The following is an 83,717-nucleotide window of genomic DNA, read 5'->3' as shown; positions in this document are numbered from 1 at the left end:
GTTTTTCAACTTACTGATTTAACAACCTTCTAAAACCGACATTTTATCATCGGTTTCTAAGATTTAAAATCAGTACCAGTCGACAAAATCCTCATCAATATAACAGACACTTACATCCCCACTAACAACCTGAAAATCTGGAGATGAGAATTCTATTAATATCAGAGGTACATTAACTTCGTTTATGAAGGTAATTAAGTTATGCAGCTGTTCTTTAGTGAGATAATGACTCACATTAGCAAAAGCAACAGCTGACTTCAATTTACATTCAATATGAATTTTAACAACTGTTTCAATTATATCATAAGGATCAGACAATACGGAATTATCAAAGTGAATCCCATCAAATTTAAATAGCTTCTTGATATCTACATTGTTACTTCCAACCTCTATTGGTAAATCGGACATAAATATTGCATCTTGAATATCAGTATTAAGTTTTTGCCATGTATTAAAAATCTGATTTCGATGTTCTTCATCAAGACCATCAAATAACATCGTCATTACTTTTGTTAAGTAATTATTCAAGCATTCTTTAGTAATTAATGGATCGCCTACCCAATCAATTGCTTTATTTATTTCTATTTGGCTGTACTGCTTATCAAAGATTTTCACTTTACCTGATTTCTCCTGAAAAGATAAAATAAAATCTCGATATACATTGGGATTTGCAACTTTTATAATTGTAACTTTCCCATCTTCAACTTCTATTGGATGATGGCCTTCATAGCTAATAATCATATTATCACTGTCCTATCTGAAGTATTCCTCACATCATCTACAGCTTCACCAATTAAGAAATGCATATCATTATATTGCTTTTCAGTTAGCATTAATGATTGCACTAATCCTTCTTCTGGTAAAAAATTCTTAACTCTTTTTTCTAGTAAATTTGCCATCTTTCTATTTACACAGACTCTTACATAAACTGAGAATTGAATCATAACAAAACCTTCATTAATCAATTCTTTTCTGAAAGTCCGATAATTTTTTCGATCTTGCGCCGTTTCAGTTGGCAAATCAAACATTATCAGCAATCGCATCGTTCGGTACCTCAGTGACAAATCCCATCACACTTTCTAATTCATCTATATTTTTACTCAAGTAAGATAAGCATTCTTTAGTAAATAAATCTATTGCATTAGCAAGCAAGGTTGTCTTGCCATCATATTTAATTTGCAAACTAAGCAATTCAACCAAGCCATATCTTACATCCGGGGTAAATTCACCTAATTTCTGACTAGCTACCCAATAATCAACAAACGGTCTAAATGGCTCCATCAAGTCAGACCCTAGATTAAATTGATTAGCAACAGATGAATGATGAATTCCTAAATATGTTTGATAGCCATTTTGTACAATACTTCGATTAAATGATGACAATAAGATTGAATAACCATAGTTTAATGCGGCATTAATTGTGTCCCCTTCATCTTGTCTAACAAATTTAGCCCCAAATAATTCTTGAAAATACTCCCTTGCAACTACTGCTTCTCGATTACTTACATCATTAAACTCTAATTTATTGATTTCTTGCTCTACTTTTTCTGTTGGTAAGTGATAATTCTTCAAGACATTAAGTTGATTATTCATTTTTAGCCATACTACTTTGGTCCATAATCTTTGCTTTAAGGTTTCATCCCAATGTAATTGAACCAACAAGTTTTGATAATTACATTTAGGTGCATAATAATTTACAGTCTCCGTAATCGGGTTATATTTATTATCAACAAAAATCACCTTACATCCCTGTTCAGCAAGTTTACTAATTAGCTGTGAAGTAATAACTACTTGAGTACTTTCAACTAATAGTAATGCAATATCAGAAAGTGGAATTTGCGTAATTCCTTTACTAGTTTGAACTTGCATCATATTCGATGAATAAGATAGTTTTGCATGTTGCGTTATAATTACGTTTCTCCAAGCCATTAATTTTCACCCCTTGTTAACTAAATCTGAAAATGTTATTATTTAATTGTTGAGTTAACAATCTCAACATTTCAATTTACTGATTTAACAACCTGATTTAAAATCAAGCAAGGTCTTCGGACCGAGTTTTCACATTTGTACCGCTTATAGCGGTCTTTTTTTTGCAGTAAAAAAGGATTACACCTAAATCAAGTGTAATCCTTTTTCTATACATGTGATAATTATAAGTCTTTTACCTTAACTCGTCTTTCAAATAATCCAGTTGGTGATTGGTAGATAAGTTGTGCTTCTGGAGAAATTACAGACGATTGAATTCTTCCTAAATCTGAAATTTTTAATTCTTTAATTGTTGTTCTCATTGAATTCGCATGTAATCCATTAAGTATTGCCAACAACGCTTCAGCTTTTTTAGATAATGCTAGGTTGATAAAATTTACTCTACTATTACGTAATTTTTCTCTAAAGCTTCTATTATCAAAAAGTTCAAAATGCTTATCAACAATCTGTATAATTTCATCAAATACTTCTAGTAAACATTTATTTCCATCTTGAGTTTTATTACCAAATTTATGTTTTCTACAATCAATATCATCAATATAATCAAGTATATATTTCATATTTTGCTGTGACAGTACTAATTGTTTAAGGTTTGGCATATCGTTAGTTCCTGTTAGCATAAACTTCTTATCACCATCAAGCACAGCTTGCTTAAACGGCATCTTACCAACTAAAACTCTGAATCCTTCAATTCCGCGCTTAGCTTTACCATTCTTATCAAGCATTACCATTGGTTCAATAACTTTGCGTAAGTCTTCATCATAATTCTTTGAAGCTTTAAGCATCGCAGCAGCTCTCATAGGAATACCAACAACACGGTATTCTGAACCTTTCTTCTTATCTACTTTAACTAAAGCTAGGTAAGCATCATTATTATTGCTATATCCACCATAAATATCAGTTGGTCGATCAAGCTTCTTAGGAATTAAGCTTCTACTCTTAGCAGTATCGCGTTCAATAATTGGGAAGACAGTCTGCTTAAACACATTATTACTATTGGTATAAACTTCTTGTGATACATTCATATACTTGAAATTATATGCTGTAGTTAATTTGTTAATAATATCGCTTCTACTAAATACTTGTTGATCAGTATGGCTAATGCAGATTGCGTCATCTTTGCCCCAGAGTAGTTGATAAATAAAGTTGAATTGCTTAATTTTCTTAACTGGATCATCTTCTTTACTTTCAGCCTTACCAAACTTCTTAAATTGTCCATATACAAAGTATGGTCTAAGTTTTGGATAGACTTGATATAAGTAATTACCGACAATTGTAGTTAAGTAAGCATCAATTGCATGGTGGTAGTCATTAACTTCACGACTCTTATATAAGTTAAATTCCTTACGTAAGATTGAATTGTAGCTAGCCTTTACTTCAATAATTTCAGTATCAGGTAACTTAGCTTGTAAGATATTTGCAACTAACTTAATAACTTGACTAGTTTCAACAAGTTGACGATTTACAAATCCAGAAGCCATATAACTAGAAATCTTTTCTGGATCAGTAATTAAGTTATTAAACTTACGTTTACTAATAAGTCCTAGTTCTAGCCACTTCTTCCACATTTGGCGAATAGTCATGCCTAAATCTGCAGCTTGCTTATTACCAAATAAGAGTACTGGTACATTATCTGACTTACCATTATTAACAGCTCTTTGAACAAGTACTCTGTTATCAAATGAGTCATCCTTAATAAAGGATTGCGGATAGATATGGTCGATATCATAATCTTGCAAGTTATCTAAAGATAATTTTTCACCAGTATAAGCATCCCTACCCATCTGTTTGAAGTATAAGAATACTTTGTCCTTAGCCAGAGGCTTATTATCTTTCATATTCTTTAGTTCATTTTTAACAGCATTATCCAAGAACTCATCACTAATTTTGGCATAAATTTGGTCAAGTTGTGCCTTACGTGACTTAGTCATTTGGGGATTATCTTGGTCTTCACGAGCAAATTCGATTGCAATTTGACTAGGTTTCTTACCATGAGCTGCAGCAATGATATCATCAACCACTCGCATTACCTGGCGAATGGCTTTTTTATTTTGAGGTGAAGTATATGCTTCTGCCAAGATATCCTCCATGTCAGTAGCTTTGGTAAATGAACTATTAGCAGCTACAATCTTTTCTTTAATTACAGGATCAGATAATATTTGCATCAAGTTTTCAGATTCATTCCAGAGTCTTTGCAAGATATTAACTCCATTTTCATCTGTAATTTGAGTTAATAACTTCTTTGATAACCTTCCCCATCCTGAGTAACGCTTACTACTTACTTGTTTAATTTGGTCAGGTGTTAGCCAAGTAATTTCTTCTAACTTTCGCTTGAAAATCTTCCGGTCTTCAAACACCGTTGACCATTCAATCATCTTTTCAAAGTCTGCTTGCTTATCTTTATTATCAATTTCAGCACCAAAAATCTTACGATAGTCAATATAAGTTGAATAGCTACTATTAAACTTAGTTCCATCAGACAAGCCAGTTACATTAGGAGCAACACAACCATGAGCAGTCAAGAAGTTAACCAAGTTCTTTAAGCTAACAGATTTTTGTACCTTAAAGAGTTCATCAAAAATTTGGTGTTTCTCTTCAGACGTTAACTTAATCCCATTAACCTTAATATTATTTAATTCATTTAAGATAACGAATTTTTGATAAATCAAACTTGAAGCTGGCAATACATCTTCACCCAATAAGTAAGTATCCTTGGTTGTCATTCGCTTAATAAACTTATTAGCTGATTCAGTTGTATCAACCATTTCTTCAAAGTTCCAAGGCGTAATTTGACCTTGCTTTTGTCGTACCATCCAAGCAAAGGAACTATTTGCCTTATCTTGTTCAGATTCAGCATTATTTGGATCAATTAATGGTCCAACATAATAAGGCACACGGAATGATACAAGTTCACTAATCCTATAAGGTGCATTATTTCTATGACTTTCAACAGGGTTAGGTGCTATCAAGAATGGATAATATTTACCTTGTTTTTCAAGGATTTGAGTTAATTCAACTTGATGCAATTGGTATGGAATTACCCCATTTTGATTAGTTCTTTGCTTTGGTAAAAATTCACCTAAATCAAGTCTAGCTCTAATTTTGTTTGCTAATTCTGAATCATCTAAATTATCAGCAACAAATTTACTGAAAATTTCGAAGTTATTCATATTATCAGCTTTTTTGCCTAATAACTTCTTAGCTGCTAATAAATTAGCTTTACGATTATTCACATATAATACATATGCAGCTTTAAGTTCTTTTACCTTCTTAACATCAGTTAATGAGTTAAGATAAGCTTTAAATAACTTCAAGTCTTCCTTATGGTCATCATATTTCTTGACCATTGATTCAGACAAACTTTTACCATCCGGAACAATTTCATTTAAGACGATGGTATTGTAGATATTTTGTAATTCTAAAACAAATTCAGTTTGCTTATCAGTCAATAAACTAGTTAGAGTATCTAATTTTTCATCAATATTTGCATCACTAAATTTAACTTTATAATCTTTGCTATCTACATCACTTAAGTTAAAAATAGTATCAAATATAATCATGTAGCCCATAAAGGCATTGGCTACTTGCTTAGCAACATCTTTATTAAGCTTTGCTTTGTCCTTTGTATCTGCTTCTTTAGTTAATAAAGTTGCAACTTGTTTTAACTTATCTTGCTTGTATAACTTCTTATCTTTGATAATCTCTTCAATCTTAGATAGATTGTCGGTTGCAAGTTCAGGAGCAGCTTCAATATAAATTTCTTTTAACAAATCATTTAACTTATCAACTGGACCTATTCCATCTTCACCTTGTAAAGTGAATTTAGCTGCTTTAAAAGCCTTAACAGAATCTTCTCGTAAAAAGTTCCCACGATATTTAACAATATGATGAACTGCTAAGAAAATTTCTCGTAAATCATGTTTTTGATCATCATGCATCAAAGCATTACGTAAGTGATAAATAGTTGGATATTTATCGTAAAAATCCTTATCTGCTTCACTACTTTCAAAAACAATTGAATTAAATTGTTTACGGCTATCTTTAGGAGAATAATCTGACTCTTTTAATCTTCTAAAGAAACTTGAATCAACTTTGGCCATTTCCTCATCAAAGATTTCTTCAAGTAAGCCTAGTCTCCAGCGACGTCTTGCCAATCTTCTTCTAGTAGTTCTAAAGGCACGTCTATCAGCTGCAGCTTCGCCTTCTTTAAAAAGGCGTGCTCCAATAGCAGTTTTACCTTTAAGCTTTAAAATATTATTTTGTTTATCTGTTACAACGTACCCACATGAATTTGTCCCGATATCGAGACCAATAATATAGTCTTTTACTTCTTTCATAAAGACTTACCTCCATATAAAATAAAAACCCATTTTTTATATCTAAAGTCTTATATCCAAATTATCCTATAAATTTGGCATAAATAAAAGGACCCAGTTATTCTGAGTCCTTTTGGTATTAAAGCAAAGTATCATAAAGTATCATCTTGATAATTCAAATCACTATATTTTTTATCTGTATTCTTTTTGGCTAAATCCGGCGTCTTATAGAAAACAGCTCCTACCCATGCACCTGCGCCTCCCATATTAACCAAAACACTTTGTCCTTCTTCTTGACGTACTTGATATATTGAACCGACACCTGCACCTTGCAACCATCCCATTACTTTAAATGCGGGTTTATTTGATACATTATAATCATAAGCTGCACCCCAATTTTTGGTATGGTCCGCAACTTTTTGAGATTCAGCTTCATTATAATTATCAGGATCTGTCATTTTTGCATAATAGTTTCCATCTTCTCGATATAAAGTTTGATTATCAATCATATGGCTAGAAACTTTCATAGTTTCTAACTTCCCTTTATAAAAGGTATACCAAGTTCCCCAATATTCTTTAGGGATATCAAAATAACCTAAATTTCCGTATTTAGGATCAGCTCCATTGTTGTCAGAATAGTTTTTACTGTTATGAGAACTATTAGCTGAGTTAATAACATGCAAGTTTTTTTTCACATTTTTAGTCTTTTTATTTTTTCTGTTAGTCTTACTACTAGAGCTAATGCTAGTACTTTGAGTCTTACTTACTTCGCTAACTTTTTGTGATTCATTTTTTGGCATGTTAAAAAAGACAATTGCAATCACAACTACTACAATTGCGCCAATAACGTACAACGGCTTTCTATTTTTCATTCTTATTCCCCTACCTATTTATACCTATATATAACCGGATGATTATATATAAATTTTTACTTTTAACAAAGAAAAATTATATCATAACTGTCAACTTCACAAAATAGGCATAAAAAAAGCTAGGCCTTCACCTAGCTTAATCTTGAGGAAATTCAATTCCAGCAGTTTTCCGAAGTTTGTACAAGACTTCTCCAACTTGCTTAGATAGCACCCAATAATCAGCCAATTTTCTATCAGGATTATTAAATAAATCCGCAAACTCATTCATTTCTTCATATAACGGATTTTCTGGCACCTTTATTCTACTAGTATGCTTTTGGCCATCAGCATCATAGTAAGTAAGTTTATGCATATTCAAGATTGAATCTATCCCTACTACTTCTTTGTCGCCATAAATTTCTGAACCCTGATGCGTCGTCGTGTTTTTAGCAATATCAACAGTTACGCCGAAACCATCATAATCTAAAATTACAATCCCTGAAAGATCAATTTCTTTTCGATAAAGAACTGGCGAATACAAACAAGAAATTGGCATCCCGAATAATGCGACTGCAACATAGATTCCATAGACACCGATGTCCATCAAGGCGCCACCAGCAAATTCTGGCTTAAAAACATTAGCCGGCTCCTCACCAGGTGCTAAAGTATGCATTCGAGAAGAATATTGTCGCACGTTCAAGTATGCCCCATCAATTTGTGGTAATTTTTGCACATCATCCTTTAGTCTTTCAAAAATTCTAGTATGAATATGACGGGCAGCTTCAACCAAGTGACAATCATATTGAACAAGTAACCTCGCAATTTCATCATATTGCTTGGGATTAGTAAAAGCTGGCTTTTCAACAATTACATTTTTTCCATGCTCGATTGCTAGTTTGGCCTGCTGAAAGTGCCGCGAATTTGGCGAAGCAATATAAACCGTATCAAAATCCCCATTAGTAAAAAAGATTTCTAAATCATCAAAAAAGTCGCTAATTCCAAGTGGCTGACCAAATTCTTTTGCCCGCGCGAGTTTTCGCGAATAAACACTAGTTACTTTCCATTTATTTGTTGCTTGTGCAGCTCCAACCAGCTGCTTACTAATCCAGCTGGTTCCGATAATACCTAATTTTAGCATCCCCCGACGCCTCCTTTTTCTTTATTATATCTAAAAACAAAAAAGCCGTTAGCTATAAAGCTAGCGACTTCACAAATTCACTATCTAAATTCAAGTACATCTTTAACATCATAACGAGTTGAAACAAGTTCCTTTTGACTTTCATCCGGCTTACCAACTGCAATTGCCATTACTGGTACATAGCGAACTGGGTCAAGTCCCATAGCAAGAGCCATCTTAGTAGCATCATAACCAGCAATTGGGTTAGTAGCTAAACCACGAGCTCTAGCATCCAGCATAAATTGCATTGCAGCTAAACTAGCATCGACCATTGCATCGGCAGTTAGCAAGGTCTTATCAGCCTTTTCATAAATTGGTAAGAAGGTTCCTAAAATAGTTTCAAGCCGTTCTTTTGTAATCTTCTTTTCTTCATACATCCCTTGCCACAAATCACGATACTTCTTAAAGGCATCAGTGTCACCAAAAAGAACAACCATTGCTGAACAAGTATCTAATTGTGGATGATTGAATGGCATGAAGATTTGACGCAACTTTTCTTTACCCTCATCAGTATCAACTACAACAAAGTGCCATGCTTGCAAGTTACATGATGATGGAGCAGTTGTTGCTTCTTTAACCATATCAGTTAAAACTGAGCGATCAATCTTATATCCCTTATCAAAATGTCTAACTGAATGTCTATCCAACATTACATTTGCAAAATCATCATTTTTGAATTCAGTCATTTTTATTACCTCTTGTTAAAATCAGTATCACTTGAAACCGCTTTTATACTAGCACAATTTTTTCTCTACGTTTTTTGCTAAGTATACAAATTAACTATTTTTGTTACCTAATTTAATAAAGCGCTTACAATTATAAAGAAAAGTGCTTGAATTAGTTGTGTAAACAAGAAAGAAATATCTAAAAGGAGGTATTTACTTATGACTAGTTATCTTGTTAATAAAGAAGATGTAGTTAACTTTCTTGATAACCCTAACATGAAAAATCAAGATGGTTATATGTTTGCCTACGTCACTTCACCAGAAGTCTTAGCTAGATTAGTGCCTAAGCCATTAAAGCCTGTTGCACCAGTCATCGCTGGTTATATTACCCATATGGGAAATCCAACCTTTGCTAAGCCTTATGATGAAGCTGTCTTATATAGTTTAGTTTCATACGGTGGGCGTATGCTTGGTGCTTATCCCTTCACCCTATTTTTAAGTGGTGAAGGAGCTGAAGAGGCCATGCTTGCTGGTCGTGAAGGAGCTGAAGAGGCCATGCTTGCTGGTCGTGAAGGAGCTGCTATTCCAAAGAAGTTAGCTGATAAAATTAGCTACACTGAAGAAAATGGCAGTACTCATGTTGTAGTTACTAGACATGAGGTAGATTTAATTAATCTTACCTTTACCCCAGGTATTCCAAATAATCCTGACATTGCTAAACAATTAATGGCTGGACAATCTAAACTTGATACGCCAACTGATACTTATAGTTTCTTCTTTGACTATAAGATTGACCAAGATCACGATGGTCACAACCACTTCATTAACACTCGTTTAATTGCTACTAAGACAACAGGCGTCACCCACGCATTCACCCCAGGTAATATTACGATGGAACTTGGCACTAGTAGTGATGACCCAGTCAGTGAATTAACTGTTTTACAGCCAGTTGGCGGTGCTCACTACCAAATGACTAGTGGCAAAATGCACGAAACTATTCAACTTGCTAAGGTTGAACCAGATAAAATCGCACCATATTTAATTACTGGCCGTTATGACCAAGCTATTTTAGGAAAGTAAGGCGTTAATTATGTTTAAGAATATTACTATTGCAGGTGCCGGAACATTAGGCAGTCAAATTGCCTTTCAAACTGCTCTATGCGACTTTAATGTTAGAATTTGGAATCCACACCCAGACAGAGCTAAGCGTCGTTTGGCAGCTCTTCGCCCATTTTATAAAAAAGACATGGGCCTAACTGATGCACAATTCGATAAGGCAATGGAAAATATCCACTCAATTAGTAATGACTGGGAAATTCCATTTAAAGATTGTGACTACTTAATTGAATGTGTTCCAGAAAGTTTAAACACCAAAGCTGACTTTTATCACAATGTCTGCCCTCACTTACCAGAAAAAACCGTTATTGCATCAAACTCATCAACCATGGTGCCAAGTCAATTAGTCAACTATGTTGACCGTCCTGATAAGTTCTTACATATGCACTTTGCTAATCACATTTGGACTAACAATACTGCTGAAATTGTTGGCACTGAAAAGACCAAGCCAGAAGTTATCAAAGAAGTAATTGAATTTGCCAAGGCCATCAAGATGTTACCTGTTCACTTGCAAAAGGAACAACACGGCTACATTATGAATGCCTTATCTGTGCCATTTTTAAACGCAGCTCTTGAATTATGGGCAAATGGTGTTGCAGATCCAATCACAATTGACAAAGATTGGATGAATTCAACTGGCTGTCCATTTGGCCCATTTATGTCAATGGATATGGTTGGGATTAGAACTGTCTATGCTATCTTTTCACAACAAGCTCGCACGCCTGAAGAATTAAAGGTAGCTAAGACCATGAAAGACATGATTGATGCTGGCCACTACGGTGTCGAAGCTGGCCAAGGATTTTACCAGTATCCTAACCCAGCATTTAAGCGTGCTGACTTCTTAACATCAATTGAAGCTCGTTAATATTTTAACTGCTAAAAAAGCCATCTGCATTTGCAGATGACTTTTTTGTTTTACCAAGTTTTAGGAGCTAAATCATATAACTTTTGACCAGCTTCATCACTTGAATATTTATCAGCTAAAGTCTTTGAAGTAAAGTATGGCACAATATTTCCAGAGTGTCCTTGATATTCGAAGAGCACCTTATTACCATCAATAGTACCAACTTGATAATTATTTGCTCTAGTTCCACTCACATCAACCCAAGCATCAATATTTAGTGTATTGCTTACCTTACCACCACTTAGCCAACTAGCTGTAGCTTGAGCAGCGTCACTATTTGGAGAAGCGTCAAAATTACTATCTCTAACATAAACATTGTGGCCATTAAATTGGTGATCAGATAAAGTAATATGACCAGCAAGACTTGAAACATCCCCATCGTTAATTACGATTGAGCAATACCAACTTCCTTGGTATTCACTTGGGATAGAGTAAAGCCCCTTGTTACCATACTTACCAGTATTGCTATCTTGGTTGCTACTATTTGACTTATTTGCAATATGCTGATGTGAACTAGTAAAGTGTTCAACCTTGTGCTTATGTGATTTATGTTTGCTAGCTTTTTTAGAACTAACTTCACTAGTTGAACTGGCAACTTTGGCAGTTTGCACTTGGCTGGTATTTCCATGTGGCAGATTAAAGAAAATAATCCCTACTACCACGACTACTGCGGCAATAATTACATACAAAATATTTTTATTTTTCATCATTTTACTCCCTAATTGAGCTCAAGCTGATCACCAGCGTATTTTATAGCTAAAGCTTCAGTTTTGTATAGAACGTCATATTTGTTACTATCAATACCATTATGAAACAATAGAACGTCTTGATTATTACGTCTAGAAATACCACATTTTATTTTCTTTTCAGAATTTGGTTCCATTTCACCAGTTAAAATCCATTTAATCCCTTTAATATTTTTTATTTCAGCTGCTTCATGATGGTAAACTGGTTTAAAATCTGATCTTGCAAAAAGCTTGTTATCCACTTGAGCAAGAATAATCTCATTAATATTATGATCTTTAATTGTTACTTCAGTGTCTGTTCCAGCCTTAGTTCCTAAATACCAATGTCCTTGAAACTCCTTAGGAATATTAAACAACTTCACACGTGAATCTGATCCTGCATAACCATCAAAATCATTTGAATCTGACTCAGAAGAACTAGATTGACTTTCGCTTTGATTAGTTCTATGAACGTGATGTTTTCTTCTTTGATGACTTACCTTATTCTTTTCATAATCATCATTTTGACTACTTGCGCTCGTTTGACTAGCTTCACTAGTTGAGCTTGCAACTTTTGCAGTTTGCACTTGGCTAGTATCTTCATGTGGCAGATTAAAGAAGATAATCCCCACTACCACAACTACTGCGGCAATAATTACATGTAAAATATTTTTATTTTTCATCATTTTACTCCCTAAACTACTATTAATAGTCGATTTTTATTATATAAAAAACAAAAATATCCCGCAAACTTCACAAAAAAAGAGGCTTACGCCTCTTTTGGTTTTATTCAAATACCTTAAACATATTATCTGTAACTACCCTGCTAGATTTAAATTGATTTACATGACTATCGGCTGGATAACCAGCAGCAATACCAATTGCAATCACTTCATCTGAACTAATTTGCAAAACTTCACGTGCTTCTTCAGGATATTTAACAATCTCATAGGCAATCATTGTATCTACGCCTTGATCTTTAGCCGCCAGCATCAGAGTTTGAGCAAAGGCCCCTAAGTCAAAGCTAGCCCATCTTGGGGCCTTTTTAGGAATAGTTAAATAAAAAATAGCTGGTGCATGATAAAAACTAGCTTGAAGCATTGGCCATTCTATTTCTTGCTCAGGCTTAGTTAAAAAGTTACTACGTTCCAAGTTCAAGTTAGCCATATTGGTTTGTGGAAATGCATCCCAATCAACTCGGTGCATTGGCTTCCAATCTGGATTGGCCGTTTTACCATTAGCAACATTTTTAGCATGCAAGTCTTTAAGTTTCTTTAGAGTTTCACCTGTTGCTAAATATACCTTCCAAGGCTGTGAATCAACCCAAGAAGGAGCATGTTGGGCCAAGGCAACAATATTTTTTAAAGTTTCTAACTTAACTGCTTGATCTTTAAAATAACGCACACTATGGCGCTTTAAAATTGCGTCTTTTGTTTCCATAAAATGGCCTCCTTTTTACTTTACATCTTTAAATTAATTGTATACCATAAAATCAAACCTAACAAAGGAGTGATACGATGGGACTTACTTTTAAGCGTTCAGATGAACTAGAAAAAATGCTAGATAAATTTGCTGTAATTCCAGATGACCCTAAAAAAGGTGGTAAAGGTAGCAAAGGAAAAGCAGATAAAGAACAAAAGCCTGAAAACGATAAATAAAGAAAAACTTGATTCATTTGTTTTGAATCAAGTTTTTTTCTTTACTCAACTTTGTCACTAATCCAGGCACTTAATTCATCTAAGTGTAATTTGGTTTCTGAACTATAAGTCAATACTTGTACTTGCTCATGGTTTAAATCCATGTGCTTTTTCAAGTTAGCATAGACCTTGTTATATTGACTCTTCTTAAGCTTATCCATTTTAGTCGTTACTACCAAAATTGGCAAATCAAGCATTAAAGCATAATTGTACATTGAGATGTCATCAGCTGTAGGTTCATGACGAGCATCAATTAATAAAATCAAGCCCTTCAAATCAGCTCTAGTTTCAAGATAATCTTGAATCATTTCACCAAATTTTTCACGCTGAGATTTGGAAACCTTGGCGTAGCCATAACCAGGAACGTCAACTAAGTAAAAACTGTCGTTAACCTTATAGAAATTAAGAGTTTGTGTTTTACCAGGTTGTGAAGAAGTTCTAGCCAAGTTCTTTCGATTCAAGAAACTATTAATCAAACTTGATTTACCAACATTTGATCGACCAGCTAAGGCAATTTCAGGAAAATCATCTTGGGGATATTGATCTTCTCTAACGGCACTAACGCTATATTCACTACTCGTTATCTTCATTTACTTCTTCATCCGCTTCTGTTGTTTCTTCAGGATCTTTTTTGATAATTCTGGGAGCAGAATGCTTAGTAATTACATCCTTAGTAATTTCAACTTTTTCTACGTCATTTTCACTTGGAATTGAATACATTGTATCCATCATTGAGTTTTCGATAATAGTTCTCAAGCCACGTGCTCCCATATTACGGTTTAAGGCTTGTTCACTAATTGCGCTTAAAGCACCATCACTGAAACTCAAATTAACGTTATCAAGCTTAAAGAGTTTTTGATATTGCTTAACCAAAGCATTCTTAGGTTCAGTTAAAATTCGAATCAAGTCTTGCTTTTGTAACTTATCTAAAGTTGCAATTACTGGAATTCTACCAATAAATTCTGGAATTAAACCAAATTTAACTAAGTCTCCAGTAGTTAAATACTTAGTCCATTCATCATTTTCAATCTTATCAAATTTATTTTCTGCGCCAAAGCCAATTGTCTTTTTACCAAGACGAGATTTAACTATGCCTTCAATCCCGTCAAAAGCCCCACCAACGATGAATAAGATGTTCTTAGTATCAATCCTAATCAATTCTTGTTGTGGGTGTTTACGGCCTCCTTGAGGCGGTACAGACGCAATTGTCCCTTCTAAGATTTTTAGCAAAGCTTGTTGTACGCCTTCACCAGATACATCACGAGTAATTGAGACATTTTCAGCTTTTTTAGAAATCTTATCTATTTCATCAATATAAACGATACCTCTTTGAGCTCGTTCAATGTCATAATCAGCATTTTGAATTAACTTCAGCAAGATATTTTCAACATCTTCACCTACATATCCAGCTTCAGTCAAAGTAGTTGCATCTGCGATGGCAAATGGGACATTTAAAATTCTAGCGAGAGTCTGAGCTAAATAAGTCTTACCAGAACCAGTTGGCCCAATAAGTGCGATATTAGATTTCTGAAGCTCAGTTGAATCATCAACATCCATTTGACTGATACGTTTGTAGTGGTTATAAACCGCAACTGACAAAACTTTTTTGGCACGATCTTGGCCAATTACGTATTGATCTAATTCTTGCTTAATTTCTTTTGGTTTCGGAAGGTCTTTTCTTTCCTTCAAAGCATCAGAGCGTAATTCCTCGTCAATAATATTTTTTGACAAAGCTACACATTCGTTACAAATGTATACTCCATTACCCGCAATCATCTTTTTGACTTGATCTTGGGTCTTACCACAGAATGAACATTTAATCTCTTCTGGGCCTGCTTGAAATTGTGAAGCCATTATATTCCTCCTCTTATCGCTATACTAAGATTAGCATACCGCTTCGATTATGGCTAAGATTTTGTTTTACAAAGAAAAAAGCGGCTAAATGCCGCCTTTTTCAAAAAATTGAATTTAATTACTTGTCTGAGTCCTTTTCAAGTTGAGCCTTACCAACTTGCTTTGCGTTATCAGTAATTAAGTCCATAGCCTTACGTACAGTAATGTCGTGGCTAAGCATTTCATCACTTAAGGTTGCACGAACAGTCTTTTCGTCCATGTTGTATTCAGCTGCAAGGTCCTTGATTTCTTGTTCAATTTCCTTAGCATCTGCCTTAAGGCCTTCCTTAGCAACAACTGCTTCAAGAACTAAATTAGTCTTAACTCTTTCGGCTGCATCAGTTGATAATTGTGCACGTAATTGAGCTTCATTAGTGTTAGTTAACTTGAAGTAAGTTTGAGGATCGATGCCTTGACGTTGCATGTTACCCAAGTATTGGTTAAGTTGAGTATCAACATCTTCTTGAATCATTGCATCAGGAATTTCATCAATCTTTGCATTCTTAACTGCAGTAGTAATTGCTGCTTCTTGGATTGCGTCTTGTGCAGCTTCTTCCTTTTCTTCCTTCAATTGCTTCTTAATCTTGTCTTTTAATTCATCAAGTGAGTCAACTGAGTCATCAACGTCTTTAGCAAACTCGTCATCTAACTTAGGAAGTTCTTTAGACTTAACTTCGTGTAACTTAGTAGCAAAGTGAGCTTCTTTACCAGCTAAATCCTTTGCACCGTAATCCTTAGGGAAAGTTACAACGACATCAACTTCATCGCCAGCCTTGTGGCCTTCAAGTTGGTCTTCGAAGCCAGGAATGAAAGTGTTTGAACCAAGTTCAAGTGAGTAGTTTTCTGCGCTACCACCATCAAAGGCCTTACCATCAATAGTACCCTTGTAATCGATGATAACAGTGTCACCCTTAGCTGCCTTATCTTCCTTTAAAACAAGTTCAGCATTTTGTTCACGCTTCTTGTCTAATTCAGCATCGATATCCTTTTGGTAAACACGAGTGTTTTGCTTAGGAACTTCGATACCCTTATATTCACCAAGTTCAACTTCAGGCTTAGTTGAAACAGTTGCCTTCATAGTCCAAGCCTTACCTTTTTCCATTGAAACTGGTTCAATCTTTGGTTGACCAACAGCATCAATCTTAGCTTCCTTTACAGCAGCAGTATATGCGTTTGGTAATACTGCGTTTAAAGCATCTTCGTAAAGAGCTTCTTCACCATAGTATTGGTTAAAGATAACACGGCTTACGTGACCCTTTCTAAAACCAGGTACGCGCAAGTTCTTCTTAATACGGTTGAAAGCTTGGTCTAAACCTAATTTGATTTCTTCTTGTGAAATTTCAAAAGTTAATTCACCAGTAGTTTTACCGGTCTTTTCCCATTTTGCAGACATTTAATTCAATACCTCCGATGTCAAATTTGGGCTTGCTATTGCACACTCAATTATCTTACCTTAAATAGCATCAAAACTCAAATTTTACTGACATTTTCTCTAATTTTATATAAAAATGTATAAAAAAAAGATGCGCTCGCATCGCAAGTGCATCTTTTTAAGAGTTGGATTAGTCAAGAATATCAGTAACTTGGCCGGCACCAACAGTACGTCCACCTTCACGAATAGTGAACTTAGTACCCTTTTCTACGGCAACTGGCTTGATTAATTCAACAGTAAATTCAGTGTTGTCACCAGGCATAACCATTTCAGTACCTTCTGGTAATTCAATAGCACCAGTTACGTCAGTAGTGTGGAAGTAGAATTGAGGACGGTAGTCTGAGAAGAATGGGGTGTGACGTCCACCTTCTTCTTTCTTCAAGACATAAACTTGGCCCTTAAACTTCTTGTGGGTTTGGATTGAACCTGGTTGAGCTAAAACTTGACCACGAACAACTTCATCACGGTCTACACCACGAAGCAATACACCAACGTTGTCGCCGGCTTCACCTAAGTCCAAAGTCTTGTGGAACATTTCCAAACCAGTAACAACTGACTTCTTAACGTCATCAGTTAAACCAACGATTTCAACTTCATCGCCGACCTTAACTTGACCACGGTCGATACGACCAGAAGCAACAGTACCACGACCAGTGATAGTGAATACGTCTTCAACTGGCATTAAGAATGGCTTGTCAGTTTGACGTTCTGGAGTTGGGATGTATTCGTCAACAGTCTTCATAAGTTCCAAGATAACCTTTTCTTGTTCTGGGTCACCTTGTAAAGCCTTCAAAGCTGAACCACGGATAACTGGTACATCGTCACCAGGGTAATCGTATTCTGATAACAAGTCACGTACTTCCATTTCAACTAAGTCGATCAATTCTGGATCGTCAACTAAGTCACACTTGTTTAAGAATACAACGATGTATTCAACACCAACTTGACGAGCAAGTAAGATGTGTTCACGAGTTTGTGGCATAGGACCATCAGTTGCGGCAACAACTAAGATAGCACCATCCATTTGTGCAGCACCGGTAATCATGTTCTTGATGTAGTCGGCGTGGCCTGGGGCATCCATGTGTGCGTAGTGACGGTTTTCAGTTTCGTATTCAACGTGGGCGGTGTTAATAGTAATACCACGTTCTTTTTCTTCTGGCGCAGCATCGATTTGTGAGTAATCTGAAGCTTGTGCTAAGCCTTGCTTTGCCAATACAGTAGTAATAGCTGCAGTTAAAGTGGTCTTACCGTGGTCAACGTGTCCGATAGTACCAATGTTAACGTGCGGCTTGGTTCTTTCGTAATGTTCTTTTTCTGCCATTAAAATGACCCTCCTGTAAATTTGCAAGAAGTCCGTTGAGATAAGTTAACGGATAATTCTCTGTTGAATATTGTACTACTTTCATGAGCAATGTTCTAGTAACTTGCTTATGAAAATATCCTTTTATGATTATACTAGATTACCAGAAAAAGTAAACCATTTTGCTAAAAAAGTTTACTTAAGAATATTTCGATATATTTTCTCTAGTAGTTCTTGGTGTATTCCACCATTCTTTGCAAATATGAATCCCACTATATCGCTACTAAAGGAATCTGGTTCATCTAGATACTTGTCTATCTTAGGATAAAGTGAACCGATAATCAAGTTTGCTTCACTCAATATTTGAGATAAATTTGCTGGTGATTTTCTCATTCGGTCTCCAATGCCTGCAATCACTTCTTGATAGATTGTGTTTTTTTCAAGTAAGGCTGTTTGCGCTGGAATAAAATCTTCTAATTGTCCTAAAACATAAACTTGAATTTTCTGGGTAAGCCCTAATTTGATTAAGTCTTCACATAAAACTAGTCTTAAAGCAAAATTTTGTGCTGGATTAATCAACAGACTTTGACTAAATGCTATAAAGTTTTCTCGATTTAGTTTTAGCAGCTGTTGATAATCTCGACTGGTCAAATATTTATTAACCTTAAATGAGCGCATAATCTCTTCTTGCTCAGTCTGAGTAACAGCTTTAATTTCAACCGATAATTCTTGTCCCAATAAATGCTCCAGCTGCAGGCGCTCAATATAAAAATTATTTGCTTGTAATGTTTTTAAATATAAATTGAAGACATCTGTTTGTGAAAAAAGATCAGGCTCTTCTTTAATTAAAGCATATGCCCGATCTTCTTTCTTAGTCTTCAAAAAAACTCTAACTAGCTCTAGAACTATTTTTTGACTATAACCATAATCAAGTGCCTCTTCTAACTTTTCAATCGCCACATCTAAATCATGACGATTTTCAGCTGCTTGAGCTAATTCAAGTAAATTTTGCTGACTATGATTCATTATTCTGCCTTTTTATTTTTTTGATTTTCTTTTTTCTTGTTCATTGCGCGATGACGATTTTGGTTAACTTCCATAATTACTGGTAAAACCACTGGACGGCGATTTGTTTGCTTATATAAGAACTTTTCAACGCTTGAACGAACATCATTCTTCAATTCAGTCCAATCAAACTTCTTATGTTCAAAGTTAGTTTTAATCGCCTCTTCAATCACCTTACGGGTTTCATTCATTAACTCGCGGTTAGCCTTAATGTAAACAAAGCCACGGCTTGAAACTTTTGGAGTTGCAATGATTTTTTTCTTCTTACGGTCAATTGTCGCAACAGCAATAAAAATACCATCATCTGATAAAATTTCACGGTCACGTAAAACAATGTTTCCAACATCCCCAACACCGCTACCATCAATCATCGTATCTTCACCAGGAACTGGATCTGTTAAGTAAAAACGTCCCTTTTCAAGGTTCAAGCAATCACCATTTTTAGTGATATAGATATCTTTTGGATTCATCCCTGCATTAATTGCAAGGTCACGATGAACTTCAAGCAAACGATATTCACCAATAACTGGGATTAAGAACTTAGGCTTCAAAGTAGCAATTAATAATTGTAAGTCTCTACCAGTTGCATGACCTGAAGTATGCTTAGCATAAGCTAATTGTTCAACAGTACCACCCGCACGGTAAACCATATCACTTGTTTGAGCTACCATTGTTTCAACTGCATGTGAAGGAGTAGTAGCGATAAAGACCAAATCTCCATCGTGAATTGAAATCATTCGGTGACGATTATTAGCCATCTTTTGAAGGGATTGTAATGGCTCACCCATTCTACCTGTTTCAAGTACTACCAATTGTTTATCTTCATACTTCTTAAGTTCTTTTGAATCAATAAATAATTGCTTATCAGCAGTTAAATAGCCTAAATCTAATGCAGTTCTGACGATTTTACCAACGCCTCGACCGGTCAATAAAACTTTACGGTTAGTCTTTTTAGCTGCATCAAATACTTGTTGCAAACGTGTAAAATTAGATGCTTTAGCAGCAACGATAATCCGTCCTGCAGCATTAGCAAAGACTTCTTGCACATAACGAGCAATATCTTTTTCAGATGCATTAGGGAAATCAGCTTCAGCATTTGATGAATCACTTAATAAAGCTAATACTCCTTGGGTAGCAATTTGTGCTAAGCGGTCCATATCAGTCCGGTAATGCTTAGCTGCTGAAGGATCGAATTTAAAGTCCCCTGTATAAACAATATTCCCAGCACCAGTATGAACAACAATCCCCAATGAATCTGGAATTGAATGGGTTGTATGGAAAAATGAAACTGTTGCATTCTTAAAATCAATTTCACTTTCTGCATCAATCACATGAAAGAGATTCTTCTTAAAGCGTCTGTTTTCTCTTTGAACAGTCAACTTAGCTAACGCGATTGTTAATTCAGATCCAAAAACATTGATATCGTAATTTCTCAAAATATAAGGTAAAGCACCAATTGAATCTGCATGACCATGTGTCAAAAAGATACCAGCAATTTTATCACTATATTTTGCAAAGAAATCCATATCTGGGATAACTACATCAATCCCAAACAAAGAACTATCTGGATACTTCAAACCTGCATCCAGCACAAAAATCTCATCATTAACTTGAACAGCGAACATGTCCTTACCTTGTTCACGAACACCGCTGACAATCATTACTTTAATTGTATTTTCTGCCATTATTTTTCCTTCTCTTATTGTTTTATTTATGATTATTTATGGATCAGATGATCAAAACGAGCTAATCTTTTTTAATTTTAGCATAGATAAGAGCTTTTGACAGCAAAAAAAAAGCCAGCTGATGCTGACCTTCTTGAAAATTAACGACGTAAACCTAACTTCTTGATTAAAGCACGGTAACGTTCAATATCATTTTCTGATAAGTAACGAAGTAAGTTACGACGGTGACCAATCTTCTTAAGCAAACCAACGTATGAGTGGTGGTCTTGCTTGTGAGCTTTCAAGTGAGCGTTCAAGTTGTTGATATCTTCAGTTAAAACAGCAACTTGTACTTCAACAGAACCAGTATCACCTTCGTGAGTTGCGTATTCCTTAATTAATTCGTTCTTTCTTGCTTTTGAAATTGACATAAATATAAACACCTTTCATAAAAAATATAATTGCCATTAACAACGTAAGCCGTTGGTGAATCGAGCAAACAGCGTTAATGGTTCACAACAGAATTAATAATACAGAGATTTTTTTCAAAAAGCAAGCATAATTTATCTTGCAAGTAGAGATTTTCTTAAGTATAATCAACTTATGTGATTTTAAATAAATTATTGGAGGTGAATTTCATGCCACAAATTAAATCAGCTATCAAGCGTGTAAAGACTCAAGCTAATGCTAACAAGCGTCGTGCTGCTCAATTAAGCGAATTAAGAACTGCTGTTAAGAAGTTCAAGGTTGCTCAAGCAGCTGGTGCTGAAAATGCATCTGAATTGCACAAGGCAGCAGCTCGTGCTTTGGACAAGGCCGCATCTAAAGGCTTAATCCACAAGAACAAGGCTAACCGTGATAAGAGCCGTTTAGCTAAGCTTGCTAAATAATTAGCAATTCAAAAAGGACTAGGATTTAATTCCTAGTCCTTTTTTTGTTGTCTAAACAGCTAATAAAAACATTTTCAAAAATTCAGGTCCTTGATATGTTCCATTCTTGTAACCATAATCAAGCTTAATTGCCGCAAGTAGCATCTTTTCTAAGCTCTTGATTGAAATCCGGGTCTGACCTGCTAATTTAACACGATATGGATGAATACCAAGTTCTTTACCAACATCCATTTCACTTCTTGACCGAGCTAATAAAATCTTAGCTGCAAGTAAGACTTCAAGTTGAGATTCAAAAACAGCTAAAATTCTAATTGGGCTTTGCCCTTCTCTTAGTTGATCTTCTAACCGTAAAATTGCTTCTTGATAGTTGTGACTTAAGGCTTTTGTTAAAATCTCAAAAATATTTTGTGCTAATGATAAATCAATATTAGCATTAATCATCTCAGTAGTGATTTTTTGATCTGTTGCAATATTTTTAAGCTTTAAGTAGTTTGACAGTGCTGCCTCCATTACTTGGTCGCTACGCTCAAGTAGAAGTTGTAAAGCACTTTGAGAAATTTGGTAATTTTCTGTCTTGATAATTGCCTTTAATATTCCACTTACTTCATAAGGTTTAAAACTAACATCAACTAAATTGAAATTCTTTTGGCAAATTTTACTAATTTTTCGGCGTTTATCAATCTTACCATTACAAATAATGACTAATTGATCATCACTTTGGTCAATTTTTTCAAAAATCTTTTCAAGTTGCTTTAAATTCTTTTCGTCTTTTTTTTGTACTTTCCCAGTTAAAAAAATAGGATTTTTAACTATCAGTAGCTTTTCACTTGCAAATAAACTAGCTTCAGTTAAATCAGCAATTAATTCACCAATTCCTTCACTCTCGCAATCAACTGTCCGCTTTTCTAGTTGATCTAAGGCAGGATTTTTAACATAATCTCTGACTAAATAATCATTCAAAAAAGCATCTTCACCTGTAATTAAAAGATTTTTCTTGGCTTGATTTGAATTTTTAAAAAGCGATAATAACACTATTTTCCTCCTAAAAAGGTCTCGAATCTTTCTTTGGTAAAGCCAAACTTATAACTAATACTACCATATGATTGCGTTGATAGATATGGCAAGTTTTGTTGCGACAAAGTTCGCAAAGTTTCAGGATTAGGATGGCCAAAGCGATTATTTCTACCAGCAGAAATAAAAACCATTTTAGGCTGGATTGCTTGCAAAAACTTAGGCGAAGATGAAGTTTTGCTGCCATGATGGCCTAATTTAAAGTAGTCAACCTTAAAAGGCGTCTTTTGATAAATTCTTTCTTCACCTGCTTGATCCAAATCTCCAGTAAAAAGCCAGCGCTTATTTTGAATTAAAAAAGTCAATGAAAGTGAATCTTCATTTTTCCCTAGTCCAGGATGATCAGGATAAACAACATTAAATTTAATTGCACCATTAACTACATCCCCAGCCAAAAGTTCTACTAGCCTAGTATGATTAATGCGATGATTAATTCTCTTGCGAAATGAAGGATTAGCCAATAACCCCTTAGCAAAATATAAATTATCAACTTGTATATTTTCTAAAAGTGGTCCTAAATCGCCAATATGATCGGCATCTTGGTGCGATAAAAAGACTCCATCTAGATGGTCAATCCCTTGCGCTCGCAAAAATGGCAAAGTTATTTGTTCAATTTGCGGCCGACTTTTATGCTTAGAAAAATTCAATTTTCCGCCAGTATCAATTAAATAGCTTTTCCTAAAAATCGGTGTAGTAATCAAAATGCTATCGCCTTGACCGACATCAATAAAAGTAACCTGGCCTGCAAGTGGAAAATGAATACCCATAAATATAATAAGATATAGCAAAAATTGTCCTGGCAATAAGAATTTAAACCATGTTTTATTTTGATAAGGCAAATAAGTTAAAAATAAAATTGCTAGCCCTAAGAGTAAAACTGTCTGCCACCAGTTAATCTTTCCAAAAGTAATAGTCCCCCAATTTTTTGAGGCTAAATATCCAATTAAGCTTTCACTCAGTTCCAGAATTTGCTCAAAAAAGTTGCTAATTACAGGAAAAGCATTAAACAAGAAAATATTAATAAAAACTAGAGGCATCACAATAAAGTTAAAATATGGTACCACCAAAAAGTTAAAGAAGACTGTTAAAAGATTAACCTGGTAAAAACTAAATAATAGTAGTGGCGTTAACAAGAAATTAAGTAAAGCCGCCTGCTTAAATTCACCAAATCCTTGTACAAATTTTAAGCCCAGAACTAAAACATAAGATAAAATAGCTCCCATGCTTAAAAATAGTCGTGGCCAGAAAAGTAAATGAATGATGACCGTTAAACCTAGTAAATCAGCGGCAGTTAATTTTCGATTTATCAGTTTTAAAAGACCCGCTAAAAAGTATGTTAAGCAGCTTCTAACAAATCCAGCTTGACCCGCACAAATAAAGATTCCTAAGAGCAAAATCAAGGAGCAGATACCAAAAGTTTCTTCTTCAGTAAACTTTAACCAGTAACAAATGACTGAAATCACCAAACTATAAATTGCAACATGTAAACCTGAGATACTCAAAAGATGAATTACACCTAAATTGCGATAATTATCTAAAACCTCCTGATTTTCAGCATTGTTATTTTCTCCCAGAACTAATTCGCTAGCAAAAAATCCTAGCAAGCGCGGGAAAGTATTAAAGTATTCCTGCAGCTTAAAACGTAAATAATGTAGCCAAGTCCAAAGACTAATTGAAGTTGGCACACTAGTAGCTGTTTTTAACTTTACTCTTTGAAAAATCTTTTTACTAGCATAGTATTTGCGATAATCAAACTGGCCAAAATTTGTCGGTGCTTCAATTTCACTTACTTCACCTGTTAAGTTAGTCAAGAGCACATTTTTGCCTGCTTTTATTGCCTGCTTTAAAGTGGCATCTGGTTTAATTCCAACTAAAATTGAACCACTAGTAGCATGTGCGAGCCCAGTTAAATAGTCATCTTTAATCGCCACCTCATCAGGATAAATCTGCAAAGTAGTTGCGCTATTTAAAGTAAAAGTATTGCTTTTTTGATCAATTTTTACCAAAAACAAAAAACTCGCAACTACTAAAGATAAAATCAAACAAGCTGGCTGATATTTCTTAACGATTAAGCTAAAAAAATACAGCAAAAGTCCCCATAAAATTATTTTTTGATAGATATCACTAGCCTGATAAAGCAAAAAAGATAAGGTGGTCAAAACTAGTCCTAGTAGGAAGTAAAATCCTGGCTTAAAACTAGAGTTCCAACTGGTCTTTAAAAGCTGCAAGGGTCTTTTCTCCAATTCCTGAAACTTTAGTCAAGTCTTCTACACTCTTAAACGGGCCATTTTGCTCACGATAAGCAATAATTTGTTCTGCCTTTTTAGCACCAACACCATTTAACTTTTGTAAATCAGCTGCAGTAGCGGAATTTAAATGAATTTTTTCGCCACTTGTACTTGCGCCACTAGTTGAACTACTGCTAGAAGTTGTAGTCTGACTAATGCTAGCTGCTGGGGCATTTTCACCTTGACTAGGGATATAAATCTTGTCACCATCTTTCAGTAAGGTAGCCCGATTAATTGCCTTTAAATCAGCACTTCCTGTTAAGCCACCAGCCACTTTAATTAAATTGTCAATTCTAGCACCATTTTTCAGTGTATAAACTCCCTGATTTTTAATTGCACCAGAAATATCAACCGTAACTTCACTTTTATTATTATCAGAGCTACTTTGAAGCGAGCTAATATTTGATTCATCCTTTTTACTACTTTGAGCTTCAGTTAACAAAGCTTGGTTATTCTCACTTGTGCTCTGATCAGGAGCTTTGAAAAAGATAAATACTCCTACTAATGCTAGAATCACTCCAATTACAATAACTTTCTTTTCTAAAATCCAGTCTTTAATTTGTTCAAAATCCATTATTTTCACCTCTAAAATAAAATACGAAAAAAAGCCTAGAAAATTTCTAGACTTTTTAATTTATTTTATTTTTTTGAGGTAGTTTAAAGCATTATCAAATGTAGCAACCGGCACAATCTTCATTTTTGAGTGTATCTTCTTAGCAGTTTTAAGAGCTACTGCATAATTAGTTTCACTCTTTTTATAACCTGCTAGTTGCTGCGTTGGGGCAAAAAAGACTGTAGCACCAGCGTTATTTGCAGCTACTACTTTCTTATCAACGCCACCAATCATCCCAACATTACCACTATCATCAATTGTTCCAGTTCCAGCAATCTTTTGCCCATGGGTTAAGTTTTTGCTTGTCAATAATTGATATGAAGCTAAAGAAAACATTAAGCCTGCAGACGGCCCGCCAATACTACCTGCATTAATACTAATTTCTGGTTTAGTAATAACTTTTGTTCTTTCAACTAATTGAATTCCAATTGCAGCTTTATTGTCGCTACCAGTAAGTTTAGTTGTTTTTTCAGTAAAAGATAAAGTTTCATTACCACGTAAAACTGTCACTTTAATCTTCTGACCAATTTTTTGCTTTTGGATATAATCCATCAATGCTTTAGTTGAATCGAATTTTTGGTCATTAACTGCGGTAATTACATCAGCTAGCTTTAGATCATGTTTAAAGTTTGAATTCTTAGCTATTCCCATAACATAGACACCTAAGAACATCTTCTTAGCCGAAACACCAGCCTTTTGGGCAGCATAATAAATAGCATTATTTTGACTAGTTTCCATATACCATTGCTGAAGCTGTTCATATTCCGCACTATTTTGATTTCCCATTAAGTTTTTTTGCGAAATTCTTGTATCAAATTCACGGCTAAAGCTCAATAAATAATCTAAGACGCTAGCTTGTCTTTCAGCGACTGTGACCATATAAAGATTCTTATCTGCTGCTTTTTTACCAGACTTAACAAATTGACTAACACTATTAGCATCCCCAGGTGATTCTATATAATAGCTAGTTGGCCAGGAAAGCCCAATAATAACAATGACAATTGTAATTAGGCCTATGAGAAAATTTCTAACAGTTTTTTTCTTCGAATTAATTCTTTCTTTTTCCATCCTGCATCACCTTCTTTAATGCTTGACTAGCCTTTTTAGGCAAAAATGCACTCACATCGCCACCAAATTGTGCAACTTCTTTTACCATGCTTGAAGCAATAACAGAATTTTCGGCCGAAGTTAATAAAAAGACTGTCTCAATTTCCGGAGCAAGCTTAGAATTTAATGATGCCATCTCTTGCTCATAGATAAAGTCCTTGCTATTACGCAATCCGCGAACAATTACTCGTGCACCCAATTTACGCGCTACAGAAACAGTTAAGTCTTCATCTCGAATTAAAACTTCAACATTGGGCCAATCTTTGACTTCATCAAAAATAAAATTCCATCTATCTTGACTGGAAAATAAGTATTTTTTCTTGGTATTAGTCATAACAACCACATAAACTTTTTCAAATAAGCGAGCAGCCTTTTTGATTGTTTCTAAATGACCGTTGGTTACGGGATCAAAACTACCAGGGAAAATTGCTTTGGTCATGATTACTCCTTCCGATAAATTCTGACAATTGTTTTGCCTAAATGATGTTCTTTAACTAATTCAAAGCCAGCAACTGGAGCTAATTCAGTCTGATCATCTGTTTCACAAACAAAAATCGCCCCATCATTAACTAAGTTTAAATTAAGCATCTCTGTCATAATCTGGGCAATCTTTTGCTTAGCATATGGTGGATCTAAGAAAACTAAATCAAAGCCATAATTATCTTCAGAAAGTTTTTTTAAAGCAACTTTATCAGGCATTTTAAATACTTCGAATTTAGTTTCTTCTTTTGTCAAAGCTACATTTTTTTTGATAATTTGAACAGCTTGATAATTAATGTCACAAATTACAGCATGATCATATCCACGTGAGACAGCTTCAATCGCTAGAGCACCACTTCCACCATATAAGTCTAAGACTTGGCCCCCATCAAAAAATTGTCCCAAACTATTGAACAATGATTCTTTGACTTTATCACTCGTAGGACGTGTCTTATTACTCTTTAGCGTAAACAAGTTGCGTTTAGCATATTTACCAGCGATTATTCTCATGCTTAAAGTCTCCATTCTCTGCAATCATTTTTTCAGCCTGTTCAGCTAAAGTCTTCATGAGCTGTTCTTCATGTTCACGACTAAAGTCTAAACTTTCAGTTGGCGACAATTCTGCTTTTTTGACGAAGTGCAAGCGATTCAACTTAATAACGACTTGTTCTGCAACATTTTTATTAACATAAATTAGGCAGTACTTTTTGCGTTTAGAAAAATAAACAATATCGCCAAATTGACGTAATTTAAACTGATCTTGAGCCAAATTTAGGTAAACAACAATTCCAACTCTAGCTTGAATTGTTGTATCGCGCAAATCTTGATTAAAACTCATCTAACAGTCTCCGAATCTTCTAGTTTTTTCTTTTCATGGGCTGAAATATTCAAAATCAATCCAATCCCGGCTGTCAAAACAATCATTGAACTTCCCCCAAAACTAATAAACGGCAGTGTAACCCCCGTAATTGGTAAAAGTCCCAAAACAGCACCCACATTAAATAAGGTTTCTGTAAACATAATTGTTACTACCCCAAAACAAACTAAGGCATTGAATTGGCTTGTAGCATGAATTCCTACTTCCATAATGCGCCACAATAAGTAAAATAATATTCCTAAAATAACAATGGCACCAACAGAACCCAATTCTTCTGAAATAATCGACAAAATAAAGTCAGTATAAGGTTCAGGTAAATATCCACGCTTTTGCATACTGTTACCTAAACCAACACCAAATAAACCACCATTATGAATGGCATAATAAGAATTAACTAGCTGAGCCCCACCTGTTCGCTCTAACTTAAATGGATGGGCAAAAGCAAGTAATCGTTGAAATTGGTATGAATCTTGTAAAAATTTTGGATTCCAAACGATTAAAAAAGTAACTAGTCCAACCATTAATAAGAACAAAACAATTAACCAGCTAACCACAATTCTCGTTGGAATACCTGAAACAGCATATAAAACCATGACAATCATAAATAAAATCATGGTCCCACCAAGGTCTGGTTCTAAAATAACTAAAATCATCATCAAAAATGATAAGATAGTTGGACCAGATAGGTTTTCAATAATACTTCCTGGGATTAATTTGCCATCACGCTTATCTAGAATTTTAGCTAGGTATAAAATCAAAGCTAACTTGGCAATTTCAAGTGGTTGAATATTAATAAACCCCAAATTAATCCAACCAACAGCACCATTAACAGCAAACCTACTCCCGCCTATAAACTTCATCAAGAGTAAGATTACCAGCATTATGCTAGAAATTAATAAATATGATCCAATAAAACGCCAGCTTTTAAAAACTTCAAGTTTCATGAAGAAAGCTAAACTTCCAAAAATTCCAATTGAAAAAAGTGCATATTGAAATTGTCTAATCCCATAAAATGAAGGCTTAAAGCCATTAACTAGCAAGATATCTGAGCTTGCTGAATAGACCATCACAATTCCCACTACGACTAAAATGAGATATGGAATTAAAATTTGATAGTCCATATATTTTAATTTTTGTCGAATCACACACTTCGTCTCCCTAATATAAAATCTTTATCTATTATAAAACAAAAAAGCCGTTACTCCTATCAAAGTAACAGCTTTTTATGATTTATTAGTTAAATAAACTAGTTTTGGCGATTCTTCTTCTTGTCGAATTTTTGACGTTCATTAGTGTTCAAAATCTTCTTACGTAAACGAATGCTTTGTGGAGTAACTTCACAGTATTCGTCATCGTTCAAGAATTCGATAGCTTCTTCCAAAGTCAAAGTCTTTGGAGTCTTAATAGAAGCAGAGTGGTCCTTACCTGCAGCACGAGTGTTAGTTAAGTTCTTACCCTTAGTTACGTTAACTGCAATATCACGTTCACGAGATGATTGACCAACAATCATACCTTCGTAAACTTCAACACCTGCACCAATGAATAAAATACCACGTTGTTCTACTGATTGAAGTGAGTAAGTAGTTGATTGACCTTGGTTAATTGATACCAACGCACCATTTCTTCTACCTGGTTCCCAGTTCTTAACAACTGGCTTGTATGAATCAAAGGTGTGGTTCAAAATACCGTAACCAGCAGTTTGAGACATAAATTCGTTATTGTAACCAATCAAACCACGTGATGGTACCAAGAATTCAAGTCTAGTTTGACCATTACCAGTTGATTCCATATTCTTCATTTCACCTTTTCTTTGTGAAAGTGAATCAATAACAGAACCAACGTATTCATCAGGTGTATCAACTTGAACAGCTTCAAATGGTTCACACATTTGACCATCAATTTCACGGTAAATAACCTTAGGACGTGAAAGTTGCATTTCAAAGCCTTCACGACGTAATTCTTCAACTAAGATTGAAAGGTGTAATTCACCACGACCTGAAACAGTCCAAGCATTTAATTGATCAGTAGGTTCAACCTTCAATGAAACGTCAGTCCGAGTTTGACGCATCAAACGATCTTCAAGCTTCTTAGGTGTTACTTGATCACCTTCACGACCTGCAAATGGTGAGTCGTTTGCAACAAAGTCCATTTGAAGTGTTGGTGGATCAATGTGAAGTGCTGGTAAAGCTTCTGGTTCTTCTGCTGAAGCAATAGTTTCACCAACAAAGATATCATTAATACCTGAAATGGCAATGATGTCACCAGCTTTAGCTTCTTTAATTTCGTTACGCTTTAAACCAAAGAAACCAAACAATTTAGTAACACGGAAGTTTTGAGTTGAGCCGTCAATCTTCATCACAGTAACTTGGTCGCCGACCTTAATTTTACCGCGGTATACACGACCAACACCGATACGACCTACATAGTCATCCCAGTCAAGCATAGTAATTTGGAATTGAAGTGGTTGGTCACTGTTTTCGATTGGAGCTGGAATATTCTTGATAATAGTTTCAAAAATAGGGTCCATAGTTTCTTTTTGAGTGCTTAAGTCTTCATCGTAGCTTGAAGTACCGTTCAAAGCACTAGCGTATACAACTGGGAAATCAAGTTGGTCATCATTAGCACCAAGTTCGATGAATAATTCAAGAACTTCATCCAAAACTTCTGCTGGACGAGCACCAGGACGGTCAATCTTGTTAATCACAACGATTGGCTTAACCCCAGCTTCTAAAGCTTTCTTAAGCACGAAACGAGTTTGTGGCATAGTACCTTCATAAGCATCAACAAGTAATAAGGCACCATCAACCATGTGCATGATACGTTCTACTTCCCCACCGAAATCGGCGTGTCCTGGAGTATCCAAAATGTTAATAGTAGTATCATGATACTTAACAGCCGTATTTTTTGAAAGAATAGTAATACCACGTTCACGTTCAATGTCGTTTGAGTCCATTGCACGATCTTCAAGGTTCATATGTTCTGGTAAAGTATCTGATTGCTTCAATAATTGGTTAACCAAAGTAGTTTTACCGTGGTCAACGTGGGCAATAATCGCAATATTTCTAATGTCTTCTCTTCTTTGTTCTGACAAAGGTATTCCTCCCAGCTTCAATAAAAAAACTGTGACGCTGTCACAGCCTTGCATACGCAAATCGTAATTCACGTTTTTAGAAGTGTCTTAGTATTAATAGTTACGTTGGTTGATTTTACCACCAACTAGCTATTTGGTCAACGATTTAGAAACTTTATCAATAAAACGAGCGAAAAACTTTTAAATGTGGTACAAATATATAAGACATTAAGCAAATTAAGGAGCGATACTTTTGATTCTTATGAAAAATATCGTCAGAGATGGCGACCCTGTATTAAGACGTGTAGCTGATCAATTAACTTTTCCACTTTCAGATCACTACAAAAAATTAGCAGATGAAATGATGGAATACTTGATTAACTCTCAAGATCCTAAGATTGCAGAAAAGCACCAATTAAGAGCTGGGGTTGGTTTAGCAGCTCCACAAGTTGGCGAAGGCGTCCAAATGGCTTCTCTACTTGTACCTAACAATAAGGGCGAAATTATTTTTAAAGAAACTTTTGTAAATCCTAAGATTTTATCTGAGTCTGTTCGCCAAACCTGTTTAAGTGAAGGTGAAGGCTGCTTGAGCGTAGACAAGGTAATTGATGGTTATGTTCCTCGTCCATACAAGTTAAAAATTAGATACTACACTGTTGACGGCGAAGAAAAAACAATTCGATTAACTGGCTACCCTGCAATTGTAGCTTCTCATGAAATTGACCACTTAAATGGTCACTTGTTCTATGACCGCATCAACAAAAAGAATCCTTTTGATTTAAAAGAAGATACAGTAGTTATTTCCTAATAAAATTAATTTTTGTCAAAGGCTGGTTGGATTACCAGTCTTTTTTCTTTGCTCACCTACACTTAAACGCGAAGTTATGGTAAAATTTTATTAACTATTGAATATTTTTGACTAATATTCATCTTGAGATCGTTTTAATAACAAAATTAAGGAGATAGATTTATGATCTATAAAGTTTTATACCAAGAAAACCAGATTGTGAACCCAAGAAGAGAGACCACAAAAACTCTTTACCTTGAAGCAGAATCAATCGGTAAGGCTCGTATGATGATTGAAGATAACACCCCCTACAACGTTGAATACATTCAAGAATTAACGGGCAACTCATTAACATATGAAAAAGAACATGCCGACTTTAAGTTGACAACGTTCGATGAAGAAAAGTAATTAATGGTGAAGATAAAAAATAATGAAGTAGCCGTTTTTGCCATTGGGGGTCTAGGCGAAATCGGTAAAAATATGTACTGTGTTCAGTACCAAGATGAAATTGTCATCATGGACTGTGGTATTAAATTCCCCGAAGATGATTTGTTAGGTATTAATTACGTCATCAGTGACTATTCTTACCTAGTTAAGAATCGAAAAAAAATTAAGGCTTTAGTTATCAGCCACGGCCATGAGGACCACATTGGTGGGATTCCATTCCTACTAAAGAAAATTCCGGAAATTCCGGTTTATGCAACACCATTTGCCTTAGCTTTAATTAAAGGAAAGCTTGATGAACATGGAATTTTAAAGACTACTGAACTTCATGAAGAACATGAAGATACAGTACTAAAATTTCAAAAATTATCAGTTACCTTCTTTAGAACTACTCACTCAATCCCTGATACCTTAGGAATTGCAGTTCATACACCACTTGGTGCTGTTATTTTTACTGGTGACTTCAAGTTCGACTTAACACCAGTAATGAACCAGCCAGCTCCAGATTTTCAAAGAATGGCTAAACTGGGTTCTGAAGGTGTTTTAGCATTACTTAGTGATTCAACTAATGCTGAAATTTCTTCATTTACTAAGTCAGAACGTTTTGTTGCTAAGTCACTTCACAATATTATTAGTGGCATTGATGGACGAATTATTTTTGCAACCTTTGCTTCTAATCTTTATCGGGTTTCTACAGCTATTGAAGCTGCAATTGAAACCGGCCGAAAGATTGCTATTTTTGGACGAAGCATGGAAAATGGAATTCAAAATGGGATTGATTTAGGTTACTTAAAGGTTCCAAAAGATTTAATTGTTGATGCTAATGAAATCAACCGGCTTAAACCTAGCGAAGCCATGATTTTATGTACAGGTTCACAAGGTGAACCTTTAGCAGCTCTTTCAAGAATTGCTGATGGCACTCACCGCCAAATTAGCATTCAACCTGGAGACACAGTAATCTTTTCATCAAACCCAATTCCAGGTAATACCCTATCTGTTAACCATTTAATTAACAAGTTAATGGAAGCTGGAGCAAATGTTATTCACGGTAAGGTCAATAACGTCCACACTTCTGGTCACGGTGGCCAAGAAGAATTGAAGATGATGGTTCGTTTGGCTAAGCCTAAGTATATGATTCCAGTTCACGGTGAATATAGAATGCAAGTTATTCACACTCACCTAGCTCAAGATGCAGGTGTTCCAAAAGAAAACACCTTTGTTCTGGGGAATGGTGAAGTTGTGGCATTCAGTCCAGAAGGTTCAAGAATTGCCGGCCATATTCCAGCTGGAGATGTCTTTGTTGATACTTCTGGCAGCGCTGATGTTGGTAACGTTGTTGTTCGCGACCGTCAAATCTTATCAGAAGAAGGGTTGGTAGTTGCAGTTGCAACCGTTGACTACAAGCATCAACGTGTCCTTGCAGGCCCTGACATTTTAAGTCGTGGTTTTGTTTATATGCGTGAATCGCAAGACTTAATTGCCCAAGCTCAAAAGAATGTCTACCATGTATTGCGTACGCAAATGGCTAAAAAGGAACATCCTTCTGAAAATGATATTCGCAAGGCAATTATTGCTAACTTACAAGATTTCTTGTATGCAAGAACTGAACGCAGACCTCTCATTTTACCAATGATTATCGAGAAAAAATAATTAATCTCAAAAATTATCAATAGTAAAAGCCTAAACTAGTAAATCTAGTTTAGGCTTTTTATTTTAGTCTTAAATTATGACAGCTTAGCTAACTTAATTCCTTCCATACCAATCATAGGATCAATTTGACCAGAATAAATAGCTTCTTTGGTCAAAATCTTTTCACTATTATCGTGTGAAGCAAGCTTATTTTCAATCTGATCATTATTAGCAGGTGTATTAGGCATTAATTTGATAATTTTGCTAGCTAATCCAGTTTTACGATTATTTCCTGGCGTATTAGTAGCCATTAAAAAGGCCCTTTGTTCACCAACCAAAACCAAATTCTTAGCAGCTCTAGTTACCGCAGTATACAAAAGATTACGTCTGAGCATGACATAGTTTTGCATCGTTAAGACTAAGATAACAAGTGGAAATTCAGATCCTTGTGACTTATGAATTGTAATAGCATAAGCTCTAGTTAAATCAAGTAAGTCCTTGCGAGAAAACTTAACTTCTCGATCATCAAAGTTACATACTAGTAGTTCATCACTCTTATCTTCGTTAATCCCGATAACCTTCCCAATTTGACCATTATAAATATCTTTTTCAGGATTATTTTGTAATTGCAGGACCCGATCACCAATCATGAATTTTTCGTCATGGCTTTCAACGAACTTACTGCCCTGCTCTTTCGGATTCAGAATCTTTTGTAACAAGTTGTTTAAATTATTAATTCCACCAGTACCATGATACATTGCGCTTAAAACTTGAATATCATCTTGATCAAAGCCTTTTTTAACTGCATAATTAACAATTTGTTCAATAGCGCGCCCAACTTGGTCCGGTGGACAAGGAATAAAAGAATAATTCTTGGTCTTTTGGAAAAGCAAGTTGGTATTTTGATCTTCGTTAATGCTGTGAGCAAGAGTGATAATCGATGAATCATCCCCTTGGCGGTGAATTGTTGTCAGCTTGGTGATTGGAAAAGCAGCTACCGTAATCATATCGCCAAAGATATTACCAGGTCCCACTGAAGGTAACTGGTCTTTATCACCAACAAAAACCACTCTTTTAGTCCCGACAATGCTAGAAAGCAGCTGTTTGAATAAAAACATATCAACCATCGACATTTCATCAATGATTAAGATTTCTCCATTAAGTTCGTTAAGCTCAACATCGTCTTCATTATTGTTGTTATTAATTCCTAACCCCAGCAAGCGGTGAATTGTCTTGGCCTCAACACCTGTAGTTTCACTCATTCTTTTAGCAGCTCGACCAGTAGGTGCAGCCAAAATAAATGGTGGATCTTCGCTATATAGACTTGCAGCAGGAATATCTTCAAGTCGGCGTAAGCAATATAAAATTCCATTAATAATTGTCGTTTTCCCAGTCCCAGGACCACCAGTTAAAAGCGACAAAGGATGATTCAAGGCATTTTTAATAGCAGTTTTTTGCGTATCATCGTAGCTAATTTTTAGATGCTTTTCACATTCACTAATCATGTCATTGATTTCATCATCAGCAAAAGTTTCACACTCAGTTTGGTTAAGACGTGATAAATTCTGTGCGATAACTTGTTCAGTTTCAAAAATATTCTGCAAACTGATAACGTCATCGCTAACTACTACCTTACCTGCCCGTTGTAAATCATTGACTGCATCTGCAATGGCATCAAATTGGTTAATATTAGTTAATTCGCTAACTTCAGTTAATAAAGCTTTTAATTCAGCAAAGGTATCCCCTTGTTCTTGGAGACGATTAAGCAAAACTTGGTAAATCGCACCATTAATTCTGCGGGCATCATTAAAGTCAATTCCGACTTGTTCACCAATATAATCAGCTTGCTTAAAGCCATAACCTGAAATTTCGTTAATTAAAGCATAGGGATCTTTTTCTAATTTTTCAATACTATCGCCATGGAATAAGTGATAAATTCGGTTAACCACATTCTTTCTTAAACCATACTGACTCAGCTTCAAATTAATTTCAGCATATGAATCCATGGTATTAAGTCCTGAAAGCAAACTATCTTTTTGCTTTTGCGTTAAGCCAAGTTCAGCAATCTTATTCGGCTTTTCTTTTAAAACTTGTAAGGCATTAAGTCCTAACTTGTCGATAATTGCTTGGGCTGTTTTTCGGCCAATACCCGGAAACTTATCACCACTAAGATACTTAGTCAAACTACCTTCTTCATGTGGCATTACCTGATGGTAACTTTCTGCCCTAAACTGCTGACCAAACTTTTTATGGACAATTAATTCACCTGAAAATTGATATTCTGAATTAATCGTCACGTCACCAAAATTTCCAGTAACGCGGATATCCTCTTGATCATAGCCTGCCAACTCCCCAACAATTTCAACGTCGAGGATTTTGAACATATCTTCATTGTTTTCAAAGATAATGCCTGACAAACGTCCCGTAAATTCTACCATTACTTTTATTTTCCTTGCTTAACTACCTTTAAAAGGCTGTCATATTGCTTTTTCGCGATTTGATAATAATCCGGATCAATCTTTTCAGCCAAAGCAAAATATTGTTCAGCTTCTTGACGATTGCTCCCAAATAAAGTTACACCAATTAGAAAGTTTAATTTTCCTGATCTTTCATCTTTAGGAATTTTTAGATAATTTTCTCTAGCTCTTGCAAAATCACCTAGTGAAAGCCAAATATCCCCTAATAATTCTAAAAGATCATTATCTACTTTTGAAACGCTCATGGCAAAGGCCAAGGCTTTTTGCGGATTTCCTAATTTATGAAAAACTAAGGCTTTTTGATAATAAGTCTCATCATTATTAGGAATAGTATCAAGTAAGGCTAATGCCCGGTCAAAGTCGCCTTCCATGTAATAGCAAATGGCCAAATTATAATCCATATCTTGTGGCTTTTTAACTAACCCTTTTGCTTGAATTAATAACTTCTTAGCTTGATCAATTGCCCCTTGCTCTAATAAATAAGTTGAAAGTTCTAAATAATTATTAGCATTTTTAGGTTTATGATCAATATCTTTGATTAAGGCTTGAATTGCTTCTTGAGTCTTACCTTCTTGATAGAGTTTTGCAGTCTTATCGCTCATTATAGTGAATCTGTTGCTCCTAATTTTCTACCTAAATAACTAGTTTCATTCCACACAACTTTATGGAAGGTCTTACCTTCATCATCTGTCTCTAAAATAGTCAAACTAGTATTACTTAATCCTCCGTGCTTGCGGATTTCTGCTAGTGGATAACCAAGTAAGCCGCCCATAATTGCGCATAAGGCACCACCATGACTAACAGCTAAGATTTTATCATCTTTATTAGGATAAAGTTTAGCCATTTCTTGGGCAAAATCTTTCCCGCGCGCAATTACTTCAGGATAAGTTTCACCATGAATCTTTGAAGGATCATATAAGTCAGCATGATTCCAAAAGTCATCAATTTCTTTAGGATACTTCTTTTCAGCATCAGCAAACTTCATCCCTTCCAAATCGCCTAAATTAAACTCACGTAAGCGTTCTTCAACGTGCACAGGTAAACTTATACCCATTGTTTGTTGAACGCCTTGAGCGGTATCAAAAGCCCTTTTTAAAGGACTAGCATATATTCCTCTAAACTTAGTTCCTTTCAAATAATTACCTAGCTTTTTGATATCTTCATAACTTTCAGGTAAAAGTGGCGAATCACCATGTCCACCTTGAAACTTTGAAGCTAAATTCCATTCTGTCTTACCATGTCTTACGAAATAAATTTGCATTTTATCACCTGAATTGTCTTAAACTTGTTTTATCTTTTCTTCTAGCATATCAGAAAAGTTCGCTATTATCATTTTCTAGTGTAGCATATTCATCACCTTATATAGGCTAAACAAAAAATCTCACTGAGTGAGAAATTCAAATTTAAAATTTGAGTTTAAACACTTAAGTGAGATTTTTTATTTTGAATATTAAAGATAAAAACTATTTATCTTCTTTTCTCTTTCGACTTGCTAATCCCAAAGCCATGCTCATACCTAAACCAAGTAAGCCTAGTAAAGCTGCACTGGTCTTGTTTTCACCTGTTTGAGGTAATTTCTCTGCTTTAGGAGCTGAGTTTACCTTGTTAATTTTTCTTGCTGCTGGTTTAGCAGGTTTGAAGTTACCCTTAACCACCTTAGTCTTAGTGAGACTTGGATGAGTTTCAGGTTTGACATTTTCAGGGTGCTTGTTTGTGTCAGGCTTTGGACTTGGTGTTGGCTCTGGAGCTGGTGTAGGTTCAGGACTTGGAGCAGGACTAGGTTCCGGAGTTGGTTCTGGTGTTGGTTCTGGAGTAGGACTTGTCACCTTTTCATAAGTTACGGTGAAGTGCTCATCCTTTGCAGTTGCTGGGTTCAAGTTTTCATCGTCGATTGATTGAACTGTCTTGTCATCAGAATCCTTAATCACAGCCTTGTAGCCGTCGACTGAGTCAACAGGAACTGCGTTGAACTTGTTTTGCTCGCTAGTATCCCAAGTGATGGTTCCGTCAGTGTTTTGAGTTCCACTGAAGATCACAGTTTGAGTCTTAGTTACTGGCTTTTCACCAGGCTTAGTGATAGTAACGGTTCTAGTAACTTCTTTTGAAACAAGTGGTTCTAGAGACTTACCTGTTGGAAGGTAGGTTACATCAAAAATTTCATCTTGACTGTTTTCAGTTACTTCTTCAGCAGGAATATTGGTTACATCGTGAGTTTGACCATTGACAGTTTCAGTAATCTTAAGCTTGAAGCCGTCAATTGGTTCAACTCTTGTCGCATCAAAGCCCTTCTTATCAGGAGTCCAAGCACCTTCTTTAACCGGCTTGCCAGTAACAAGGTCGATTGAATCAGTCTTAGTTAAGGTTACGGTTGCTATTGTACTTGTAGTCTTTTCACCAGGCTTTGTAATATTAACAGTTCTAGTTACCTTCTTAGTGTCAGTCTTGTCTTGCTTTTCATGAACAACATGGATGTAAGTAGTTTGACCATCAAGTGGAACTTCAGTTACTGCTTGGCTTCCTTTAGCGTAGATGTAATGTTCAGGCAAAGTGTAAGTTACTTGAGCATTTTCACCCTTGGTACCAGTAAGTGGTTCAGTGTGAAGGATATGTTTGCCTTCATAACCAGCACTTGTAGTGTCATCTGTGTCATCGTCAACCCAGACAACGGTGTGAGTAGCAGTGTCCTTGGTGTAGACAACATTTTCATTCTTAGTTGGATCTGTTGGAGTAACTGTTGTTACTTTTGCTGTGTATCCAGAAATTGTTGGTACATCTGTTGGAAGTACCTTGGTTGGGTCATCTGGATTGTTCTTGTAGCTGATTGGAGTTACACCTGGAATCTTATTTCCATTTTCATCAACTGGAATAATTTGGCCAACTTTGGTGTAAGTTACTGTGCTTTCACTAGTTGGGTTATCTGGAGTAACAGTAGCACCATCAACGCTAGCCTTATCTGCAACGTAACCAGTAACTACAGGAGTAGTAACATTACCATAAGTGTAATTTTCTTCATTCCAAGTAGTCTTCTTAGAAACTTCACTGTACTTACCAGTAAATGTGTAATCATTTTGAACATTGTCTGCTGGAGTGTTTTCTCCTGCACCTTGGTAGTGAACGGTTTGACTTGTCTTTTGACTCTTGTCTTCTGTATTTTCAGTGTAAGTTACCTCTGTATCCTTAGTAGGATCCTTTGGAGTTACCGTTGTTACTTTTGCAGTGTATCCAGGAATTGTTGGCACATCTGTTGGAAGTACCTTAGTTGGGTCATCTGGATTATTCTTGTAGCTGATTGGAGTTACATTTGGAATCTTTTGACCCTTTTCATCAACTGGAATAATTTGGCCAACTTTGGTGTAAGTTACAGTAGTTTCACTAGTTGGATTGTCTGGAGTTACAGTTGCTCCGTCAACACTAGCTTTATCTGCAACATAACCAGTAACTACAGGAGTTTTTACTGGGTTGTAAGTGTGGCTACCATTGTCGCTCCAAGTAGTTTTCTGGCTTACTTCACCGTACTTACCAGTAAATGTGTAATCATTTTGGACATTGTCTGCTGGAGTTTGGTCTCCTGCACCTTGGTAGTGAACGGTTTGACTTGTCTTTTGACTCTTGTCTTCTGTATTTTCAGTGTAAGTTACCTCTGTATCCTTAGTAGGATCCTTTGGAGTTACCGTTGTTACTTTTGCTGTGTAACCTGGAATAGTTGGTACATCTGTAGTTATTACCTTGGTTGGGTCATCTGGATTGTTCTTGTAGCTGATTGGAGTTACATTTGGAATCTTTTGACCCTTTTCATCAACTGGAATAATTTGGCCAACTTTGGTGTAAGTTACAGTAGTTGTGCTTGTTGGGTTATCTGGAGTAACAGTTGCACCTGCAACGCTAGCCTTGTCTGCTACGTAACCGGTAACTACAGGAGTTTTAACTTGGTTATAAGTGTGACTTTCTTCATTCCAAGCAGTTTGGTCAGTAGCTTCATTGTGGGTACCAGTAAAGGTGTAATCACTTTGGACATTATCTGCTGGAGTATCACCTTCAACACCTTGATACTTAACAGTTTGACTAGTTTCTTTAGTTACAGTCGTCGTCTTGGCAGTGTAAGTTACATAGTAGACTTCATTTGCTGAATCACTTGTTACGTCATCATTTTCTAGGATGCTATCAACAACTTGACCAGTAGCACTATCCTTGTGAATTACAGCGGTGTAGTTAGGCTGATCAGCTGGGGTGTATCCAGCTAAAGTACCCTTTTCAGGAGTCCAGGTACCATCGGAAAGCTTGTCACCAGTTACTGCATCAAGTGTTGGTGTTCTACTGAATTCAACTGACTTTTCAAAGACTTGAGTTGGTTCAGTTTCGCCTGGATTAATTGCGTAAACAGTTCTAGTTACTTTCTTAGTTTCCTTTTCTCCATCCTTTGTACCATGCTTCAACTTGATGTAGACGTTATTACCATCTACAGTGACACTCTTAATGTCCTCTTGACCATCAGCTAAGACATAGTTAGCTGGGGTTGATTTAGTTAATTGGTAAATACTTCCTTCAAGTTGTTCTGGAACTTGCTCACTATCAACTACCTTGTATCCTTTTTGGCCTTTATCGCTTGTATCAGGGGTCTCAGTATCAAGCCAGTAAACTGTTTCACTCAAATTAATTGGAGCGTAAGTTACATAGTAAGTGTCACTTGGAGTATCAGCTGTTGCTTTATTAATTTGATCAATACTTTGAACAATCTCGCCATCTTCAGAATTCTTGTGAATCACAATATTGTAATGATTTTGTTTTGTTGGAGTATAACCGTTAATTACCGTAGAATCTGGATCCCAGTCGCCCGCTTTTACGATGTTACCATTTACCGCATCAACCACATTATCACGGGTAAATTCAATTGCAGTATTTACTACCTTGCTTGCTCTTGTTGCATTTGGTTTAGTTACATAAACAACTCTAGTAACAGTTCTAGTTTCTGGCACTGTCTTTGTGCCGTGCTTCAACTTGATAATGACATTATTACCATCAACAGTAACACTCTTAATGTCCTTTTGACCATCAGCTAAAACATAATTAGTAGGAGTGGATTTAGTTAATTGATAAGTGCTTCCTTCAAGTTGTTCTGGAACGGCTTCACTATCAACTACCTTGTATCCTTCTTGACCATCTGGATCTTTAGTTTCAGTATCTACCCAGTAGACAGTTTCACTCAAAGTTTGAGGTGCATAAATATAGGTTACTGTAATATCACTTTGAGCAGCAGTACCACTAACATTAGTTGGAGTTTGTGACAACTTGTAGTTAGCTGGAATTTCACTATCAGTTAAGCCTGAAGTGCTGTACTGATCACCAGATTTAACTTCTTGAGTAGTTGCCGGCTTAATGTCTTTACCATTTTCATCATGATATTGAGTAGTTACAGTAACATATCTTTGAATTTGAACATTTAATGATGGACTAACAACATAAGGATTACTGTTGTGATCTCCACTAAAGTATTCTTGGACGTTTACATTAGCTTGATTTACACCATCTTTAAGTGCAGTAACCTTAAAGCCTAGATCTGCTTCAACAGCTGAAGTCTTAGCTAAGTTCTTAGAAATCAAAACAATTGATTTAACTTTTGACCAGTCCGTAATTTGACTGGCATCCTTAAAGCCTAAACTAGTCAATTGATCATCTGAAGTAATGTTGCCATCACCGGTGTATTTATTTTCAGAGAATAATAAGGTTCCATTAGCGCTGTCACCGGTCTTATTAAGGGTAGATACTCCATCCCCAGTAAGAGCTAAAGTAGCTTCATCGCCAGCATTAACATCGGGCAAGTTAACAATGTTGTATGAATATTTTGAAGTACCATCTTGGTTCAAGATATTCATAACTCTCAAAGTTCCAGTGTCATTGGCACCAGTCTTTTTACCAAAGTCAAGACTAGTAGTTTGACCTTCGCCGTTATATACAGCATCCGAAGTCTTCTTGATACCATCAAGTTGACCATAAATTGATGGTAAACCGAAGGTATAGTTAGCTTCTTGCCAGTTTTGCTTATAGTAATAGTTAATAAATGAAGGTAAAATCTTGTAACTTTGTCCATTTTGCAAAGTAATAGTAGTTACCCGATCTTTATCTTGGTCACCTATAATATCTGGATTATCAACGATTTTACTGATTAAGCTTTGCTTGTTTAATGGATAAATATATCTTGCGCTAGTATTATTCCTATCTGCTACAAGGTTTACACCGTTTTGATCATTTCCAAAGAAAATTGGGAATCCCCAATAAGGTGTAAATGGTACATCAATTTCAAAGATGCGCTCACCATTTAAACCAACATTTCCTAAGTCCTTAATCTTGCCACCAGTATATTCCCTACCTTGATAGAACAACTTAAGCCCAGAAGGATCAGCTACATCCCAACCAACTGGAATAGCAGCTAAATATCTACTTGGTTCAGCTAAAGTATCTGAGTGAGTAATACTGTATCCGATTTTGGCAGTTGATCTGTCTGGGTCACCTGGTAAGTAATCACCATTTGGAAATGTAACAGTACCAGAATAATTAATTTTTTCTTCAGCTACATCCTTAATTTGTAGATTGTAGTCTTTTTCTGGAGCGACTACATTTCCGTCAGCATTTGCAGAAATAGCATAATGCGCAGTATCTCCAGTCTTTTTGTCAGTGATAATACCATTGTTGCGATAATTAATTTGGATACTTGAACCTGCTTGAACAGTGTTAAACCAAATATCTACCTTAGTAACATTAGATCCATCTGCCTTAACACCTTTGGCAATCATATCACTTGTAATCGTATTACTACCATTAACCACAGTTCCATCAGCTAAATGCCAAGCAACGTTAGCTAGACTATTTTCAGCTGTATCTACTAAATCAAAGCCATATAGACTACCGAAATCTTTTCTAAAGACAGTACCTGGTTCAATGTCTAAGTTAATGTGAACATTCTTTAATTCTGTATTACCAGAGTTAAATACAAATTCACTCTTGTTACCAGCACCTGCATATTTATTACTTAATGAATCTGACTTGTGAGTTTGACTAGCTTCATCCGTAATGGCATCGTGATAAAGATATTGACTATTACTGTCTGAAGCGTCAACTGGATTAATTTCAAGTTTTGGAGTTTCAACGTTAGTTACAGGTAAGTTAGGCGCATAATCTGAAACAGTGATAGTTTGTGGATTTGAGGTGTCTCCCGCATCATCAGCAATAGCGTATGATACATTTGCACTAAACTTATTTTCAGCAGCAGTTAAAGCCTTTGAATAAGTTCCCCAAAGAACAATCACACCCTTAGTAATATCATCAGCTTTGCCATTAAAGGTAATCGTTACCGGAGTTCCAGCACCACCTGCTTGACTAATAGTATAACCATCACTTGAAGAAGTATTTGCTTGAGATAAGGTACCTCCTGGCTCAGTTGTACTCTTATACAAGCCAAAAGTATTTGAACCAGTGTCAACTGAGAAGCCTTCTGGGACGTTAACAGTGATGGTTCCAGTTAAATTACCAGTGACATTAGTACCATCTAATTTAACCCCAACAGTATACTTAGTGTTTGGAATTAAATTAGTCTTTTGGTTTTGGTCAAAGATAAGCTTTGCAGTCAATGAAATCGGCTGAACAGTACTGCTACTTCCACCTTGAGTATTGGCAGGAGTAGTATAAGTAATCACACCAACTTGGGTACCATTCTTCTTTAAGACTACTTGGAATTGGGTACCAGGCTTTAATAATGCCCAGTTACTAATCTTGGGCGTCAAAATTGCATCTAAAGCAATTGAGTTTGACACATTAGAGGTAATTTTCAAAGTGGTGTTATAGAAGTTTTGCTTTGACTTAAAGTCAGTAACAGTAACAGGTTCAGTAGATTTAGTAACTGTTCCATATTGACCTAAATCTTGGGTTGAAACGTCAAAGACATAAGGAACTTCTAAAGTATAAGCATCACCCTTTGAAGCAGCCAAACTCAACTTTAAAGTATGGTTGCTGCTGTCATTTAATGTGATATTCGAATTATTCTTACTTGCACTATCATAGAATACATCAGAACTCTCGTTTACCTCAGCCAAGTTGATTAGAGCATTTGATCCCTTACTTTGTTCTTCAGTATTTTTAACAGTTTGTTTTGCATTATCAGTGACAGATTTATCAGTAGTTGATGCTACTTGCTTTTCACTATCTTCATCCTTATTTGTAGTGGAAGAGTCTTGGTCTACCCCCCCATTTTGTTTTTGAACAGCAGTTGGTGCTACTTGTTGCTGATTTTGTGTAGTAGCATTTTTACTACTATCTTGATCACTGTCTTGTTTATTCGTCTGACCAGTTTGATTTACTGCCTTAGTTGCAGTCTCTGTTTCAGGTTGTACATCAGCCTTAACTGAACTTGGCATTGCACCAAAGTAAAACACTGTAGCAAGCAAAGCTGAAGCTAAGCCCACAGAGAATTTACGAAATCCATACCGTGGCTTTTGCTCAGCCATTTGTTGCATTTTATTTTTAAAATTATTTCTAGATACTCCCATATAGAACCTCCACAAGTTTTAAACATCTATTGTATTCGGATACAACTTTATTGTAATACTTTTTATAAACAATAGTAACTATTGTTATTTTTGCAAAATAAAAACAGCATATTAGCTAGTTTTCTAACTAATACACTGTTCTGTTAATTTTATACTAATTGTAATTGCTTTTCTTCTTGGTAAGCAGCATCGATATTACCACCGCCAAGGCATTCTTCTCCCTTGTACAAGACTAATGCTTGACCAGGAGTTACCGCACGAGCTGGTTCATCAAAGTACACATCACAAGTCTTTGTTGCTGCATGATACTTAACATGAACACCAACGTCTGCTTGGCGATAACGAAACTTAGCTGTGCAATCAAATTCAACATCGTGGTCAGGATTACCAGTGTAAAATGACATTCCACTAGCCTTTAAACTAGTCGCATAAAGTCTTGGGCTGTCATAGCCTTGTTCAACAATCAATTCATTTTTCTTCAAATCTTTACCAACAACAAACCAAGGTGCTGTTGATTCTTTAGTTGAACCTAAACCTAATCCTTGACGCTGACCAATGGTGTAATACATTAATCCACCATGTTGGCCAACAACGTTGCCATCAGGGGTTACCATTTTACCTGGCTTAGCTGGTAAGAATTCACTCAAGAACTTCTTGAAGTTTCTTTCACCAATAAAACAAATACCAGTTGAATCTTTCTTCTTAGCTGTTGCTAAACCTGCTTTTTCAGCAATTTCACGTACTTGTGGCTTTGTTAAATTAGCAAGTGGAAAAATTACGTGCTTAATTTGTTCTTGGCTCAACTGACTCAAGAAATAAGTTTGGTCCTTGTTGCCATCTTTTGGACGCATCATGTGAGTCACACCATTAGCATCCTTAACAGTTTTGGCATAGTGCCCCATGGCAATGTAATCTGCATCTAAGCTCATCGCAAATTCTAGGAATGACTTAAACTTAATTTCAGTATTACACATAATATCAGGATTAGGTGTACGTCCCTTCTTATATTCACTTAAGAAATATTCAAAAACACGTTGCCAATATTCTTTTTCAAAGTTAATTGAGTAATATGGAATACCAATCTTATCAGCTACTCGCTTAACATCTTCATAGTCTTCAGTAGCAGTACATACACCAGCATCATCAGTGTCATCCCAGTTTTTCATGAAGACACCAACAACGTCATAGCCTGCTTCTTTAAGTAAGAGTGCTGATACGCTTGAATCAACGCCTCCACTCATACCAACAACAACTCTAATCTTGCTATTATCAACCATTAAATCTCATCCTTTATAGTGGTTTAATAATTTCTCGCTCAATCAAATCTTTCAAAATAAAATTGAGTAAATCAACTGTCGGCTTTAACTGATCATTTTTAAAAATATTTACCTTTTGCAAACCGTTCTTATCAGTAATTACCATTGTTAAGTGATCTAAATCTTGGTTGATGGTCATCTTTAACTTGGTAGGTGCATTGTATGGTGATTCATTATATAAAGGGTGTTCATAAATAAAGTTGCCCTTTGGTGACTTAACGAAGCCCACATCAATTAAAGAGTATCGCTTCACATTTTCATTGATTGTAAACTTTCTGGTATCACCATTAATGATTACAGTATTTGCCATTGTTAAAACCTCACTTACAAATTATAAGTTACTTACTCAAATAAAGCAAGCTTAAGCCTTCTGCAAACGCTTGGCCATTTTGACTAATGCATCAGCGAATGCTTCTACTTCTGATTTTTTGGTTAATCTACCAAAACTTATTCTAATCGATTCTTCGATTCTTGGCGAATCTGCGCCATACATTGCAGTTAAAACATGTGATGGTGTTAATGAGCCGGCAGTACATGCTGAGCCACCTGAAACTGCAAATCCAGCCAAGTCCAAGTTAGTTAGCATGACATATGTTCCGATTCCAATTAAATGCAAGTTCAATGTATGATGTGAAACTAAGCCAGTTAAGCTACCATTAACTTGATATTTAATTTCATTAGCGTCCAATGCATCAAGTACAATTTGTTGAAACTCTTGATAACGTTTTTGCTCATCACTGCGGCTAACATCTTGTAAAAGTTTAACAGCTTCGCCAAACCCTGCAATACCTGGAGTATCGGTTGTTCCCGCACGCCGCTTCTTCTCTTGTTCACCACCAGTAATTAAGCTTGGTAAGGTTAAACCTGCTTTTTCATACAAAAAGCCAATATATTTAGGTCCATTAATCTTATGTGCACTTGTAGACATAAAGTCAATTTGCATTGCTTGAACATCCAAGTCAATATTACCTAGTCCCTGAACAGCATCTACATGAAAGCAAATTTCAGGATTATATTCATGGACAATTTGACCAATTTTAGCCAAGTCATTAATTGAGCCAACTTCATTATTGACCGCCATCATTGAAACTAAAACCGTTTTTTCAGTTAAGGCTGCTTTTAAATCAGCTAAACTAATATGTCCTGTTTCATCTACAGGTAAATAAACCACGTCAACGCCACTAGCTTCTAATTCCTTAGTAGTATTTAAAATTGATGGGTGTTCAACAGCTGTAGTAATTATTTGGCAATCATAATGATACTTTTTAGCAATTCCCCGCAAAACAGTATTATTTGATTCACTACCACCAGAAGTAAAAATGATTTCATCATCATTTTTTGCATTAATAAACTTAGCAATTCGATGACGTGCCTCGTCAACAACTTCTAAAGCTTTTCGACCAAAAGTATGTGTACTTGAAGCATTACCAAAATTTTCAGCTAATTGCTTAGTCACCTCAGCAACTACCTCTTCTGAAACTGGCGTTGTTGCCGCATTATCCAAATAAATTAACTTTCTTTCCACAATTTCCACCTTTAATCTTTATTGCTTAAGATATGAAATAATCAAATCGGCTGCCTTTTGTCCGGCTTCTTTGACAAATTCTTCAAAGCTTTCATTGGCATCTTCATCCCCATTGTCACTAATTGCTCTCAAAGCAATTAATGGCTTCTTGAAATGATATGCAACTTGCGCAAAACTGGCACCTTCCATTTCAACACCGACAGCTTCTGGGAAGTTTGCTTCAATTTCAGCCTTAGCAGCTTCAGAAGCAATGAAAGAATCTCCAGTAACTACAAGTCCTTCTTTATATGCTACCTTCTTTGCCTTTAAAAAGCTAATAAACTGCTTTCGCTCCTTACTTTGCAAGTTAAATCTTGCTGGTTCACGAGGAATTTGTCCTTCAACATAATCACCGGCAACGGTATTATGTGCATCATGGTAAGCAAAACTATCAACTACAATTACATCTTTTTTCTTAATTTCTGGTTTTAAAGAGCCGGCAGAACCGGTCATAATAATTAAATCAATATCAACCTTGGCAAGTAAACTAGTCAAATTCATCGCTGCATTTACTTTACCAATTCCAGATAAACCTAAATAAATTTCATTTTCATTAACAGAAAAATGTTCGAACTTTGTACATCCGAACATTTCTTCTTTTCTGTTATGAAAATGCTGATAATAAAATTCCGCCTCTTCAGGCATTGGAACTATCAAAGCAATTTTCATTTATATTCTCCTATAGGTAAAACAAGGCTACAAAGACCAAAATAGTCAAACTTAAAACAACCATAATTGCCAGATTTAAACGCCGTTTAAGTCGCTTAATTTTTTCTTCTCTTGTAAAATGAGGTTTTTGATAATCGGAACTATCAATATCATTTACCGAAGAATTTTCTTGATTTAGAAAATCCGGATTAATATCAAGGTTACTTCCTTGGGAATTTTTATCCCGCTTTGGAAATAAATTCCATTTACTTTGACGGCGGTGTTTTCTTTGATAATCAGATCTTGTTTCAGTCATCTTGCTTCTTTGATCCTGATAAAATCATGTTCTCCCAAACGGTAATCGCATAGATGGTTTTTGCATCCACAATCTTACCAGCGGACAACATTTGTTTTAATTCACTTAAACTATACCAATGGCTAGTCAAGAATTCATCTTCGTCAAGATCTCTTTTATCTTCTAACTTGGTTAAGGTATCACAATAAAAGAGATATAATTTTTCATCCGAAAAACCAACAGAAGAATAAAATTCAGCTACCTTTTCCCAATAATCAGCCTTTAAACCGCCTTCTTCATTGAGTTCACGCTTCATGGCATCAAGTGGTGATGCATCAGTGTCATCAATTAGTCCAGCAGGAATTTCTAAAGTCAAAGCCTTGATTGGTTCACGCCACTGCTCTACAAGCAACATTTTATTTTCACTGTTAATTGCCATTGCAGCTGCAGCAGGACGATGTTTAACTATTTCTCTAGTTGCAGTTTTTCCATTGGGCAAAGTGATAGTTCTAACAGATAAATCAACAATTCGCCCTTTAAAAACTTGTTCAGAGGCAATTTCTGTTTCTTTTAAATCCATTAGTTAACTCCTTTGTCTTGATGTTCAACGTAGACATTAATGCATTGCAGGCCCTTCTTGCCTTGAGCAAGTTGGTAACGAACCCTTTGACCTACTTTTAAGCTTTTATAGCCTTCCTCTTTGACTGCAGTGTAGTAGACAAAGTATGATGAATGCGTTAAATCATCATCAATAAAGCCATAACTTGCAGCAGTATCAAATTGTTTTACAGTACCTGTTCGCATTAATCTTCCAATCCTTCTTTAACTTCTTCAGGGAAGTTAGCTTCAACAATTTCAGCACAACGGCCACAAAGTGTTGGTAACTTAGCATCTGCACCAACATCTTTTCTAGTCATCCGGCAACGTTGACAAACTTCACCTTCAGCATGCTTAACTACTAACTTAGCAGTTTCAAATTCCTTAGCATCAGCAGGTGCTTCTCCATCCAAGATGTTAAGTTTTGAAACAATCAAGATTTGTCTCATATCAGCATTTAATTTTTCAAATACTGTCTTAGTTTCAGCAGTTGGGTAAACATCAACGCAAGCTTCAAATGACTTACCAATTAACTTGTCATTTCTTGCTTCTTCAAGTGCCTTTAAGACATCATCTCTGAACTTCATGAATTTAGTCCAATTTTCTACTAATTCAGCTTCATTGTCAAAAGTTTCAACTTCTGGCATATCACTTAATTGAACGTAATCTTCATCTTCTTTTAAGTAGCCCCATGCTTCTTCCATAGTGTGGGGCAAAATTGGAGTCATAACCTTAGTTAACTTAACTAAAGCATCATAAATCACAGTTTGCATTGCACGTCTTGGAAGTGAATCTTCACCTTCAATGTATAAAACATCCTTGGCGAAGTCTAAGTAAAATGCTGAAAGTTCATTTGAAATAAACTTGAAGACCATCTTGTAAACGCTAGTAAAGTCATACTTATCGTAGGCAGCTAAGCAATCCTTAACTAACTTATTAAGAACAACTTCCATGTATTGGTCAATTGAACGCAAGTCACTATATGCAACGCGGTTAGTCTTAGGATCAAAATCACTAGTGTTAGCTAACATGTAACGTAAAGTGTTTCTAATCTTACGGTAACTTTCAGCGTTTTGTTGCAAGATACCCTTCGAAACAGCAACATCTGAAGTGGTATCAGCTGAAGCAACCCATAAACGAATAATTTCAGCACCCATTTGCTTAATGACATCATTAGGTGAAATTACGTTACCAAGTGACTTACTCATCTTGTGTCCCTTGTCATCAAGAACGAAACCTTGTGACAAGATTGATTTGTATGGTGCATGACCACTAACAGCTACAGAAGTAATTAAACTTGAGTTGAACCAGCCACGGTATTGGTCACTACCTTCAAGGTAGAGGTCTGCTGGATAATGAAGTTCAGGTCTTGCAGCAAGAACACCTTGGTGTGAAGAACCTGAATCAAACCAAACGTCTAAAATATCAGTTTCTTTCTTGAACTTACCATTTGGTGAGTGTTCTGACTTAAAGCCTGCTGGAAGTAATTCTTCTGCAGTATGAGTATACCAAGCATTTGAACCTTCTTTTTCAAAGATTTGAGCAATGTGTTCAATAGTTTCTTTTGAAACAATTGGAGTACCATCTTCTGCGTAGAAGATTGGAAGTGGCACCCCCCAAGCTCTTTGACGTGAAATTACCCAGTCACCACGGTCTTTAATCATGTTGTAAAGGCGTGTCTTACCCCAACTTGGTGTAAAGTTAGCTTTTTCAATTTCAGCTAAAATTTGATCTCTAAATGCGTCAACTGAAGCAAACCATTGAGTAGTTGCACGATAGATAACTGGCTTCTTAGTTCTCCAGTCATGTGGGTATGAGTGAGTGAAGAAGCTTAACTTAAGCAAGGCTTTCTTTTCTTCAAGTTGCTTAGTAATCATCTTGTTAGCATCATCATAAAAGACACCAACTAAGTTAGGATCTGGAATGTCCTTAGTGTAGCGACCTTGGTCATCCATTGGTGAATATACTGGAAGACCATACTTCTTACCAACATTGTAGTCATCTTCACCAAAACCAGTAGCGTTGTGAACTAAACCAGTACCATCTTCAGCAGTAACATAAGTATCATTCATAACTAAACTAGTCTTGTCGTAAAGTGGGTGCTTAACAGTCATACGGTCAAAGTCAGTACCCTTGAAAGTATCAACTACTTCGTAGTCTTTCCATTCAAGATCTTCAGCAACTTTTTCTAATTGACTAGTACCGATAACAAACTTACGATCTTCACCAGCAACCTTAATTACTGAATATTCAAACTTAGGGTTAACAGTAATACCAACGTTAACTGGAATAGTCCAAGGAGTAGTAGTCCAGATAACCATGTAAGTATCGTTATCTAAAATACCTTTTCCATCTTTAACTTGGAAAGCAACATAAATAGCTGGTGATTTTACATCATGGTATTCAACTTCTGCTTCAGCTAAAGTTGATTCACTAGATGGTGACCAGTAAACTGGCTTAAGGCCCTTGTAAATGTAACCTTTTTCAAACATTTTACCGAAGACTCTAATTTCTTCAGCTTCAAATTTTGGTTGCAAAGTAATGTATGGGTGGTCCCAATCAGCCATTACTCCAAGACGCTTAAAGTCAGTTCTTTGCTTGTCAATTTGTTCCATCGCATACTTGCGGCAGAGTTCACGGTATTCTGCACGATCCATAGTTTTACGATCAACGCCTTGCTTAGCAAGTTGTTGTTCAATTGGAAGGCCGTGCGTATCCCAACCAGGTACGAATGGAGCATAAAAACCAGACATGTTCTTGTAACGAACAATAATATCTTTAGAAATCTTGTTCAATGAGTGACCCATGTGGATGTTACCATTGGCAAATGGAGGACCATCATGTAAGTCAAAACGAGGTTTGCCTTCGTTAAGTTTCAATCTTTGTTCATATAACTTATTTTCTTCCCATGCTTTTTGCCATTCGCCTTCTCTGTTAGGCAAATTACCACGCATTGGGAATTTAGTTTTACCTAAATTAAGAGTATCTTTGATTCTCATACTTTATCCTTTCTAAATAAAGAAAAAAGCCTCATCCTTCTTAGGACGAGACTAATCGTGGTACCACCTAAGTTGGAGTATAAACTCCCACTTAATCATGCTTATCGCGCAATCAACGTTTAAACTTATTGGTAGCCGATCGACTCAGAAAATGTTGTTAGTCTTTCACCATCACTAACTCGCTAAGGTCTTTCTTCATCTTACTATCAGTTTAAAAAATATTACTTATGATCTTTATAATCTTCTGGGAAAACAATTGTAACGTCTCCATCTTTAGGTTGCTCTAATTGATTTCTTTGATCGGTATCAATTGTCTCAGCCTTTGGAGAATCACCTGTTAATTGAGCAGGTTCTTGGTTACTTGTTTCTTGCTCCAAGTTTACGTCATTAGCATCCCCGTTGTCAACTAATGGAGAATTATTCGGATCAATTGGTTCACCACCATCAGCAGGATACATCCGGTTAGTATGGTAGTATTGATCTAAATAGTATTGCCATGAATCATCATCAAGTGATTCCAACTCTTTTTGAATCAAAGACTTGGTTTGATCTCTAAATTCTTTTACTTGCTTCTTTAAGCGTAAGTAGTCACTAGCCAAGGTTTGATTTTGATAATGTAAATCTGCAGCTTTTTCTTCGGCTTTTTGTCTGGCATCATTAATAATGCTTTCTGCATCAGCTTTAGCCTTTGCCTTAATTTCATCTGCTGTTTCTTGTGCAGAAATCAATGATGAATTAACAGAATTCTTAATCTTATCAAATTCTTGAATCTTAGCCTTTAATTCTGCGACTTCTTGCTTTAATTGTACATTTTCATTCTTTAAATCAACATTATGATCTAAGCAATCGCCATAGCTGTCAATAATCTTATCTAAAAAACTATCAACTTCGTAACGATCATAACCATTATGACCGCGTTTTTTAAATTCTTGATTGTGAATATCCATTGGCGTTAATGTCTTTTTATCTTGTGATTTTTGCTCTGCCAAAGGTAAACCTCCAAACAATACCTGCCCTTACGGGTTGTAGTTATATTAATTATCTTAATTCTTCCCAAATGACGAATACTAATTACGTCATCCATCTTTACCATTATATTAAAATCATGCTCTTCATGCCAATTTATTTTTATTTCGCCATCAGTAATCTTACCTTGACCCTGTTTACGACTAATTCGACTAAGGGCACTAACAACTGCATCAAGACGCAGAGACGAAACAATATAAGAATTTTCCTCATGTTCGTCAACAACTGGCAAAACATGATTTATAGGTAGCTTTTTTATTTTAACATGAGTTGACCCAATTTTAAAAATCTCATTTTGAAAAAAGTCAGCTAGTTCCTGCTTCGCAAAAAACTGCCATCTTCCTTGGCCATCAGTAATGATATCCCCAAAGGCTGATAATTGAATTCCTGAATTAGCTAAAACTCCCAAAATTTGACCGTGTGAAATCTGCGAGAATTTTTGATTATAATTAATTTCAAACAAAGCAACCTCAAAAGAATTAACTTCTTGATATTGCCAATCCTTTCTAATAATCACGCGTGCCTTTTCAAAATCATGATAGCCACCAAATTCTTGTAAGGAAAAATCATTACCAGCAAGTTCTTTTAAAATTTGTCTTTGAGCTGGATCTAAAAAGGGTGTTAAAATCTCTTCTTCCTTAAAAATTAACTGACTAAGTTCACCTGATAAATAATTTACATCGCTTTCTGAAAATTTATTTCGTAAAAATTTTGTTCTATTTTGAATTTTGTCTAAAAGTTCTGCCTGTTCCATTATTTCACTCTAAACAAAAAAGTGGCAACTACCGTTGCCGCTTTTTTAAAATCCAAATATTAATAGCTTAAATAATTCTACCAATACTACTTTCTGAATAAAATATATAATTAACAATCCGATTAATGGACTAATATCAATTCCGGTATTATACGATAAGGTAACTAGTGGACCTCTTCTAAAAAGATCAAAATATGGCTCGACTAATTTTCCAATAAATCTACCTAAAACTGATTCTCTCACAGCTGGAACCCAACTCATAATGGCATCAATCACGATTAATAAACTATATAAATACAAGAGATAATTAAGTATTCGGTATAAATTCATCAAAATAACAACCATTAACTTAAGCTATCCTTTTTTTCAACTAATTCAGTAATTTTACCATCAGTTTCAAATTTAGGTGGAGTTGCTAAGAAAATCTTATCTCCAACACGTTGGATTTCTCCGTTTAAGGCATAAACCGTACCAGTAATGAAATCAACAATTCTTCTTGCTGAATCATCATCCATTCGGCTAAAGTTAATAATAACTGCCTTATTGTTTAAAAGATTTTGTGCAACTTCTTTTGCATCTGAGTACACTCTAGGTTCGTATAATACGATTTGACTTGATGGTGTAATTCCAGACTTAATTGAAACCACATTATTTCTTGCTGGTTGGGCTTTGGCTTTAGGAGTTTCAGGAATTTCTGAAACATTTGTATTGTCAGCAAAGTTGCTTTCATACATTTCTTCATCAGCCATATCTTCATCTTCTGAAATTCCGAAGAATCTGCCTAATTTATCAAATGCCATATCTATCACCTTTCATATTATTGATTACGGTGCTTGAAAAATGGAATATCATCATTGTCATCATTGTTATCTGCACTTGTTTCGATTTGTGAGATGCTTTCTTGATCATTGCCATTGAATGAATCAAAAGTATCATCAGAAGTCTTCTTGGCATCTTCGGAAATTTGTGTACGACGACTTGAATTACTATCTAAATTCCAAACACTAGTTGGATCAACCATAGTTTCAGATTTAGGTTGACTTTCAGTTTCAGTTGGTTGTTCTGGTGTTTGAGTCTTTTCTTCTACAGGAGCTTTTGGTGCTGATGCAGGTTCACTCACTTCAATTTCAGGCTTTGAAGTAGGTTTTTGTTGCATTCTTCTACGACCAGGAAGTTCTTTTGAAGCTAATTCTTCAGCCTTGGAATCAATACCTGTAGCAATTACCGTAACTACTACTTCATCCCCTAAGTTGGCATTGATAGAAGTACCGAAGATAATATTGACGCCATCACCAGCAGCCTTTGATACAATTTCTGAAGCATCTTGAGCTTCAAATAAAGTAAGATCAGGTCCACCAGTAATATTAAGCAACACTTGCTTAGCCCCATCAATTGATACTTCAAGCAATGGAGATGAGATGGCGTTCTTAGTAGCTTCAACAGTTCTATTTTCACCACTAGCACGACCAATACCCATTAAAGCAGCGCCTTGGTTTTCCATGACAGTCTTAACATCGGCAAAGTCCAAGTTAACATAGTCAGTTGAGGTAATCAAATCTGAAATACCTTGAACACCTTGACGTAAAACGTTATCTGCTTCCTTAAATGCATCCATCATTGGTGTCTTCTTATCGACCATTTCAAGCAAACGATTGTTAGCAATGATAACTAAAGTATCAACGTATTGCTTCAATTGAGTAATACCTTCTGCCGCATTCTTAGAACGCTTAGGTCCTTCAAAAGTAAATGGTCGTGTAACTACACCAACAGTAAGGGCACCAGTTTCACGAGCAATTTTTGCAATTACAGGAGCAGCACCAGTTCCAGTACCACCACCCATTCCGGCAGTGATGAAAATCATATCTGCTCCCTTAAGTGAATCTTCAATAGTTTGTTCACTTTCTTCAGCAGCTTTTTGTCCAACTTCAGGATGAGAACCTGCACCTAATCCACGAGTAAGCTTAGGCCCAAGTTGAATCTTATTTTCTGCTTTGTTACTATTCAATGCTTGTACATCAGTATTAGCAGCGATAAATGAAACGCCTTGAACACCTTCATCTATCATTCTATTAACTGCATTACCACCGGCTCCACCGACGCCGATTACCTTGATAACAGCATTCTTGTTGTCATCTTGATCGAATGTAAAATCCATGCTTTACCACCTTTAATCAAAGAACTTCTTAAAGAATTCTCTGAGACCTTTTTTATTACTTTCTGACTTTTCTGCACCTTTTTGATCACGATTTACGCGAGGCGCTACATTATCATTATAAGCTTCTTTGGGCTTATTTTCACTAACTTCTGCTTTTCTTTTAAAAATCTTGGTATGATTATCTTCAAATTTTAAATCAGCTTCAGCTTTTGAAATTTGCTTACCATAAATAACATTATTTGCTAAAAAGTCAATTTCACTTAAATGATAAGCGTAATTTACCACACCATAACTAGCTGCATAAGCTGGGTTCCGTAAGCCCATTTGCTCGGGTTGATAAATTCTAGTTTTCACATCAAACTTATCTTGAACAACCGGATCAACAGCTTGCAAACTACTTGCACCACCAGTAATAATAACGCCACCAGGGAGATTGAATGCATCATGACTCTCCAACCCTTTTCCAATTCGACTCAAAATCTGATCAAGTCTGGCAGCGATTATCTGACTTAAGTAGTTTTCACTAACCATTTGTTGTTCACTTTGACCAACTGATTTAACCGCAAACTTGTCATCTTTTGATGCAAGTTCTGGATCAGCTGAACCATAATCAAGTTTAATTTGTTCAGCATCGTGCTTAGAGGTACCCAAAACAACAGAAATATCTTTGGTAATATCATTACCACCTTCTAAATCAATTGTCGCATACTTTATTTTATTTTCATGAATAACAGTTGCTGTTGTAGTGCCACCACCTAAGTCAAGAATAATCGATCCAAAGGTTCTTTCACCCTCATCAAGGGCAACGCTCGCAATTGCTAATGGGGTCGGAACAAAGAAATTATTTTCATATCCAGCACGTTCAATAGCTTTTTTGATATTATGCAAATCAGTAGTTGGTGCAGTCAATAAGATACCATGCACTTCTAATGAATGTGCAATCATTTTTTGAGGGTCATCAACATCCGTCTTACCATCTATTAAAAACTTACTTGGCAAAAAGGTAATCGGATCACGCCCAGATTTTTGCGCACGCTTAATTGCTACTTCTAAAACTCGGCGTACATCATTATCCGTAACTTCACGGCCGTTTTCACCAATATTTATGAGTCCACTAGCAGTTTCAAGCTGCAACATGCCTACTGGAATTCCAGTAACAACTCGATAAATTTTTGCATTTGTTTTTTGTGCAACATTTTTCAAAGCTTGACCAATAGCTACTGCAGTTTGATCAATATCTACTATCTTGCCTTGTCGCATTCCCTTTGTTGGTTCTGTAACTGCACCAATCACTTGAATTTCGTTGGCTGAGGCATCAGCTACAACTGCTTTAACTGCAGTTGTACCAATGTCCAATCCAACCAATAATGTTGAATTACTCACAATAACGCCCCCATTAATAGTTACCTAATTAAGAATATATCATAATATTCACATATCAACTAATATTAATTAATTAATTCCAAATGTTTGTTTTTCTTCGTTTGTCATCGTTCTCGAATAAGCTCCAACTTCAAAGTCAATTATGCTCTTTTCAGTCAGATTTTGTTTTATTTCAGGATAATATTTAATCTTTTCAGCAATTGTATTTACATTACCAATAATAACATTACCATCTTTCATTAGTAAGACAATCTGACTAGGGCGTTTAGTTTTACCAGATAACATTTTGACCTGCTTTTTTAAATTTGTTGGTAAGCTTCTAAGAGCCGCCAAATCTTCTTGTAAAGAAACTGTTTGATTATAGCCAATAAACAAAGGTTTACTATGATCCACTTCATCCCAACTAAGCTTTTGTTTAGAAAGCTTACCAGTATTAAGAATCTTATAGTAAGAAGTTCCTGTCTTAATATAAGCAATAACAGAATGTTCTTGAATTATTAAAGACAGATGATTGATCTGACTAATTTTCACATTAGCTGATTTAATCTCGGGATAAGCTCGTTTTAACTTCTTAGTTATCTCCTTGTGTCCAAAAAGATAACTAGCAACTTGATCAGTTGGTTTAATACCAGCCTTATTAACTAATTTCTCTGCTTCAATTTCATTAGCACCATAAACAGTAACTTTTCTAACTTGTGCACTAGGCGAAACAAAGAAACTTAAACCACTAATACTCAAAACTGAAACAAATATAATGAAGCCTAGCCTTCTTCTTAAAGCACGTCGTCTCTCACCATTTAGTTTAGTCAATGAGGCAGAAACCTTATTATTTGTTGGTCTTTGATTTTGGTTATTAGATCGATGCTCTAAAAAAGAAGCTAATTCTTGTTTAGGGTCTTTTTTAGTAAATTTTCTTTTTGTCATCTGCCTCATCTCCTATCCTAACGACTTAGTCCTTATTTTTATGACTAGCAACTAGTTCTTTCATAACTTTAATTACTTGATCTGAAGAATCAGGAACACCTAATCGCTTAGATGCCTCGCTCATCTTCTTTGCATAAGCGCTATCTAACAAAATATGATCAATTGATGAAACAAAATTGTTTGGGTTCAAGTCATTTTCAGCAATCACCAAAGCAGCTCCAGCCTTTTCTAAATCCTGAGCATTCTTCATTTGATGATTGTGCGTAACATTAGGACTTGGAATTAAAACCACAGGAACTCCTAAAGCAGTAAATTCAGCTAAACTTGTAGCACCCGAACGAGAAACAACACAAGACATCTCAGGTAACAGACTTGGCATATTGTCTATATATGGCACAATCTTTAAATTACGTGGTACTTGCTTCTTAGCTAACTTTTCTTTGATTGAGCCATAATACAACTGTCCGGTAGCCCAAATTACTTGATAAGGCTTCCCATCCAATTCAGATAAAGCCGCAATCATCGCTTGATTAATTGTCAGTGCTCCTCTTGAACCACCAAAAACAAGGACTGTTGGCATATGTGGATTTAAATCAAATTTCTTTGCTAAATCAACTTTTTCACTATTGATACTTAAGACTTGTTGTGATCTTGGATTACCTGTCTTAATAAGTTTTTTCTTCTCTGAGAATTGCTTTTCAGCATCTGAAAAGGTGTAACAAATTTTATCAACATAGTGGCCCAAAAACTTATTAGCTAAACCAACAACCGAATTAGATTCATGAATCAAAGTAGGAATTTTCATTTTAGCAGCTTCATAAACCAAGGCACCTGATACATAGCCACCAGTTCCCATTACTATATCTGGTTTGAACTCGGTCAAAATTTTCTTGGCTTCTTTAGTTGCTGCAAGAAATAACTTAATGGTTTCGACATTTTTAAGTAAATGTTTTCTACTAAAGCCTTGAATTTTGATTGTTCTAAAATTCACTCCAGCTGCTGGAACGATTTTTGATTCCAAGCCTTTTTTAGTTCCTACAAATAGAATTTCATCATTACTTGAAATTCCTGTCTCTTTCAATCTTTCAATTAAGGCCATAATTGGATAAATGTGACCACCGGTACCTCCACCGGTAAAAATTATTCTCATGCTTTCAATTCCTTCACATAACTTACAAAACAGTCACCACGTTGCTCAAAGGTCTTAAATTGATCCCATGATGCACATGCTGGTGAAAATAACAAGATATCCCCTTTTTCACATAAATCATAAGCTACTGGAACCGCTTCTTCAAGGGTATCGACAATTTTTATTGCCTTAATTCCAGCTTTTCTTGCAGCATCTGCTAGCAGATACTTAGTTTCACCATATAAGACAATACTTTTAACATGTTTCTTGAATAAATCTACTAGTGGATCAAAAGTAAAACCACGATCAAGACCACCACCAATTAGAACTTCTGGTTGGTTGAAAGCCTTAATTGCTACTGTTGCAGCTTCAATGTTAGTTGCTTTAGAGTCGTTATAAACCTTAATTCCGTTTAATGTAGTGACATATTGCAAGCGGTGCTTAGCTCCTGCAAAAGTAGATAACACAGCTTGAATATCGCTATTGTCCGCACCCATAATTTTACTAATAGCAATTGCAACCATGCTATTTTGTAAATTATGTCTACCAGGTAGCTTAATATCGCTAATCTTCATAATCTTTTCACTAGCGCTTTCAAGATATTCGCTACCCACATGGTAAGTCGCATCAGCATCTGTCATACTGAAGGTTTGAATTTGGGCCTTGGTTAAATCTTTTTCTCGTTTAAAGATATCTTTTTGATCATAGTTTGCAATAAAGTAATCAGTGTCCCCTTGGAAGCGAGTTACATTAAGCTTAGCTTGAATATAATTTTCCATAGTCTTGTGATAATCAAGGTGAGTTGGATAAATATCAACAATAGCTGCTACCTTTGGCTTAATATCAGTAACACCTAATAGTTGGAAACTTGAAATTTCTACGACTAAAATATCGTCTTTAGTTGCTTTTTGAACTACTTCTGAAATTGGTACCCCAATATTACCAACGGCATAAGCATGATGACCTGCTTTTACTAAGTGATGGTCTAAAATAGCTTGAGTAAGCATAACCGTAGTCGTTTTCCCGTTAGAACCAGTAACACAAACAAAAGGTGCTTCACTAGCTGATAATGCAACTTCAGGTTCAGTAATAATCGGAATCTCTAATTGTTCTGCCTTTTTAACCATAGGATTCTCATAAGGAATACCTGGATTTTTAACAAAGTAGTCAAACTGTTCTTGTTCAAGTAACTCAATTGGATGAGTTCCACCAATTACACGCACACCTAATTTTTCAAGTTCATGTGCATGCTCATTTTTACTTAAATCTTGCTTGTCATTTAAAGTAACTTTTGCACCAAGCTTTAACAATAATTCACTGACTGCAAAACCACTTTTTCCTAAACCTAAAACTAAAACATTTTTTCCATTATAAGTTTGAATAGCTTTCATTTTTTTATCCCCAGATTAATAAATATAAGATTCCTGCTAATAATTGTACAATCCAAAAGACAATATCAACTTTCCATTCGCTCCAACCTGAAAGCTCGAAGTGGTGGTGAATTGGTGTCATCTTAAAAATTCGTTTGTGAGTTAACTTAAATGAGGCAACTTGCATCATAACACTAGCTGTTTCACAAACATAAACTAGACCTACTAAAAGAAGTGACCATGGCCGGTTTAACAAAATGGCAACTGCTGCTAAACCCCCACCTAAAGCTAGTGAACCTGCATCACCCATAAAAATTTTAGCCGGCTTATGATTGAAGACTAAGAAGACTAATAAACCTCCAATCACACTCAAACAAACAGTTAAAATAGTAAAATTACCAGCTTGAAAAGCTAAATAACTATAAATGCCATAACTTACAATTGATAATCCAGTAGCTAATCCGTCAAGTCCATCTGATAAGTTAACAGCATTTGAAAAGCCCACTAGCCAAAAGATGGTAAATAAGACAAAGATAATGGTACCTGTAGCAACACCAAAAAATGGAATAATTAACTTAAAGTTGAACTTATCGAAGCTGGCTATTAAGACTAATACTACTGCAATAAAAATTTGTAATAGTAATTTTTGCCAAGCTCTTAATCCCAAATTCTTCTTCCAAATAATTTTCAGTCCATCATCTAAAAAGCCAATCAACCCATGTCCTAACAGAGCAATAATTAAAATAATAGCACTATTAGTTAGTCTTTGGCGCCAAAGCAAAACAATTAAGCTACTAATTACAGCAGCTAAAATAAATACTGTCCCTCCCATAGTAGGAGTACCTGCTTTTTTTTGATGTGATTTTGGCCCTTCTTCTCTAATTGGTTGTCCTTCATGATGCGAATGCATAAAGATAATCAACCAAGGTAAAAAGATTGCTGTCAAAACCATACTAAATGTTAAGGCAAAAATACTATAGCTCATCTGAACCTAAACCCTTTCAAATATTATTTACCATTTATTTCTATTGTTTCGCCAGCTTTAACTTGTTTTCCACTGACGACACTTTGGCTCTTAACTTTTGTTCCCGAGCCTTTAATTTTAACTTTAATTCCAGCTAATTGAGCGAATTGTTCGACTTCACTTATTTTCCAACCCGTAAAGTTAGGATAAGTGATTGTTCCTGAGGTCAATAAGAACACCTTGGATCCACTTTGAATTTTTTGTCCATGACTAACTAACTGATTAGTTACCACTGTTCCACTACCAAGTTTAACTATTGATAAGGAATTATCTTCTGCACTTTGTTTAGCCTTATCATAAGTCAACCCAATAAATTGTGGTACTTCGACACTCGCAGAACTTGCTCGTAACATCTTTGAGTTCATCATAATTATACGATTCATCATTGGCTTAAAAATAGAAGCTAAAATTGTTTCTGCTGGTTCAGTCATCTTTTGAGGTTGCTTCATTGTAAGATAAATAGCATATCTAGGCTTGGTTGCTGGCGTTACCCCAACAACTGAAAAGATATAGTTATTGGCACCAGTCAAATAACCACTTTTACCTGCAATCTGAGCAGTCCCAGTTTTTACGCCGATACTCTTACCATTAATCTTGTAAGCAACACCTGTACCATATTTTTCGTTTAATACATTTTGCATATTTTCCAAAACCACTTTAGATGTAGCTGCACTAAAGACAGGCTTCCCAACTTTAATAGTTTTGTACTTCTTAATCACTTTACCTGTAGGTGTTTCAATCTTTTCAACAAACTGAGGCTTAACCATTTGACCATTATTGGCCAAAGCAGAATAAACTTGCATCATTTGCATTACATTTACTGTTACCCCTTGTCCAAAGGAAGTTACACCACCTTGTAAGGCATTATTAATAGTATAAGTTCCAGTTTGTTCACCAGGCAAAGTAACATGCGTAAGCTGACCGATTCTGAAACGCTTCAAATATTCCTTCCAGGTCTTATTTCCCATCTTTTGTTCCAATGTAGCCATTCCGACATTACTTGAACGTGGGAACGCTTGTGAAAATGGGATTGATCCCCAGCCACTAGTATTCCAGTCGTGAATAGTTGAACCATTTAAGGTAATAGAACCAGATTTATACAATTCATTTGGATTGTAATGTCCACTATTTACAGCTGCAGATAAAGATAATATCTTAAAGACCGACCCAGGTTCGTAAGTATCTTGTACTAAGATATTACGATATGAACCAGTTAATCCACTTTTAGTTTCCGGATCAAAGGTTGGACGCTGGGATGCTGCTAAGACTTTTCCGGTCTTCAAGTCTTCCACAACCGCAGTTAAAGCCTTAGGTTTATATTTATTTTGCACATTAGTTAACAGATTTTCGAGATAATTCTGTAACTGCGAATCTAACGTTAAATAAATGTTATCCCCATTTTTTGCTGCTTTATAGGCACTAGTGCCATTAGGAAGTTGGTAATTAGAAGCATCAACACTGCTTTCTTGATACCCATCTTTTCCAGCAAGATACTTGTTATAGTAAGCTTCTATTCCCATTGTTCCAACTAAACTAGTGGAATTAGTCTTTTTATCATATTCAGAATTAGCTAAACCAACAATATGTGAAGCAAAAACCCCATTAGGATACAACCGAGATGGCATTTCAATAAATTTAATGCCGGGTAAATGCATTTTTTCGATTTTCTCTTTCTGCATTAAAGAAAGATTACTGCCGCCAATTCCAAATTGAACCTGAAAAACCTTAGTCTTAGGGGTCAAATAGTCATAAATCTTGCTTTCCGATAAAGGTAATACGGTAGCCAATTTTTTAGCTGTCTTATGTTTATCAACAACATATTCCGGCTTATTTTTATAGTTAATTGAACTTTTATCTAAAATTGCATAGACCGTATAAACATGTGAATCTTCAGCAAGTGTAAAACCATTACGATCAAAGATTGTCCCCCTGGTAGCCTTCAATACTTCATTCCTTTGATATAAGGCTTTAGTTCTCTGACTTAAATTCTCACCAGCTACTTGCTTGGAAATACTGATATATAAAAATCTACCTAAAAATACAAGAAAAACCAAAGCTACGACTAATTGGAGAATTCTCCCCACCGTAAATCGGTAGCCGTGGGCTTTGGATTTCATCTGTCTTAAATTATACTTTTTCATTAATCAACAGTCCTGATATTGCCTTCAATTAAGGTAAGGCCTTTTTCTTTTGCAATTCGATTCATACGAGAAGTTGAAGTTAATTCTCCAATTTCTTGACGTAAATTGGTTGCAGTATTTTGACTAGAAGTTAATTTAGATTCATAATTTGCTAAATCATGCTGTGCACTCGTCGCAGCAACACTAGTCGATACTAACAAAGCAGCCATTACAATTGTTGTAAAGGCACCAATACATAAAATAGCCTTTTCTAGTCTATCAAGCGGAACAGTTCTAGGTCTAAGACCCATTTTTTGTTCATGTCTATAGCTTCTGGTAGGCTCTTGTTGAGGCTCAATATTCAAATTTCTTGCGGAACTATCAGCCATATTTCTATCCTCTTTATAATTTTTCTGCAACCCTAAGCTTAGCACTGTGTGAGCGGTTGTTGTTGGCTAATTCTGACTCTGAAGCCACAATCGGTTTACGGTTTATTAATTTGAGTTTTGGCTTCAAATTATCAGGTATAACCGGAATTCCTCTTGGTACTTCAACTTCAGAATTATCTTTAAAGATTTTCTTAACTATCTTATCTTCATGAGATTGAAAAGTAATTACGCTAATTCGTCCACCAGGTTTTAATAGCTTGATTGCTTCCTCCAAAGAGGCTTTCAGACTATCTAATTCATGATTTACTTCAACGCGAATTGCTTGGAAACTCTTCTTGGCGGGATGTCCCCCCTTGCGACGAGCAGCAGCAGGAATTGCTTCCTTAATAATATCAACCAATTGGAAAGTTGTTTCAATTGGAGCTACAGCTCGCTTTTGTACAATCTTACGTGCAATCTGACGCGAGAACTTTTCATCACCATATCGATATAAAATATTAGCTAAATCTTTTTGAGAATAAGTATTAACCACTTGATAAGCATCAAGCTCTTGTTCTTGATTCATTCTCATATCTAATCTAGCATCGAATCGATAAGAAAATCCTCTCTCTGGTTGATCAAATTGTGGAGATGAAACTCCTAAATCATAGTAAATGCCATCAATTCCGTCAGTATAGCCAAGTTCATTTAAATTTTCTGCTAAATGACTAAAATTATCATGAACTAAAACCAACCTTGGATTGCTAGTTTGCGTTATAAAGGAAGAAAAATTTGCTTTTGCCACCTTTATAGCGTAACTATCTTGATCAAAACCAACCAAAGTTCCCGCTTCCAGTTGACTCAGTAAGTACCTTGCATGACCTCCGCCACCAAAAGTTGCATCAACATAAAGCCCGTTAGTCTTCAAATCTAAATTATCAATTGTCTCTTTTAAGAGTACACTCGTGTGATTAAATTTCATCATAGTTCAATATCATCCAAGTCTTCTGCAATGTCATCGTAATTTTCATTTGCATCATCGGTAAATTCGTCCCAACGCGTTTGAGACCAAATTTCAATTCGATTAGATACTCCTACAATAACACATTCTTTTTCAAGGGCGGCATGTTCTTTTAAAGTTGTGGTCAGGTTCACCCGGCCTTGCTTGTCAAACTCACATTCCATTGCACCAGAATAAAATAATCTTGTGAACTTCCGAGCGTTTCTCTTAGTTAAAGGAAGCTTAGCCAACTTAGCTTCAATCTTTTGCCACTCAGCTTCTGAGTAACCAAAGATGCAGCCTTCCATCCCACGAGTGAAAATCATTTTTTCTCCCATTTGGTTACGAAATTTAGCAGGGATAATCAATCTGCCTTTCGCATCCAAATTGTGATGAAATTCACCCATGAACATGACAAAGCCCCCCTTTCAACTAATAATTTACCACAATTCCCCACTTCCTACCACAAAATGTCCAATAATTGCTAACAAATTTTAATTTTTCTTGTGGATAAAATAAAAAACGCTGTTATAGCAGCGTTTTTGAGACTTAAAAAATAGTGGTACAAAGTGTCAAATTAGAGTAATAAATAATAACCCTACATACCAAAAAACTGAACATACAACTAAAAAATTCCACAACTTTCTAAATGTTTTTGATAGTGACAAATTTTTATTAATTACAGCAATGTGCAAACTTATAATTATTACACCAATAAAGTAAAATAAAAATCCATATGGTAAAAACGAAGGGCGATGTCCCTGGCGCGCAATTGCTTCACAAGCAAAAATCAAGAAAAAAGGTAATACGTCATACCCTTTAAACATTGCCTTGGGGAAGAGTTGGGTTAAAAGCATTGCTAACAAAAGTCCTAAAATTGGCGCTAAGATAATTATCAACATTATTTTCTCCTTTATACTGATATTTATATTTTAGCTCAAAATTGCAAAAGATTACCAGCTAAGTTACAATACAAACCTAGGAGGGCTTCACAATGGCAAGAAGAAAGAAATCAAAATTTCAGAAATTAACTATCTTTATGGCTTTTTTAATGGCATTAATTACATTATTTGGAGTTGTTGCTGTTATTTTCCAATATTTTGTTCAATTCTAGAAATAAATAAAAAGGCAGTGCGTACGCACTGCCTTTTTTAATGATATGGGTCTAATTTTTCTCCAAAGGGATAATCCCTCGCTAACCTTACCCATAATGGATAAGTAAGAGTTGTCAAAATTAATGCTAAGATAAAATTATAAAGTAGTCCCAGAAAGACACTACGTAAGTCAACATTGATAACACCAGCTGTGGTCATAATTAACCAAAAGAGTAAAGTAAACAATAGATAAAAGATTGGCACAATTATTAATCTAACTACAAAAACCTCAGGAATAAAACGTGCGATTTTTTGACTAGTAAACATTAATAATGGCAACCCCACTGTATACGGGCCAACAAAGCCTAAGTAATATAAATCAGCTAAAAGCCCTATAACTAAAGCAATTATAATCTCACGGTTATTAAGATCATCAACTAACCCAATTAGACAAATACCAACAACAATTGACCAAAAATTAACACCAGTAAAACCACTAGGTAAAACATTATTTAACCAATGACTTAGAGTCCCATCAAGCCATAGTGAGAATAGCAATGCTAATCCTATTGACCAACGCTTTAATTCAGCCATTAATCTGCAACCTTTCTAATAATTACAGAAACAATTGATGGGTCATTCAAATTTCCCGCAGGCTTAATTTCAATTAAGTCAGATAAACCGAATGAATCCCGCGTCGTCTTCGCAACTGTTCCAACTAACAAGCCTTTAGGAGAACGTCCTCCTAAGCCACTTGTGTATACTCGTGTGCCTTTTTTCAATTTCTTGGAATCAACTACTTGAGTAAAATAAATGGAATCTGAATCACTTCCAACAGTGATTATACCGTGTACCTTTCCACCATTTTGGGCATCTGCTTCAACACTAAAGCGGTTTGCTGACTTATCAGTGGTGGTTAAAAGTTCTACCTTTGCAGTAGCTGCCGAGACTTCCAAAATTCTACCAATTACTCCGCCACCAGACATAACAGCCATATTCTTTTTGATGCCAGCATTGGAACCCTTATCAATTATTAAAATGTCAAACCAAGTATCTGGTGAGCGAGAGATAACAGATGCATTTACTGAATCATAGCTTGTTAATGTCTTTTTTATCTTAAGTGCTGATTTTAATTGCTGATTTTCTGCTTCGAGACTCGCATTACGTGCTTTTGTCTGGGCAAGAGCATCTACTTGACTTTTCAGGTGATCATTTTCTTTTTGAAGATTAATGATATCACTCAATCCACTAATACCGCTGCCCAATGCCGAAATCGGCCAATTGATAATCCTACTACCAACTGAAACAATATCATTGCTCATTCTTTGACCAAATAAAGGTTGTGAACGTTTATTTCTTAGACTTACAGTAACTCCAAGTACAATTAAAATAAGCAAAATGGTAAGAAAACTTACCAACATTTTTTTGTTCTGTAGAAACTTTTTCATGAAACCAAACTTACTATTCTTAAAATAAAAACCGGCCTAAGCCGATTTTTTTATTTACGGGTTCTCCGCATTACTTCAATATTCTTAAGTGATTCACCAGTACCAATTGCAACACAGTCAAGTGGATCTTGTGCGATAAATACAGGTACTTTAGTTGCTTCTGAAATCACTTCAGAAAGATTCTTAAGCAATGCACCACCACCAGTTAGAACAATACCATGGTCGATAACATCTGCTGCAATTTCAGGAGAAGTTTCTTCAAGAGTTTCTTTGATTGCAACAATAATATCTTGAACAACTTCTTGAATTGCCTTAGCAATATCAACAGCATTGATATCAACTGATTTTGGTAAGCCAGTAACTAAATCACGCCCACGAATATTCATAGATTCAATTTCTTCGGCCTTTTCAACAGAAGCAGAGCCAATTTGAATCTTGATGTCTTCAGCTGTTCTTTCACCAATTAATAAGTTAAAGTTTTGATGAACATAACTCGCAATTGCACTGTTAAACTTATCGCCAGCTTGACGAGTTGACCGACTTGAAACAATTCCTCCTAAAGAAATTGTAGCAACATCAGTTGTACCACCACCGATATCAACCACCATTGAACCAGTTGGATCCATAACTGGAAGTCCAGCACCAATAGCTGCTGCAAATGGTTCCTCAATAACGTAAGCTTCACGGGCACCAGCAACACGTGCGGCATCAATAACTGCACGCTTTTCAACTTCAGTAACACCAGATGGTACACAAATCATAACTGCAGGCTTAGAATTGCCAACTGTCTTTTCCATGAAATACTTAAGCATTGCTGCTGTTGTATCATAATCTGCAATAACTCCATCTTTCATTGGACGAATTGCCTTAATTGTTCCTGGAGTTCTACCAATCATTTCTTTAGCTTCTGAACCAACTGAAATCACTTCACCAGTTTGGGTGTTTTTAGCTACAACTGAAGGTTCACGTAAAACAATCCCTTTACCTTCCATGTAAACCAAGGTATTAGCTGTACCTAAGTCAATTCCGATATTCTTTGATCCTAATCCAAACACGGATATCTCTCCTTATAATTCTGGTCTCAATAAATCTTGACTTATTATAGCATAGATAATTAAGAATCGGCCGGATTTAACGGTATTTTAATAAGCTTTAATATAATTGCTCTTCTTTAAAGCTCAAATATTGCTTTCCAGCAACAATGATATGATCTAAATAATTAATTCCAATTAGCTTAGCTGCTGCCTCTATTTGCCGTGTAAATTCAATATCTTTTTCTGATGGAGTTAAATCACCACTAGGATGATTGTGTGCCATTAAAAAGCTAACACTATTACATAAAACGCCCCAACGAAAAATATCTCGTGGATGAACAACTGAGCGATTAACAGTACCCTGAAATAATAAGCGCTCACTTATAACTTGATTTTTATTGTCTAAATAAAAAACAACCAGTTGCTCCTGTTCAACTCCGAGAAACTTCTCAGTTAAATAACCTCCAACTTCGTGGCTAGAGACAAAACTTTCAAGATGGCCACTCTTCATTTCACGTAAGCGCATCAAAAGAGAAAAACTACGAGACGTTAAGGCTTCTTCTGACTTTCCAGCTAAATAATCAAAAATTTTATTAAAACTCGTTAACTTTTCTCGCTCTAAAAACTTTTTCAAATCCTCAAAAGTAGTAATACCATCTTCTTTTAGCAAAAAGAAAATCTCATCCAACAACTCTTGATCAGTTTTTAATAAATAGTGATCTTGTTTCGGAATTTTCATTAAATTCCTCCTTTCACTATTTATATACGAAAAAACTAAGCTATTTTTTTCAAGAAATCATTAAAATTTGTACAAATTAAACTAGCATTTTCTCGGTCTATCATTTTAGGTGGTAATAAATCAGGAATCATTATTCCTTGGATTCCCGCAGCTTTACTAGCCGCAATACCAGTTGAAGAATCCTCAAAAATGATTACTTCATTTTTACCCAAGCCTAATTTTTGCGCAGCCAATTCATAAATATCTCCAGCTGGTTTTGGGGCCAACTTATTCTCCTTTACATCATCATATGATAAATAAAAGTCAAAATAATTCCTAATGCCGGTTTGCCAAATCGCATGTTCAATCACATTACGATAATTACTTGAAGCAATCACCATGTTTAAATTTAAAGCTTTAAATTTATCAAGAGCTGCTTGAACCCCTACTTGTAATTTTAACTTACCTTCATCAGTCCATTGCCAAACTAGGTCATCAGTTCTTTGAATAAACTGATCTCTCATATGTTCACTTGCAAAATATTTATGATAGAAAGCTTGCATATCAGCTGCTGTAGCTCCTGTAAGTTTCAAATATGAATCTTCAGGGATATTTAAGTTGTATTCTTTGGCAGCTTGAATATTAGCTTTCCAATATAACTTTTCACTATTAACTAATAAACCATCTAAATCAAAAATGACACCTTTAATATCACCTTTTATACCTGAAACTTTCATTATTGTTCTCCTTTATTCAAAATGGCACTTACCAAATAAAATGATCCTGTTACTACCAGGATATCATTTGATTGCATTTTTTGCTTCAAATTGAGATAAGCTTGCCAGTAGTCTTGCTCAAAAGGCAAAGTTACATTTAACTTGTGATAATCAGCTAGCTTAGCTGTTCTAGGATATGGCAAAGTTGTCAGTAATACCTGCTCATCTTTAAACTTGCTTAAAACCTCGGTAATATCTTTATCTTTCATCATTGCTAATAAAACATAAACTTTACCAGAAGTCTTTTCCTTTCGAACGAAAGCTAATAGATTTTCAATTGCTTGAATATTGTGAGCTCCATCTAAAATAATCTGAGGTTTAGTTTGCAATACTTGATAACGCCCCGGGATTTGCGTCTCATTAATTGCTGTTTCAATTTTCGCTTTACTTAAGTGAAGATTAAGTAATTCAAAAACTTTAACACTAAGTGCAATGTCATAACCTTCTACTTGAGGCCGAAGATTAAAACGATAGTTTTGTTTTGAAGTTAATTCAAATACTGATTCAGTGTGTAACTTAAAATCTTGTCCAAGTAAATATACAGGTGCATTTTTTTGCTTAGCCTCAGATAAAACAATCGGTAAAACCTCTTCAGGTAAATTACCTAATACTATTGGAGTCTTCTCCTTAATAATCCCAGCCTTTTCTTTAGCAATATCAGCTAAAGTTGGTCCAATAATTGCTTCATGATCAAGTCCAATTGTTGTTATAACACTCACTTGTGGCACTATAACATTAGTCTTGTCATGTCTTGCTCCAATGCCAACTTCAATCACCGCATAATCACAATTTTGCTTTGCAAAATATAAAAATGCCATAATTACTTCAAATTCAAAAGTTACTAAATTAAAATCAGCTTCTTCTTTTTGAATTTCGGTAATCACTGCAACTACCTGGTTAGCTAACTTAATTAAATCAGCATCTGGAATATTTTTACCATTAATCTGAATTCTTTCATTGAACTCCTTAATATAAGGTGAGACAAAAAGGCCAGTCTTTTGACCGGCCTTTTTGAGTAAATTACTAATGTAATAAGAAGTTGACCCCTTACCGTTGGTCCCCGTAATATGGATAGTCTTCACCTTATCTTGTGGGTTATCAAGCTTAGCTAAAACACGCTTGATATAAGATAAATCACTTTTAGGATGAAGATTAGGTAAGGCATAAAGATAATCTAAGAATTCAGATATCTTATCAAACTTTTTCACATTAACGACTTTCTTTTAATTCTTGCATCCGGGCCTTAACTGCTTCAAGCTGACTTTCATAATCAGCTTGTTTTTCTTTTTCCTTTGCAATTACGGCTTCAGGTGCATTCTTAACAAATCCTTCATTTGAAAGTTTCTTACTTGCACGCATAACTTCGCCTTCAAGACGCTTAGCTTCTTTTTCCATCTTAGCTAATTCTTCATCTAAATCAACAATATCAGCTAATGGGACAAAGATTTGAGCACCTGGAATCACTGCAGTTTTAGCTAATTTTGGTGCAGCAATTTCAGTTGAAACTTCTAATTTCTTAGGATGTAAGAAGTTTTGAACATATTCACTGTTGTCATCCAAAATCTTCTTGTCAGCGGCTTTATCAAGTTGAATCAAGATATCAATTGAACTTGACATTGGAGCATTAACTTCCATCCGAATGTTTCTAACTGCCTTAATAACTTCAATCATGAAGTTCATTTGGTTGTCAGCTTCATTATTTTCAAATTCGGCGTGGGCAACTGGATAGCTAGCAACAGAGATACTCTTACCTTCATGTGGCATTGACAACCATAACTTTTCAGTTACAAATGGCATAATTGGGTGCATGAGACGTAAGATTTGGTCTAAAATCCAAATTAAGTTTTCTTGTTTTCTTGCCTTTAATTCTTCATCGTCGCCATTTAATGCAACCTTAGAAATTTCAATATACCAGTCACAGAAATCGTTCCAAATGAAGTTGTACATTTCTCTACCAGCTTCACCAAATTGGAATTCATCAAATAAGCGATTAACTTCCTTAACAGTATGGTTCAAACGGTCAAAAATCCACTTATCTGCTAAATCAAACTTAGCAACATCTGGCATATGAGCTGGCTTAGCATCGCTAGGCAAGTTCATAATTACGAATCTTGAAGCGTTCCAAATCTTGTTAATGAAGTTCCAAGCGGAATCCATCTTAGTGTAGCTAAAACGAGTATCTTGACCAGGAGCTGTACCGTTAAGCAAGAACCAACGTAAAGCATCAGCACCATATTTATCAATTACATCCATTGGGTCAATACCGTTACCCAAAGACTTACTCATCTTACGGCCTTGTTCATCACGAATTAAACCATGAAGAACAACATGGTCAAATGGCTTTTGCTTAGTAAAGTGCAAACTTTGGAAAATCATTCTGGATACCCAGAAGAAGATAATGTCGTACCCTGTTACCAAGGCATTAGTTGGGAAGTAACGCTTGAAATCTTCAGCATTTTCGTCAGGCCAACCTAAAGTTGAAAATGGCCATAAAGCTGAACTGAACCAAGTATCAAGCACGTCTTCATCTTGTCGCCAGTTTTCAATATCCTTAGGTGCTTCTTCGCCAACGTACATTTCGCCAGTTTCTTTGTTGTACCAAGCTGGAATTCGGTGTCCCCACCATAATTGACGAGAAATTACCCAGTCATGGACATTTTCCATCCATTGTTCAAATGTTTGGCTAAATCTTTCTGGAACAAAGTCAATCTTGCCAGCAGTCTTTTGATTTTCAAGAGCTTTTTCAGCAAGTGGCTTCATCTTAACAAACCATTGAGTTGAAAGACGTGGTTCAACTTGAACACCGCTTCGTTCAGAGTGTCCAACTGAGTGAACGATTGGTTCAATCTTGATTAAGTAACCTTCTTTTTCAAGATCCTTAACTAAGGCTTCACGGCAGTCAAAACGATCCATGCCAGCATACTTGCCACATTCTTCGTTCATAGTACCATTAGCGTTCATAACGTTAATACGCTTAAGGTCATGACGATTACCAACTAAGAAGTCGTTAGGGTCGTGGGCTGGAGTAATCTTAACTAAACCTGTACCAAATTCAGGATCAACGTGTTGATCTTCAATAATTGGAATATGACGACCAACAAGTGGTAAGACTAATTCTTTACCAACTAAATCTTTGTATCTTTCATCCCCAGGAGCAACTGCAACTGCAACGTCACCAAACATGGTTTCAGGACGAGTAGTTGCAATTTCAACAAAGCCACTACCATCAACAAATGGGTACTTAATATGGTAAAAGGCACCCTTGTCATCTTTATGAATAACTTCAATATCACTTAATGCAGTTTCAAGCTTTGGATCCCAGTTAATAATATATTGACCACGGTAGATTAAGCCTTCGTTATAAAGTTGAACAAAGACCTTTCTAACAGCCTTTGAAAGTCCCTTATCTAAAGTAAAACGTTCACGGCTGTAATCAAGAGAAAGTCCTAATTTTGCCCATTGAGACTTGATGATATTTGCATATTCATCTTTCCAGTCCCAAACTTGTTTAACAAACTTTTCTCGACCCATTTGGTGACGATCTAAGCCTTGCTTACGCAACTTTGCTTCAACCTTTGCCTGTGTTGCAATTCCTGCGTGGTCCATCCCTGGCAAGTAAAGGGTGTCATAGCCTTGCATCCGCTTCAACCGAATTAAAGTATCTTGAATTGATGTATCCCAAGCATGGCCCAAATGAAGCTTACCAGTAACATTGGGTGGTGGAATAACAATTGAATATGGGTGAGCTTTTTTATCACCAGATGGCTTGAATAAGTCTTCATCAAGCCAAGTTTGATATCTACCTTTTTCAACCTCATTGGGGTTGTATTTTGGCGCTAAATCTGTCATTTCTACCTCCATAAAAAAAGTCCTAGACTAAAGTCTAGGACGATTAATTAACCGCGGTACCACCTAAGTTAGAGCTAATGTATACTAACTCTCTCTTAAAGCGATAACGGTGCTAATCCGGATAAATTTACTCTTAGTTCAATCTATCAGCTGACCAAGCTACCCGAAGTCTTCTGGCCTCTCAGAATTAATGGCTGTTCTCTGTAAATGAAAACTTCTCCTCTTGGCTATGCTGTTTTATAAAAGAAAGTATAACATAAAAATTACGTACTAACTATCTTTTAAGCTATTTAATTCACTTTTAGTTAATTCACGATAGTGTCCTGGAGCTAAATTAGGGTCTAAAATCAACTTTCCCATGCTTAATCGCTTAAGCTTAACAACACCCAGATCAAACAAACCAAACATCCGCTTGATTTGGTGAAATTTTCCTTCATGGATTGTAATTTCGCATTGTTTTTGATTTTCAGACTTTATTAAAAGCTTAGCTGGAGCTAATTCACTACCATCTACTAAAGTAACTCCCCTAGCAAACGCAGCTTCTACTTTAGGCGTTACTTCACTATCTAATTCTACCCAATAAGTTTTATCGACGTGCTTTTTTGGACTAAGCAAATCGTGATTTAATTGGCCGTCATTAGTTATCAGCAATAACCCGGTAGTATCTTTATCTAAACGTCCAACTGGACTTAGGTTCTGATATAAATCTTTACTGTCTAATAAATCAAGTACCGTTTTTTGCTTTAAATCTTCAGTGGCAGTAATAACGCCAGCAGGCTTATTTAACATAAAGTAATGATACTTTTGATAAATTATCTGCTCACCATTAACTTTAACAACATCAGAATCAGCCACTTGTGCTTTTGCTTGGCCAATAATTTTACCGTTAATAGTAACTTTTTTGGCTTTAATTAAATCGTGGACCTCTTTACGTGAGCCCACATTCATATTAGCTAAGTACTTATCAATTCGCATTAAAGTAAGTCCTGATCAGCTGTTTGATCATCAATAAACTTTTCATTCGGTCTAATGGTGCTTATTTCGATTCCGTCCATCGCTCTTTGTAAAAGTCCATCAACATCAAGACGATTTTCATATTCAATCGCCTTGTCAATTCTAGGCTTAGTCTTAGGACGTGGTGGGGCAAAGATAGTACAACAATCTTCAAATGGCTTAATTGACAATTCAAAAGTACCAATTTCTTCAGCTAAGCGAATGATTTCGGTCTTATCCATTGTTGCCACCGGTCTTAAAACCGGAGTAGTTGTAACATTGTTGATTGCAGCCATTGACTCTAAAGTCTGAGAGGCGACCTGGCCCACAGATTCACCATTAAAGATAGCTAAACCGCCACGTTTTTGTCGAATCATATCAGCTAAACGAAGCATAAAACGACGTTGTACCGTCATTAAATAGCCTTCTGGGAGCTTTTCTTTAATTGTTTCTTGAATTTCTGCAAATGGTACAGCAATAAAAGTAATTTTGCCTGAGTAGTTTGCTAAAATTCCAGTTAACTCCTTGGCCTTAGCTAAAGCCTTATCGCTAGTGTATGGAGGACTAAAGAAGTGAACCATTTCAATATCAACTCCGCGCTTCAAAGCCAAGTATGAAGCTACAGGTGAATCAATTCCACCACTAAGCATCATGACCGCCTTGCCTGCAGTACCAACTGGCATACCTCCAGGTCCATGAAGCAATTGATTAGAAATATAAACTGCATCTTGACGAACTTCAATTCGTAAAACTAAATCTGGATGCTTCATCTCAACTTTAGGTTCAGGTAAGTTATCAAATAAATAATCCCCCACCATTAAGTTAAGCTGATTTGTATCATATTCAAAACGGTGATCAGCTCTCTTAGTGGCAACCTTAAAAGTCATCCCAACCTTATAAGTAGCTTGCATTATTTCTAAGGAAGTCTCTTTAATAGCCGCTAAAGTTTTTTCCGTTCTAATAACAGGAGAATAAGTTTGAATCCCAAAGACCTTTTTCAATCTTTTATCAACTTCTTCAAAAGAAGCGCCATTTAATACAATGTGCATCCGATCATGCTTAGGATAAATCTTAATTGATTCTAAATCTGCTAAGACACGCTCAACATTACCACATAATCTTCCAATAAAGTCTTTACGGTTTTTACCTTTAGTTGACAATTCACCGTAGCGAACCATAACCTCTGTATATTTCATATGCATCTCCTTACTTTAAGTGATTAACCTTGGCAAAATGATGGTAAATTTTATCAAATACATCAATAAATTCATCTGCTTCTGCTAGGCTATTGCTTGCATCAAAGCTTAACCGAATCGCACTAGTAGCAACCTTTTCATCTACTTTCATACTTGCTAAAGTACTTGCTTCATCACTGGTCTTTGAAGCACAAGCACTAGTAGTTGAAACATAAATTCCTTTTGATTCTAAAGTATGCACAAGTGTCTCACCCCGAATTCCCAACAAAGAAAAAGTTAAAACATGTGGAGCAAAATCCGCTTGCATAGGTGAGAAAATAGTGATTCCAGGTTTGTCTTTTAAATAATCAATAATTTTTTGCTTAATTGCACTCTCTTTTTGATAATTGATAGATTCTTTTTCATGAACTAATCTCATCGCCTTAGCAGTTGCAGCAATTGCTGGTAAATTTTCAGTTCCTGAACGCAAGCCCTTTTCTTGGCCTCCACCATCAATTAATGGTTCTAGCATCTTACCAGACTTCTTAAATAAAATCCCCACTCCTCTTGGAGCATGATACTTATGAGCAGATAAACTCATTAAATCTACTCTATCAGTAAAAACTTGTTGCCAAATATCTTTGCCAAAAGCTTGCACATTATCCACATGAAAGACAATATTCGGATAAGCTTCTAAGATTTTAGATACAGCTTGAATTGGTTGAATTGTTCCAATTTCATTATTGACACCCATAATTGAAACCAGAGTTGTATCTGAATCTAGAGCTTTTTTCAAATCATTAGGATTAATTCTACCTTCTTCATCGACTGGCAAATAAGTTACCCTAAATCCTCTTGCCTCTAAATGCTTAAAAGCATTTCTTACACTAGCATGCTCAACACTAGTAGTAATCAAATGACGTCCGAATTCTTTTTTGGACCAAGCAGCTTCTTTAATTGCTAGATTATTAGACTCAGAACCTCCACTGGTAAAAAAGATTTCATGGCTTTGGACACCAAGGATATCAGCAATTTGCTTTCTAGAAGCTTCTAGTAATTGATGTGCTCGATCTCCTAATTTATGTAAACTAGAAGGATTAGCCCAAATTTCTTCACTCACCTTGTTATATGTTTCTAAAACATCAGGATAAATCTTTGTAGTTGCTGAATTATCAAAATAAATCAATGTTTATCTCCTCAAAAAAACGACCTTAACGGTCGTTAACTTAACTTATTTGATTTTAGCTTAAAAGTTGATATGGCGCAATTATTCTTACTTGCGTTCTAAATCAGAATAGTAACTATTTTCCAATCTTTGATAACTACCAGGTTCAACTCGTTCAACCGCAGTAGCAATTGTATCAAGCGCATCTTTATAGTTATATGACTTTTGGTAAAGGTCCATTGTCATTCGACGTGCTTTTTGGATTTGAGGATTATTGGCAAACTTGTTTGAATATTGCATGGTTAATTCAACTAAATTAGCAAAATTAATAATTTGATCTGCTTCTTTTTTTAGGCGCTCGACATCATCAGAAATTTGAATCATTTCTTCAGAAATTTTTTCCATATTAATTCTAACTTGGTTCAATTCTTGACTAGTATGTGCAATTTCATTCACTACTAATGTATACATTTGAACAAAACTGTCAGGCTTTCCAGGTAAATTGCGTCGTTGCAATCTCTTATATACCAATGCTACATCCTGCTTAAAGTTTGAAAGTGAGTCGTTGGCAATAGTTTCAGCTTCATATAAGCCTTCAACATTATCAACAATTTCTTTTTCACGAGCTTCAATTTCATTAATTCTCGCTAACATCTTCAGCCAATTAGCTTTAATTTCTGAATAAACCCCATTACCATCTGCTAAATCTTGTACATCTTGATCATAATTATTTTCCATCTGGTTAACTTCTTTAAGTAGTTTCTTCGCTTCATCAAGCTCACCATGATTTAATTCATAACTTTGATCAATATGTTCAAGCTTTAAAATCAACTGATTGCTATTATTTTCAACATGGGATAAAAGGCGTAATACCTTATCTTGATTATCTTTAATAAATGGACGTGCCTTATATTCCTTAGTTAATAAATCATAAAGTTTATCAATCTCAGATGCAATTTCTTTTGTTTTAGTTTCTGCATCCGCAACTTTTAAGTCAGCTAAAAAATCGTTGCAACTTTCACATTCATCACGAATTGATTTTATTTCAGCTAAAAAGTCAATTTCCTTAATTGCAAATTTTTCTTTTCGCATATTTTTGTAACTACTTGTTAATTCATCAAGTTGTTCAGGAAAAACTTCTTTTAAGGTTTTTTGAACATTTTTAGCCTTGGGCAACTTATCCTTTAGACTAGTTTGTTTAGTATTAATAATTTCTAAAACTCGTTTTCCTTCAACATAGTCACCTTGTGCAGATAAATTCTTCGCTGATTGAAAACTTTGTTCTAAATTACTCAATTCATCTTCAATTTTGTCAATAGCTCGTCCATAGTCATATGAGCCTGCTAAGACTTCTTTTCGCATATTATGGTAAGTCTTAATTAAAGCATCATATTGAACTTGATTAGCCCGATTAGATTCAAGTAATTGCTTAAAAATTTCCTTAGTTTTACCTAAATCAGAACTAATATCATCTAGCTCAAGATCTAGTTCTTTAACTAGCTTTCTAGCTTTGAGTAAGTCATATTTATTTGCAAGTTCACTAGCCTGTTCCATTTTTTCGTGCATTTTTGGAATTCGCTCACTACTTGCTTTATCAAAAACTTTTTTCCATGAATTAAAAGTTTTTAAACTTTCTCCAGCTAAATCCATCTTTTTTAAGCGCTCGATATCAGCTTCAATTCCTGCATCTTCGAGTTCAGTTAAATCATCATCAATTAAAAGCAATAATTGGGTATATCGATGCTTCATAAAGAGCATGCCGCCAATAATTGCAATTAAGAGGACAACAATAATAATGAATAATAAAGATTCTGTTGACGTCATATCCAAATCCTCCAAAACTACATTTAATTATAACAGACTCTATAAAAAGTTAGGATAAAAGCTATGAATAATTATCTTTTTCTTGCAAAAAAACTGCAAAAATAATAGAATAGATTTCGTGTAAAATATTTGCAGCTATAGGTTGGCAAGCTCGTCAACATCTGGAGACGTTTCAGTGAATTAGTAACTCGTGCTGCAATGAGCGAAAGTTCAACTTCAGATGAACGAATGCAGAGCCTATTTCAGATATTTTACTCCATCAATATTATTTTTATTTGATTAATGGAGGATTTTTATGTCAAGATACACTGGTCCAAGTTGGAAAAGATCAAGACGTTTAGGTATCTCACTTTCAGGTACTGGTAAGGAATTAGCTCGTCGTAATTACGCACCAGGTGAACATGGTCCTAACAACCGTGGTCGTCTTTCAGAATATGGTATGCAATTACACGAAAAGCAAAAGCTTCGTTGGATGTTTGGTTTAAACGAACGCCAATTTAGAAACTTGTTCAACCGCGCTGGTAAGATTCGTGAAGGTGAACACGGTACTAACTTCATGGTTCTTCTTGAACGTCGTTTAGATAACATCGTTTTCCGCTTAGGTCTTGCTAACACTCGTGAACAAGCTAGACAATTAGTAAATCACGGTCACATCTTAGTTGATGGTAAGCGTGTTGACATTCCTTCATACGAAGTTAAAGTTGGTCAAGAAATCAGCTTGAAGGAAAAGTCAAAGAACTTACAACAAGTTAAGGACGCTTTAGAAGCAGTTGTAAGTCGTCCATCATTTGTTTCATTTGATGAAAACAAGATGACTGGTACTTTAGTTCGTTTACCAGAACGTGACGAAATGGAACCAGAAATCAACGAAGCCTTAGTTGTTGAATACTACAACAAACTTCTTTAATTTTTGGTTTATTTCAAAAAAGTCTTTCCATTTTCTTGGAAAGGCTTTTTTATTTTTCTTTGATAATAAGGAGGATTTTATGACAGAAGATATATCTGATCGCTTAAAGCAAGCTTCTAATGGTCCACTTCAAACTCGTCCCGACGAACGTAGAAGATATTTAGGTAGCCTACGAGAGAGAGTCTTTGTCAGATTATCAAATCAGGATTTTGCAAATCCTGATTTAGTTAAAGTCTTTTTAGATCATTTTGATGATTATCAAGATTTAACTATTTTAATTAATGGAAAAATCACTGAAAATAATGCTGTTAATCAAATTGAAGCAAAGGCTAGCAAGACGAATATCCCTTTCACTTTAGTTAGTGATGATTCAGCTAAAACGGGACTTGAAGACACTGCAGTTCTAGTAGTTGCAAAAGAAGCCTTAAACCGAAACCGAATTGAAATTGGACAAGTTTATCCCCCTGAATTTCCCAAAACTGAACTTACAGCTCCTAAAAGGAAAAGTTTTTGGCAACGTTTATTTGGAGATAAAAAATGAAACCATTAGCATACCGTATGCGTCCTCAAGATATTGATCAAATTGTAGGACAACAGCATTTAGTTGGCCCAGGTAAAATTATTCGCCGAATGGTTGAAGCCAAACTACTATCATCCATGATTTTATACGGACCTCCAGGTATCGGAAAAACAAGTATTGCAGCTGCAATTGCGGGATCAACTAAATATGCGTTTAGAATGCTAAATGCTGCTACTGATACCAAAAAAGATTTACAACAAGTTGCTCTAGAAGCCAAAATGAGTGGCACTGTTATTTTGCTTTTAGATGAAATCCATCGTTTAGATAAAACAAAGCAAGATTTTCTTTTACCTCTACTTGAATCTGGACAGATTGTTCTTATCGGAGCAACGACTGAAAATCCTTACATTTCGATTTCACCTGCAATTCGATCCCGTTGTCAAATTTTTGAGCTTCATCCCCTTTCTAGTAAAGATGCTAGTATCGCAATCAAGCGCAGCTTAAAAGATGAAAAAAATGGCTTAGGAAAATACCATGTCACCTTAACTCCTGAGGCCGAGCAGCTTTTGCTTGAAAAAGGAAATGGTGATTTACGTGCAACCTTAAATGCCCTGGAACTCGCAGTTTTATCAACAAAAGCGGAAACCAAAAGTGAGACTATTATAATTGACAAACAAATAATGGCAGACTCAATCCAAGTTAAAGTTCAAAACTTTGATGCTAATGGAGATAGTCACTATGACCTAGTTTCCGCTTTTCAAAAATCTATCAGAGGATCTGACACCGATGCTTCTTTACATTATTTAGCAAGACTAATTGAAAGTGGTGATTTAATCTCGATTTGTCGTCGACTACTTGTCATTGCTTATGAAGATATCGGTTTAGCCAACCCTTCAGCTTGTCAAAGAGCTGTAAGTTCTGTCTGGACTGCGCAGCAAGTGGGGTTACCTGAAGCAAGAATTCCTTTGGCAAATGCAGTGATTGAACTTTGCTTATCCCCTAAAAGTAATAGCGCAATTTCAGCCATTGATCAGGCCTTAATGACAGTCAAAAATAAAAATATTGGAACAATCCCTGATTCATTAAAGGATGCGCACTATAAAGGTGCACAAAAGTTAGGGCATGGCATAGACTATAAATACCCTCACGCATTTCCTTCTGATTGGGTCGCACAGCAATATCTACCTGATAACCTTAAAAATGAAAGTTACTTTGAACCAAAGGGAAACTCCAAGATTGAAGAGGCTTATAAGCAGCAATATCTGAAGTTAAAAGCTATGCAAAAAAAGCAGCTACAATAGCCATAAATTAATGATGTTAGCGAATTCAATTTCTTGACTTTTCTTTAAAACTTGGTAATATAATAAGTGATTCGAGTTGATCGATATAATTACTAAGTTGACCGATCAAACCTACGACGTGGTAGCTTGTAAATAACTACTGAATCGGAATGCTGTCTTTGTTACAGAATCCATATTCACTGCGATACAGGCTAAAGTACTTGCTAATAGCGGGCTCAACAAGCGTCATTATATGTTCGACAGTCAACTCGAATTATCTTGATTTTAACAGCGGCCTCTTCGGAGGTCGTTTTTTTTGGAGAAAAATTTATGCTTATCACTTTACTAATGGATGTATTCTTACTACTTTTACTAATTATAGGATTAAACTGTAGCTTATCTCATCATGAACGCTTTTTATTCTATACGAAGGCAGATGATCCTACACTACCGCAAAAAATTAAGATTTTCGGAATACTTTTATTAATTACTAGTATATTTGGAATGGTCATCTCGCTTTTCTTACCAACTATCTATAATTTAGTAACGCTTACTGTTGCTTGTATGATTTCGTTTTCATTTTCTTTACTTTTACAATCAAAAAAGTAATATCTTCTTCAAAGTTTTTGGTAAAATAAAAGTAGGGAGAGGTGTTTCAAATGTTAAAACAATATCGTCATATCCAAGTTGCTATTGATGGTTCAAAAGAAGCTGATGCAGCTTTTCAAAAGGCTGTTGCTATTGCAGCACGTAATGATGCTGATTTGGAAATCTTACATGTCATCGATACCAGATCATTCCAAAATGTTTCTAGTTTTGATTCTGCAATGGTTGAACAAGTTTCAAAAGAAGCTGAAACCAAATTAAAGGAATACCATCAAAGAGCTATCAAAGCTGGAGCTAAGAAGGCAAATTATACTGTCGAATTTGGCTCACCAAAAACAATTATTAGTCACGATTTTCCAAAGAAAAAGAATATTGATTTAATTATTTTAGGAGCTACTGGACTTAATGCTGTAGAAAGAATATTATTAGGTAGCGTTACTGAATATGTCAGTCGTACAGCAAAATGTGACGTTTTAGTCATTAGAAATAAATAATCTAATATAAAATAGAAAAAAACAGATTAACTTCAAAAGTTAATCTGTTTTTTATTATCTTTTTAAAAGTCTCCAGCGGTTGAAAACATGTAATCTTTATT

The 83,717-nt window shown here is 35.5% G+C and carries 77 protein-coding genes (1 of these 77 running past the window's edge); 12 read left to right on the top strand and 65 right to left on the bottom strand.

Going from position 1 to position 83,717, the window contains the following annotated elements:
* Nucleotides 1-69 precede the first annotated feature (69 nt).
* The 7 genes from csn2 to H628_RS0105215 all read right to left on the bottom strand — a co-directional run bounded on the left by csn2 (nucleotide 70) and on the right by H628_RS0105215 (nucleotide 9,016).
* A complete protein-coding gene (csn2, locus tag H628_RS0105245) occupies nucleotides 70-741 on the bottom strand; it encodes a type II-A CRISPR-associated protein Csn2 (RefSeq protein WP_027825501.1) in 672 nt (223 codons plus the stop codon).
* On the bottom strand, nucleotides 738-1,043 hold the full coding sequence (gene cas2 / locus H628_RS0105240) for a CRISPR-associated endonuclease Cas2 (protein ID WP_027825500.1): 306 nt from the start codon (nucleotides 1,041-1,043) through the stop codon (nucleotides 738-740). The genes csn2 and cas2 overlap by 4 nt, the downstream gene beginning before the upstream one ends.
* Nucleotides 1,021-1,929 carry a type II CRISPR-associated endonuclease Cas1 gene (gene cas1, locus H628_RS0105235; protein WP_027825499.1) on the bottom strand — a complete coding sequence of 303 codons (909 nt, stop codon included), beginning with the start codon at nucleotides 1,927-1,929 and terminating at the stop codon, nucleotides 1,021-1,023. Before cas1 ends, cas2 begins: the two co-directional genes overlap by 23 nt.
* 221 nt (nucleotides 1,930-2,150) lie before the next feature.
* Nucleotides 2,151-6,323, bottom strand: coding sequence for a type II CRISPR RNA-guided endonuclease Cas9 (cas9, locus tag H628_RS0105230; protein ID WP_027825498.1), 4,173 nt, complete (start codon nucleotides 6,321-6,323; stop codon nucleotides 2,151-2,153).
* A 131-nt stretch (nucleotides 6,324-6,454) separates the two neighbouring features.
* Nucleotides 6,455-7,174 carry a hypothetical protein gene (locus H628_RS07475; RefSeq protein WP_051237971.1) on the bottom strand — a complete coding sequence of 240 codons (720 nt, stop codon included), beginning with the start codon at nucleotides 7,172-7,174 and terminating at the stop codon, nucleotides 6,455-6,457.
* 136 nt (nucleotides 7,175-7,310) lie between these two features.
* Nucleotides 7,311-8,291 (bottom strand): Gfo/Idh/MocA family protein, encoded by a 981-nt coding sequence (locus H628_RS0105220; protein ID WP_027825497.1) that lies wholly within the window; start codon nucleotides 8,289-8,291, stop codon nucleotides 7,311-7,313.
* Nucleotides 8,292-8,371: 80 nt separating this feature from the next.
* A complete protein-coding gene (locus H628_RS0105215) occupies nucleotides 8,372-9,016 on the bottom strand; it encodes a nitroreductase family protein (protein ID WP_027825496.1) in 645 nt (214 codons plus the stop codon).
* Between the two features lie 198 nt (nucleotides 9,017-9,214).
* On the opposite strand from H628_RS0105215, the gene H628_RS0105210 reads away from it, so the two are divergent.
* Together H628_RS0105210 and H628_RS0105205 are read left to right on the top strand one after the other, a co-directional pair.
* Nucleotides 9,215-10,075: an acetoacetate decarboxylase family protein gene (locus tag H628_RS0105210; RefSeq protein WP_027825495.1), complete on the top strand. Its 861-nt coding sequence runs from the start codon at nucleotides 9,215-9,217 to the stop codon at nucleotides 10,073-10,075.
* 10 nt (nucleotides 10,076-10,085) lie between these two features.
* Entirely contained in the window at nucleotides 10,086-10,976 is an 891-nt protein-coding gene (locus H628_RS0105205; RefSeq protein WP_027825494.1) for a 3-hydroxyacyl-CoA dehydrogenase, read from the top strand.
* Between the two features lie 50 nt (nucleotides 10,977-11,026).
* Here the strand turns inward: H628_RS0105205 and H628_RS0105200 are convergent, their stop codons facing one another.
* The 3 genes from H628_RS0105200 to H628_RS0105190 all read right to left on the bottom strand — a co-directional run bounded on the left by H628_RS0105200 (nucleotide 11,027) and on the right by H628_RS0105190 (nucleotide 13,180).
* Nucleotides 11,027-11,722, bottom strand: a complete 696-nt coding sequence (locus H628_RS0105200) for a hypothetical protein (protein WP_027825493.1) — start codon at nucleotides 11,720-11,722, stop codon at nucleotides 11,027-11,029.
* Between the two features lie 11 nt (nucleotides 11,723-11,733).
* Nucleotides 11,734-12,423 (bottom strand): hypothetical protein, encoded by a 690-nt coding sequence (locus H628_RS0105195; protein ID WP_027825492.1) that lies wholly within the window; start codon nucleotides 12,421-12,423, stop codon nucleotides 11,734-11,736.
* Between the two features lie 103 nt (nucleotides 12,424-12,526).
* The gene (locus H628_RS0105190) at nucleotides 12,527-13,180 is read right to left on the bottom strand and encodes a nitroreductase (RefSeq protein WP_027825491.1); all 654 of its coding nucleotides are present in this window, start codon (nucleotides 13,178-13,180) and stop codon (nucleotides 12,527-12,529) included.
* Nucleotides 13,181-13,257: 77 nt separating this feature from the next.
* Here H628_RS0105190 and H628_RS07860 point away from each other — a divergent pair, with 77 nt between their 5' ends.
* A complete protein-coding gene (locus H628_RS07860) occupies nucleotides 13,258-13,398 on the top strand; it encodes an SPJ_0845 family protein (protein ID WP_169449742.1) in 141 nt (46 codons plus the stop codon).
* A 41-nt stretch (nucleotides 13,399-13,439) separates the two neighbouring features.
* Here the strand turns inward: H628_RS07860 and yihA are convergent, their stop codons facing one another.
* The 7 genes from yihA to rpsO form a co-directional block, all read right to left on the bottom strand.
* The gene (yihA, locus tag H628_RS0105180; protein WP_027825490.1) at nucleotides 13,440-14,027 is read right to left on the bottom strand and encodes a ribosome biogenesis GTP-binding protein YihA/YsxC; all 588 of its coding nucleotides are present in this window, start codon (nucleotides 14,025-14,027) and stop codon (nucleotides 13,440-13,442) included.
* Nucleotides 14,011-15,291 carry an ATP-dependent Clp protease ATP-binding subunit ClpX gene (gene clpX, locus H628_RS0105175; protein ID WP_027825489.1) on the bottom strand — a complete coding sequence of 427 codons (1,281 nt, stop codon included), beginning with the start codon at nucleotides 15,289-15,291 and terminating at the stop codon, nucleotides 14,011-14,013. Before clpX ends, yihA begins: the two co-directional genes overlap by 17 nt.
* A gap of 118 nt (nucleotides 15,292-15,409) precedes the next feature.
* Complete coding sequence (gene tig / locus H628_RS0105170; RefSeq protein ID WP_027825488.1) at nucleotides 15,410-16,723, bottom strand: trigger factor; 1,314 nt, start codon at nucleotides 16,721-16,723, stop codon at nucleotides 15,410-15,412.
* Between the two features lie 169 nt (nucleotides 16,724-16,892).
* Nucleotides 16,893-18,083, bottom strand: a complete 1,191-nt coding sequence (gene tuf / locus H628_RS0105165) for an elongation factor Tu (protein WP_027825487.1) — start codon at nucleotides 18,081-18,083, stop codon at nucleotides 16,893-16,895.
* A 174-nt stretch (nucleotides 18,084-18,257) separates the two neighbouring features.
* Complete coding sequence (locus tag H628_RS0105160) at nucleotides 18,258-19,088, bottom strand: hypothetical protein (RefSeq protein ID WP_236692240.1); 831 nt, start codon at nucleotides 19,086-19,088, stop codon at nucleotides 18,258-18,260.
* Nucleotides 19,088-20,812, bottom strand: coding sequence for a ribonuclease J (locus H628_RS0105155; protein ID WP_027825485.1), 1,725 nt, complete (start codon nucleotides 20,810-20,812; stop codon nucleotides 19,088-19,090). Before H628_RS0105155 ends, H628_RS0105160 begins: the two co-directional genes overlap by 1 nt.
* Nucleotides 20,813-20,952: 140 nt before the next feature.
* Nucleotides 20,953-21,222 (bottom strand): 30S ribosomal protein S15, encoded by a 270-nt coding sequence (gene rpsO / locus H628_RS0105150; protein WP_027825484.1) that lies wholly within the window; start codon nucleotides 21,220-21,222, stop codon nucleotides 20,953-20,955.
* Nucleotides 21,223-21,429: 207 nt separating this feature from the next.
* Here rpsO and rpsT point away from each other — a divergent pair, with 207 nt between their 5' ends.
* On the top strand, nucleotides 21,430-21,681 hold the full coding sequence (gene rpsT / locus H628_RS0105145) for a 30S ribosomal protein S20 (RefSeq protein ID WP_027825483.1): 252 nt from the start codon (nucleotides 21,430-21,432) through the stop codon (nucleotides 21,679-21,681).
* A 51-nt stretch (nucleotides 21,682-21,732) separates the two neighbouring features.
* Here rpsT and holA read toward each other — a convergent pair whose 3' ends face one another.
* From holA to typA, 9 genes are all read right to left on the bottom strand, one after another.
* Nucleotides 21,733-22,716 (bottom strand): DNA polymerase III subunit delta, encoded by a 984-nt coding sequence (gene holA / locus H628_RS0105140; RefSeq protein WP_027825482.1) that lies wholly within the window; start codon nucleotides 22,714-22,716, stop codon nucleotides 21,733-21,735.
* Nucleotides 22,713-24,980 (bottom strand): DNA internalization-related competence protein ComEC/Rec2, encoded by a 2,268-nt coding sequence (locus H628_RS0105135; protein WP_027825481.1) that lies wholly within the window; start codon nucleotides 24,978-24,980, stop codon nucleotides 22,713-22,715. The genes holA and H628_RS0105135 overlap by 4 nt, the downstream gene beginning before the upstream one ends.
* Nucleotides 24,949-25,614, bottom strand: coding sequence for a helix-hairpin-helix domain-containing protein (locus H628_RS0105130; RefSeq protein WP_027825480.1), 666 nt, complete (start codon nucleotides 25,612-25,614; stop codon nucleotides 24,949-24,951). The genes H628_RS0105135 and H628_RS0105130 overlap by 32 nt, the downstream gene beginning before the upstream one ends.
* A 60-nt stretch (nucleotides 25,615-25,674) precedes the next feature.
* A complete protein-coding gene (locus tag H628_RS0105125; RefSeq protein ID WP_051237970.1) occupies nucleotides 25,675-26,721 on the bottom strand; it encodes a SepM family pheromone-processing serine protease in 1,047 nt (348 codons plus the stop codon).
* Nucleotides 26,702-27,199, bottom strand: a complete 498-nt coding sequence (gene coaD / locus H628_RS0105120; protein ID WP_027825478.1) for a pantetheine-phosphate adenylyltransferase — start codon at nucleotides 27,197-27,199, stop codon at nucleotides 26,702-26,704. Before coaD ends, H628_RS0105125 begins: the two co-directional genes overlap by 20 nt.
* A 2-nt stretch (nucleotides 27,200-27,201) precedes the next feature.
* A complete protein-coding gene (gene rsmD, locus H628_RS0105115; RefSeq protein ID WP_027825477.1) occupies nucleotides 27,202-27,750 on the bottom strand; it encodes a 16S rRNA (guanine(966)-N(2))-methyltransferase RsmD in 549 nt (182 codons plus the stop codon).
* Nucleotides 27,731-28,078, bottom strand: a complete 348-nt coding sequence (locus tag H628_RS0105110; protein WP_027825476.1) for a YlbG family protein — start codon at nucleotides 28,076-28,078, stop codon at nucleotides 27,731-27,733. Before H628_RS0105110 ends, rsmD begins: the two co-directional genes overlap by 20 nt.
* Complete coding sequence (locus tag H628_RS0105105; protein ID WP_027825475.1) at nucleotides 28,075-29,259, bottom strand: FtsW/RodA/SpoVE family cell cycle protein; 1,185 nt, start codon at nucleotides 29,257-29,259, stop codon at nucleotides 28,075-28,077. The genes H628_RS0105110 and H628_RS0105105 overlap by 4 nt, the downstream gene beginning before the upstream one ends.
* Nucleotides 29,260-29,363: 104 nt before the next feature.
* Nucleotides 29,364-31,208 (bottom strand): translational GTPase TypA, encoded by a 1,845-nt coding sequence (gene typA / locus H628_RS0105100; protein WP_027825474.1) that lies wholly within the window; start codon nucleotides 31,206-31,208, stop codon nucleotides 29,364-29,366.
* Nucleotides 31,209-31,440: 232 nt separating this feature from the next.
* Here typA and def point away from each other — a divergent pair, with 232 nt between their 5' ends.
* The 3 genes from def (at nucleotide 31,441) to rnjA (ending at nucleotide 34,068) form a co-directional block, all read left to right on the top strand.
* The gene (gene def / locus H628_RS0105095) at nucleotides 31,441-31,995 is read left to right on the top strand and encodes a peptide deformylase (RefSeq protein ID WP_027825473.1); all 555 of its coding nucleotides are present in this window, start codon (nucleotides 31,441-31,443) and stop codon (nucleotides 31,993-31,995) included.
* 162 nt (nucleotides 31,996-32,157) lie between these two features.
* Complete coding sequence (locus H628_RS0105090) at nucleotides 32,158-32,382, top strand: DNA-dependent RNA polymerase subunit epsilon (RefSeq protein ID WP_027825472.1); 225 nt, start codon at nucleotides 32,158-32,160, stop codon at nucleotides 32,380-32,382.
* A 6-nt stretch (nucleotides 32,383-32,388) separates the two neighbouring features.
* Nucleotides 32,389-34,068, top strand: a complete 1,680-nt coding sequence (gene rnjA, locus H628_RS0105085; protein ID WP_027825471.1) for a ribonuclease J1 — start codon at nucleotides 32,389-32,391, stop codon at nucleotides 34,066-34,068.
* Between the two features lie 74 nt (nucleotides 34,069-34,142).
* On the opposite strand, the gene recD2 is transcribed toward rnjA, so the two are convergent.
* The 27 genes from recD2 to H628_RS0104950 all read right to left on the bottom strand — a co-directional run bounded on the left by recD2 (nucleotide 34,143) and on the right by H628_RS0104950 (nucleotide 66,635).
* Entirely contained in the window at nucleotides 34,143-36,485 is a 2,343-nt protein-coding gene (gene recD2 / locus H628_RS0105080; protein ID WP_027825470.1) for an SF1B family DNA helicase RecD2, read from the bottom strand.
* 5 nt (nucleotides 36,486-36,490) lie between these two features.
* Nucleotides 36,491-37,126 (bottom strand): tetratricopeptide repeat protein, encoded by a 636-nt coding sequence (locus H628_RS0105075; protein ID WP_027825469.1) that lies wholly within the window; start codon nucleotides 37,124-37,126, stop codon nucleotides 36,491-36,493.
* On the bottom strand, nucleotides 37,126-37,785 hold the full coding sequence (locus H628_RS0105070) for a histidine phosphatase family protein (RefSeq protein WP_027825468.1): 660 nt from the start codon (nucleotides 37,783-37,785) through the stop codon (nucleotides 37,126-37,128). The genes H628_RS0105075 and H628_RS0105070 overlap by 1 nt, the downstream gene beginning before the upstream one ends.
* A 202-nt stretch (nucleotides 37,786-37,987) precedes the next feature.
* A complete protein-coding gene (locus H628_RS07470) occupies nucleotides 37,988-45,061 on the bottom strand; it encodes a mucin-binding protein (protein ID WP_051237969.1) in 7,074 nt (2,357 codons plus the stop codon).
* Nucleotides 45,062-45,210: 149 nt separating this feature from the next.
* Nucleotides 45,211-46,338, bottom strand: a complete 1,128-nt coding sequence (gene mnmA, locus H628_RS0105060) for a tRNA 2-thiouridine(34) synthase MnmA (protein WP_006584537.1) — start codon at nucleotides 46,336-46,338, stop codon at nucleotides 45,211-45,213.
* 13 nt (nucleotides 46,339-46,351) lie between these two features.
* Nucleotides 46,352-46,687, bottom strand: a complete 336-nt coding sequence (locus H628_RS0105055; protein WP_027825467.1) for a DUF1831 domain-containing protein — start codon at nucleotides 46,685-46,687, stop codon at nucleotides 46,352-46,354.
* 51 nt (nucleotides 46,688-46,738) lie between these two features.
* Nucleotides 46,739-47,902 (bottom strand): cysteine desulfurase family protein, encoded by a 1,164-nt coding sequence (locus tag H628_RS0105050; protein WP_027825466.1) that lies wholly within the window; start codon nucleotides 47,900-47,902, stop codon nucleotides 46,739-46,741.
* A gap of 18 nt (nucleotides 47,903-47,920) precedes the next feature.
* On the bottom strand, nucleotides 47,921-48,610 hold the full coding sequence (locus H628_RS0105045; RefSeq protein WP_027825465.1) for a 5'-methylthioadenosine/adenosylhomocysteine nucleosidase: 690 nt from the start codon (nucleotides 48,608-48,610) through the stop codon (nucleotides 47,921-47,923).
* A gap of 10 nt (nucleotides 48,611-48,620) precedes the next feature.
* Entirely contained in the window at nucleotides 48,621-48,905 is a 285-nt protein-coding gene (locus H628_RS0105040; protein ID WP_027825464.1) for a hypothetical protein, read from the bottom strand.
* Nucleotides 48,898-49,464: an NUDIX hydrolase gene (locus H628_RS0105035; protein ID WP_027825463.1), complete on the bottom strand. Its 567-nt coding sequence runs from the start codon at nucleotides 49,462-49,464 to the stop codon at nucleotides 48,898-48,900. The genes H628_RS0105040 and H628_RS0105035 overlap by 8 nt, the downstream gene beginning before the upstream one ends.
* Nucleotides 49,464-49,688, bottom strand: coding sequence for a cold-shock protein (locus H628_RS0105030; RefSeq protein ID WP_027825462.1), 225 nt, complete (start codon nucleotides 49,686-49,688; stop codon nucleotides 49,464-49,466). The genes H628_RS0105035 and H628_RS0105030 overlap by 1 nt, the downstream gene beginning before the upstream one ends.
* The gene (gene ileS / locus H628_RS0105025) at nucleotides 49,688-52,480 is read right to left on the bottom strand and encodes an isoleucine--tRNA ligase (protein ID WP_027825461.1); all 2,793 of its coding nucleotides are present in this window, start codon (nucleotides 52,478-52,480) and stop codon (nucleotides 49,688-49,690) included. Before ileS ends, H628_RS0105030 begins: the two co-directional genes overlap by 1 nt.
* A gap of 221 nt (nucleotides 52,481-52,701) precedes the next feature.
* Nucleotides 52,702-53,469 carry a DivIVA domain-containing protein gene (locus H628_RS0105020; RefSeq protein WP_027825460.1) on the bottom strand — a complete coding sequence of 256 codons (768 nt, stop codon included), beginning with the start codon at nucleotides 53,467-53,469 and terminating at the stop codon, nucleotides 52,702-52,704.
* Nucleotides 53,433-54,260, bottom strand: a complete 828-nt coding sequence (locus H628_RS0105015) for a YlmH/Sll1252 family protein (protein ID WP_034538329.1) — start codon at nucleotides 54,258-54,260, stop codon at nucleotides 53,433-53,435. The genes H628_RS0105020 and H628_RS0105015 overlap by 37 nt, the downstream gene beginning before the upstream one ends.
* Nucleotides 54,261-54,305: 45 nt before the next feature.
* Nucleotides 54,306-54,605, bottom strand: coding sequence for a YggT family protein (locus tag H628_RS0105010; protein ID WP_027825458.1), 300 nt, complete (start codon nucleotides 54,603-54,605; stop codon nucleotides 54,306-54,308).
* Nucleotides 54,605-55,060: a cell division protein SepF gene (locus tag H628_RS0105005; RefSeq protein ID WP_027825457.1), complete on the bottom strand. Its 456-nt coding sequence runs from the start codon at nucleotides 55,058-55,060 to the stop codon at nucleotides 54,605-54,607. Before H628_RS0105005 ends, H628_RS0105010 begins: the two co-directional genes overlap by 1 nt.
* 17 nt (nucleotides 55,061-55,077) lie before the next feature.
* A complete protein-coding gene (gene ftsZ / locus H628_RS0105000; RefSeq protein ID WP_027825456.1) occupies nucleotides 55,078-56,415 on the bottom strand; it encodes a cell division protein FtsZ in 1,338 nt (445 codons plus the stop codon).
* Between the two features lie 12 nt (nucleotides 56,416-56,427).
* Nucleotides 56,428-57,798, bottom strand: coding sequence for a cell division protein FtsA (ftsA, locus tag H628_RS0104995; RefSeq protein WP_027825455.1), 1,371 nt, complete (start codon nucleotides 57,796-57,798; stop codon nucleotides 56,428-56,430).
* A gap of 69 nt (nucleotides 57,799-57,867) precedes the next feature.
* Nucleotides 57,868-58,722 carry a cell division protein FtsQ/DivIB gene (locus tag H628_RS0104990; protein ID WP_027825454.1) on the bottom strand — a complete coding sequence of 285 codons (855 nt, stop codon included), beginning with the start codon at nucleotides 58,720-58,722 and terminating at the stop codon, nucleotides 57,868-57,870.
* Between the two features lie 25 nt (nucleotides 58,723-58,747).
* Nucleotides 58,748-59,872, bottom strand: coding sequence for an undecaprenyldiphospho-muramoylpentapeptide beta-N-acetylglucosaminyltransferase (murG, locus tag H628_RS0104985; protein WP_027825453.1), 1,125 nt, complete (start codon nucleotides 59,870-59,872; stop codon nucleotides 58,748-58,750).
* Entirely contained in the window at nucleotides 59,869-61,242 is a 1,374-nt protein-coding gene (gene murD, locus H628_RS0104980; RefSeq protein WP_027825452.1) for a UDP-N-acetylmuramoyl-L-alanine--D-glutamate ligase, read from the bottom strand. Before murD ends, murG begins: the two co-directional genes overlap by 4 nt.
* 4 nt (nucleotides 61,243-61,246) lie before the next feature.
* Nucleotides 61,247-62,206, bottom strand: coding sequence for a phospho-N-acetylmuramoyl-pentapeptide-transferase (gene mraY / locus H628_RS0104975; protein WP_027825451.1), 960 nt, complete (start codon nucleotides 62,204-62,206; stop codon nucleotides 61,247-61,249).
* Nucleotides 62,207-62,229: 23 nt separating this feature from the next.
* Nucleotides 62,230-64,386 carry a penicillin-binding protein gene (locus H628_RS0104970; protein WP_027825450.1) on the bottom strand — a complete coding sequence of 719 codons (2,157 nt, stop codon included), beginning with the start codon at nucleotides 64,384-64,386 and terminating at the stop codon, nucleotides 62,230-62,232.
* Nucleotides 64,386-64,754, bottom strand: a complete 369-nt coding sequence (gene ftsL / locus H628_RS0104965; protein ID WP_027825449.1) for a cell division protein FtsL — start codon at nucleotides 64,752-64,754, stop codon at nucleotides 64,386-64,388. Before ftsL ends, H628_RS0104970 begins: the two co-directional genes overlap by 1 nt.
* Before the next feature lie 13 nt (nucleotides 64,755-64,767).
* Entirely contained in the window at nucleotides 64,768-65,715 is a 948-nt protein-coding gene (rsmH, locus tag H628_RS0104960; RefSeq protein ID WP_027825448.1) for a 16S rRNA (cytosine(1402)-N(4))-methyltransferase RsmH, read from the bottom strand.
* Complete coding sequence (gene mraZ, locus H628_RS0104955; RefSeq protein WP_027825447.1) at nucleotides 65,715-66,146, bottom strand: division/cell wall cluster transcriptional repressor MraZ; 432 nt, start codon at nucleotides 66,144-66,146, stop codon at nucleotides 65,715-65,717. The genes rsmH and mraZ overlap by 1 nt, the downstream gene beginning before the upstream one ends.
* 159 nt (nucleotides 66,147-66,305) lie before the next feature.
* Nucleotides 66,306-66,635: a DUF3397 family protein gene (locus tag H628_RS0104950; RefSeq protein WP_027825446.1), complete on the bottom strand. Its 330-nt coding sequence runs from the start codon at nucleotides 66,633-66,635 to the stop codon at nucleotides 66,306-66,308.
* A gap of 92 nt (nucleotides 66,636-66,727) precedes the next feature.
* Here H628_RS0104950 and H628_RS07560 point away from each other — a divergent pair, with 92 nt between their 5' ends.
* Nucleotides 66,728-66,847, top strand: coding sequence for a DUF4044 domain-containing protein (locus H628_RS07560; protein ID WP_081662455.1), 120 nt, complete (start codon nucleotides 66,728-66,730; stop codon nucleotides 66,845-66,847).
* 37 nt (nucleotides 66,848-66,884) lie between these two features.
* Here H628_RS07560 and H628_RS0104940 read toward each other — a convergent pair whose 3' ends face one another.
* The 11 genes from H628_RS0104940 to ezrA all read right to left on the bottom strand — a co-directional run bounded on the left by H628_RS0104940 (nucleotide 66,885) and on the right by ezrA (nucleotide 79,809).
* Nucleotides 66,885-67,421 (bottom strand): rod shape-determining protein MreD, encoded by a 537-nt coding sequence (locus H628_RS0104940; RefSeq protein ID WP_027825445.1) that lies wholly within the window; start codon nucleotides 67,419-67,421, stop codon nucleotides 66,885-66,887.
* The gene (mreC, locus tag H628_RS0104935; RefSeq protein WP_027825444.1) at nucleotides 67,421-68,275 is read right to left on the bottom strand and encodes a rod shape-determining protein MreC; all 855 of its coding nucleotides are present in this window, start codon (nucleotides 68,273-68,275) and stop codon (nucleotides 67,421-67,423) included. Before mreC ends, H628_RS0104940 begins: the two co-directional genes overlap by 1 nt.
* A 50-nt stretch (nucleotides 68,276-68,325) precedes the next feature.
* Complete coding sequence (locus H628_RS0104930) at nucleotides 68,326-69,330, bottom strand: rod shape-determining protein (RefSeq protein ID WP_027825443.1); 1,005 nt, start codon at nucleotides 69,328-69,330, stop codon at nucleotides 68,326-68,328.
* Between the two features lie 97 nt (nucleotides 69,331-69,427).
* Nucleotides 69,428-70,048 (bottom strand): JAB domain-containing protein, encoded by a 621-nt coding sequence (locus H628_RS0104925; RefSeq protein WP_027825442.1) that lies wholly within the window; start codon nucleotides 70,046-70,048, stop codon nucleotides 69,428-69,430.
* A gap of 35 nt (nucleotides 70,049-70,083) precedes the next feature.
* Complete coding sequence (locus tag H628_RS0104920; RefSeq protein WP_027825441.1) at nucleotides 70,084-70,764, bottom strand: HAD family hydrolase; 681 nt, start codon at nucleotides 70,762-70,764, stop codon at nucleotides 70,084-70,086.
* On the bottom strand, nucleotides 70,764-72,011 hold the full coding sequence (locus tag H628_RS0104915) for a bifunctional folylpolyglutamate synthase/dihydrofolate synthase (RefSeq protein ID WP_027825440.1): 1,248 nt from the start codon (nucleotides 72,009-72,011) through the stop codon (nucleotides 70,764-70,766). The genes H628_RS0104920 and H628_RS0104915 overlap by 1 nt, the downstream gene beginning before the upstream one ends.
* A 1-nt stretch (nucleotide 72,012) precedes the next feature.
* A complete protein-coding gene (locus H628_RS0104910; RefSeq protein WP_027825439.1) occupies nucleotides 72,013-74,652 on the bottom strand; it encodes a valine--tRNA ligase in 2,640 nt (879 codons plus the stop codon).
* 270 nt (nucleotides 74,653-74,922) lie between these two features.
* Nucleotides 74,923-75,627, bottom strand: a complete 705-nt coding sequence (locus tag H628_RS0104905; RefSeq protein WP_027825438.1) for a pseudouridine synthase — start codon at nucleotides 75,625-75,627, stop codon at nucleotides 74,923-74,925.
* Nucleotides 75,627-76,841: a tRNA uracil 4-sulfurtransferase ThiI gene (gene thiI / locus H628_RS0104900; RefSeq protein ID WP_027825437.1), complete on the bottom strand. Its 1,215-nt coding sequence runs from the start codon at nucleotides 76,839-76,841 to the stop codon at nucleotides 75,627-75,629. The genes H628_RS0104905 and thiI overlap by 1 nt, the downstream gene beginning before the upstream one ends.
* A gap of 10 nt (nucleotides 76,842-76,851) precedes the next feature.
* Nucleotides 76,852-78,006 (bottom strand): cysteine desulfurase family protein, encoded by a 1,155-nt coding sequence (locus tag H628_RS0104895; protein ID WP_027825436.1) that lies wholly within the window; start codon nucleotides 78,004-78,006, stop codon nucleotides 76,852-76,854.
* An 87-nt stretch (nucleotides 78,007-78,093) separates the two neighbouring features.
* Nucleotides 78,094-79,809, bottom strand: a complete 1,716-nt coding sequence (gene ezrA, locus H628_RS0104890) for a septation ring formation regulator EzrA (RefSeq protein ID WP_027825435.1) — start codon at nucleotides 79,807-79,809, stop codon at nucleotides 78,094-78,096.
* Between the two features lie 295 nt (nucleotides 79,810-80,104).
* On the opposite strand from ezrA, the gene rpsD reads away from it, so the two are divergent.
* The 4 genes from rpsD to H628_RS0104865 all read left to right on the top strand — a co-directional run bounded on the left by rpsD (nucleotide 80,105) and on the right by H628_RS0104865 (nucleotide 83,616).
* A complete protein-coding gene (gene rpsD / locus H628_RS0104885; RefSeq protein ID WP_027825434.1) occupies nucleotides 80,105-80,716 on the top strand; it encodes a 30S ribosomal protein S4 in 612 nt (203 codons plus the stop codon).
* Nucleotides 80,717-80,795: 79 nt separating this feature from the next.
* Nucleotides 80,796-81,257 (top strand): YueI family protein, encoded by a 462-nt coding sequence (locus H628_RS0104880; RefSeq protein ID WP_027825433.1) that lies wholly within the window; start codon nucleotides 80,796-80,798, stop codon nucleotides 81,255-81,257.
* Entirely contained in the window at nucleotides 81,254-82,537 is a 1,284-nt protein-coding gene (locus tag H628_RS0104875; protein WP_027825432.1) for a replication-associated recombination protein A, read from the top strand. Before H628_RS0104880 ends, H628_RS0104875 begins: the two co-directional genes overlap by 4 nt.
* Nucleotides 82,538-83,175: 638 nt before the next feature.
* A complete protein-coding gene (locus H628_RS0104865; protein ID WP_027825430.1) occupies nucleotides 83,176-83,616 on the top strand; it encodes a universal stress protein in 441 nt (146 codons plus the stop codon).
* 62 nt (nucleotides 83,617-83,678) lie between these two features.
* Here the strand turns inward: H628_RS0104865 and H628_RS0104860 are convergent, their stop codons facing one another.
* On the bottom strand, nucleotides 83,679-83,717 hold the final stretch of the coding sequence (locus H628_RS0104860) for an FtsW/RodA/SpoVE family cell cycle protein (RefSeq protein ID WP_027825429.1). Its footprint extends 1,152 nt past the window's final position; the window shows 39 of its 1,191 coding nt (coding positions 1,153-1,191); the start codon falls outside the window, past its right edge; it ends in the stop codon at nucleotides 83,679-83,681.

Origin of the sequence: Lactobacillus psittaci DSM 15354 (assembly GCF_000425905.1) — a bacterium.
Lineage (GTDB): Bacteria > Bacillota > Bacilli > Lactobacillales > Lactobacillaceae > Lactobacillus > Lactobacillus psittaci.
The sequence above is the reverse complement of the archived record's forward strand: the minus strand, read 5'-3'. Positions and strand labels throughout refer to the sequence as shown.

Bases quoted from the DNA above. Each gene is read 5' to 3' on its own strand.
- tig (WP_027825488.1), bottom strand. From the start codon at position 16,723: ATGTCTGCAAAATGGGAAAAGACCGGTAAAACTACTGGTGAATTAACT.
- H628_RS0105055 (WP_027825467.1), bottom strand. From the start codon at position 46,687: ATGGCAAATACTGTAATCATTAATGGTGATACCAGAAAGTTTACAATC.
- H628_RS0105220 (WP_027825497.1), bottom strand. From the start codon at position 8,291: ATGCTAAAATTAGGTATTATCGGAACCAGCTGGATTAGTAAGCAGCTG.
- H628_RS0104940 (WP_027825445.1), bottom strand. From the start codon at position 67,421: ATGGCTGAATTAAAGCGTTGGTCAATAGGATTAGCATTGCTATTCTCA.
- H628_RS0105015 (WP_034538329.1), bottom strand. From the start codon at position 54,260: ATGGAACAGGCAGAACTTTTAGACAAAATTCAAAATAGAACAAAATTT.
- H628_RS0104990 (WP_027825454.1), bottom strand. From the start codon at position 58,722: ATGACAAAAAGAAAATTTACTAAAAAAGACCCTAAACAAGAATTAGCT.
- rpsO (WP_027825484.1), bottom strand. From the start codon at position 21,222: ATGTCAATTTCAAAAGCAAGAAAGAACGAATTAATTAAGGAATACGCA.
- murD (WP_027825452.1), bottom strand. From the start codon at position 61,242: ATGAAAGCTATTCAAACTTATAATGGAAAAAATGTTTTAGTTTTAGGT.
- H628_RS0104920 (WP_027825441.1), bottom strand. From the start codon at position 70,764: ATGAAAGTTTCAGGTATAAAAGGTGATATTAAAGGTGTCATTTTTGAT.
- H628_RS0105215 (WP_027825496.1), bottom strand. From the start codon at position 9,016: ATGACTGAATTCAAAAATGATGATTTTGCAAATGTAATGTTGGATAGA.
- H628_RS0104910 (WP_027825439.1), bottom strand. From the start codon at position 74,652: ATGACAGATTTAGCGCCAAAATACAACCCCAATGAGGTTGAAAAAGGT.
- mnmA (WP_006584537.1), bottom strand. From the start codon at position 46,338: ATGGTTGATAATAGCAAGATTAGAGTTGTTGTTGGTATGAGTGGAGGC.
- H628_RS0105205 (WP_027825494.1), top strand. From the start codon at position 10,086: ATGTTTAAGAATATTACTATTGCAGGTGCCGGAACATTAGGCAGTCAA.
- H628_RS0105130 (WP_027825480.1), bottom strand. From the start codon at position 25,614: ATGGATTTTGAACAAATTAAAGACTGGATTTTAGAAAAGAAAGTTATT.
- coaD (WP_027825478.1), bottom strand. From the start codon at position 27,199: ATGACCAAAGCAATTTTCCCTGGTAGTTTTGATCCCGTAACCAACGGT.
- cas1 (WP_027825499.1), bottom strand. From the start codon at position 1,929: ATGGCTTGGAGAAACGTAATTATAACGCAACATGCAAAACTATCTTAT.
- H628_RS07470 (WP_051237969.1), bottom strand. From the start codon at position 45,061: ATGGGAGTATCTAGAAATAATTTTAAAAATAAAATGCAACAAATGGCT.
- thiI (WP_027825437.1), bottom strand. From the start codon at position 76,841: ATGAAATATACAGAGGTTATGGTTCGCTACGGTGAATTGTCAACTAAA.
- H628_RS0104925 (WP_027825442.1), bottom strand. From the start codon at position 70,048: ATGAAAATTCCGAAACAAGATCACTATTTATTAAAAACTGATCAAGAG.
- mreC (WP_027825444.1), bottom strand. From the start codon at position 68,275: ATGAAAAAGTTTCTACAGAACAAAAAAATGTTGGTAAGTTTTCTTACC.
- ileS (WP_027825461.1), bottom strand. From the start codon at position 52,480: ATGAGAATCAAAGATACTCTTAATTTAGGTAAAACTAAATTCCCAATG.
- rpsT (WP_027825483.1), top strand. From the start codon at position 21,430: ATGCCACAAATTAAATCAGCTATCAAGCGTGTAAAGACTCAAGCTAAT.
- H628_RS07475 (WP_051237971.1), bottom strand. From the start codon at position 7,174: ATGAAAAATAGAAAGCCGTTGTACGTTATTGGCGCAATTGTAGTAGTT.
- H628_RS0105005 (WP_027825457.1), bottom strand. From the start codon at position 55,060: ATGGCATTTGATAAATTAGGCAGATTCTTCGGAATTTCAGAAGATGAA.
- rpsD (WP_027825434.1), top strand. From the start codon at position 80,105: ATGTCAAGATACACTGGTCCAAGTTGGAAAAGATCAAGACGTTTAGGT.
- H628_RS0105155 (WP_027825485.1), bottom strand. From the start codon at position 20,812: ATGGCAGAAAATACAATTAAAGTAATGATTGTCAGCGGTGTTCGTGAA.
- H628_RS0105125 (WP_051237970.1), bottom strand. From the start codon at position 26,721: ATGGAAAAAGAAAGAATTAATTCGAAGAAAAAAACTGTTAGAAATTTT.
- H628_RS0105045 (WP_027825465.1), bottom strand. From the start codon at position 48,610: ATGAAAATTGCTTTGATAGTTCCAATGCCTGAAGAGGCGGAATTTTAT.
- H628_RS0104950 (WP_027825446.1), bottom strand. From the start codon at position 66,635: ATGTTGATAATTATCTTAGCGCCAATTTTAGGACTTTTGTTAGCAATG.
- H628_RS0104970 (WP_027825450.1), bottom strand. From the start codon at position 64,386: ATGAAAAAGTATAATTTAAGACAGATGAAATCCAAAGCCCACGGCTAC.
- csn2 (WP_027825501.1), bottom strand. From the start codon at position 741: ATGATTATTAGCTATGAAGGCCATCATCCAATAGAAGTTGAAGATGGG.
- ftsL (WP_027825449.1), bottom strand. From the start codon at position 64,754: ATGGCTGATAGTTCCGCAAGAAATTTGAATATTGAGCCTCAACAAGAG.
- mraZ (WP_027825447.1), bottom strand. From the start codon at position 66,146: ATGTTCATGGGTGAATTTCATCACAATTTGGATGCGAAAGGCAGATTG.
- H628_RS0105110 (WP_027825476.1), bottom strand. From the start codon at position 28,078: ATGAGTTTTAATCAAGATTTGCGCGATACAACAATTCAAGCTAGAGTT.
- clpX (WP_027825489.1), bottom strand. From the start codon at position 15,291: ATGGCTTCACAATTTCAAGCAGGCCCAGAAGAGATTAAATGTTCATTC.
- H628_RS0104865 (WP_027825430.1), top strand. From the start codon at position 83,176: ATGTTAAAACAATATCGTCATATCCAAGTTGCTATTGATGGTTCAAAA.
- H628_RS0105090 (WP_027825472.1), top strand. From the start codon at position 32,158: ATGATCTATAAAGTTTTATACCAAGAAAACCAGATTGTGAACCCAAGA.
- H628_RS0104905 (WP_027825438.1), bottom strand. From the start codon at position 75,627: ATGCGAATTGATAAGTACTTAGCTAATATGAATGTGGGCTCACGTAAA.
- H628_RS0105190 (WP_027825491.1), bottom strand. From the start codon at position 13,180: ATGGAAACAAAAGACGCAATTTTAAAGCGCCATAGTGTGCGTTATTTT.
- cas9 (WP_027825498.1), bottom strand. From the start codon at position 6,323: ATGAAAGAAGTAAAAGACTATATTATTGGTCTCGATATCGGGACAAAT.
- H628_RS0104880 (WP_027825433.1), top strand. From the start codon at position 80,796: ATGACAGAAGATATATCTGATCGCTTAAAGCAAGCTTCTAATGGTCCA.
- rsmD (WP_027825477.1), bottom strand. From the start codon at position 27,750: ATGAGAATAATCGCTGGTAAATATGCTAAACGCAACTTGTTTACGCTA.
- H628_RS0104875 (WP_027825432.1), top strand. From the start codon at position 81,254: ATGAAACCATTAGCATACCGTATGCGTCCTCAAGATATTGATCAAATT.
- H628_RS0105210 (WP_027825495.1), top strand. From the start codon at position 9,215: ATGACTAGTTATCTTGTTAATAAAGAAGATGTAGTTAACTTTCTTGAT.
- mraY (WP_027825451.1), bottom strand. From the start codon at position 62,206: ATGAGCTATAGTATTTTTGCCTTAACATTTAGTATGGTTTTGACAGCA.
- H628_RS0105195 (WP_027825492.1), bottom strand. From the start codon at position 12,423: ATGAAAAATAAAAATATTTTACATGTAATTATTGCCGCAGTAGTTGTG.
- H628_RS0105030 (WP_027825462.1), bottom strand. From the start codon at position 49,688: ATGCGAACAGGTACTGTAAAACAATTTGATACTGCTGCAAGTTATGGC.
- ezrA (WP_027825435.1), bottom strand. From the start codon at position 79,809: ATGACGTCAACAGAATCTTTATTATTCATTATTATTGTTGTCCTCTTA.
- tuf (WP_027825487.1), bottom strand. From the start codon at position 18,083: ATGGCAGAAAAAGAACATTACGAAAGAACCAAGCCGCACGTTAACATT.
- H628_RS0105035 (WP_027825463.1), bottom strand. From the start codon at position 49,464: ATGGATTTAAAAGAAACAGAAATTGCCTCTGAACAAGTTTTTAAAGGG.
- recD2 (WP_027825470.1), bottom strand. From the start codon at position 36,485: ATGGTAGAATTTACGGGACGTTTGTCAGGCATTATCTTTGAAAACAAT.
- H628_RS07560 (WP_081662455.1), top strand. From the start codon at position 66,728: ATGGCAAGAAGAAAGAAATCAAAATTTCAGAAATTAACTATCTTTATG.
- rsmH (WP_027825448.1), bottom strand. From the start codon at position 65,715: ATGAAATTTAATCACACGAGTGTACTCTTAAAAGAGACAATTGATAAT.
- H628_RS0105075 (WP_027825469.1), bottom strand. From the start codon at position 37,126: ATGAGCGATAAGACTGCAAAACTCTATCAAGAAGGTAAGACTCAAGAA.
- H628_RS0105040 (WP_027825464.1), bottom strand. From the start codon at position 48,905: ATGACTGAAACAAGATCTGATTATCAAAGAAAACACCGCCGTCAAAGT.
- yihA (WP_027825490.1), bottom strand. From the start codon at position 14,027: ATGAAGATAACGAGTAGTGAATATAGCGTTAGTGCCGTTAGAGAAGAT.
- H628_RS0105070 (WP_027825468.1), bottom strand. From the start codon at position 37,785: ATGCAAATTTATTTCGTAAGACATGGTAAGACAGAATGGAATTTAGCT.
- H628_RS07860 (WP_169449742.1), top strand. From the start codon at position 13,258: ATGGGACTTACTTTTAAGCGTTCAGATGAACTAGAAAAAATGCTAGAT.
- H628_RS0105010 (WP_027825458.1), bottom strand. From the start codon at position 54,605: ATGGTTGTTATTTTGATGAATTTATACCGAATACTTAATTATCTCTTG.
- H628_RS0105200 (WP_027825493.1), bottom strand. From the start codon at position 11,722: ATGAAAAATAAAAATATTTTGTATGTAATTATTGCCGCAGTAGTCGTG.
- murG (WP_027825453.1), bottom strand. From the start codon at position 59,872: ATGAGAATAATTTTTACCGGTGGAGGTACCGGTGGTCACATTTATCCA.
- ftsZ (WP_027825456.1), bottom strand. From the start codon at position 56,415: ATGGATTTTACATTCGATCAAGATGACAACAAGAATGCTGTTATCAAG.
- cas2 (WP_027825500.1), bottom strand. From the start codon at position 1,043: ATGCGATTGCTGATAATGTTTGATTTGCCAACTGAAACGGCGCAAGAT.
- H628_RS0105160 (WP_236692240.1), bottom strand. From the start codon at position 19,088: ATGAATCATAGTCAGCAAAATTTACTTGAATTAGCTCAAGCAGCTGAA.